This is a genomic window from Pandoraea pneumonica (genome assembly GCF_902459645.1).
Classification (GTDB): Bacteria; Pseudomonadota; Gammaproteobacteria; order Burkholderiales; family Burkholderiaceae; genus Pandoraea; species Pandoraea pneumonica.
This window is the reverse complement of the sequence record NZ_CABPSK010000004.1, coordinates 516,046-628,391: the sequence shown is the minus strand read 5'-3', so window position 1 is coordinate 628,391 and position 112,346 is coordinate 516,046. Positions and strand designations below refer to the sequence as shown.

Sequence of the window (112,346 nt, the reverse complement as noted above, 5' to 3'; positions counted from 1 at the left end):
CGCACGAGCACTTCCGTCACGTAGCCGCCGACTTTCGGGGCGACGGTCATGCTGTCGGCTTGCAGATAGGCGTCGTCGGTCGACTCGATAAAGCGCCCGACGAACCACCAATGCGTGCCCCAGCCGAGCGCGGCAATCAGTGCCAATGCACCCGCACCAAGGGCGAGTTTCTTGCGACGGGGGTTGCCGGGGGCTTTCTGGGCGGGGGTAGGGGTGCCGCCCGGAGCGGCTGACGGGGATGCGGTGCCGGGGGCTGTCTTCGCCTCTTCGGGCTGACGCGTGGCCGTATCGATCGACTCTGCCGACGTTTCGAGTCGGGCCTGCGCTGCGGTAGACATCGGAAAACTCCTCAAATTATTCCAATTGGCAGAATTATTCCAGTTGATCGATTTATGTCAAGTGTTATATTTTTGACGAAAGTTTTGGCAAGCAAGGAGCTTCATGGCACGGACACAACCGCAGACACAACGCGCGCCCCGCGCGGCAGCCCGCCCGCGACATGCCGTCGACACGGGTTACCAACGTGGGGAGGAGACGCGTGGGCGCATCATCCTCGCCGCGATCAAGTGCTTCGGCGAGCATGGTTTTGCGGGCGCGTCGACGCGCGACATTGCCAACGAGGCAGGGGTGAATGCCCCGGCGTTGCAGTACTACTTCGATAACAAGGAAGGCGTGTACACGGCGTGCGTCGAGTACATCGTCGAGTTGGTGTGGAAGCAGTTGGGCGACGCCGTGATGGCGGCCGAGGCGGTGCTGGCCGACGCGTCGGCCACCGACAAGCAATTGATCGACGCGTTCTGCGCGTTGCAGAACCAGAAAGCCGGATTTCTCGAAGACGTGCCGCAGATCGACGGCTGGCACATGTTCATGGCACGCGAGCAAGCGGGGTTAGGCCCGGACGCTGGCTTCAAGGTGTTTCACGAGCGCGTGTCACAGCGGATCGCGGGCGTGACCGGCGGTATCGTGGCGCGCCTTTGCGGCACGTCGACGGACGACGAACTGACGCTGATGCGCGCGGTGTGTATCAGCACCACCGGGATGGCGTTCCGAGTGATGGGCCGCTCGGTCAACTGCTCGATGGGGTGGACGGACGAAAATCCCGAGCGCAACCGCCAAATTCGCGCAGTCGTGGTGGAGCAGACCCGCGACATGCTGGAGTTGCTCGTCAAACGCCGCAAGGCATCGAAGTAACGCCATCGCAAGGGGTGCCAGACGGCACCCCTTGTTTCATCGGATGGCTGACCGCTGCTTACTGCTGCTTACCGCGTCGTAGCAGCCTGAACGTCTCCCTCGCCATCGCGCTTGCGATACCAGAGGAAATAAACCAACAGCACCACTGCCACAAACGGCACGCCGAAGAGCAGCGTCATCTGGAACACGCCGGTAAAGAGCGTGGTCACCATCACTGCGGCCATGAGGCCCGCGCCCAGCAGCGTGAGCCACGGAAAGCCCCACATGCGAAACGCGAGCGGCGGGTGATCGCCCCGTTGCCATGCGCGGCGGAAGAAGAAGTGGGTGACGAAGATCATCATCCACGTGAGCATCGCGCCGAACATCGAGATCGCCATCATGAACGTGAACGACGACTCGGGGTACAGGAAGTTCACGAGCGTGGCGAGCGCAATCCCGACCGTCGAGAGCATGAGCGCCGCAAATGGCACGCCGCGCTTGTTGACCTCACCGAAGCGCGCGGGCGCGTAACCGGCACGCGAGAGCGAGAACATCATGCGCGTGGTGATGTAGAGCTGGCTGTTCATCGACGAGAGCGCGGCAATGAGCACCACGAAGTTGATGACCCCTGCGGCACCCGGAATATCGATGGCCTGCATCACCTTCACGAACGGACTTTCGTCATGACCGGCGGCGGTCCAGGGCACGATGGCGAGCATCAATGCCAGCGTGAGCAGGTAGAACAACACGAGGCGCACCACCGTCGAGCGAAACGCACGGGTGACGGCGCGCTCGGGGTTCTCCGCTTCCCCTGCGGCGACCGCGATCATCTCGATGGACAGATAGCTGAAGATCGAAATGATTACGGCGATCCACATGCCCCACAGCCCTTTCGGAAAGAAGCCGCCGTGCGCGGTGTAGTTCGCGAATCCGGCCGGCGAGTGATCGGCGTTGACGACCGAGCTCGGCGCGATGAACACCACGTACGCGCCGATCATGATGAACGCGACGATCGCCGCGATCTTGATGAGCGAGAACCCATATTCGATAGCACCGAACAGGTTCACCGACATCGCGTTCACCAGCACGAGTGCCGCAGAGAATCCCGCCACCCAATACCAGCCGGGCACCTGCGGGAACCAATACTTCATGTAGACGGCGATGGCACTCACTTCCGTACCCACGGCGAGCACGATGCACGACCAGTAGGCGTAACGCACGAGAAACCCGGCCCACGGGCCGATGTAGTGCTCGGCATAGGCACCGAACGAGCCCGACGTCGGGTGCGCGACCGTCATCTCGGCGAGACACCCCATGAGCATCAGCGCGATGAACGCGCCGATCGCATACGAGAGCAACACGCTGGGTCCGGCAAAACCGATGGCGAAACCGCTGCCGAGAAAGAGGCCGGTACCGATGGCACCGCCGATAGCGATCATGGCCATCTGACTGGCAGTGAGCGAGCGGCGCAAACCTTGTTCGCGACGCGTGATGTGAGCGAAGTTACGGGGAGACGGGGGCAGGGGAGAACGCGCCATGACACACCTCTTGGGGCGCCGTTGGCATGAGGCGGCACCCGCATGAAAACCGCATTGCTTGTGATCGCCCGTTCGCGCCTGTGCGCCGAACGGGCCCCACCGCCCCGGCCGAAACCGGGGCGGGTCAAACCACTGCAAAAGGGAAGCGGCGAAATCGCGTCGCGGGACGTAACCGCATCCCGTGCCGCATTTCGCTCGGGGGATACGCCTTAGAAGATGTGGCGGATACCCGTGGCTACGCCCACTTGCGTCGAGTTACCCGGCAGTTCGACGCGTGCTGCGCCGCTGACCTTGTTGTAATCGACCGTGCCGTAGACTTGCGTGCGCTTGGACAGCGCGTACTCGGCGAGCAGCACATAGGTGTAACGACGGCCCGAACCGGCATCGCCCGCTTGGGCGTTGATGTTCTTGATGTCGTCGAAGTAGGCGGCACCCGTGATCGCGAGGTTCGGCATGGCCTGAATGGTCGTGCCGAGGTAGAACGTCATGTCCTTGCGCGGGTTGTCGCTCAGGTTGCCCGTGGTGACGGTTTGCGACGGATCGTTGAGCGTGCTGTCGAGCCAGCCGCTGCGGTCGCGCCCGCCGATGTAGCCGACGAAGACCTTGGCGATCGAGACGCTATAGATACCGCCCAGCCCCCACATCTGCTGCACGCGCTTGGCAGCGTCACGCGCTTGCTGATACGTACCGGCGATCTGGAACGGGCCCATTGCATACGAGGCACGCGTGCCCCAGTAGTTGCTGGCGGCCATCGTGCCCGCCGTGTTGCCGAAGCCATACGTGGCACCCACCGACAAGCCGCCGAACGTGCCGGCATAGCTCACGGCGTTGTCCACGCGGCCGCGCGTGATGTTGTACATCCACGAGTTGTTCGCGTAGTTGCCGATCGTGAGCGGGTCGAAGTCGCCGTAGACGTTGAACGCCTCAGTCGCCTGACGGCCGATCTTGATGGTGCCGTATTGGTTTTGCAGGCCGACAAACGCATAGCGGTCGAACATACGCGGGCCGTTGGCGAGCGTGCCGTTCTGCGGGTTGATCCCCGACTCCAGTTGGAAGATCGCCTTCGTGCCACCGCCGAGGTCTTCCGAGCCCTTGAAGCCGAAACGGCTATTGGTCACGGCACCGTTGGCGACTTGCCACAGGGCGTCGTTGTTGGCATTGGCGTTGGTTTGATAGCGAACGCTCTGGTCGACGATCCCGTAGAGGGTGACAGAGCTTTGGGCGGCGGCGGTGGTGCTGAATGCCAGGCCGCAAGCGGCCGAAACAATGGCCAGAGTGGCCGGAAGCGCAGACTTCATGGGTCTCCTTTTTTAGTCTTGTAGACGCAAAACAATTGTCGAAACTGGCCCGCTTCTCCTTCCGATATAGGAGATGACGGACGCTCTTTGCACGACAACGGCGACGACCGGGACGACCCTCTGCTGGCCCTTGAGCGGATGCGCAACGCGAGCAAACGCCTGATGTTCGGCCAAAACATCACGGGCTCCCGGCCGAAAACCGAGAGCTATCATATCAACGCAAAAATTGAATTTGCTTGCTATTTATGCTGGCGAACTGGCGGGGACTCGAAGGTTCTGCCAAAATCCAGCAAAACTTGATGGATTCTGCCAATGAACCTTGACCTTGCCGATCTGCGCATCCTGCGCCATCTGGAACTCAATGGCCGCATCTCCAACCAGGAGCTCGCCGATGCCGTGGGTTTATCGCCATCGGCATGCTTGCGCCGGGTCAAATTGCTTGAAGACCGTGGGGTGATTTCCGGATACCGCTGTATCGTGGACGCACAGCATATCGGGCTGGAGTTCGAAGCGCTAGTGCAAATTACATTGCGTCCAGACGTCGATCAGTGGCATGAAAAGTTTCTCGCGTGCGTGCAAAACTGGCCTGAAGTTGTCACCGCGCGAATTGTCACCGGTTCAGCGAATTACATCTTGACGGTAAGAGCGCGCAACCTCGCGCATTATTCCGACTTCATCGTCAATGAGCTATACAGAGCACCTGCTGTCATGTCGATTCAGTCGAACATCGTGCTCAAGACAATTAAGAACACGCAGTCACTTGTTGATCTCGTCAAGTCGAAATAAAACAATAGAGCATATTAACTATCTGTAATTTTCGCAATAATCGCTTCACGGCCGGTTATCAATCGATTTCGAGTCGATTCTCAATCGCTTAGTGGGGCGCTTATCAACCACTTCTCGGGTTCTTCCCAAACGAAGCCACACGCCGATCTTTGAATCGGCGCTATCAAAACTAAAGAGACGCAGCATGGCAGTGATCACCACCATCGAGGACTTGCGGGTTCTCGCCCAGCGGCGCGTACCGCGCATGTTCTACGAGTACGTCGATTCCGGTTCGTGGACCGAGTCGACGTACCGCGCCAACGCCGAGGATTTCGGCAAGATTGGCTTCCGTCAGCGGGTGGCGGTCAACATCGAGCACCGCAGCACGCGCACGACGATGCTGGGGACCGATGTGGCGATGCCGGTGGCCTTGGCGCCCACGGGCATGACGGGCATGCAGCATGCCGACGGCGAGATTCTGGCGGCCAAGGCGGCTGAGGCGTTCGGCGTGCCGTTCACACTCTCGACCGTGTCGATCTGCTCGATTGAGGACGTTGCGGCGCACACGAAGGCGCCGTTCTGGTTCCAGTTGTATGTGATGCGCGATCGCGACTTCATCGAGCGCTTGATCGATCGGGCGAAGGCGGCGGGTTGTTCGGCGCTGATGGTGACGATGGATCTGCAAATCAGCGGCCAGCGCCATCGCGACATCAAGAACGGGCTGTCGGCGCCGCCGAAGCTCACGTTACCGAACATCGCCAACATGATGACCAAGCCGCGTTGGTGCATGGGCATGTTGGGCACGAAGCGCCGGACGTTCGGCAACATCGTGGGGCATGCGAAAGGGGTGGACGACATCGGCTCGCTCGCCGCGTGGTCGGCGGCGCAGTTCGATCCGTGCCTGTCGTGGAACGATGTCGAGTGGCTCAAGAAGCGCTGGGGCGGCAAGTTGATCCTGAAGGGCGTGCTCGATCCTGAAGATGCGCGGGCGGCGCGCGACACGGGGGCTGATGCGATTGTGGTGAGCAACCATGGCGGGCGCCAGTTGGATGGCACGATGTCGACGATTCGCGCGCTGCCCGACATCGTGGCGGCCGTGGGACGCGACACTGAGGTGTGGCTCGACGGCGGCATTCGCTCGGGGCAGGACGTGATCAAGGCGGTGGCGTTGGGCGCGAAGGGCACGCTGATCGGCCGCCCGTTCTTGTACGGTCTGGGGGCGATGGGTGAAGCGGGCGTGCGTCGCGCGTTGGAGGTCATCCAGAAGGAAATGGACGTGACGATGGCACTCACCGGCCGCACGACCGTCGCCCGCCTCGACCCGTCGATGCTCCTACCGGGCAGCTACCCGACCGGCCTTGGGCCGTATATGGAGGAGCCTGCCGGGGCGTAGGTCAGTTGCCGTCACCAACAAAAAACGCCCTGCAATCCACTCGCAGGGCGTTTCTTTAGCCATCGTTGGACGCCATCGGCGCCCAGCGGAATCAATGATGGTGATGCTTCTTGTAATGACCGCGGCGCTTGCCATGGCGGTAATCGTCGTCGTAGGAGCTCGAGCGCGACATGTTGCCGCCGAGTGCCGCACCTGCGCCGCCACCCACGGCGGCACCGATCAGGCCACCGGAGCGGCCGCCCATCGCATTGCCTGCGGCCGTGCCGGCACCGCCGCCCAACGCGCCGCCAAGAATCGCACCCGTGCGCTCGCGACGGTTCGACGTGATCGCGCCACCGGCGCCGCCGCCGACCGCGCCACCCACCACCGCGCCCGTGCTGCCGCCGAGCGCACCGCCCACGGCTGCCCCCGCGACACCGCCCAGCGCACCGCCGAGGGCATTGTTCATATCACTGGCCGTGGCCGTCAGGGAAGTGGTTGCAGCCAGTGCAGCCAAGGCCAACATCGGGAAAATTCGCTTGAACATGAGGCTTGAGTCGTTTCGGGTTAATCGCGCAGCCAAGTATAAAGAGACGTCGCCGCACTGCCCGTACCTCAATGTTTCATCTTTCGTAAGACGGGTAACAAAATGTATCGCAGCGTGACCTCAGGGCGGATTGGTTATATTGGCGCATCCACCCGCCGACGCGAGCTCACTTTCATCTCTGCCACAAACCGGTAAAGCTGCGCCGCTGCGGGGGAGAGCGGTCGCCCTTTGCTGCGAATCATCCCCACACGGCGCGTAACCACCGGGTCGATCAGCGGCACGCTCGTCAGCAGCGGATGGTCCGCCCCCGGCATTGCCATCGTGGGAACCGCCGCCACCCCAAGACCCGCTTCCACCAGACCGAGCATCGTCGTCACGTGCTGCGTCTCGCAGATGCTCGGCGGGCGTTGCGGCAGTCCGGTCAGTGCCTGATCGAGCAACAAACGGTTGCCCGACACCTTGCCTACGGTGATGTAGTCGTACTCGTAAAGCTCACGCCACGTCACGCGTTTTTTTCCGGCCAACGGATGATCGCGCCGGCACGCAGCCACATACCGCTCTTGCAACAGCAGCTTGAACTCGATGTTCGGTTCCTGACTGCCGATGAAGTTGAGACCGAAATCCGCATCGCCATTGACCACTGCCGCCAGCACTTCGTTGGCGCTCGCATCGAGCACCGAAATGCGAATGCGCGGAAACGCCTTGTGATACCGCGAAATCACTTGCGGCATGAAGTAGTAGGCCGCCGACGGGACACAGGCGATCGTCACGTGCCCGAGGCTAGTCGACGCCACGTCGCGAATGCCGAGCAGCGCGTTATCGAGATCGTCGAGAATGCGCTCCGCATCGCGGGCAAACGCCCGGCCCACGTTGGTGAGCGCTACGCGGCGCGTGCTGCGCTCGAAGAGCTTCACGCCCAGCGCTTCTTCGAGCTTGTCGATACGTCGCGACAGGGCAGGTTGCGAAAGGTGGATGGACTCCGCCGCGCGCCGGAAACTGGAAAGCTGCGCGACGGCGCGAAAAGCCTGTAAATCGTTCAGATCGAAGTTGATCGCCATGACGTCGGGGGGAAAGAAGGCATGTCGTTGACGGGGGACTCAGATCGGCGGTGTTGCGCCTGATAAAACCACGCAAAACCCCCCGTGCCATAAGGTTTCATGAGGGGTTCATGAGGGTCCGCGAGTCTACCGTGTTACCGCTCGGTCGGTGCATCAGCATCCTACGATTGATAGCGTGTGCGCATCAATCTTTCCAAAACTTGCAATTCACAAGCGAGGAACTTCCGGCGCAACATTGGCGGCTTCAAAAAAGCGCCCACGACGGTTTCGACACGTCCCCTCTGGCAGAGGCGCAGCATTGCGACGATTTTTGCGGACCGACCCCCCGGGCCGCAGGCAACACGGAGACAGCGCATGCCACAGCGCCCCCAGGACGCGATTTCGCGTCGACCCTCGAAAGCCGGCGCGGTACTGCGCGTCACCGCCGGCAATTTTCTCGAGCAGTTCGATTTTTTCCTGTTCGGTTTCTACGCCACCCAAATTTCCCGCGTCTTCTTCCCGACGGACAGTGAGTTTGCCTCGCTCATGCTGACCTTCGCCGTGTTCGGCGCAGGCTTCCTGATGCGACCGCTCGGTGCCATCGTGCTGGGCGCGTATATCGACAACGTGGGCCGCCGCAAGGGCCTCGTCACCACGCTCGGCATCATGGCGAGCGGCACGATCCTCATCGCGTTCGTGCCCGGCTACCAAACCATTGGTCTGGCTGCCCCGGTACTCGTGTTGCTCGGCCGTCTGTTGCAAGGCTTCTCGGCCGGTGCCGAACTCGGCGGCGTGTCCGTGTATCTGGCGGAAATCGCCACGCCGGGCCGCAAGGGTTTCTACACGAGCTGGCAGTCGGCTAGCCAGCAGGTCGCCATCGTTGTCTCGGCGGCGCTGGGTTACATCCTCTCGCTCACGCTCACCGCGCAGCAAATTAGCGAATGGGGCTGGCGTCTGCCGTTCTTCGTGGGCTGCATGATCGTGCCGGTCATCTTCGCGCTGCGCCGCTCGCTTCAGGAAAGCGACGAGTTCAAGCAACGCAAGCGTCACCCGTCGGTCGGCGAAGTCTTCCGCTCGATGGCCGCGAACGCCGGTGTCGTGATCGGCGGCGCGCTGCTCGTGGCGCTGACCACCACCGCGTTTTACCTGATCACCGTCTACGCGCCGACCTTCGGCAAGAGCGTGCTGCACCTGTCGAGCACCGATGCGCTGCTGGTCACGTTGTGCGTGGGCGTGTCGAACTTCATCTGGCTGCCGATCGGTGGCACGTTGTCCGACCGTATTGGCCGCCGTCCGGTGTTGTTGCTGTTCGCAGGCCTGACGCTCGTGACGGCCTACCCGGTGCTGTCGTTCCTCGTGCAGGCCCCGAGCTTCAGCCGCATGTTGATTGCGTTGCTCTGGCTGTCGTTCCTGTACGGCATGTACAACGGCGCGATGATTCCGGCGCTCACGGAAGTCATGCCGCCCGACGTGCGCGTGGCGGGTTTCTCGCTGGCGTACAGCATCGCAACGGCGCTGTTCGGTGGTTTCACGCCTGCCTTGTCGACGTATCTGATTCACGCCACGGGCGATAAAGCGGCCCCCGGTTACTGGATGAGCTTTGCTGCCCTGTGCGCGATTTGCGCGACGCTTGCGCTGTATCGCGGCCGCACCGGTGGCCAAGGTCAGACGCGCACCGATCTGCGCACTGCCGGTTAATTGACCAAACAACGTGACGAAACAACGCGTAGATACAACGCGAGGAGACAACGCATGAATGTCCTGACTTTCAAGGCGCGCCGTTTGCTGAGCGCCGCTGGTGCCGGTCTGCTGATGGCCACCGCACTCGGTGCGACGTCGGCCAGCGCAGAAGATCTGCGCGTGATGAACTCCGGTGGCTTCACTGCCGCCTACAAAGTGTTGCTGCCGAAGTTCGAAGCGGCGACTGGCGACCACGTCGACACCGCGTGGGGCCCGTCGATGGGCAAGGCACCTGAGGCCATTCCCAATCGTCTGGCACGCGGCGAGTCGGCCGACGCGGTCATCATGGTCGGCTACGCGCTCGACGATCTCATCAAAGCTGGCAAGGTGCGTGCCGATTCGCGCGTCGATCTGGCCGATTCACGCATTGGTGTCGTGGTGAAGGCGGGCGAGGTGGTGCCCGACGTCAGCACGCCGGAGAAGTTGAAAGCCGCGCTGCTCGCCGCCAAGTCGGTGGCGTACTCGGACAGCGCCAGCGGCGTGTATGTCGAGCGTGAACTGTTCAAGAAGCTGGGCATTGCCGATCAGATGCATGGCAAGGCCGTGATGGTGCAGAAGACGCCGGTTGCCGAGAAGGTTGCGGCAGGCGACTATGCACTGGGCTTGCAACAGGTGAGCGAGTTGCTGCCGGTCAAGGGCATCGCGTTTGCGGGCAAGATTCCCGAGTCGCTGCAATCGGTCACACGCTTTGCCGGTGGCGTGCCGGTGAATGCACCGCATCCGGAAGAAGCCAAAAAGATGCTGATGTATATGGCGGCACCGGCTGCGGCTAAGGATGTGGAATCGACGGGCCTCGATGCCCTGACGCATTAAGTTAATAAAGTAACAAAAACGCCGGGAGCGAAATTTTTCCTCTCGGCATCCGAGGCGGGTTTGACCGACAATGTCGTGTCAAACAACGGCGTCGCCAATCGAGCGACGCCCCGCTAAGGAGAGAGACACATGGCCTCAGTGCCGCAGATGCCGACCGCGACGCCAACGCCGGCAGACGTCGATTCGCATGCGGGTGCATCCGCACATTCCCCTCGCACGACCGATTCCCACGCCCCGCTCAACGACATCGTCTCGCTCGACGCATTAGCGCTGTCCGACGCGATTCGTACGCGCCGTCTGTCGTGTCGCGAAGTCATGCAGGCGTATCTCGCGCACATCGCACAACACAATGCATCGGTGAATGCCATCGTGTCACTGCGCGATGCCGATACGCTGCTGCGCGAAGCTGACGAGCGCGACCGGCAACTCGCACAGGGCGAGTATCTCGGCTGGATGCACGGTATGCCGCAGGCGGTGAAAGACCTCGCGTCGTGCGCGGGGCTGCCCACACGCAAGGGCTCGCCGCTGACCTCTTCTGCACCCGACACACAAGACAGCATCAGCGTTTCGCGCATCCGTGCAGCGGGCGCCATCTTTATCGGCAAGACCAACGTCTCTGAATTCGGTCTCGGCTCGCACAGTTACAACCCGGTCTTCGGCATCACGCGTAACGCCTACGACACCAGCCGTATCGCAGGCGGCAGCAGCGGCGGCGCGGCCAGCGCGCTCGCAATGCGCATGCTCCCCGTGGCCGATGGCAGCGACATGATGGGGTCGCTACGCAACCCGGCGGCGTTCGGCAATGTGTACGGATTTCGTCCGTCGCAAGGGCGGGTGCCTTATGGCCCCGCACCGGAAGTCTTCGTGCAGCAGTTGAGCACTGAGGGGCCGATGGGACGCACGGTGGCCGACGTGGCGCGCCTGCTCGCGACGCAAGCGGGGTACGACGCCCGCAGCCCGCTCTCGCTCGCTCACGACCCGGCACAGTTCGCAGGGGCGCTGGATCGTGATGTAAAGGGCTTGCGTTTGGGGTGGCTAGGCGACTACGGCGGCCATCTGCCGGTGGAAGACGGCGTGATGGCGCTGTGCGAAGCGTCGTTGCGCGACTTCACCGACATGGGCTGCGAGGTCGAGCCGTGTGCGCCCGATTTTTCGATGGATCGCCTGTGGCAGACGTGGCTCACGCTGCGGCATTGGCTCGTCAACGGATCGCTCGGCGAGATGTACGCCGACCCGGCGCGGCGCGACAAACTCAAGCCGGAGGCGCAGTGGGAAGTTGCAGGCGGAGAATCGCTGCGTGCCTCGGATGTGTTCCGGGCGTCGATCGACCGCAGCGAGTGGTATCGCTCGCTCGCGCGCTTGTTCGAGCGCTACGACTTTCTGTTGCTGCCGTCGGCGCAGGTTTTCCCGTTCGAGGCAGAGACCCACTGGCCGACGTCGGTAGCGGGCAAGCCGATGGACACGTATCACCGATGGATGGAAGTCGTGATCGGCCCGACGTTGGCAGGATTGCCAGCGATCAGCGTGCCGGTCGGGTTCGATGCGCGCGGGCTGCCGATGGGATTGCAAATCATTGGCCCGGCACAGGCGGATCTGGCGGTGTTGCAACTCGCGCATGCGCACGAGCAACGCACGCAATGGGTGCGCCGCGTCGCGCCTGCCATGCTCGGGTCACGCGGGGCCGCGCGCTGATTTGAGTGGCTTGAGCAGGTCGCCCAGCGCGTTGTGATCGATTTCGTACATCAACGCGAGCAGGCGACCGATCTCGCCCGTAGGAAAGCCTTCGCGGGCGAACCAACTCAGGTAGTTGGCGGGCAGGTCGGCGATCATCGTGCCCTTATGTTTGCCGTACGGCATCGGGGTGGTGACGAGCTTCATCAGCGCGTCGGCGTCGAATTCGATCATGTGAGGCAGTAGCGTGAGCGCGCGAACGTCGCACAAAGCGCCACGCTATCACATCCCCATGCGCCCCATGTGCATCATGTGCGCGAACTGAGCAACCGCCACCCGGCCACACCGAACACCACGGCAAGCCCGCCATCGAGCCAGCGCCGCATCCGTAGATAAACGCGCCGCGCCGTCGGCGTCGAGAACAGCAACGCATAGCCGCAGAACACTGTGACGCTGATGCTGGCGCAGCCCGGCACCACGGCCGATTGCACGGTGCCGTCGTGCGACGACAGCGCAACAATCGACACCCAGCTCAGCACCGCCTTCGGGTTCGTCAAATGCAGCAACACGCCGCGCAGATAGATGTTTTTCAGCCGAACGCCGTCGATCGATACCGCTGATTTCGCCGACGCGGGCAGCAGGGCGGCACGCCCCGATTTGAACGCGAGCCACAGCAAATACGCGCCGCCGAAAATCTTGAGCGCCACGAGAAACTGCGAATACGCGATCAATGCCGCCGATACCCCGAGCGTGGCAATCATCGCCCAACACATCGAACCCGAGATGACGCCGACGGCAAACGCGAGCGCTGGCTTGCGCCCGTGGTTCGCGGCAATCGACATGATGGCCAGATTGCTCGGCCCCGGGCTTGCCGTGCCGATGAAGTAGGCCGTGTAGGCCATTGCCAGATTGGCAGAGAGAAAGCTGACATCCGCCATTGCGTGCCTCGTGCGTTGTGCGTCGTCGGTGAGGGGAATCACCGCAGTGTCGATGTCCCGGCGTCACCGCGCCATAGACAGTTCTTCACTTTCCGACCGAGCCAGTCGAGCCAGTCGAGCCAGTCACCAGCCGCTTGTGACCGTTGCCGCGCCCACCCGGAGCCGCGTCCGGCGCATGGTGACGATAGCGCAGCAACACCGCTGCCATCACAACGCAAGTGATGCCGCCACCGATCATCGCCAGCGCAAACCCTTGCGTCATCGCCACCTGATACGCGCGCGGCAACCAGTCGTAATGGCCGTCCATGACATGCGCAGTGACCGCCGATTGCGCCAACGCCGGGGCATCGGCGGCCCCGTGCTCACGCGCCATCGCGACGAGCCCTTGCGTTGCACGCAGGCTCATCAAACTACCGAGCAACGCGATGCCCATCGTCATGCCGGTCTGACGCAGCGCGTTCATCGTCGCAGAGGCCATCCCCGTGGCGTGCGCGGGCGCCAGTCCCATCACGGTCATGCCCGTCGCAGGGACGGAAAGCCCCATCCCGACACCGAGAACGGCGAACGCCGTGCCGACGATCCAGAACGGTGTGTCGGGCGTGAAAGCAGCCATCGCGCACATCGTCAGCCCGATGGTCCCGTATCCCGTCACCATCAGCACGGGCAGGGCGATGCGATGCGCGATGCGCCCGAACAGCAGCGACGTGACGCCCATCAGCACGAACTGCGGCATCATCTGCCAGCCGGTCGCGGCGGGCGCATGGCCCTGCGCCTGCTGGAGAAACAGCGAAAGGAAGAACAGGCTGCTGTACCCCGCGAACCCCAGTGCAAACGACGCGATATTGACCATGTGCATGTGCGGATCGCGCAGCAGCGCCACAGGCAGCAGCGGACGCGTCACGCGCCGCTCCACCCAAATAAATGCCAAGAACGCGACGATAGCGATACCGAAAATCACGGCCAGACGGTCGCCAGACGCATCCGGTTCGCCGAGTTGAATCAACCCGTAGGTCAACGTGCCGAGACAGAGCACACTCAATGCTTGCCCTGCCGGGTCGAACACGCCATGAGGGTTGGCTTCGCGCGACGGAATCCCCCAGATACCGAGCGCCAGCGCAATGAGGCCCAGCGGTTCGTTCACAAGAAAGATGCTTTGCCAGCCGAAGTGCTCGACGAGCAGCCCGCCGAGCAGCGGCCCGAGAATCAGGGCCAGCGCACTGAACGCCGACCAGCCGCCGATGACGCGCGCGCGCTCGCGTGAATCGGGGAACGCATGCGTGAGAATCGGCATCGCGCTCGGAATCAGCAACGCACCGGCCAACCCTTGAATCGTGCGCCCGACGAGCAGCGGGGTCAGGCTGTCGGCGCACGCGCAGACGGCCGATCCCAGTGTGAAGAGCGCAACGCTCGCGCTCCAGACCGGCTTGTGACCGTAACGGTCGCCGAGGGGACCGGCACTCAACATGAATGCCGAAATGGCGATGGCATAGGCGTTCACCACCCACTGCAAACCGGCCATGTCCGTGTGCAGACGAAGCTGAAGCGTGGGCAGCGCCACGTTGACGATGCTGATATCGAGTGACGCGAGGAACGTGCCGAGGTAAGCCGCGCAGACTAATGCGCGGCGGCGAGAGGGTTGCATGGTGACATCCCGGTGGTCGATAAATTGAGAATGGTTCTCATCTTATTTGTCGACTGACCGTCGGTCAATGGAATTTTTCCGGCGAAATATTCCGGCTATAGCGAGATCGGAAACCGTCGATCGAACGTCGGCTGCACGAGGAGCGGTTGGCGCAGCAGGCCCACGAGTGAATAAAAGTCGGCCGTGGTTTGTTGCTCGGCGATGAGGGCGTCGTCGATGTTGCGCCACTTGGTTGCGCGCCGCGAGAACTGCAATTGCGCCGCTTCGGGAGGAATGCCGATGATGCGCGCCATGGCGGCCGAGAAGGCGTCGACGTGCTGATACGACCAGACCTGCGCGCGCACCACGCGCGAGAGAAAGTCGCGCAGCACTTCGCGTTTCGCAGCGATGGCGGCATCGGTGGCCGCCAGATAACTCAGGCCCGACCACAAGCCACGCCCGTTGACGAGCACGCGTGCGCGACGGGTCGTCTCCGCCACGGCGGTGTACGGCTCCCACGTCGCCCACGCATCGACCGAGCCGCTCGCCAGCGCCGTGATGGTGTCTGCGGGCGGCAGGAAGCGGAAATTCACGTCAGACGGTTTGAGGCCTGCGGCGGTAATCGCCTTGAGCGTCACAAAGTGCCCGATCGAGCCACGCGTCGTGCCGATGTTCTTGCCCTTGAGATCGGCAGCGGTGCGCAGCGGCGAGTCGGGTGACACGAGCACGGCGGTGCCATAGGCGTCCGATCGGTTCGCACCGATGATCTTGATGGCGGCCCCCGCCGAGAGCGCAAAGATGACCGGCGCATCGCCAATCGGGCCGCAATCGACCGCGCCTGCATTGAGCGCTTCGGCCAAGGGCGCGGCGGCAGGAAACTCCGTCCACTGGATGTCGTAGGGCAACTGTTTGAGTTCATCGGCCGCTTCGAGCAGTGCGCGCAGCCCGCCTTTCTGATCGCCCGCTTTGAGCAACGGTCGGCCATTTTGCGCGAGCGCAGTTCCCGGCTGTACAAGTGTGGTGAGCGCACCGGCGGCGCTCGATGTCGTCACGTATTGGAGAAAGCGGCGGCGGGAGATCGTCATGATTGAAGTCGGTTGTGAGAGAGGAATATCGAACGATGTGCGTGAGGTGTGGGATGTGCAGGCGTGGGCCGCGCGTTAATGCACGAAACCGCCTTTGATAAACCGCACTGGCTCGCCGTCCATCTGGCGTAGCGTGTCGGTCAGCGGGTCACGGGCGGCAGATGCGGGGAGCGACGCGGCTGCCGTTGACGTGGTGCACAGCAAGCCGCCGTCGGCCCAACCGCGTTTTCCCGCTGGCGCGAGGGCACGCAGCCAACCGTCGCGGTCTGCGAGCCATTCGGTGCCAGCAAGGTCGGCCTCAGACGTACCGGCGATCTGTGCAAACACAGGCCACGCGTCGGGGGAATCGGCAAGGCAATCGGCGCGCGCGCCCAGCGTCGTCGTGCGGGCCGACGGGGCCGTCGGGGCCGTCACGGTCGCCAGGGCCGTCGAAAGGGCCGGACGTGCGCTCGCGCGCAGACCGTCCGCAAGCGGTGCCGACACACGGCGCACACCCGAGGCGAGTCCCGGCGAAGCTTTCAGCCGCGTGTCGAAGACACCGGTTTCGTCGCGCCGAATCAGCAGCGTTAGGAATCGCGGATCTTCGAACGGCGGCGGATGGCGTGCATCCACAGCGACCACGCGCACGCGCTGCGTGCCGCGCCATTGCGCGAGGCTGCGTGCGGGTGTGTCACCACACTTCACCGTCAACGCGGGCAGTGCGATCGGCACGGGCCAGCTTCCGCCTGCGGCCATCCCGGCCGATGCCGACAGCACGCGCATGTAGTCGAGGGCGGCCCAGATTTCCTTGTCGCTCAGCCGCCCGGCAAAGCCGGGCATCGTCACGCCCGCGTCGTCGCGCATGCCGTAAAGCACATGCCAGAACAACTCGCCGTCGGCGCGACGGCTAAGCAGTGCGCTCGCCATCGTTGGCGGCCAGCGTCGCAGTGCCGCGGCTTGCGGTCCTTCGCCGCGGCCGTCCGCGCCATGGCACGCCGCGCACTGCGCGGTATAAACGTGCGAACCTCGCGCGATGCTCTCGACGGTGAAGCCGCTCGGGTTGGGATGAAAACTCGTCGGCACTGCTGCTGTGAGCCACAGCGACGGCGATGGCCACGGCGCGAAAACAAGCGCTGCGATGGCCGCTGCCAACGCCCATCGGCGCGCCCGTCGCCAGCCAATCGCGATCAGCACGCAAACGAGGGCGAACGCCAACGCCGCCAACATCCATGCGAACTGGCGGGCCAACGCCACGTCGATGACGAGGTTCTCGCCCGCGATGCGAACATTCCACGGCCATGCGGGGGCGCCGTGCGAGTCACCGGCGATGCCCAGGGCATGCAGTCCCCACAACAACGCGGCCTGCACCGATTGCAGGCCGAGCAGAAGCGCGTTGAGCCAAACGTGTGTCGGAGGCAGTGTCATCGGGCGCGCTCCGGTGGCGCGCCCGTCACAGAGTTACCAGCTTGCATCGAGCCCCAGATGTCGCAGCGCCTCATGACGCAATTCGGTAATGCGCGCATCGCCGCGATGACGTGGGTAAGGCAGATCGACGCGCAATTCGGCCACGATGCGTGCGGGACGCGGGCTGAAGATGACGACGCGCTGGGCGAGGAAGAGGGCTTCTTCAACATCGTGCGTCACAAGCAGCGACGAGAACCCGGCGCGTTGCCACAGTTCGACGAGTTCGCTCTGCATGGCGAGCCGTGTGAGCGAATCGAGTTTGCCGAGCGGTTCGTCGAGCACGAGCAGACGCGGATCGTTCACGAGCGCGCGTGCAAGCGCGACACGCTGGGCCATACCGCCGGAGAGCTGGTGCGGAAACGCATCGGCAAATTCCGACAGCCCCACGCGGGCGAGTGCCGCGTCGACCCGGTCGCGTTCACGCGCCAGTACACCGCGCGCTTGCAGCCCGAGCGCGACGTTGTCGCGCACGCGACGCCACGGGTAGAGCGTGGGGTCTTGAAACACCACGATGCGCGACGGGTCGGGGCGGGTGATCGCCGTGCCGTCTTGCGTGATCGTGCCGCGCGTTGCCGTCTCGAGACCGGCGACCAGTCGCAGCAGCGTCGACTTGCCGCAGCCGCTCGGCCCGAGCAAGGCGACGAACTCGCCGGGCGCCACGCTCAGATCGACACCATCGAGCACCTGTAACGGCGATTGGCGCGTGCCGAACCAGTGACTGACGCCACAGATGTCGATGCGTGCCCCGGTGTTGTTGGCGGCTATCTGCGATTGATCCCGCAGCGCGGCGTGTTGTGCACCGGCGATAACCTTGTCCGAAATCTCGGAAGTGGCGGTGCTTACCATTTGACGGTTCCTTTCTGCCAAGCCAGCGCGCGGTCGCGAACGGTGAAGAGCAGGGTGATGACGCCCGAGAACAGCAACGCCATGACGATGAGCGCGGCGTACATGTTCACGTACGAGGCCCAGCCTTGCGCCCAAGTGAGGTACCAGCCGAGGCCGGACTTCACGCCCATCATTTCGGCCGTGACCAGCACCGAGAACGACGCCCCCAGTCCCATGAACAAGCCCACGAAAACGTTGGGCAGCGCCGCAGGAATGGCCACGCGCAAAACGAGAAACGCGTCGGAAGCTCCGAGCGTGCGCGCCACGTCGTAGTAGCTCTTGTTCACGCTGGCGACACCCGACCATGTGAGCACCGCCACCGGGAACGCGGTCGAGAGCGCGATCAGAAACACGGCGGCGGAATAGCTCGACGGGAAGAAGTAGAACGTGAGCGGCAGCAGTGCCGTCGCAGGTACCGGGCCGAGCACGCGTAACACCGGGTGCACCCAGTAGCCGATGGCCCGCGACCAGCCGATCGAGACACCGATCAAAAAGCCCGCCACGGCGCCGAAGCCGAAGCCTAGACCGAGCAGCCGCAACGTGTTGAGTGCGCTGTCGCCAAGCCGCTGCCAATCGTCGGTGTAGACCTCGATGAGCGCTTGCGGCGGTGCGAAGAATGGCGTGGGCAGTGAGGCCGTCTTCGCGGTCAGGATTTCCCAGCCCGCAAGCACGAGCGCGATGGCGACGAGCCACGGCCCGCTACCGGTCAAGGCTTCGCGCAGGCGCAACAGGGGCGACGTGGTGCGCCCAGCCACCGACAACACCGCCAATGCGCCAGCCACCACCAACGCCACCACGCCCAGTTCATCGGTGAAAGCCCAATCGGAAAAACCGACGACCTTGTTCGGCCAACGCAACGTGATGGCGCCGAGCGCAGCCCACGCGAGTGCGGCGACAAAACCGACGCCCCACAGCGGCGGCGTGCGGGGGGCGGCGAAAAGCTGGTCGATGCTGGTGTCGTCGAAGGCGCGGCCCGCCGTTGCGGCGGCTGCGGCAGCGGCGCTTTGTACGCGCTCGCGCAGCGGTGCGCCGTCGGCTTGTTCGGCAAGTTCCAACGCACCGGCAGGGCTCGCGCCGCGCAGTGCGGCGTTGTCGAGAATGGCACTCATGATGGGTTATCCAAGGACATTGGCGTAGACGTGCTGCGCCAGTTTCTGCGGATCGGTCGTCTTTTTCAGAACGCCGATGCGGCGGAAGTCGTCGGCGAAGAACGCGATCTCGTCGCGCAAATCGACACCGGTCGGATGGTGCGAGTAAGTGAGCGTGGCGTAGAGCTTGCGCAGGTCTTCGGGGCTGATCTTCGGCGAGTACTTCGCGAAGATCTTGGCGGCTTCGTTCGGGTTCTCGTTGACGAACTCGGTCGCCTGCACGATCGAGCGCGCCAGTGCACTGGCCGCCGCACGGTCGTTGCGCACCAATTCCCCACGCGCGCCGATCACGCAGCACACCTTGCGTGCGTACTCGCCCGAGAGGTTGGTGGCCAATTCGACATAGGCACCGTTGGTGCGCTTCTCCAGCAGATACAGATTCGGGTCGCCGTCGGCAATGGCTTGAATCTCGCCCTTGTCGACCGCGACGCCGAGCAGGTCGGCCGGATACTGCCGCCACGTGATGTCGCGCTCGGCGTCGATACCGTGTTTCGAGAGCAGAATCTGGAAGAAGTGTTTGCCCGGCGCGGCGAGATCGGACACGCCGACGGTCTTTCCCTTGAGCGATGCGAGCGAGGTAATGCCTGCCGCTTTCGAGCCGAGCAACCGCACGCAGCCGCCGTGCGAGCTGCCGATGATCTTCACATCGAACCCGGCTTCGAGCGGCTTGAGCCAGCGGTGAATCATGCCGACAGCCGCATCGGCCTTACCCGTGGCAATCGACTCGAGCAGTTGATCGGTCGAGCCGCTGTAGTTGATGAGGTCGACCTGAAGCCCGTTCTTCTCGAAGAACCCACGCTCTTGCGCGGCGACGATGGGCGTCAAGCAGAACGAGTTCTGATTCCACGCGAACGTGAGCTTGCGCGGTTGCGACCACGCCTTGCGGCCCAGTAGCAGTGCGGGGGCGGCAAGCGCCACGGCACCCCCGGCGCGCAGCAACTTGCGGCGGCCCGTCTGCACGTTGTCGATGGCTGGCGACTGCGCGATATTCCCCGTTTCCCGAAACTTCATAGCGACGATTCCCCTGTTTGTTTTTGATGATGGGTTTGCACTGGTGCCAAAGCGGCTGATCAGTCGAGCAAGTCAGGCTCGGCTTCGACGAGTCCTTCGTACAGGCTCTCGAACGAATACAGCGCGCCTTCGGGGCCGCCGACCTGACTGTGTGTGTGACGCGCAGTGGCTTCGTCGATGGGCTGCGGCGTGCCTGCGGCTTCGGCGAGCAACTGCGTGTGCGCGACGTTTTCCAGCGCGATGTACCACCACGCGGCGGCCTCCACGGTCGGGCCTGCGGTGAGAATGCCGTGGTTCTTGAGAATCACGCCCTTGACCGTGCCGCTGCCGTCGGGTTTGTTGAGTGCATGCGCAATGCGTTGTCCTTCGCTGTCGTCGACCACCATGCCGGTGAAATCGTCGAACAGCGCGTGGTCTTCAAAGAAGCCGCACGAGTCCTGCGTGAGCGGATCGAGCGCGCGGCCCAGCGTCGACCAAGCCTTGCCGTAAGTCGAGTGCGTGTGGGCCGCCGCGACCAGATGCGGGTGCGCTTCGTGAATGGCGGCGTGAATGGCGAACGCGGCCTTGTTCAGCGGACGATCGCCGATCACCGTCTCGCCTTTCGCATTCACGAGCAGCAGATCGGAGACCTTGATGCGCGAGAAATGCACGCCAAGCGGATTGACCCAAAAGTGGTCGGTCAACTCGGGATCGCGCGCGGTGATGTGCCCGGCAAGACCGAGATCGAAGCCATGACGCGCGAAGATGCGAAACGCCGCGGCAAGACGGGTTTGGCGGTGACGGCGCTCGGCGAGTACGTCGCTGCGCGCGGGCGGGGCGTCGAACCAGAAGCGCTGTTGCGGCGCGGCGTTTAGCACCAGGCCGGTGGGCGTAGTGTGTGTCGTGGGTGCACCGGCCGCGTGGTCATTACGGGCATACGGGGTGAGATCGACGGGCAATACGGCAGCCATTTCCTTTTCCTTTATTCGACGAAACGTGTTCAGGCGGCGCGGCGCGCGGTGCCGTTCTGGCGGTCGCGTTCGGCGACGAGCGTGCGCAGACGCGGAATCAACTCGCGGCCATAGTCGATGGCGTCGCCCAGCGGGTCGAAGCCACGGATGAGGAAGGTGGTCACGCCAAGGTCGTAGTAATCGAGCAGCGCGTCGGCGACTTGCTCGGGCGTGCCGACCAAGGCCGTCGAATTCGAGCGGCCGCCGATGAGTCCGGCGATTTCGGTCCACAGCACCTTGTCGAGACGGGCCCCCTTTTCGGCAGCGGCCAGCAGGCGGCGTGCGCCTTCGCTTTGCAACGCGGAGCCTTGCGGCAAGCCTGCCGCAGCGCGAATGGCTTTGGCTTGCGCCAGAATTTGATCGGCACGCGCCCAAGCCTTCGCTTCCGTCTCGGCCAGAATCGGGCGGAACGAAACGGAGAAGCGCGGCGTGCGGCCGTGCACTGCGGCGGCTGCGCGCACGCGGGTGGTCAGTTCGCGTACCTGATCCAGCGATTCGCCCCACAGCGCATAGATATCGGCATGCTTGCCTGCGACTTCGAGCGCGGCACCGGAGGCGCCGCCGAAGAAGATCGGCACGTGCGGTTGCTGCACGGGTTTGACTTCCGAGAAGCCTTGCTTAAAGCGGTAATACTTGCCGTCGTGATCGAACGGCGTGTCTTCCGTCCAGATGCGGCGAAGAATGCTCAGATACTCGTCGGTGCGCGCGTAGCGCTCGTCGTGCGAGAGGAAGTCGCCATCGCGCGCTTGTTCTTCGTCCGAGCCGCCGGAGATGAAGTGCACGCCGAGCCGTCCGCCGCTGAATTGATCGAGCGTGGCGATCTGGCGCGCCGCAAGCGTCGGGACCGTGAAGCCCGGGCGATGCGCGAGCATGAAGTGAATGTTTTCCGTCACCGTCGAGGCATAGGCGATGGTGAGCGTGGCCGACGGGCTGGTGGAGTGGTGTGGCACGAGAATGCGATCGAAACCCGATTGCTCGTGCGCGCGGGAGAACGTGCGCACGTAGTCGCGGTCGACGACCGGCCCGCTCTTCGGATGAATTTCGGATTGCTTACTGCTTTGGATCATGCCGATGATTTCGACGCTCATATGCGCTCCTTCCTTAGACGGTGAACGAAATGAGCCTACGCAAACAATTACCGGCCGTTAAATAACCATTTCCGCAAAGATTATTCGATATGGATGGTTGGGCTTATGCCGCCTGCGTCTTACGCTAGGGGCCTTGCGTGACACTCGGCGCGTCCTGTGCCGAGCGCGTATTTGCTTATTCCAAATCTCATGTCTACCGTTGCTCAACCTTCCGAGTTGGCCGCGCCGGGCGACGACCGCACCGGCGCTTCCAGCGCTTCTGGCGCTGTGCTGCATCTGGCGAGGCCGCATGGCGATGCGCCCCAAGCCGGTGAGTTCGCCCGCTTGCTCGATGCCGTGCTGCCCGCGCTCACGCGCGATTTCGCGGCAGGTGCTGCGGCGCTCGATCGCGACGCCCGGTTCCCGTTCGACAATTTCGCGCAGTTGCATCGCCATGGCTTGGTGGCCGCGGTTGTGCCGCGTGCCCATGGCGGCCACGGCGCGGGGCTTGCGCAGGCACGCCGCATCCTGGCGGCGGTGGCGGCGGGCGAATCGGCCACGGCGCTCGTACTAACGATGACGTATCTGCAACATCGCGCGCTGGTACGAACCAGCACGCGATGGCCGGACGCGCAGCGCAACGAGGTGTTTCGCAGCGCCGTCGACGACGGTGCGCTGATCAACGCGCTGCGCGTCGAGCCGGATCTGGGCACACCGGCGCGCGGCGGTTTGCCGTCGACCATCGCACGACGTACCGAAACGGGGTGGCGGCTGTCGGGCCGCAAGCTGTATTGCACCGGCATTCCTGCGCTTCGCTGGCTGTCCGTGTGGGCGCGCACCGACGAAGCCGAACCGCGCGTTGGGGTGTTTCTCGTGCCGCGGCCCGTTGGGTCAGAGCTGAATCGTCCCGGCATTCGTGTCGTGCCCAATTGGGACCACCTTGGCTTGCGCGCGTCGGGCAGCCACGAAGTCATTCTCGAAGACATCGATTTGCCGTTCGGCAATGCGGTCGATATCCGACCGCTGCACGAGTGGGCACCCGCAGGCATCGGCCAACGCGACAACGACGCGCATATCGAACAACAAGCGTGGATGAGTGTGCTGCTGGGCACGCTCTACGACGCCGTGGCGCGCGCGGGGACCGACTGGCTCGTCACGTTCCTCAATACCCGTGTGCCGGGAAATCTGGGCGCGCCGCTCGCGAGCGTGCCGCGTGTGCAGGAAACCGTTGGCGAGATCGCGACACTACTGCACGTCAATCAGCGCTTGCTAGATGCGGCAGCGGCGGCGGCAGACGCTGGCAATCCCGAAGACGACATTGCCAGCGGGGCACTCAAATTCACCGTGACGGGCAATGCCATTCGCGTGCTGGAACTGGCTTTGCAACTCACTGGCAATCACGGGCTGTCGCGCAACAATCCGCTGGAGCGCCATCACCGCGACGTGTTGTGCAGCCGCATACACACGCCGCAAAACGACACCATCCTGAGCGCGGCCGGTCGGCGCGCGCTCGCCGCTTTTCAGGTTCACGCATGACTGCTGCTTTGGCTGACATCACTCCGCCCAACGTCTCGGACGTTGTCGATCTATCCGCGCACGACTACGACGCGCTCGATCCGTTGCGCACCTTTGTCGCCGCGTTTTCGCGGCTGCTAGAGCGCCGTCCGCATGAGACGACGCTGCTCGAAGAGGGCGCGGGACTGCTCGCCCAACTGGTTGCACGCGACGATTGGCTGCCTGACGCCTTTGCCACGCCGCACCCGTCGCACTATCAGCAATACCTGTTGCATTGCGATTCGGGGCAGCGCTTTAGCATCGTGAGCTTTGTCTGGGGGCCGGACCAGCGCACGCCGATTCACGATCACACCGTGTGGGGGCTGATCGGCATGCTGCGTGGCGCGGAAGATTCGCTGCCGTATGTGCTCGATGCGAAGGGCGTCCCCGTCGAAGCGGGTGACCCGGTACGGCTCACGCCGGGCGATGTGGAAATTCTCTCGCCGCGCCTTGGCGACATTCACCGCGTCAGCAACGCGTTCGACGATCGCGTGTCTGTGAGCATTCACGTGTACGGCGCGAACATCGGCGCGGTGCACCGCAGCGTGTTCACCGAAGCGGGCGAGCGCAAGGGCTTTGTCTCCGGCTACGCCAACGCGCAATTACCGAATCCGTGGGGCAGGGCGGCGCAGCGCGTCTAACCTTGCCGTTGTGGCATGCCGCAGCGCATCACAGCGCGCGGCACGCGCCGCCGAGGCTTCTGCCACAATGGCCGTCTGGCTGCACAAGCCATTGCCCACTTTGCACGCTTCCTCACTTTCCGAATTCAAGGATTTGCCGTGTCCGATCACTCCACTGACGTGCCGTCGCAGACGGCCGATACCGCATCTGGCGCCGAGCCTTTCACATTTCCCCAACTGACCTTTGCCGAGGTTCGTGCGGCATTGCTGGCCGGGCAGGAGATAGCGCTGTTGGATGTGCGCGAGGAAGATCCGTTCGCGCAGTCGCATCCGCTGTGGGCCGCCAACCTGCCGCTCTCTCGCGTCGAGATCGAAGCGTGGGCGCGTATTCCGCGCCGCGATACGCGTGTCGTCGTCTACGGCGAGCATCAGGGCGACGATCTGGCACCGCGCGCCGCCGCCGTGTTGCGCAAGTTGGGCTATCGCGATGTGAACCTACTCGCGGGCGGCCTCGATGGCTGGATTGCCGCTGGCGGTGAAGTGTTTCGTGACGTGAATGTGCCGAGCAAGTCGTTTGGCGAATGGGTCGAAGGGCTGCGTCATACGCCATCGCTCTCCGCACAAGAAGTGCAGGCATTGCTCGATGCGGAAGCCGACGTGGTCGTGGTGGATGCCCGCCGTTTCGACGAATACCAGACGATGAATATCCCCGGTTCGACGAGCGTGCCGGGGGCTGAACTCGTGCTGCGTGTGCGCGAACTTGCGCCCGATCCGGCCACGCGGGTGATCGTCAATTGCGCGGGCCGCACGCGCAGCATCATCGGCACGCAGTCGCTGGTGAACGCGGGCCTGCCCAACCCGGTCGCCGCGTTGCGCAACGGCACGATCGGCTGGACGCTGGCAGGGCAGACGCTTGAGCGCGGCGCGCAACGCCGTCATCCGGCGCAGGTGCGCGAAGCCACGCTGGCGGTCGCGCGGGAAGGCGCACGCGCCGTGGCAGACCGTGCGGGCGTGCAACGCATCGCGCTTGATGACGTGGCGTCACTGAACGCCCCGGGGCGCACGGTGTATCGCTTCGACGTGCGCACGCCGGAAGAATATGCCGCAGGCCATCTCCCGGATTTTGCGAGCGCACCGGGCGGCCAGTTGGTGCAGGAAACCGATCATCAAGCGCCCGTGCGTGGCGCATGGATCGTGCTGGCCGACGACGATGGCGTGCGCGCCGACATGACCGGCTCGTGGCTGGCGCAGATGGGATGGACGGTCTACGTGGTCGATCCGCACAGCGCGCACGTACGCAGCGCCCAAGGCGGCTGGCCGTTGCACACGCCGAGCGCACCGGACGTCGCATCGGTTACGCCAGCATTGCTGGCACGGTGGCTCGACGACGCGAAACCCGGTGAGATTGCCGTACTCGATTTCACGGCGAGCGCCAATTACGTCAAGCGCCACGTTCCGGGCGCGTGGTTCGTCATTCGCGCACGGCTGGCTGACGCGTTGCGCGCGGTCGGTCCGGCACAGCGCTATGTGCTCACGTGCGGATCGAGCCTGCTCGCGCGCTTTGCCGCGGCAGACTTACGACATCTCACCGATGCCGAGATCGTCGTGCTCGAAGGCGGCACACAAGCGTGGATCAACGAGGGGTTGCCGCTGGAGAAGGGCGAAACGCGTCTGGCCAGTGCGCGCGACGACCGGTATCGCCGCCCGTATGAAGGCACCGACAACGCGGCTGAAGCGATGCAGGCGTATCTCGACTGGGAGTTTGGGCTGGTCGATCAACTGCATCGCGACGGCACGCACGGCTTTCGCGTGATCTAACGCTGCGGCAGGCGTGGCATACTCCGGTTCTTCAGAGGTCGCCGGCGGGTCCATCGAGGTATCGGTGGGCCGGTGCGGCGACTCGCTCGCTTTCCGATTCGACCATGCCATTGCAGCGCTTCATTGCCCGCCGATTGGGTGCCCTCACTGAGCCGAGCACGCGTATTCCGTACGCGTGGGTGTATCACGAACCCGACGTCTTTCTGCAACGCACGTCGCATGTCTCCGTTGCTAAGAAATATCTGCATCGCCGTCTGCGCCTCGCGTTGAGCGGTCAGGCGAGTCGTGAGGTGCAACACGTCGCTGAGAATGCACGCGTGTTGTGGATTTACGGCGGCAAGGCTTCGGTGGGCGATGCGGTGATGGATCTCTCAGGACGTGCGTTGCTGCGCGGGCGCGAAGCCCCTGTCGATCTGCTGATTGCCCCGAGTCTGAAAGCGGTCTTCGAGGGCGACGACATCTTCCGTCACGTCTACGACGATCCGGCAGCGGTGAACGCGGCCGATTACGACGTCGTCGTGATGCAGGAATTCAACTATCCGACGCTGCGCATCAAGCGGCGCCATTTTCCGGCGCTGCCGTTCGCGTGCCTGTTCCGCTTCTTCCACGGTCCGGATCGCAACCAGACGCAGTTCAGTCTGGCCGCGGTCAACGATGTTTTCGCGCTGGGTCTCGCCCCAGACGCGTTGTTTTCACGCGCCAAGCCTTATTTGCGCGCAGAGACCGAACTGCCCGACGCCATCGAACAACAACTGCCGCAGCGGCCGTTTATTGCGATCGCAATGGGGGGCGTCGAGCCACGCCGTACTTACGCGCACTGGCGTGAGTGTCTGGCGGCTTATGACGAGGCTTATACGCCCGGCATGCCCGCAGGGGTCGTCTTGCTGGGTTCGGGAAATGGCGCTGAGGCGGCGATCGCGCTGATGCAAGCGCAATTCACGCATTTGCAACTGGCATCGTTCGTGGGCGAGCTCTCGCTGCGCGACGCAAAACGCGTGATTGCCAACGCAGCGCTCTTCGTCGGGGCAGATGGCGGCTTGATGCACGTGGCGCACACCACGCCAACACCGAGCGTCACGCTGTTTGCGAAGGCCGAGCCGCCTTATCTGCGTCTCACGCCGGGCTGCCAGTCCACGCCGCTGCAAACCGAGAGCGATGTGAGCGCGGTCGATCCTGTTGAATTGGCCGATGTCATCATCGACACGTTGCGCACGATGTCTTCGCCTCAACGCTGAAAACCCCCATCCCCAGTCATTTCTCAGCGTAATGGCGGCGCGCTCACCATAGCGCGATTCCGCCGATGGGGCACCTGTCAACGTTGACAGGTGAAAATTTCGACTCCCAAGCTTAGTTTTCCAACATACGGGCCGCGAATCCGATAGCTAACGCAGCGTTTCAGACGATGCGTTAGCCAATCGGTTGATTTGCATCCAGGCCGCATTGTCCTGTGCCGAGGGTTTTGTACCGGCCGACGTGGCATCACGCTACGCCGCCGGCCTTGTCGTATCGGTCGGTTTGTCTTTCCTGCATAAGGGGGCACCCATGAGAACGTCAAAACCTAAGGCGCCATCGCGTCATCGTATTGCTCATGCCATCGGGGTCCTCATGACCTGCATGGCGGCCCAAGCCCACGCGGGAGTCGTCGACGGGACGACACAAACGGTAGCCGCACCAGGCGACCCGACTGAAACGTGGCAGGTGATGAACGGCGGGTCGTTGACCGTAGAACCCGGCGCAGCCACCAACCTGATTACCGTGGGGACGGGCGGGATTCTGGCCGTCAACGGGGCCACAGTGCAGTCGACGGGGCTCAACCCCGGCGTCCAGCTCCTCAACACGACGGGCACCATCACCAATTCCACAGTGGGCAGCGCGGGCGGTTCTGGGCTGTCGCTTGGGTCGGCAGGTGGGTCGACGATTGCGCCATCGGCGACCGTCACTAACAGCACGATCACCGGTAGCGCGTTCGGTGCACAGGTCGGCACGAAAGGGACGCTCACGTTCAATAACAGCACGGTGTCGTCCGGCACCGGTAATGTCGGCGGGTTCAACGCGGGGATCGTCAATTTCGATTCGACGGTGACGGTGAACGGCGGCACGGTCACCGGCGTGAACGGTATTTGGGTGGCGACAGCGGTTGGGGGCACTTCGTCCACCACCACGATCAACGGGGCGACAGTCACCGGCACGACGGGGTCGGGGATTCTGATTCAACCGCAGCCTGGCGTCACCGGCGCCCGCACCGCTACGGTGACGATCGAGAACGGCAGCAAAGTCTCGGGGGGCGATGGCAACGTCGTCAACGCGATCGGCGCGATCACGTCCAATGTCACCGTCGACAACTCCCAGTTGACGGGCAACGTGACGGGCGACGGCACAGCCACGGTCAATCTGACGTTGCAAAACAACGCTTCACTGACGGGGTCACTCGTGAACCTCACGTCGCTGGCCGTGAACTCGAACGCGAAATGGTTGCTCACGGCAAACAACACCGTGCCAACGGTCACCATGAACGGCGGCAGCATCGACATCTCGGGCACGGCGCTAGGCACCAACAATTTCCACACACTGACAGTGGGCACGCTCTCCGGCAATGGCACGTTCCTGATGGACACGAACATTGCCACGCATTCCGGCGACTTGCTTGCGGTCACCGGCAACGCGACAGGAAGCTATCAGCTACATGTGCGCAATTCCGGCGCGCAGCCGAGCAATTTGACGCCGCTCACGGTGGTGACCACCGGCGGCGGTGGCGCGGCGTTCTCGCTGGTGGGCGGGAAGGTCGATGCGGGCGTGTACAGCTACGACCTGCGTCAGGACGGTACGAACTGGGTGTTGGCGACAGATCCGCAAGACCCTGAGGACGACCTCTCGCCGGGCACCAAGACCGTGATCGGCATCTCGGGCGTGGCGCCGACGGTCTGGTACGGCGAGCAGGCCGTGCTTCGCAGCCGCCTCGGGGACATTCGTTTGGCGGACCAGAGCAATAGCGGGGTTTGGGTTCGCACCTTCGGCAAGCAGTTTCACGCCACACCAAGTGCAGGCGTCGATTACCGGCAAACGCAGTACGGCGTGATCGGCGGGGCCGATATGGTGGTGGGCAAGGCGTGGGGCGGAACGTGGCTCGCCGGGGTGCTGCTGGGCACGAGCCACAGCAAGCTGAGCTTCGACGGCGGATCGACCGGCGGCGTGAATAGCTACACCGGCGGCCTCTACACCACTTGGCTTGGGACGACCGGCTATTACTTCGACGGTGTCGTGCGCTTCAATCACTATTCCAACGATGCCAACGTTGTGATGAGCGACGGCACGGGGGCGCTCGGGAGCTTTGGCGAGAACAGCGTAGGGATGACGCTGGAATTCGGTCGCCACCTGACGTTCGGTAACGCCTGGTTCGTCGAACCGTATGTGCAGCTTGCCCTGCTGCGTGTCGGCGGCGACGACTTTACGCTCTCCAACGGCATGGAGTCGAATACCTCGCGCACCGGGTCGGTACAGGCCCGGATCGGCGCGGCCTTCGGCAAGACCGTCGCGCTGTCGAATGGCGGCAGCATTCAGCCGTACCTGAAGCTCGCCATCGTGCAGGAATTCATCAACAGCAATCAGGTGAACGTCAACGGCGTGAGCTTCAACAACGACTTATCTGGCACCCGATTCGAGTTCGGGGCGGGGGTGACGGGCCAGTTGCGCAAGAACCTTCAGCTCTATTCGGAAGTGGAGTCGAGCGTCGGGCACCACGTGAATCAACCGTGGGGCGTGCAGCTCGGGGTGCGATATACATTCTGATGGTCGTCAGGATGTTTGGCGTTAGATTAGGGGAATTTCGATGAATTTCAGTGAATATTAGTGTTTTTCAGTGATTGTTTGGAGAAATCGTGAGGTTTGCGTCATACGCTTCGGTCGTTTTCAAATTTATGGAAAGCCACCGAAATGCGAACTTTGCCGCAACATGTTCTTTCTCCGAAACGGACGCGAGCCATTTGCGCGGCCGTTGCCCTGCTGGTCGGGGGGATGGCACCGTGGGCTAACGCCCGAGAAATTATTAACGAACACATCTATATCGACGGCCCTGAGCATCCCGACGTCGTTGAAGGCTGGACGCTGGGTCAAGGATCGTCGCTCACGATTACTGGCGCCTCCAATGCGTCACCGGCATACATCTACCTGCGCGCGGGTTCCAATGCATGGGCCGATCTCAACGGCCTGACGATGATTGGGAACCGAGACTCGACACCCGACGGCTACGGCGTGCTGTTCGTTGGCGAGAAGAATCAGGTCTCGTTGCGAAACTCATACCTGGAGTCCTCAAACTCCTACGCCATCAAAGTGGGTGGCGAGGTGGGGGGGCGGCCGGAGGGCGAAGGGGCGCAGATGCACATCGTCGACAGCACCATTAAAGGGGTGCAGCGCGCCATCTTGGTTTCGCACGGCAGTGAGCTTTCCGTCCAAGGTTCGACGATCGTTGCGCAGTACGATCCCGACTCGATATACAACTATGGCATCCAACAACTGCACTCGACGGCGCGCTTGCACAACTCGTCGGTGCTGGGCGGCGGGGTCGGTATCGGCATGTTCAGTTACAGGCACCTGGACGAGACGGTCAACCAGTTGTACCTGTCCAACACGCGGGTCGAGGGCGAGCGAGACGCGGCAATTCGTGTCGATCACGAAGAGTCTTATGGGACGTCGCTTGTCGCCGATATCGTGATTGCGAACGGCTCGACGTTGTTCGGCGCAGACGGCAAGCTGATTTCGGCTGGTCACAACTCGCAAGGCGATGACCCGATCACGCTGAACGTCGTTGTCGATAACAGCCAGCTCGAAGGCGACTTCGATTTTCACGATCGCGTCGATAGCGACGTGACAATCACCAACGGCGGTTCGCTCACCGGGCGGATCATCGGTGCCGACAAGCTCACGCTGAGCGATCAGGGCACGTGGCGTCTGGTGGAAGACAGCGCCATCGGCGACCTCACGATGGCTGGCGGTATCGTCGATATTCACGGCACCGCATCGCAAGGGACGTGGCACACGCTGGACGTTGCCAAGCTCTCGGGCGAAGGCACGTTCGCCATGCACGCCGATCTCGTGACCGGCGAGGGCGACAAGCTCAACGTGAGCGATCGCGATGCCACCGGTAACTATCAGTTGGCCGTTCAGAACACTGGCCGCGAAGGCGGTGTCGAGACGCATGAACTGGTCAGTCAGGCGGGCGACGATGCGGCATTCTCGCTGGTTGGTGACAAGGTCGACGCGGGTGTCTACACGTACGTGTTGAAGTCGTCGGGCGAAGCCGGTGGCGAGCAGTCGTGGTATCTGGAGCGTACCGGTGAAGTGTCGCCGGGCACCGAAGCCGTGATTGGCGTGCACAGTGCCTTGCCGACCGTCTGGCTCGGCGAGCAGACGGCGCTGCGTACCCGCATGGGCGAACTGCGCTTTGCCGATGGCGACACTGGTGGTGCATGGGCGCGTACGTATGGCTCGCGCATCAATGCCCGTCCGACCGTGGGTACCGGTTATTCGCAGGACCAGTGGGGCGTGTTGGCAGGTGCCGACGGCGTCGTGAGCCGTAACGCCAACGGGCATTGGCTCGTCGGTGGTATGGCCGGTGTCAGCTCGAACCAACTGCGTTTCGATACCGGTTCGCGCGGCTCCATCGACAGCCACACGGCAGGTCTTTACGCCACTTGGCTAGGCAACAACGGCTTCTACGTCGACACGGTGGCGAAGTACAACCGCTATACGTCGGAAATCAATGTGCGCATGAGCGACGGCACGCCCAGCAAGGGTGACTTCGCGAGCCACGGTTTCGGCGCTTCGGTGGAAGTTGGCCGCATGTTTGCACTGCCTAACCAATGGTTCGTCGAACCGTTTGCACAAGTGGCCGGTATGTGGGCGGGCGGCAGCGACTTCACGCTGGATAACGGCATGCATGCCGAGACGACGGCGACGCGTTCGGTGCTCGGTACGTTGGGCGTGAACGTGGGTAAAACGTTCGAAACCACGAAGGGCACGTTCCGTCCGTATGCCAAGCTGGCTGTGGCGCACGAGTTCATCGGCAGCAACTCGGTCACGGTCAACGGCATCGAGATGAAGAACGATATCTCCGGCACGCGATTCGAAGTGGGCGCGGGTGTGGCGGCACAGATGGCCAAGCGCTTGCAGGTTTATGTCGACGGCAGCTATTCGGTAGGCACTCGCGTCGATAAGCCGTGGGGTGTGAACGTCGGCGCGCGCTATCAATTCTGAGGCGTGTGAATCTTAACGAAGAACGAAGCGCCCCGACTTTTTGAGCTGGGGCTTGCCCGGTGGCCTAACGGTCACCGGGTTTTTTTCGTTTGGCGCAGTCCTTATCGTCCGTTTAGCTGGACACTGCGTGCGGTGCTACAGGTGCGCAATACGCACGAGGCTGACCGTTAAAGCCAACGCTGGCGCCATCGCCCACGCGCATCACTTCGAAGTAATCGGTGTGATCGGGTTGAAAGCCCGGATAGACGAATCGATAGACGAGATCGTCGGGGGAGTTGTCGTCTCGCAAGCGGCTCGTGTGCACCGTGTTCACACGCACCCAGCGATCGAGCGCGGCGTATTTGAATTCGCTCGCGCGATGCACGACGGTGGACTTCCCGTCTTGTTGTACACGCCCCGAAAAACGGGCGTTGCCGCTGCCGTCCTTGTGGTATTGCGATTCCATCAAGCCGAACACCTGCACGTGTTCGCCGGCTGACGTGCGGGTGTCGAATTCGATGTGCGCGTGGCAGTCCCAGTCGATGCGCTTGTCGGGCACGAGCCACCACGCGGCGACCCACGGCAACACGACGGCAGCGGCGACACCTAGGCAAAGCCCTCGCATACCCACGCGCGCTCGCCTGAGTGACGACACAGAGGACGGTGAAGGGATACGGTTCATGGCTTGGCGTGGTCGATCAACAAATAGGACAGGCAGTCGGCGGTTGCCCGGCCGATGGGCTCGCTGCAAAGGAAGTAGCTCGAAACGTTGAGGCTTCCCGCGCCATTGATATAGACGTAGCGCTCGCTGGCATCGGCGATGGAGGTTGGCGGCGTGGCCGCAAGCCGCGCAAGACGTCCTTGAACGAAGGCGGTGTTCTGCTGAAAGCTTGGCGAGACAAACACACGATTGTCGGCGGCGGGGTCGATGGCGACCCATCGCGCTTCGGGCGCACTCGTGCGCAAGTCGCCGCGTAAGTCAGGCAACACCCAGCCCGCGAGGGCGGCGCTCAGTGCCGCCACACCCAACCAGATGCCCGTAGCAAAGCCGAGCCGGAGCCCGCCGGTGCGTTCGGGCGGCGTGACGGCAACGTCTTGCGCTGCCGGTACGACGGGCGCTTCGCTGCCATTCGGGTTGTCGGGGTTGTCGGTGTTGTCGTCACTCGCCGCTGCGCTAATCGAGTCGACGTCCGGCGTAGAAATTTCTCTCGGCGGGGATTCATTTTGGGTATTTTCCCTTTCGAATGTGGCCGGATTTTGTCGATTTTCGGTAGATGAGGGGGCGCCAGTGATGGCGTCGACGAACGGTGTGACACGTGTCACACCGATCAATCGATAGCCGATGCGGGGCAGTGTGATGAGCGATGCCGGGTCTGCGCCGAGCTCTTGCAAGCCCTTTCGGATACGCATGATCGACTGGCTGAGGTTGTTCTCCGTCACCACCGCGCCGTATTGTTCCCAGCCCTGTGCAAGCAGCGAGCGCTTGGTCACGATTTCGCCGTCGGCGTTGAGCAGCACCTGTAGACAGCGGCCAGCGGTCGCGCCCAACGGCACGCTGAGCGACGCATCGTCGCGCGCGACCAGCATGAAGGTGTCGGTGTCGAAGCCTACGACGTCACCGATAAGAAACTTGACCATAGGAAAGCGCCAAGACGCATCGCGCCTTGGCGTAGTGGGAAATCGAGAATGCGTCGCACGGGACCGGCGATACCTGCGTTGCCGGACCCGTGCGTACGGTGTTGCTCGATGTTACTCCTTTGACGTTGCCTCCGGGACGGGCCGCGCGGCGATCTGGGCGAGCTTCTTGGCGATCAGACTCTCGGCTTTAAGGTCGCCGGACATCACGCGCAAAGGGGTAGCGCGTTTCGCTCGACGCGCTCGCCGTTGTGCGCGTGTCGTGCGGTGATACCGCCCCCATTCGTTGAGCGCTTTCTGGCGCTCGCTCGCCGACTTGATCTGCATGATGTCGGTGAGCGCGAGGCCGCGGCTCGGCGAGCGATCGCCGTCAGGCGGCCCGTTGCCCGTGGTGTCGGTCAGATGATCGTTTCCAAGGGGAGCCGTCACCACCGGCGTGCCTCCCGCGCGTGCCACCGTGTATTCAATGCGTGATTGTCCGTATGGCCACACCCACATGATCAATTCCTTCGGCCAGTAGAACGACAGTTCGTTATCGATATCGTCCGCGATGAGATGCATTTCGTAGTTGTACACGGGGTGAGGGTTGACATTCAACGGTCCGCCCCACTCGGCCGCCGGGACTGGGTCGAGGAGTTCGGCATCGTCCGGATCGTAGTAGTTGGCGGTGACGTGTACACGCACAATGTCGCCCACTTGCATGTTGGCGTAAGGGGGCACGATGATGCGCTCAAAGCCGTTGCGACCGACGTTGCCCCAGACGACGTACATGTGCTCGAAGGAGGCCTTGCCGAGCGGGTCGCCGCCGCCCGGCAAGTCGCCCGCATCGTCAGCGATGACCGTATCCAGCGGCGAATAGCTGATGTTTGTCGTATCGGCGTCGATGACTCGGGTGACCACGTATTGAATTTCGTGCGTCCCGCTGCCTTCGGCGGCGACGGCCTCCCACGGCAGGGGCACTTCGATATCGATCTGGTTGGCCATGTCCTGACCGTTGATCGAGCGGGTCGGGTCGATCACTTGCTCGCCATATCTCAAGACAAGGATGTCGCCGAGTTTGAACGCCGTTTCGGTGGTGATGCCACCGTCGGCGTCACGTTTGAACCACGGAATGATGAACGTGTGATCTTCCTCAAGCGAAGCATTGGGAATGAAATTCTCTTGCTCGCCCGTCTCCCATTGGGAATGGCGTACGATCGGCCGCCCGAGCGCTTCGTTTTCCGGCGTATCCGGATCGGGATCTTCGCCGCCGGCCTGCGACAGATTCACTCTGACCGGTGTGCCATCGCGCGGTCTGCCGACTTCACGTCCTGCGCGGTAGACGACATAGTTGACGGTGATCGTCGCATTGCCGTCTTCGTCCTGATCGGCGTCGGCCCATTCCCCAAGGACATCGCCATACGGCACGGGGATCTCGAGAATCACGTCGATGTCGCTGTCCGGGCCGTCGAATACGACGGGCGGCTGTTGGCGGCTGCCCCAAAGGACGACCACGGTGTCAGCAAATAGGATGTCGGGATGCCCCGGGATATGCACGTCGACGGGCGTGCGCGCGTCGGCCTCATCGATGAGGCTGTCGTCTTCATGCAAGGGCACCAGCGGTGGTTCGAGATTATCGATGCCGCCGGTGAGGAACAGCTCGAAGTCTACTGGTGCCGACAACACCGACACGTTGCCTGCCAAGTCGGTGATTCGATACTGCATCCAGATGAGGCCGTCGCCGAGCGCGAGGAGCTGCTCTCTCGAGACGTTGAGGAACAGCGGATCGTCCGTCTGTCCGTATGGGATGGTGTAGGGCTCCAGTTCCAACGTTTCGCCACTTCCCACGTTCGTCAGCACACCGACGAGGGTGTCGCCTTGAATGCGGTCCTGATAACCCGGTATCTCGCAAGGCAGTACGTCGCCCAGCTCCTCAAGTCGGCCCGACGTCAGTCCCTCTTCAGACACCCCCTCGGGAAGTTCGGCTTCGCCGGGGAAGGGCCGGCCGGGCACGAGGTAATCGATCGTGAAGAAATACGGGGGCGTGATGTCGTTCCAGTTTTCGTCGAATTGGCTCCGGCATACGTATTGAAGGTTGTATGTGTTCGAGACGGGGCGGTCCTCAGCTGGCAACGTGATGGTAAAGAAGCCCGCGGCCTTATCCTCTGGCGTTATCACCAACTGTTCGGGGCGCATATCGCCATCGAGGGACACTTTGTAAAACCATCCGGCGATCATCTCCGGCAACAACGGGACGTGAAAATCCAGCGGGTCGTCTCTCCAGCTCTCGAGGACCAGGTTGTAGGGAAAGGCATCGGGGGGAAAGTCGTCGGGTCGGGGTGCCAATGCGGCGGGGTCGACCTCCGGCATGTTGCCGAATCGTTTTGATGGCGCGCTTGCGGCTCGAACGACCGGTGGGCTCAGCTCATCTACCATCGGATCGACGCTTCTTCGAAGCATGCTGCTACTCAGTTTCATGATCCACCTCCAGGCGGGGGAGAAGTGCGTTCGCGAAGTGTGGCGCTGCGATTCGCGGGCGGAAACTGTCAACGTTGACAGGCACCCGGAGAGGCGCGCTGCGTATGGAGCGGGTGGGGTAACTGTCAACGTTGACAGTTGGCGGGCGAGGAATTCGGTGTCGTGATGGGGGAATGTCGTGGGCTGCGACCAAGCGCAGATCACGCGTTTTCGATGGCAATGCTGGGCAATCGACAGCGGCCACCGGCTTACTCCTGTGGAGGTTCACCATGAATTTTCGAGATCCATTGGCTCCCCAACAGTCAATTGCTCAAGCGCCGCGCGACGTGCGCAAATCGCCGTATCGCGAGGCGCTACCTCGCAACTTGCTCGCGCCCGTCGTGCCGCTCGCGGTTGCCAACGGCGGCATTCGCTACGTCGACGTGATCGACCCTGCGGGATGGATCGATGTACAGATCCCGCGGAACATCGTTTTCCTCAAGGGCGACGTCTTTCGCTTGTACTGGGGCATCGAGGGCGATGTCGTTGATGTGATCATTGGTGAAGATCCCAACGCGCCGATGCGCACGATTCGTGCGCCGGTGCCGAAAGTGATCGAAGCGGGAGAGGGTGATATCGAAGTCTGGTACGAGCGCGTGTCGCCGTTCGATGAGGTTCCGGTGCCGTCGCCGCGCACGACTGTCAGAGTCAAGATCACCGTCCCGGGCGGTTTCGATCCAGATCAAACGACACCGATCAACGAGAACCTCGCGCCTGCCATCCTGCCGCCCGGGCCGATTCAGAAGCCGATTCCTGCGCAAGGCCTCCCAGTGACGATTCTTGCTTGGGAAAACATGGCTGAAGGGGATCGATTGATCTTGCGCTGGGGCTCGCAAAGCGTACCCGTCCCGCCGCTGGACGCCTCGCAAGTGGGGCAGGACTTAGTGGTGATGGTCAGCGAGCAGGTCATCGACGACGCGGGCGACAGCGAGAACATGCCCGTCTCGTACGACATTCGAGACATCGTCAACAACTGGTCGAAATGGGCCCCGAACGCATATATCGAGGTCGATGTTGGCGGCTCGAACTACATGGCACCCGACGTGAACGAGCTCGTCGGCGACGAACTCGACTTCGACGCGTTGAACGGCGGTGACGCAACCGCAGTTGTCATTCGCAATGCGGATATGGCGGCGGGGGACTCGGTTGAGCTGACATTCGAAGGACACGCCTTCGGCGGCCATGACGTGACGTACACCGACACCAAAACGCTGACCGCCAATTCGCTGCTATTCCCGCTGCCCAACGATGTGCTGGGGCAGGCAGTGCCGGGGCAAGGTTCGGTGTATTACCGAGTGAGTGGTGCCGGTGGCGTGGCCAAAGGGCGCTCTTCCAGAACGTCGTTCACCATGACGGGCACGCCGGTGTCGCTGCCCGCACCCGGCGTACGCGAAGCGGTGGGTGGGACGCTTGATCCCGCGAATGCGGCTAACGGCGCAACGGTCGATATCGCCGCGTGGGCGGGTATGGCGGTGGGCGATACGGTCACGATGCATTGGGTGGGGACAAACGCCGGAGGCGCACCGGTCAGCTACACGGACTACCGGTCTTTAGACACAGGCGACGTCGGCAATACGGTGACGTTCCTGGTGCCGTACAACAACATTGCCGCGTTCGCGGGCGGACGCGCCGACGTGTATTACACGGTGCAGGCGGGGCAAGGGTCGCGCGAGTCGCAGCATCTGCCGCTCAACGTCCTGGCGATCGTGCAGTTGGCGCCACCGTTTGTGGGCGGCGAAGTCGGCGGGGAGCTGGATCCTGAACTCGTGCCCGACGGTGCATCGCTGACCATGCCCGCTTGGCCGGAGATGACGCCGGGCGACAGCGTGACGTGGTTCTGGCTGGGGACGTCGGCAGGCGGACAGGCCACTGGCACGATTACGGTCACAGAGGTGGGGCCGGTGACGGTCACCGTGCCGCGCGGCGTGATCGAGATCAATGCCAACGGTGGCGATACCGTCAGTGCGTTGTACGAAATCACGAGAGTCGGGGGCACGAGCCTCACGTCGTTGGCGCGCGTGTTCAAGGTGTTGCCATTACCTGCACTCATGTTGGATCCACCGGTGGTGGAGGAGGCAATCGATGGCGTACTCGATCCTGCCAATGTCGACGTCGACGCTACCGTGAGCGTCGCTCCCTATCCCGGCATGGAATCAGGCCAGCTGGTGACGATGCGCTTTGGTGCGGGCACGGGCGCGGGCGAACACACCGCATCGGTTTTGATTACCGGCAGTAACGTCGGCCGCACCGTGCAAATGTTCGTGCCGAAGGCGAAGGTGGAGTTCTTCGAAGGCAGAACGGTCACGGTGAACTACTCCGTGCGCACGTCGTCAGGCGAGATCGATTCGCGAGATCTGGTGCTGACAGTGCGCTCACAAGTGCTTTTGCCCCCACCGAGCGTGACTGAGGCCGAGGGCGATTATCTGCCTGAAGATGCGTATACCCGAGGCGTCACCACGGTGATCCATCAGCACCCGGAGATGGCGGCGGGAGATCGGATCGATTTGTATTGGGGCGAGGGCGCGCGCGAGTATCACGATGACGTACCCATCATCGTGCCGATGGACTTCCCGTTTTCAGTACCGAAAGACGTCGTGGACCGGTGGTTCGGCACCGTGGTGCCGGTGCGCTACACCATCACTCGGGGTAACACGGTGATGCACTCGGAAGTGTTGAGTCTGCGGGTTGCGTTGCCGCTGCCTGCGCCTGAAGTGCTAGAAGCCCCGGACGGCGTACTCGACCCGGTCGATGCGCAGGAGGGCGTGACGGTGCGGGTTGCCTACGAAGGGATGACCACGGGTGACGAGATCGAGTTGTTCTTGGACGGGGGCAGTGGGTTCGGAAAGCATCCGGGCAACGCGAATGGCCAAGTGAGTATTGCGGTGCCAGCTAATCGGATTGCGCCGTATGTTGGGCAGACCGTGCCGGTGCATTACACGGTCACGCGCAATGGACGTGTCAGTGCGTCTGGAATTCTGAGTTTGGTCGTGGGTGAGTTTGCCGAAGACGCGCTGCCGACGCCGGTGATTCCCGAGGCCGAAGACGGGATGTTGAAACTGTCCTCTTTCGATGGCGATCCCTCGGTGACAGTGTCGCCGTGGCCGCTCATCGCTGCGGGGCAGAAGGTGTGGCTGCGATGCTATGCGACGCTGGAAAACGGCGGGAATGACACCATCGTGCTGTTGCAGGGGCATTCACTGACAGCTTTGGAAGCGACGCGAGGGCTGAGTCAGCGGATCCCACGGGCACGGCTGGAGGCACTGAGGAACGAGTCGCCTTTGGTTGTCGAACTGACGGTGACATTCGACGGCGGCGATGACGAGGCGCAAGCGACGTTGTTCCCTGAGCTTCGGTTGACGATTGAGGTGTTGCCGGAGTTTGAGGTGCCAAATACCGACATGATTCTCAACGGTCGTGCAGTGAAGCAGACCTGGCCGCGGACCGGAGCAGAGGCGCCGGGGAATTGGGAAGCACGTCCTGCCACTGGAGGGGTGCCACCGTACACCTACACGTCGGGCAATGCGGGGATCGCCACGGTCAACGCGGTGGGCACCGTCATCGGGCAAGGTAACGGCACCACGACAATCACCGTCCGAGATAGTCGAGGGACTGCGACTTGGTACAGGGTAATCGTCAGTAATGTATTCCAATTCATGTGGCTTGATTCCAGCGCGACCCCAGAGCAAGCCGTCGCGTGGAAGAACAGCATTCCCGGTGCGATTGGGATCGACCCGGACGTGGCTGCACTGGTGAGGTCGATATATACGAGCGGCGAAAAACCTTCGGGTGGTTTCACCTACTGGGCCTGTCAATTGGCAGGCTGTGAGGGGACAAGAAGACCAACTTACACCTCAGAAAGGTTGTTACTTGGATGCGGCCACCCGGAAATAGAGTTCTTGAACAGGGCCGTCTGCCTCGTCCCTAAGAACGGCTAGCCCCGCCTGTCCTGCCTAGCGGCTTCCTGTCATCCCTCAGCACATAGCTACGCCGGTGCCCACATCCCATGGGCACCGGCAGCTTAACTGTCAACGTTGACAGTTGGCGGGCGACGGTTTCGGTGGCGAGATGAGGGTGTGTCGTGGGCTGCGGCAGCGCATAGCACTCGCGATCTGACGGCGTTGCTGTGCCATCGACAGCGGCCACCGACTTTCCCCTGTGGAGGTTCACCATGAATTTTCGAGATCCCTTGGCTCCCCAAGAGTCAATTGCTCAAGTGCCGCGCGACGTGCGCAAATCGCCGTATCGCGATGCGCTACCTCGCAACTTGCTCGCGCCCGTCGTGCCGCTCGCGGTCGCCAACGGCGGCATTCGCTACGTCGACCTGATCGACCCTGAGGGATGGATCGATGTACAGATCCCGTGGAACATCGTTTTCCTCAAGGGCGACGTCTTTCGCTTGTACTGGGGCATCGAGGGCGATGTTGTCGACGTCATCATCGGCGAAGATCCCAACGCGCCCATGCGTACGATTCGTGCGCCGGTGCCGAAAGTGATCGAAGCGGGCGAAGGCGAAATCGAAGTCTGGTACGAGCGCGTCTCGCCGTTCGACGAGGTGCCGGTGCCGTCGCCGCGCACGACCGTCAGAGTCAAGATCACCGTCCCGGGCGGTTTCGACCCGGATCAGACCACGCCGATCAACGAGAACCTCGCGCCAGCCATCCTGCCTCCCGGGCCGATTCAGAAGCCAATTCCTGCGCAAGGCCTGCCAGTGACCATTCTGGCGTGGGAAAACATGGCCGAAGGGGATCGGCTGATCTTGCGCTGGGGCTCGCAAAGCGTGCCCGTCCCGCCGCTCGATGCTTCGCAAGTGGGCCAGGACTTAGTAGTAATGGTCAGCGAGCAGGTCATCGACGACGCGGGCGATAGCGAGAACATGCCCGTTTCCTACGACATTCGAGACATCGTCAACAACTGGTCGAAATGGGCACCTAACGCCTACATTGAAGTCGACGTGGGCGGCTCGAATTATCTCGCGCCTGATGTGATCGACCTCATCGACGACACCCTCGACTTCGATTCACTGAACGGCGATGTCGCGTCAGCGATTGTCATCCGCAATGGCGACATGGCGACCGGCGATTCAGTGGAACTGATCTTCGAAGGGCACGCGTTCGGTGGGCATGACGTGACGTACTCCGATACCAAGACGCTGACCGGCAATTCGATGTTGTTCCAAATTCCCAACGACATTCTGGGGCAGTCGGTGCCGGGCCAAGGTTCCGTGTTTTACCGCGTGACGGGGGCCGGTGGCGCAGCAAAAGGGCGGTCTTCGAGAACATCGTTCACGCTGACCGGCACGCCGGTGTCGCTGCCCGCCCCCCACGTGCGAGAAGCCGTGGGCGGCACGCTGGACCCCGCGAATGTCGCCAACGGCGCGACGGTCGATATCGCCGCATGGTCGGGTATGGCGGCGGGCGATACGGTCACGATGCATTGGGTGGGCACATCGGGTGGGGGCGCGCCGGTGTCTTATACGGATTATCGATTCTTGGAGGCGGGCGATGTCGGCGATACGGTAACGTTCTTGGTGCCGTACAACGATGTAGCGGCTTTCGCGGGCGGACGCGCCGACGTGTACTACACCGTGCAAGCGGGACAAGGGTCGCGCGAATCGCAGCATCTGCCTCTCAACGTCTTAGCCATCGTGCAGTTGGCGCCGCCGTTTGTGCAGGGCGAAATGGGAGGCGAATTAGATCCTGAACTGGTCCCGGACGGGGCGACGATGACCCTGCCCGCATGGCCTGAAATGGCTGTCGGCGACAGCGTGACGTGGTTCTGGCTGGGAACGTCGGCAGGCGGACAGGCCACTGGCACGATTACGGTCACAGAGGTGGGGCCGGTGACGGTCACCGTGCCGCGCGGCGTGATCGAAATCAATGCCAACGGTGGCGATACCGTCAGTGCGTTGTACGAAATCACGCGGGTGGGCGGCACGAGCCTCACGTCGTTGGCGCGGGTGTTTAAGGTGCTGCCGTTACCTGCGCTCAGGTTCGATCCGCCGATCGTGGAGGAGGCGAACGGTGATGTCCTCGATCCTGCCGATGTCGACGTCGACGCAACGGTGAGCGTGTTGCCCTATCCGGGCATGACGTTCGGCGAAGTGCTGACCGTGCGTTTCGGGGCGGGCTCGGGGCCGGGTGAGCACATCGCGACGATTCCGATTACCGCGTCCATGGTCGGCCGGACGGTACAGATGTTCGTGCCGAAGGCGAAGGTGGAGTTCTTCGAAGGCAGAACGGTGACGGTGAACTACACCGTCACGACCGCAAACGGCGAGACCGATTCGAAAGATCTGGTGCTGAACGTGCGCTCGCACGTGCTCTTGCCCGCGCCGACCGTGACCGAAGCCGAAGGCGATTATTTGCCTGACGGAGCCTATCCCCGGGGGGCGACAACGGTGGTGCACCAACATCCCGAGATGACGGCCGGGGACATGATCGACCTGTATTGGGGCGACGGGGCACGCGAGTACCACGATGCGATTCCGATTGTGGTGCCAATGGACTTCCCGTTCACGGTGCCCAAAGCGGTCGTGGACAGGTGGTACGGCACGGTAGTGCCGGTGCGCTACACGCTTACACGAGGCGGCACGGTGATGCAGTCCGAGGTGCTTCATCTTCGGGTTGCGTTGTTATTGCAGGCGCCAGTCGTGCTCGAAGCCCCGGATGGTGTGCTCGACCCGGCCGATGCGCTTGATGGCGTAACGGTGCGCGTCGCCTACGACGGAATGACGACGGGTGACGAGATCGAAGTGTTCTTGGATGGTGTGGGCGGTATTGGGCCGCATCCGGGGAGCGCAGACGGGCAGGTAGATATCCCAGTGCCAGCCAATCGAATCGCACCGTACGTCGGGCAGACGGTGCCGGTGCATTACACGGTGACGCGCAATGGCGTTGTTAGCGCGTCTGGGATTCTGAGTCTGGTGGTAGGGGAGTTTGCTGATGAGGTGCTGCCGACGCCGGAGATTCCCGAGGCCGAGGACGGCATGTTGAAGTTGTCGTCGTTCGAAGGAGATCCGACGGTAGACGTGGCACCGTGGCCGCTGATTGCCGTGGGGCAGCGAGTGTGGCTGCGATGCTACGGCACGCTCGAGAGTGACGCTAACGACACCATCGTGCTGTTGCAGGCGCATGAGGTGACGGCACTGCAAGCGGCGCAAGGGCTGAGCGAGGCGATTCCACGGGCGCGGCTTGAAGCGCTGAGGAACGAGTCGAATCTGGTGGTCGAACTGACGGTGGCGTTCGATGGCGGTACGAACGAAGCGCAGGCGACGTTGTTCCCGGAACTTCGGGTGACGATTGAAGTGCTGCCGGAGTTGGAGGTGCCTTCGACCGAGGAGATGATTCTCAACGGCCTTGCGGTGAAGCAAAACTGGCCGCGTACCGGTACTGAGGCACCGGGAAATTGGGAGACGCGTGCGGCGACCGGCGGGGTGCCACCGTACACCTACACGTCAGGCAATGCAGCGATCGCAACCGTCAACGCATCGGGTACTGTCATCGGGCAACGCAACGGCCGCACGACGATCACCATCCGGGATAGTGCAGGGAGCACAACCTCTTACGCTGTGGTAGTCAGCAACGTATTTGAGTTCCGATGGAACGATTCCATCATGAGCCCCCAGCAGGCCGTCGCCTGGAAAAACACCATCCCTGGCGCAATCGGGATCGACATGACTACGATGCAACTGATCTGGTCGCTGTACACGAGTGGCGAGAGACCGCCAGGTGGCTACTTCCATTGGGCGTGCGAACTGAGTGGTTGTGTGGCACCGAGGAGTCTGACTTTCGATACAGCGTATTTGAGCTATGGTTGTCATGACCCTTCAACGGCGTTCTTGACGAAGGCCGTCTGCCTTGTCCCCAAAAACGGCTAATTCGACCTATTCTGCTTAGAGGCTTGCCGTCGTTTTCTTGTGCATAAACCGCCGGACCCACTCCCCGTGGGTACCGGCGCACCTGTCAACGTTGACAGTTATCGGCGGATCGCAAAGCCGATACGCTCGCTTGATCCTACCAACCACCGGAGACATACGATGCGGGTCGATGTCCTCAGAGGTGCTCAGATGATGCCGGCGACGCGCGCGGAAATTGCGCGTTTCCGGCATCGCGTTTTTGTTCAGAAGCTGGGATGGTGTGTGCCGAGGTCACCGGCGTCGGTGCCGGGCAACGGCGAGGAGTCCGACGAGTACGATCACGACGACACCGTCTACGTGACCCTGCGAGGCGATGGCGACGCGCTCGTCGGATGTGCCCGATTGTTGCCTGCGACGCGCCATTTCCTGCTCGGCGATCACTTCCGCCATCTCGTCGACGACATGCCGGGGGCTGTGGTCTTCGATGACGCTATGCGATCAGACGACTCCGATACGCCACACCTAGCGCGCGATCGGGAGAGCCCGGGAACTGTGTGGGAGCTGTCGCGCTTCGCGTTGGCATCGAGCGAAGACACCGATTCGCGCTCAAAGGCAGCAACGCAACGGTCCACGCAAGGCGCGCGCGAGTTGCTGCGCGCGGCGATGTTCACCGCACACGCATTGGGTGCACGCAGGCTCATCGGCGTGACGTACGTCAGCCTCGCGCGGTTATTCGAGCGCTTAGGTGTGCCGACACACAAGCTCGGCGTGGCTTATAAGATCGACGGCCGCTGGGTCGCGGCGTATCGAATCGATATCGACGAAATTGGGCTGGCCGCGCTCGGACTCGCTTGAATCACCGCTGTCGAGCGCAGCTGCTAAGCAGGACTGCCTGCGCCAATCAACGCCACATCACCAACCGGATCGCACTCTGAACCTTGTTGCGGCAACCGGTCTTGTCCAGACAATTTCTGATGTGAAAGTTGACCGTGCGCGTGGAGATACCGAGGATGTCGCCGATCTCGTCGGCAGTCTTTCCTTCGGCGGTCCAGAGCAGCACTTCGCGCTCGCGCACCGATAGCGATTCAATATCGAAGGGTGGGTGTTCCGGGCGCAGCAGGCGGCTCATGGCCTCGTGCGTGTAGTTCGACAACACCCCCATGCCCACATCGAGCGAATGGATTTCCGAGGGGGTTAGCGCGTCGTACGTGCGCCCGAAACTCAGCAGACCGAATTCACCATGCGGCCCCCAACTGGAACGCCCCACGCCGTGATTCAGACCGAAATCAGCGGCTTCTCGCCAAAACTGGTCGGCCTGCGGCATCTCTGGGTCGCGCCATTTCAGCAATGTGTCGCTGTGCGCGCCGACAAGCACGGTCGGATCGACGTTGAGAAAGCCGCGTTCCCCGTAGTGCTGCATCCAGCCGCTGGGGTAAGTGTCGAAGACGCGAATATCGGCTTGCGTTGCGCTACGGTGACTTCGAAAACCGTAGCAGCAATATTCGAAGCCGATGCGGCTAGAAAAGTTGACGATGCGAAGGAACAATTTCTCCGCGTCGGCAATGTCATGACAGTCGTCATGAATTGTTTCGAGCAGGTGCATCAGAGCAGACATGATGACTCCGGGGGCAGAGTACTTCCATGGTCTTTCAGATGACTGCCTGGCTCGCGGCACCCTGATTGCATCGCGCGCACGCTCCCACCGCGATCTTGGTCGCGTCGGCCTTGAGGCGTGCATTCACGTCGGACTTGAAACGAACAAAGGGCGTAACTGAAGGGTTCCCGCAAACCCCGACAATCGAGTCGCATACGCGGTGCGAGTGCTGCACCGATTGATGTATTTAAATTTTTGCTCGCTTGTTATTTCTGCGAATCACGAAATTTTCTACATCGATGTGATGAAGAATATCAACCGGTATTCAGAGAGTCAATGCGATATTTTCTTGTTTCTAAAGACATTGTCTCGCACATCGAGAGGTTAACAGCGGGTCGTTACACATTAAGAGAATGCTTCTTATTTCCCCGAAAATCTGGCGGCATGAGGGGGGTGTTGGGGGCATTTTTCAGGTGATCGAACCCCTTTGTAAGCCGCGCCCACGCATGGTTTTTCGATGAGTAAAACAATTGCTTAGTACTTCCGGGGAATTTATAAAATTAAAAATAATAAGCAGTTTTCTGAAACAAATTAGTTTTTTATTAGGGTCTGTATTTCATTTATTAAATAGATGCTTATAAGTTTTTAGTGGCATGCCGCTTGAGCGCTTCGAGTGTTGTGGTAAATGCGGTTGTGCGTCCACGATTGGCTTCGCGGACAAAAGCCGAGAATGCTTCGCTGCGTGCGAGCCATGGCGTGATGTCGCCGATCACGGCTAGCTTGACGCCGTAGTTCACGAGCTTTTGCAGCATGGCACCGGCAAGGCCCGTTTCGAGCCGATAGAAGTCGTCGTGCAACACGTCGGTGTGCACGGCGACCCACGTCACATCGTTTTCCCACGCGGCGGCGAGCAGCTCGTTCACATCCGCTTCACGCGCGATGGCATTCGCTGGGGCGTTCCAAACGAGCAGGGGGACGTTGTCGATGGCGATGATTTCATCGCGGGGATTGAGGGCTTGAGGCATTGGGGTGTGGAATCAGCGTTGATTGGCTGCAATGGCGGCGCGAATGAGCGCAGTGAGGGCCTTCGCATCGACTTTGTCGCCTGCGTGGAAATCGATGGCGCGGCGTGTGTTGCCTTCGAGACTGGCGTTGAAGAGTCCGGTCGGATCGGGCAGCGATGCGCCTTTGGCGAACGTTAGTTTGACCGCTTGCTTATAGGATTCGCCGGTGCAGAGGATGCCGCCGAGCGACCACACCGGCACACGCCACTTCCATTCTTCGACGATCTCGGGATTGGCTTTCGTGATGATAGTGCGCAGATGGGCGAGCATTTCGCCGCGCCAGTCATCGAGTTCAGCGATGCGCGCGTCGATGAGCGCGGAGGCGTCTTGCGCGGGATCCTGCGGGGACTTCGACATAGGGCACTCCGAAGGGTGAGCGCGGCGGGCGCTCGGGAGTCCCGATTGTATGTCGGCGGGGGAGGGGAGAAAAAGAGGCCCCCAGCCCCTCCCGGAGGAAGGACTGGGTGCGCGTCAAAGCGCCCGAATCAAAGCGCCTGAATCAGAGCACGTCGGGGTTAGAACGCCGCAGAGTAGATCGCGAAAGCGTCTGCCTCTTTCACTTCGCGCGGGTTATTCACCAGCAGGCGGGTTTGCAGCATCGCATCGCTCGCCATGCGCGCAATGTCGTCTTGTTTGACGCCGACTTCGCGCAGCGTGCGCGGAATCGCGGTCTCGACGATCATCGATTCGATGTGGCGGATCAGGGCATCGGTCTTGGCTTCATCGCTGCCGGTGGCGCCATCGCGCAGGATCACGTCGGCCAGTTCCGCGTAAAGCTTGCTCGCGGCGGGGGCGTTGAAACGCATCACATGCGAGAGCACCAGCGCGTTGGACAACCCGTGCGCCACGTGGAAGATGCCGCCAATCGGGTACGCCAGCGCGTGCACGGCAGCCACCGGCGAGTTGGCGAACGACTGACCTGCGAACATCGCGCCCACGAGCATCGCTTCGCGCGCGTCGCGGTTGCTGCCGTCGTTGCAGGCGGGCAGCAGGTTGCGCGAGAGCAGTTCGAGCGCCTTGACCGCGAGCATGTCCGAGACAGGGTTCTTCAAATGGGCCGACGTATAGGCTTCGATGGCGTGCACCATCGCGTCGATACCCGTGGCCGCGGTCGCTGCGCGCGGCAGGCCGAGCGTGAGTTCGGCATCGAGAATCGCCAGATCGGCGAAAAGTTGCGGCGAAACCACGCCCATCTTCGTCGTTTCGCCGGTCGTCACGATCGAGACGGCAGTCACTTCCGAGCCAGTACCCGCAGTCGTCGGCATTTGCACCAGCGGCAGACGCGAGCCCGTCACCTTCTTCACGCCATACATGTCTCCCAGCGACTGGGTGCCCGGCAACAACACGGCAAGCAGCTTCGCCACGTCCATCGACGAACCGCCGCCCAAACCCAGCACGATTTCCGCATCGCCCGCGCGCGCACGTTCGGCGGCTTCGAGCACGACATGCTCAGGCGGATCGGCAATCACATCGTCGATCACGGAGACCTGCCAGTCGTGCTTTGCCAGATCGGCCAGGGCAGGGCTCAGCAGACCGCTCTTGTGCAAAAAGCCGTCCGTGACCACGCACAGACGCTTGCCCTGCGGATACTGCTCACGTAGCAGCGCGCCAAGACGGCGGGCTGCACCAAATTCCACGACGACGGTGGGGACCGTCTGGAAACGAAAAGGATTCATCATCGTTTTCCTCTTAATGACTGCGCATGGCTCACGCTTCGGGGGCCATGCGCGAAAAATTAGGCGGCCACCATCTGCCCGCGATCGATGCGGTAGACGTTATCCAACACCGCGCCAGCGTGCTGCAAATCGGCGCCCGACAAGATCACCGCAAGACCTGCGCTGCGCATCTGACCGATCACTTCGGCAATGCGCTTCGAGAGGGCCGGGGCCACGCCTTCAAACGGCTCGTCGAGCATCAGCAGGCGCGAGCTCGTCATCATGGCGCGGCCGACGGCCACCAGTTTCTGCTGGCCCCCGGACAATTGCAAGGCACGTCGCGGCGCCCATTCGCGCGCTTCGGGAATGATGCGATAGACCTCGTCCAGACGCGCTTGCACGTCCTTCGCCTTGAGCGCCCACGCGGGCACGCAAAGGTTCTCTTCGACCGTCATGTCGGGAATCAGACGACGATCTTCCGGCGCATAGCCGATACCGAGCGACGTGCGCTGATGCGACGGCGCACGCACCAGATCTACGTTGTCGAACGTGAGCGTGCCCGACGCCGGTTTCACCAGCCCCATGATCGCGCGCAGCGTCGTCGTCTTGCCCGCGCCGTTACGGCCGATCAGCCCGACAATGGCGCCCTTGGGCACCGAGAACTGCACGCCGCGCAGAATGTCCGTCGCGCCGAAGCGCACATTCAGATTCTTGACTTCAAGCATGGGCCACCTCGCCTGCGGCGTTGGCGGTGTTGCCGGACGACGGCACTACCGCCACGGTTTCACCGATGATCAACTCGCGCACTTGCGCGTCGGCCAGTACCACGTCGGGTGTGCCGTCGGCGAGAATGCGCCCGTCGCAGAATGCCAGCACGCGGTCGCTGTAGCGGCGCACGATTTCCATATCGTGTTCCACGAACAACACCGTAATGCCGAGCACGCGCGCTGCATCCAACACGCGGTTCATCACGTCGAACTTCTCTTCGGCGGCCACGCCGGACGTCGGCTCGTCGAGCAACAGCACTTCCGGCTTGCAGACCATCGCGAGCGCAATATCCAGCAGCTTGCGCACGCCTTCCGGCAACGTGCCCGAAATCATGTCGGCAAATTCCAACACGCCCAGACGCGCCAGACTTTCGTTCGCCAGATCGGCGGAAAGCCCCGAAATTGCCAATGCAATCTCGATGTTCTCGCGCGCCGTCTGCGAGCCGAACAACTGCGGAATCTGGAACGAGCGGGCAATGCCCAAGCGTGTGATCTTGCGCGGTGCGAGGCCCGTGATGCGCTTGCCGCGAAATACGATCTCGCCGCGATCCGGCTTGATGTAGCCGGTGAGCATGTTCACGAACGTGGTCTTGCCCGCGCCGTTCGTCCCGATCAGCCCGACCACGCTCTGCGCGTCGATGTTGACGGTGATGTCCTTGGCGGGCGTCACGCTGCCGAAGGTCTTGTACAGGCCCGTGGCCTCAATGATGTGTTTCGATGCCATCTCGCCAGCCCTCATGCCGTCGCGTCGCCCGAGGCGCGCGCCGTCTTCGTTTGCGTGACCGGATGTGCCGCTGCCGTTTTACGACGGCCCAGCCCAAGGCTCGTGAGCCCGCCCGGCAGGAACGCGATGATCGCCAGCATGATCGCGCCCATCACGATCTGCCACGTGTTCGGGGCGTAGCGATACGCCATCGCACGCGCCACTTCGAGCAGCAGTGCGCCGATGAACGGCGAGAACGCGAAGCGTGTGCCCGAGAGCACCGCGATGAAGACGAATTCACCCGAGGTCGTCCAGAACGCCATGTCCGGATCGATGTGGCCGATGTTGAACGCCTGCAACGCGCCGCCCAAGCCTGCCAGTGCACCGGCGATGATGTACGTCAGGTGAATGTTCTGACGCGCCGAGGTGCCCAGATATTCCACGCGGATTTCGTTGTCCTTGATCGCCGGACCGAGACGTCCCGGGGTGGAGCGCATATACATCGCGACGACCATCACGCACACGATCGCAGCGATAAAGCCCACAGCGAACAGATTTGTGCCCGTGAGTTGCCACGGCTGTGCGCTGCTGCCGAGCGTCGGCGCGTTCACGTTGAAGCCGTCGCTACCGCCCAGTTCAACGTTGTTGAGCAGCAGGCCGTAGCAAATCATCGACAAGGCCAGCGTGAGCATGGCGAAGAAGATGTCGCGATAGCGCGCGAGCAGGAAGCCGAGCACGAACGCGAGCAGTGCCGACACGATCATCGACAACGCGAGCAGCGCGAACAATTCCGTGAGGCCGTAAAAGTTCATGCCGAGGCCCACGCAATACGCGCCGACCGCGAAGAACAACGCCTGACCGAACGACGCGAGACCCGTGCGCAACAACAGCGCCAGACCGAGTGCCACGATGCCTTTCGACAGTGCGACCGAGACGAGAAACTGCCACTGCGGCAGCGCCAGACCCGCCGCGCCGATGACGACGAAGCCGATGATCGCGAGCCACGTGCCGGGCGCGCGCAGGTGTGAACAGATTGCGGAACTCATATTTTGCGAGCCTCCAGCGGCGCGAAGATGCCTTTCGGACGCACCGCCAGCACCAGCGCCATAACGATATAGATCGAGAACAATTCGCCTTGCGGCCAGTAATGCACGGCGCTCGCGCGCACCAGCCCGACGAGCAGCGCGCCAAACGCGGCACCGGGCAGCGAGCCCAGTCCGCCAATGACCACCACGGCAAAGGTCAGCACCACGATTTCGACGCCCATGCCGGGGGCGACCGATACGGTCGGTGCCGTGAGCGCGCCGCCGATGGCTGCGAGCACTGCACCGGCCATGAACGTGATGACGAAGTAGCGGCTCACACGAATGCCCAGCGCCTGGCTGACTTCACGGTCGTGAATCACTGCGCGCAGCAAACGGCCGCTGCGGGTGAATTTCAAGAACGCGGTGAGACCGATGCCAGCGATGAGCGCCACGCCTACGATTAGGAAGTTGTAGTTGGGGTACGAGAGATCGCCCAACTCGAAGTTGCCGAGGAAGCTGTACGGTTCGGAGACCGTGTACGGGTCGACGCCCCACACGAGCTTGATCGCGTCTTCCATGATGAGGAAAAGCGCATAGGTGACGAGCAACAGCACCACGGGGTCTTGCCCGTAGAAGCGCTTGAGCACGCCGCGCTCCATGATGAAGCCAATCGCGCCGCCCGCGACCATGGCGGCCAGCACGAGCAACAGGTAGCTCACGTAGAGGTTGCCGCCTTGCGCAACCCACGGGCCGATCAGTGTCACGCCAGCGTACGCGCCCAGCGCGTAGAGGCTGCCGTGCGCCATATTCAAGATTTTCAGCACGCCATAGACGAGGGTCAGTCCCAGAGCAACCAGGAACAGCCACGCGGCGTACATCACCCCGTCCACCAGGACGGCGTAGATCTGCGACATCTCGCATTCTCCTTGGAACGCAAAGCGGGCAGCGCACGATGGGCGCTGCCTGCCTTGCGGGTACGACTCAAGCTTGCTTTGTTACGTTGAAGCGGTGGGAGCGCAATGCCCTTAGTGCTTCAGGCCGCCCTTGATCCAGTCGGCCGACTTCACGCCTTCGGGCGGCGTGACTTCCGCGATCGAGTACTGCTTCACGTCGGTCACGGTGACCTTGCCGTTCACGTTCTTCACAATGCCGAACGCCGTGCCTTGCGCCGCCTGGTGACCCTTGCCCAGCGTCAGGCCGATCTTGCCAGCCGGAGCTTCGAAGGCCAGATGTTCGAACGAGGCGATGACTTGCTCGGGCGTCGGCTGCTTGCCGCCGTTAGCGGCTTGTGCCTTCTCGTAAGCGGCCTTGAGCGCGAGAATGCTCTGGTTCATCTTGTACGAGGGGTAGCTCGGCGTGTCGTTGAACTTGGCGCTGTAGGCCGTGCGCAGCCAACGGTTCAGCGCGTTGTCCGGCGCGAACATGCCGTACATCCCGCGTGCACCGATGATCACGCCGTCGGGCAGACGGGTCTTGCCGTGCGTGGCCGTCTCACCGGCTGTGAGCACCGTGAGCGACTTCTTGAACAGATCGCGCGGACCAGCCTGCACCACGAGACCTTCCAGATCGCCACCCCAGAAGCTGGAGTGCAGCACGTCGGGGTGAGCGGCCAGCAGGCTCGAGATGCCTGCGTTGTATTGGCCTGCGCCCAGTTGCGGCATTTGCGAGCTCACCGCCTTGGCGTTCGGCTTGAGCGACTTCAGCGTGCCTTCGAAGTCGGCCCACGCGTCTTGACCCCATGCGTAGTTCTGGTTGATACCGGCGTACGTTTGCAGGTCGGGCTTGCGCTCGGCGACATAGCGGGCAGCGCCCACGTTGTCCATCGTGGCGGTGGCGACCGGACGGAAGACGTACTTGAAGCTCGCGTCTTCGAACACGCGCGGCGTGCCGCAATCGAAGAACAGCGTGACCTTCTTCATTTCTTCAGCCACCGGGGCGATCGCCAGGCAGTTGCCCGACGACGTGTAGCCGACGACGTAGTCCACGCCCTGATTCAACAGGTTGCGGTACTCGCTCACTTGCTTGCTGGTGCTACCGGCTTCGTCGATGTAGACGAGCTCGATCGGTGCGCCGCCGAAACCCTTGGTGGCGTACGGGGTGGGCACTTTGCCTGCGTTGAGTTCGGCAGCCGTCACTTCGGCGGCGTTCTTGGCGGGCACGCCGAACGGACCGGCGGCGGCGCCCGACATGAAGGTGACGATACCGATCTTGATCGGCTTCGCGGCGGGCGTTTGGGCTTGTGCCGTAGCGGCAACCGAGGCGATGGCGGCACCGGCTGCAATAGCGAGGGCGAGCGGCTTCATGCCGCGCTGGATCACGCGCTTCATACTGGTTTCCTTTGGTGGTGTTGCGACTTGTCTGTCGAGTTATCGGTCTTGTGCCGTTATGCGAGTCTCGTTAGGGTCTGGTCGCCCAGACCCTTCGAGCATCACACTTGCAGGCACAGATACTTCAGTTCGAGGTATTCCTCGATGCCGTAGTGCGAGCCTTCGCGGCCCACCCCGGATTGCTTGATGCCGCCGAACGGCGCGACTTCGTTGGAGATCAGGCCGGTGTTCAAGCCGACCATGCCGTATTCGAGGGCTTCGGCGGTGCGCCATGCGCGCGCGATGTCGCGCGTGTACAGATAAGCGGCCAGACCGAATTCGGTGTCGTTGGCGAGTGCCACGGCGTCGATGTCGCGCGTGAAGCGGAACAGCGGGGCGACCGGGCCGAAGATTTCTTCGCGGGCCACGCGCATTTGCGAGGTCGCGTCGGCGATCACCGTCGGCGTGTAATACGTGCCGCCCAAGGCATGCGCGTCACCGCCCACGAGCACACGGCCACCGCGTGCCTTAGCGTCTTCGACCAGCGTCACGACCTTGTCGACCGCCTTGCCTTCGATCAGCGGGCCGATGACCACACCGTCTTCCAGACCGTTGCCGACTTTCATCTCGGCCACACGCTTGGCGAACTTCTCGGCGAAGGCGTCGTACACGCCGTCCTGAATATAGAAGCGGTTGGCGCACACGCACGTCTGGCCGCCGTTGCGGTACTTCGCAGCAATGGCGCCTTCGACGGCGGCGTCGAGATCGGCGTCGTCGAACACGATGAACGGGGCGTTACCGCCCAGTTCCAGCGACAGACGCTTGATGGTCGGTGCGCACTGCGCCATGAGCAGGCGGCCTACGCCGGTCGAGCCGGTGAACGACAGCTTGCGCACGCTCGGGTGGGCGGTGAGCACGCCGCCTACGGCACGGGCGTCGCCCGTCACCACTTGGAACACACCCGCCGGAATACCGGCGCGATGGGCCAGTTCGGCCAGCGCGAAGGCGGACAGCGGTGTGAGTTCCGACGGCTTCACGACGATGGCGCAACCGGCCGCCAACGCGGGGGCCACCTTGCGGGTGATCATCGCCGCGGGGAAATTCCACGGCGTGATGGCAGCGCACACGCCGACCGGTTGCTTGATCGTGACGAGACGCTTGTCGGCGGCAGGGGTTGCGAGCACGTCGCCGTCCACGCGCTTGGCTTCTTCGGCAAACCACTCGATGAAGCTGGCCGCGTAGGCAATTTCGCCGCGCGATTCCGCCAGCGGCTTGCCCTGTTCGCGAGTCATCAAATAGGCCAGATCGTCGGTGTTGGCGATCATCAGGTCGAACCAGCGGCGCAGCACCGTGGCGCGCTCCTTGCCGGTGCGGGCAGCCCACGGCTTCTGGGCGGCCTCGGCGGCAATGACGGCGCGCGTGGTTTCTTCCGCGCCGAGCTCCGGCACCTGGGCCAGCACTTCGCCCGTGGCCGGGTCGAGCACGTCGAAGGTCTTGCCGCTGTCGGCGGCGATCCACTGACCGTCGACCCAGGCGAGTTGCTTGAAGAGGGTGGTGTCTTTGAGTTGCATTTGGATGGGTCCGTGATCTCGGCTAACGACTTGCCGTTCCATCTATTGAATGGTATTCTATGTATTGAATCAAATTCTACGTATTGAACGGTATCGGTGCAACTAGGTGGTTTTCCTAGGGCGGAATGAGAATGCGTTCCCCGTACCATGCTGGCGGCACGCCGCCGGCGAGCCGTTGTCTAATTGACCCCTCACTTCCCAGAAGCCGATTTCCGATTCATGCCCAAGCGCAAACTCGACGTCCCCGCTAACGCGACTCTCGCCGCCCATGCCACTGCCGAGGCAGAACCGCTCAAGACCACCGCCCCGGCTGTGGTCCGTGCGGTGCATATCCTCGATGTGATTGCGGCGTCGACCGAGCCTGTGGGTCTGGCCGATCTGGCGCGCGAGACGGGCGTGCCCAAAAGCACGCTGCACGGGCTGTGCGACACGCTGGTCAAGTTGCGGCTGGTGAAACGCCACGCCAATGGCGGCATGACGATGGGCTCGTATGTGATGGGGTGGGCCAATGCCTTCCTGTCGCAGACGAACATCACCGAAGAATTCCGCGCCGTGTGGGAGGATTCGCGCGCGTTTGCTCAGGAGACCGTCACGCTCTCCGTGCTCGACGGCGCCGACGTGATCTATCTCGCCTGTCACAACGGCAACCGGCCGCTGGGCGTGACGTTTCGTATCGGCATGCGCTTGCCCGCGCCGTACACGGCTACGGGGAAGGCGATGCTCTCGACGCTGCCCGCGCATGAAGTGGCCGATTTGCTGGCAGGCGCATGGCCTACGCCGCTGACCAAGGCGAGTGTGGCGACGTACCCGGCGCTGTCCGACGAGATGGCGCAGGTGCGCCGCGATGGGTATTCCATCGATAACGGTCAGATGCGTGAAGGGATGATTTGCTTCGGTGCGCCGGTGTTCGATGCGACGGGCGAGCGCGCCGTGGCGGGGCTGGCGGTGAGTTTTCTGACCAACGAAATCGATGCCGTGACGGGCGAGCGCATCGGCAGGCAGATGCGAGAACTGGCCGACCAGTTGTCGATCCGGCTGGGGGCACCGGCCCGGCGTTGAGGAATGGCCCGACGGCGGGCAGGGTTATCGGTGTGATGGTGGGAAATGCAGGGCGCGAAGGCTGTCAGCTTCGCGCCATTTTTCTGTCAGGACAATGTAATGGCCCGGACAGCGTCGTGAGGAGGTTCGATTGTTATCGTTTACGGAACAGTCATGTTCACGAATGCGGGCTATCCCCTAAGGGTTATCGCTGGCATCATCTGGCCTTGACTGATGTCCAGACAGCCAGCGGAAGCGAAGGGAAGCGCGATCCGGGCGGTGCCATGGGGCGGACATCCTGAGTTAGGAAGCACTACGCCATGTCCAATATCGCAATCGTTTACTACTCGCAGGGCGGCGCAACCGCCATGATTGCCCATTCGGTTGCCCAAGGCGTCAACGACGCCGGTGCACACGCACAATTGCTCAGTATCGAGCCGCATCAACTGATCGACGGTCAGTGGCACGACGAAATGATGCTTGCACGTCTGGCCTCGGCCGACGCCATTATCTTCGGTGCCCCGGCCCTTCAAGGCGGTGTTGCCGGGCCGTTGAAGGCCTTTGCCGACGCGACCATGGATATGTGGCGCGCACGCAGTTGGCGCAACAAGGTCGCGGGCGGGTTTTCGTTCAGCTACCGTCCGGGCGACGACAAGCGCAACACGCTCGACTACTTCGCTGCCCTCGCTGCCAAGCACGGCATGGTGTGGGCCGATCCGGAAGACCCGGAAACGCCGGACGACGGCTTGCATGCCCGCCGTCTCAAAGACTTCGTGAGCGTGACCGGTCAAGGCGTGGAAGCCGACGCCGCGTATGCCCTCGATCCGGCCGATGTCATCGCCGGTAAGCAATACGGTCGCAGTGTGGCGGGGCTGGTCGCCCGCCTGGCAGGCGAAGTGTTGGAGTCGCCCGCGGTGCTCGCGCGCCGTGCGCTGGAGGCTGCCGAGCGTCGGCTGTGAGGCGCGCGCCATACTGGCGCAAGGTGATTCGGCGCGTGTTGGCGTCGAGACGGAATGAAAAAAGCGTGAGGCCCGATCGATGGGTGCCCACGCTTTTTTTTGGACTTCGGGACGTGATGCGCGTTACGGCGTGGCGCGGCGTTCGTTCGAACTCGACGTCAGCGAGCGGCGCAAAGTGTCCGCCATCGAGCGCAGTCCAGACGTTGCCCATTCGAGCCTCGACGGCTGGGCCGACCATTCGCGCAGCGGGAACGTGGCATTGAAACCTTCGTCGACGGCGGCCTGCGTCAAAGCGCCGTCGTAGGACACGACTTCCGCGCCTTTGCCACATTCCTTCGCAATACACAGTGCGGAGTTGACGAACGTCGTCGCGGTGTGCGGATTTCGCTGGATGAGGTGGCGGGCATCGTCGATATCGACAAACACCACCGGATTGCCGCTGTCTTGCACGAAACCCACGGTGGGCATCGTTCCAGCGAGGGCGCCTCGAATACTGCTGAATGGCACTTCGCCAGCGTAGGCGATGGCTAGTGCATTGGCGGGTATCTCCGCATCTGCCACGGCCGCCCGGTCGAGTACGACGCGCAGATCGTGCGGCAAGCGTTGCAACACGTCGGCGGGCGGCATGCCGCGCTCGCTCCGATAGTCGATCAGAACGACGTACTTGTCGGCTAACACGCGTTGCAACGTTTCCTTGATGCCGGTGTGGAGCCTGTCCGACGGCATGACACTTTGCGCCGGGAGGGGCGGTGTGGGAGGGGTAATAACGATTTGCGGCGCAGGTGACGGGAGGACCATACGGCTCCTTGCGAGAGTGAGTGGGTATCCTGCGCCCGGTCTCGGCTCCGTCACTTTCAGAATTCGCGCACGCTTAAACGCTCGTGCGCGCAGCCGCCTCAGTCGTTGCGCGCGTCTCCCACCGGCTCCGCATGAATCTGCAAAACCGCATCGCGTTTGGCGAGCAGGTGCTTGCGCAGAATTTCCGACAAGCGCTTGCCGTCCTTCGCTTCGAGCGCGGCAATCATTTGCTCGTGCTCGTCGATGGCGCGATCCCACTTGTCGGTGCGGAAGTTCGAGCGAAAGCGCAGCGCCATCAAGCGGCGATTGATCGAAATGTAAGTCTGGCGCAACGCCCCGTTACGCGCCGCTTCATTGATGCGATCGTGAATCTCTTGATTGCGTGCGTAGTACCCGGGCAAGTCCTGCTGCGCACGGCAAGCGAGCATGGCGTAGTGCAGTGCCTTGATCTCGGCCAGTTCGACGGCGGTCATGCGCTCGGCGGCTAGTTCGCCGGAAAACCCTTCGAGCGCACTCATCAACTCGAACGTCTCCCAGATCTCTTTTTCCGTCATGCGTGCCACGCTCGCGCCGCGATTCGGCGCGATCTCGATCAGCCCTTCGGCAGCGAGCACCTTGAACGCTTCGCGCAACGGCGTGCGTGAAATGCCAAGGGTCTCGCATAGCTCGCGTTCGTTGAGCTTCACGCCCGGCGAGAGCACGCCCTCGATGATCAGCTTGCGCAGGTGGTCGACCACGGTGTCGTGCAAACGCAAACGTTCCACACGTGGGATCTCGGTTCCGGCAATGGTCGGCAAGTCTTCCATCTTTTGCATTCAAAATCATTAAACCTTCATGGCGGCGATTGTACCGTACTGCATCCGGGTCTCGTCCCGCTCGGGTAAACACCTGTATTAAAAGTGTTTCTCGCCCCTTGCGAGAATCTTCGGCTCTGCTAAAGTATTTTGCATGCAAAATTCAAAAGGAGAGAGTCGTTCATGTTGAAGCTCGATTTCCACCCCTCGGGGCGCCATTTCCTCCAGATCCCCGGCCCTAGCCCGGTGCCCGATCGCATTCTGCGCGCCATGAGCTATCCGACCATCGACCACCGCGGCCCGGAGTTCGGCGCGCTCGGTCGTAAGGTGCTCACCGACATCAAGAAGATTTTCAAGACCGAACAGCCGGTGGTGATTTACCCGGCGTCGGGCACGGGCGCATGGGAAGCGGCGCTCTCCAACACGCTCTCGCCGGGCGACACCGTGCTGATGTTCGAGACGGGGCACTTCGCCACGCTGTGGAAGAAGATGGCCGAGAACCTCGGCCTGAAGCCTGAGTTCATCGGCTTGCCGGGCACCGACGGATGGCGTCAGGGCGTGAAGGCCGACATGATCGAAGCGCGTTTGCGCGCCGACACCGCACACGGCATCAAGGCTGTGTGCGTCGTGCATAACGAAACCTCGACCGGTGTGACGTCGGACATCGCCGCCGTGCGCCGCGCCATCGACGCCGCAGGCCACCCGGCGCTGCTGCTCGTCGACACGATCTCGGGTCTGGCCTCCGCCGACTATCGTCACGACGAATGGGGTGTCGACGTCACCGTCTCGGGCTCGCAAAAGGGCCTGATGCTGCCGCCGGGAATCAGCTTCAACGCGATCTCGCCGAAGGCGCTCGAAGCTGGCCGTCACGCCAAGATGCCGCGTGCGTTCTGGGGCTGGCAGGAAATCATCGAAGCGAACAAGAACGGCTACTGGCCGTACACGCCGAACACGAACCTGCTGTACGGCCTGTCGGAAGCGCTCGACATGATTCTCGAAGAAGGGCTGGATAACGTGTTTGCGCGTCACCAGCGTCTGGCCGAAGCCACGCGCCGTGCCGTGCGTGCATGGGGCCTCGAGATTCAGTGCCAAGACCCGGCGGTGTACAGCCCGGTGCTCACGGGGGTGGTGATGCCGCAAGGCGTCGATGCCGACGAAGTGCGCAAGCGCATTTACGAGCGCTTCGACATGTCGCTCGGTCAGGCGCTGGGCAAGATTCGCGGCACGATGTTCCGTATCGGCCATCTCGGCGATTGCAACGACCTCACGCTCATGGCCACGCTGGCCGGTTGCGAAATGGGGCTGCAACTCTCGGGTGTGAAACTGGCCGACTCGGGCGTGGTGGCGGCAATGGCCTATCTGGCCGAAGCCAAGAGCACGCCGTCGCTCAAGGCCGCCGCTTAATCGGTCGCCTGAAATAACGGGGTGTGCCTCGAGCGCACCCCGGCAGTGAATGCTTTGCTTGCAATTGAGCGGACACCGGGGCGTCGCAGAATGCCCCGTGCCGCCGCAACACCTCACGCGTTGCCCGCTGCGAACGGGCGCGCCTCACGGGCTGTTTCAGGAGACATGCAATGAAGCTTTTCAGAGCGACAAGAGTCGTGCTGGTGATGCTATGCGTCATGTATTTCATCACCTACCTAGATCGCGTCAACGTCAGTACGGCCGCTGCCGGCTTCGGTAAGGAATTCAATCTCAATAAGACCGAAATTGGTCTGGTCTTTTCGGCCTTTGCCTATCCGTATCTCGTATTCCAAATCATCGGCGGCTGGGTGAGCGATCGCTTCGGCGCCAAACGTACGCTGCTCGTGTGCGGCGCGTTGTGGGCCGTGGCGACGATTCTCACCGGCATGGCGGGTGGTCTCGTCACGCTGTTGCTCGCCCGCCTGCTGCTCGGTCTGGGCGAAGGTGCCACGTTCCCGGCGGCCACGTCCGCGATGTCGCGCTGGATTCCCAAAGAGAAGCGCGGTTTCGCGCAGGGCATCACGCACGCCGCCTCGCGTATCGGTAACGCGGTGGCCCCGGCGTTGGTCGTCTTCATCATGGCCACGCACGGCTGGCGCGAGTCGTTCTATCTGTGCGGCATCGTGAGTCTGGTGTGGGTGGTGCTGTGGGCGTTCACGTTCACGGAGCGTCCGCAAGATCATCCGCGCATCACGCCCGAAGAAATCGCGGTGCTGCCCGCGCTGAAAGCCAAGAGCGGCTCGGTGCCCTGGGGCCCGCTGTTCAAGCGCATGGCACCGGTGACGATCGTGTACTTCTGTTACGGCTGGACGTTGTGGCTCTTCCTGTCGTGGATTCCGCAATACTTCCTGCATAGCTACGACCTCGATCTGAAAAAGTCGGCGCTGTTTGCATCGAGCGTGTTCTTCGCTGGCGTGATCGGCGATACGCTCGGCGGCATCGTGACGGACAAGCTCTACGAGCGCACGGGCAACCTCAAGAAAGCGCGTAGCTGGATGGTGTCGGTGTGCATGCTGCTCACGCTGATTTCGCTCGTGCCGATGATGTTCACGCACCATCTGTATGTGTCGATGGCATGCCTCGCGTTCGGTTTCTTCTTCGCCGAAATGACGATTGGGCCGATGTGGGCCATTCCGATGGATATCGCGCCGGAATACTCGGGCACGGCCAGCGGCATGATGAACACGGGCTCGGCACTCGCCGCCATCATCTCGCCGGTGCTCTCGGGGTATTTGATCGACCGCACGGGTAACTGGGAACTGCCGTTCCTGGGCAGCATGATTCTCATGGGCGTCGGTGTGATCCTCGCCTTCCGCATGCAGCCCGAGAGCAAGTTCTCGAGCGCCGGTGAAGCCAAGAGCGCGAGCAACGCGCGCCAGCCGGCATAAGTCTTCCCTAAGCCACACTTCCTGCGCGGGCGGCATCGGCCCGCCCGTGCAGCGACACCACCGGCCAGCCCACAGCCAGCAACGCCATGAATCCGCAATCGAAATCGTCCGCTTCCTCCGTTCTCCAGCCCGTGCATCTGATGCCGATGCAACGCGGCGGCGTGGCCCTGACCCCGTTGCAGGATCGCCTGCGCCGCGAGCTGCGCGGCGAGGTGCTGTTCGACCGCGCGAGTCGTGGCCGCTACGCCACCGACGCGTCGATCTATCAAATTTTCCCGATCGGCGTAGTGGTGCCGCGCGATCAGGAGGACCTGATTCGTGCGCTGGATATCGCGCGCGATCAGCATGTGCCCGTGCTCGCGCGTGGCGCGGGGACGAGTCAGTGCGGCCAGACCATCGGCGAAGCGCTCGTCATCGACAACAGCAAGTGGCTCAACCGTGTGGTTGCGTTCGACGCCGAGGCGCGCACGGTGACGGTCGAGCCCGGCATCGTGCTCGATCACCTGAACGCGTGGCTCAAGCCGCACGGTTTGTGGTTTCCGGTGGATGTTTCGACCGCCGCGCAATGCACCATCGGCGGCATGACCGGGAATAACTCGTGCGGTTCACGCTCCATCGAGTACGGCAACATGGTGCACAACGTGCTGGGCATCGACGCGGTGCTGGCCGATGGCGCGCAACTGCATTTCGGCTCGCTCCATACGCCGCCGGCCGACGTGCGCACCACGGCGATGCTGGACCGCGTGCGCGAGATTGCCGTCCGTGAGCAGGAAGAACTGCGCGAGCGTGTGCCGCGTGTGCTGCGCCGCGTGGCAGGGTACAACCTCGATTTGTTCGATTGTCTGAACCCGCGTGCTTATACCGACGACGGCGTGGCGAACCTCTCGCACCTGCTCGTCGGCTCGGAGGGCACGCTTGCCTACAGCCGCCAGATCACGCTCAAGCTCGCGCCGCTGCCGGTGCACAAGACGCTCGGCGTGGTGAACTTCCCCACGTTCTATAAGGCGATGGATCTCACGCAGCACATCGTCAAGCTGGGGCCGGTGGCCGTGGAGTTGGTCGATCGCACGATGATCGATCTGGCCATGGATAACGCGGCGTTTCGGCCGGTGATCGAGAAAGCGCTGGTGGGCGATCCGCAGGCGATTTTGCTCGTGGAATTTGCGGGCGACGATGCCGCCGCGTTGCGCGCGCGGCTCGACGATCTCGCCACGCTGATGGGCGATCTCGGTTTGCCCGACAGCGTCGTGAAGATGCCCGAGGCCGGGCCGCAGAAGGCGCTCTGGGAAGTGCGCAAGGCTGGGCTGAACATCATGATGAGCATGAAGGGCGACGGCAAGCCGGTGTCCTTCATCGAAGACTGCGCCGTGCCGCTCGAGCATCTGGCGGAATACACGCGGCGTCTGACGGAAGTGTTCCATCGTCACGACACCGAGGGCACGTGGTACGCGCATGCGAGCGTCGGCACGCTGCACGTGCGCCCAATCCTCGACATGCGCCGCGACGGCGCGCACAAGATGCGCGAGATTGCCGAGGAAGCGGCGGCGCTGGTGCGCGAGTACAAGGGCGCTTATTCAGGCGAGCATGGCGACGGTCTGTGCCGTGGCGAATGGGTGGCTTGGCAATACGGGCCGCGCATCAACGCGGCGTTCGGTGAGATCAAGCAACTGTTCGATCCGGAAAACCGTTTCAACCCCGACAAGATGGTGCGCCCGCCGAAAATGGACTCACGCGAGTTGTTCCGTTTCGCACCGGGCTACGCGGCCAAGCCGCTCACGCCGGCGCTGGACTGGAGCGCGTGGAACGTGAAACGCGACGCGCTCACCGGCGAGCAGACCGCGCCGGGCACCGGCAGCGATGCGTCGAACGGCCTCGCGTCGGCCGTGGAGATGTGCAACAACAACGGCCATTGCCGCAAGTTCGATGCGGGCACGATGTGCCCGAGTTATCGCGTCACGCGCGACGAGCAGCATGTGACGCGCGGGCGCGCCAACACGTTGCGCCTCGCGGTGTCGGGGCAATTGGGCGAGGACGGGCTGGCTAGCGACGACGTCAAGGAAGCGCTCGACCTGTGCGTGTCGTGCAAGGGCTGCAAGCGCGATTGCCCCACGGGGATCGATATGGCCCGCTTCAAAATCGAAGCGCGGCATGCGCGGGCGAAGCGGCACGGCGTGTCGTTGCGCGACAAGATGGTCGCGTACCTGCCGCGCTACGCCCCGTGGGCTAGCCGCATCGGTGGGCTGCTCGACGCGGCGCAACGTTTGCCGGGCGGTAACGCTGCGAAGCGTTGGCTGGGTCTCGCGCTGGAGCGTTCCGTGCCTGCGTTGAAGCGGTCGTTTCTCGATACGCAGGCGCCGCTCGCGCATGGCGCAGGCATGACAGGTGTGACGCCGGGACAGAGTGGCCGCGAAGTGCTGCTCTTCGTCGATACGTTCAACAACTACATGGAGCCGGAGAACGCACTCGCCGCCAAGCAGGTGCTCGAAGCGGCGGGCTACACGGTGCACGTGAACCGTCGCGAAGGCGAACGCCCGTTGTGTTGCGGGCGGACATTCCTCGCCGCCGGGTTGGTGGACGAAGCGAAAGCCGAAGCGCGGCGCTTGCTTGATGCGGTGCTGCCGTACATCGAGCGCGGTGTGCCGATCGTGGGGCTGGAGCCGTCGTGCCTGTTGTCGCTGCGCGACGAAGTGCTCGGCTACGGCTTTGGCGACACCGCGCGCAAAGTGGCCGACAACGCGTTCCTCTTTGAGGAGTTTCTGGTTCGCGAACAGAAAGCCGGACGTTTTTCAGTGAACTGGCAGGCGCTGCCCGACGGCGTCGGCGAAGCGCTGGTGCATGGCCATTGCCATCAGAAGGCATTCGATGCGTTTTCACCGGTCACGGCAGTGCTTGGTTGGCTGCCGGGGCTGAAGGTATCATCGATCGAATCGTCATGCTGCGGCATGGCGGGCAGTTTCGGTTACGAGGCCGAGCATTACGACACCTCGCGCGCGATGGCCGAATTGTCGCTGTTGCCGGCGGTTCGGCAACGTAACGCCGATGCCATCGTCGTGGCTGACGGCACCAGTTGCCGACATCAGATTCACGACGGTGCGCAAGCGCAGGCGCTACACGTGGCGCGTGTGCTGGCGCAGGCGCTGCCCGCATCGACATCCGCGTAATGTGCCGCGCGCTCCCGTCAAAGCTCCCGTCAAAGGATTCTCATGCCCGATTCGGTTAAAAGTGCTTCTCTGGTTTCCCCGGCGGCTGGCGGTATCGCCGTGCCGCCGGTAGCGAAGGTGGGCGATGCGCTCGCCCAGGTCGCGACGCCTTCGTTGCTGCTCGATTTGGACGCCTTCGACGCCAACGTCGCGCGCATGGCGAGTGCGGCGGCGGCGCGGGGCGTTGCGGTGCGGCCGCACGCTAAGGCGCACAAGTCAACGTCGATTGCGCGTGCGCAGATGGCTGCGGGGGCGGTTGGTGTTTGCTGCCAGAAAGTGACCGAGGCCATTCCGTTCGTCAATGCCGGTATCGGCAATATTCACATCAGCAACGAGTTCGTCGGCGAGGCACGTGTCGCACTGGCCGTGGCGATGGCCGCGCGTGTGACGTTGTCGGTTTGCGTCGACGATGTACGTCAGGTCGCGCCGTTGGGCATCGCGGCCAAGCGTGCCGGGGTGCGTATCTCGGTGCTGCCGGAGGTCGACGTGGGGCAGGGCCGTTGTGGCGTGGCTTCGACCGATGGTGTGGCGAAGTTGGTCGATGCCATCGATCATTACGAAGGGCTGCACTTCGGCGGCTTGCAGGCGTATCACGGCAGTGCGCAGCATATTGCCAACTGGGACGAGCGGCGCGACACAGCGCGACAGGCGGCGGACAAAGCGGCGGCGTACGTCGGGTTTCTCGAAGCGCGCGGCATTACGTGCCCGGTCGTGACAGGGGGCGGCACCGGCACGGCGGAGTTCGATATCGAGAGCGGGGTGTACACCGAGATTCAGCCGGGGTCGTACGTGTTTCTCGACGGGCACTACGGCTCGCTCGAATGGCGCGACGACTGGCGCTTCAAGCATGGGTTGTTTCTCGCGTCGACGGTGATGAGTACGGCGCGTCCGGGCGTCATCGTGTGCGACGCGGGGCTCAAGAGTGTGGCCACCGATTCGGGCTTGCCGCGCTTTTGGTCGTCGCAGCAGGCAGGCAAGCCGCACTACCGTACGGCGTCCGACGAACATGGCGTGCTCGATCTGGCATCGCCCGGGGAAGACAGCGCGCCGTGGCTGGGCGAGACGATCTTGTTGGTACCGGGGCACTGCGACCCGACGGTCAATTTGTACGATCGGTACGTCGCGGTACGGCATGGCCGGGTCGAGGCGCTCTGGCCGATCGAGGCGCGCGGACTGAGCCAGTGAGGGCAGGGGCGGCAACAGAGGCGGCCTGAGAAAGTGTCGAGAATTCTCCAAAAATTTTGGAGAGGGGGCTTCACAACTTCAAAAAGCTGCGCTATAGTCTCACTTCTTCGCCGCACGGGGGTATAGCTCAGCTGGGAGAGCGCTTGCATGGCATGCAAGAGGTCAGCGGTTCGATCCCGCTTACCTCCACCAAAACGGAAGACTTTAAGTCCCCTTCGTCTAGAGGCCTAGGACATCACCCTTTCACGGTGAGTACAGGGGTTCGAATCCCCTAGGGGACGCCAGATTCATCGGCGTGACATTCGGTTAGTTCCGAATGCACGATAGATAATCGGACGTCGGCAAACGCGCTTGGCTTCACCGCCAAGCGCGTTTTGTTTTTGTGCGACGGATTTTCATCGTCGCCGCACACCCCCGCATCGTTCAGCGCACCGGCGTACTCGCCAATTTCCCCACGACAGTTTTCCACGGCCGCACACGCCAAGACTTCACGAGTCCATTGCGCACATACGGATCGGCATTGGCGAACGCTTCTGCCGAAGCTGCGCTTTCTCCTTCGAACAACAACGCTGCCGTGTCGACGGGGTCTTCCAACGCACCCGCGAGCAACAAGTCGCCCCGGTCTGCCGCCTGCCACGCGAGCGCCAGATGCGCGTCGCGAAATTCGGCGCGCCGGTCGAGATAGTCGTCGACAAGGTCGTAAATCAACAGGTAATGCATGAGAGAGTCTCCGTTCTCCGTTATTCAGCGATAGAACGCTGAAGGGGGCACACCGAAGTGCCGTTTGAACATCGCCGCAAAGGCGCTTTGACTAGCATAGCCATGATCGAGCGCCACGTTCACGATCTTCTCGCCATGCGCGAGGGCTTCGAGCGCCTGTAGCAAACGTGCCTGCTGGCGCCAGCGCCCGAAGGTAATGCCGGTCTCCGAGGCGAAGCGCCGTTGAAACGTCTTGCCCGACATGCCCACTTCGCTTGCCCAGTCTTCGAGGGTGGCGGCCTCGCTCGGCGTCTGCACGAGGCGGTCGCATACGCGGGCGAGCCGGGCATCGCGCGGCCACGGCAGGTACAGCGGCAACACCGGTAAGGCGATCAATTCGTCGAGTAACAGGTGCATGAGCCGGGCGTTACGTGAGCCGGGCGCGTAATCGAGCGGAATGTCGATGGCCGCCAGAATCAGTTCGCGCACGAGCGGCGAGATTTCCACCACGCAACTGGCTTCGGGCAGCTTCGCCGCATCGGGTTCGACAAACACCGTGCGCATTTTCACGTTGCCGCTCATCTGCACAGTGTGTTCGAGACCTGCGGCCAGCCATACCCCGCGTGTGGGCGGCACGACCCAACGCCCCGACGGCGCCGCAATAATCATCACCCCTTCGATCGCATAGAGCAGTTGCGCGCGCCGGTGCCGGTGCGACGCAATGAACGTGTTATGCGCGTAATCGACCGCCATCGCCGCCATGGGCATGGGGGTGCGTTCGAAGCGCAAGTGGTCGGTCGAGATCAGATCCATCGGCGGTGTCGGCACGTTGGCGATGTCTTTTTTGAGATAGGTGCGGTCATTTTAGCGTGAGACACCCAAAACGATATCGCCGACGATAGCCCTTCCTTTTTCTCACTTTCGCGGGAATCGTCATGGGGTACATCCTGTATCCGTTGGGCGCCATGCTGTTATGGGCCGGCAACGTCATCGTCTCCAAACTCTCTGCCAGTGCCATCGCGCCCTCGGCCATCACGTTCTACCGGCTAGTGCTAGCCGTGGTGGTCATGACCCCATTCGTCATCCGGCCGCTCATGCGCAATTGGTCGCACGTGCGACCGCAGCTTGCGAAGCTCGCCTTCCTCGGTTTTCTGAGCATGTCGTTTTATCAAAGCCTGTCGTATCTCGCGGCGCACAGCACCACGGCGACGAATATGGCGATTGTGACGGCGCTCGCGCCGCTGCTCACGCTGCTTTGGAGTGTGGCGCTGCTGCGTGAGCCGCCGACACTCGGCATGCTCGTGGGCGGCTTGTTGTCGCTCGCGGGGTTGGTGTATCTGATCGGGCGCGGACACCCGAGCACGCTGCTCGATGGCGGCATCCATCTGGGCGACGTGCTGATGCTGATTGCGTCGGCATCCTACGGGCTCTATAGCGTGCTGCTGCGCCGCTGGCATGTGGCGGTGCCGCCAGCGCAGTCGACCTATGTGCAAGCTTGGGCGGCGCTGTTCACGATGATTCCGATGGTGGCGCTGGTGCCTGCCGGGCAGGCGCAACTCAACGTGGCGACGGTGCCGCTCGTGTTGTATGCGGGGCTGGGCGCGTCGATCGTGCTGCCGATTCTGTGGATTCAGGGCATTCGCCATCTCGGCCCGAACCGTTGCAGCATGTTCATCAACGTGCTGCCGGTGATGACGGCGGCGCTGGCGGTGCTGCTGCTCGGCGAGCAACTGCATGTCTTCCATATCGTGGGCGGGGGCGTGGCGCTGATCGGCGTGGCCATCGCACAACGCTGGAAACGCCCGTTGCCCGGGTTTGGCGCGGACGAAGCACCCGATTCGGATGAGGTGCCAGCATGAAAAGTACCGCGTGGCAGCAGGCACCGGGGAGCGCCTCGCCCGTGGCGCGGGCGTCGGCAGCACAGGCTTCGCCATCTGTCGACGCGGGCAACGCCGCCAACGCCGTTGGCGGCGACGGACTCGCGCCGTTGTGTGCCCGGCTCGATCGCCTCACGGCATTGGTCGAGCAGTGGCTCACGGGCGGCGCGTCGCCTGCCGTCGACTGGCAGGCGTCAGTGGCCTTCCATTGGCGCGGTTCGCGCGGCGGACAGGGCGGGGCAGCCCTGGTGCCCGTGATCGATCCGCAACTCATTTCGTTCGACGATTTGCGTAACGTCTCGCGCCAGCGCGAAGTCATCGAGCGCAACACGGCGCAGTTCGTGGCTGGCCATCCTGCGAACAATGTCTTGCTCACCGGCGCACGCGGTACGGGCAAATCGTCGCTGGTCAAAGCGTGTCTGCATCAGTTCGCACCGCAGGGCCTGAGGCTGGTGGAAGTCGACAAGGCCGATCTTGATGACCTGCCGCATATCGTGGGCTTGCTACGCGCGCGGCCCGAACGCTTCGTGCTGTTCTGCGACGATTTGTCGTTCGAGCCGGGCGAGTCGAGCTACAAGGGATTGAAGACGGCACTTGATGGCTCGGTCTCGGGCGGCGCGGCGAATGTGCTGGTGTACGCGACGTCGAACCGGCGGCATCTGGTGCCGGAGACGGCCAGCGACAATCTCGATACGCACGCAGGGGCGAACGGCGAGCTACACCCGGGCGACGCGGTGGAGGAGAAGATCTCGCTCTCGGAGCGTTTCGGCCTGTGGCTGACGTTCTACGGCTTCTCGCAAGACGAATATCTCGCGGCGGTCGCGCTATGGCTGGGGCATCAAGGCTTCGACGCCGAGCAAATCGCCGAAGCACGAGAAGCCGCCTTGCAGTGGGCGCTCACCCGGGGCGCTCGCTCCGGGCGTATCGCGGCGCAATTCGCGCGTGACTATGCGGGGCGGCGCTTTGCCGCGTCGTCCGATGCAGGGGCGGGCGCAACGGGACGTACCGCCACCCCGTAAGTGCTCACTATGCGACGGTCTTGCTCGGCGGCGGAGAATGCCTCCCAGAGCAGGCCGTTGCAATCGGTGCTGCTGCTGTATTCCGGGGCGGCGTCGTCTTCGAAGCCGACGTGGCGCAACTCCCCTGCCCGTGACGGAGACTGATTGATCGAGAAGTTCAGCAGATCGGTGCGCCACATGGCGTAAGCACCGGGCACCACGGCCGAGGGCGCTTGCCCGAGCCGGACCGAATAATCGTCGATGGATTGGTCGAGGTCGCGCACAGCAAGCGCGATGTGAAAGCGTTTCATGGGATCTCCGTTGTTGGTGACGATCGGACGCGGCGAGGTGAGCGAGTGGTTGCTTCTCATGCAGCGCGTCGACTTCACAGATCGTAGGAGACGTTGAAACGACTAACCAGATGGCGCGTTATCCCGGTACCCGAAGTGATGGGGTATTCGTGGGTGTTGCGCGTTAGCGGGTGCTTACTGGGGACGCTGAAAGTCGTTCGCGACCCACGCTTGGGCGCTGTTGCGCGAGAGCTTGAAGTTCGGCGGCACTTTCACCGAAGCGAGTGTTTCGCCGAAGCGGTCGATGGCGCTGAGCGTCGCGTACGGATCGTACTCGTCCGGCACGATGTCGAGCGTGACGTCGATGTCGCCATCGGGCCCGTCGACGCTCACGCGCTTGTGCAACTGCGCATGCAGTTGCTGCTCATGACGGCGCAGCACTTCGGCAGCCGTTTTCACCAGCGTGTTGAACGCGCCCACGTCGAGCGGTTTCGGATTCTTCTTGTCGCGGCCCATCGTCCACGGCCCGACGAGGGCGGGTTCAGACTCGCCGTCCTTGTACATCGCCACCGCCCAGCCGTCGTCCTCTTCGTTCTTGATGACCTTGGCCGTCCAGCCGTCGTCGCACCACAGACGTGCCTCGTGGATGACGCAGTCGTGTTCGACGTGGTCAGCGGTGGCAGGGGTGTCGGCGGCGTTCGAAGGGGTTTGGGAGGGTGTTGCAGTCACGGTCGGGGGCGGCAGGCGGAGGCGAAGTGTGCGATTTTACCGCGTCCGCGCGTTTGGGCGGACGCAGCCGTAGCCAGCGGAGCCGTGTCGAGCCGCGAGCGCCGCACGATGCGGCCCTCTCGCGGTCTTGCTGGCCGATCAGCCCGGTAGTTCAGCCCGCCCCCTCAGCCCTTCACCAACCCGCCGTCGACGATCAGGTTCTGACCGGTCACGGCACGCGCCCACGGCGAGAGGAAGTACAGCACGGCGTCGGCAAACTCGTCGGGCGTGGTCACACGCCGCAGCGGTGTGAGGCTGGCGATGAGATCGAACACCGCCTCGGGCGTCGCGGCGCTTGCATCGGTCACGCGCAACAGGCCGCCGGAGACCATGTTGACGGTGATGCCGTCGGGGCCGAGGTCGTTAGCTGCCGTGCGCGTGAGCGAGAGCAGTGCGGCCTTGGCCGTCGTGTAATCGTGATACGGCACGACAGGGTTCTGGAACAGATTCGTCCCCACGTTCACGATGCGGCCGAAACCGGCTTCGCGCATGCCCGGCAGCGCGGCCTGCATGGTGTTGAGTGCGCCTTTGACGGCACCTTCGAACTGCTGCGTGAAGCGCGACCACGAGATATCGGCCAGTTGCGGGCGTGCGTCGCCGTCGAAGCGGAAATCGGCCAGCGCGTTATTCACCACGGAGACGATCGGTGCCCCGGCGCGCTCGCGGGCTTCGGCAAACAGGCGGGTGACGGCTTTCTCATCGGTGACGTCGGCTTGCAGCGCGATGGCGCGCGGCCCGATCGATTCGGCCAAGGCGCGTGCCGCGACATCGCTGCGCAGATAGTTGATGACGACGCCTGCGCCTTCGCGTGCCACGGCACGTGTGATGGCGGCCCCCAAGCCACGGGCACCGCCCGTGACGAGCACCCACTGCGATTCCAGCTTCATTCCGATGTTCCTTGTCGTGTGCTTGTCATCTTCTGTTGCGCGTCGCGCGCGCAGGCCGCCATTATCGCGTGTTCCGCGCGGCGTTCTGTCACCGGCCTGCCTTATTCGTTCGCCGCGGCCAAGGCGCTCAGCAAGACGACGGGGAGCAGCACGCACCAAAAACCTGCCCAATGGTAGGCAAAGCCGCCAAAGATCGCGCCCACGGCAAACGCTGCCAACGCCGGGATCATCTTTTTCAGACGCGTGCGCGCGGCCTTGTCGTCGCCGGAATTGCCGCTGGCGAGTTCCACCATGTCGATCACGATTTGCGTGGTATTTCCCGTCATGATCGTGGTGGGGGCGAGGTCGGCCAGTACCAGCCGCCCGACGGCGTTCTGAATGGCCAAGGCCGCCACGCCGAACATTCCCGACAGAATGGCGAGCGGGGCGTCCGCCGAGAGAATCGGTTGCGCGATCAGCCCGACGATCATGAAGCCCAGCAGCAACAGCGTTTGAACACACACCAGCAGTCGAAGCGGCCTGCGGCCCGCGCGCGAGAAACCCTGCACTGCCAGCTTGACCATCGCCACTACGGCGACAAACACCGGTAACGCGAGCAATTTGGCCAACACGCCAATGTGGGTACTCGCCACAAGCTGTACGCCGATCATCACGAAGTTGCCCGTGACGTGCGCGGTGAACAAACCGAACAGCGCAATGAAACCCACCACATTGATGTAACCCGCTACGAACGCGAGCGTCATGCCGATGTTGGTCGGTTTGGCGAAGTGACTGACACAGAAGCGGGCAAACGACGCGGCTTGCGTCGGCGTGGGGATATGACGGGGCGTTCCCATGACGGCTCCTCTTCGCAAGGGGTAGCAAGGCAAAAGCAAGCGGGCGGTGCGCAGGCGGGCATGGCAAATGCTGATGAAGCATATCACCGCAAGTTGGATGCCTCCGTCAGGTCGACCCGCTATACTTCACTTCGCTGCGCGACCGGGAGAAAGGCCGCGCATTGTTCGAACTATTGAATGGAGATTCCCGATGAAGACCAGCGCACGCAACCAGTTCACCGGCAAGGTCGTGGCATTGCAACGTGGTGCCGTCAATGACGAAGTAACGCTGCGCACCGATGCCGGTCAGGAAATCGTGGCGGTGATTACCCACGAGAGCACCGTGAACCTCGGTCTGAAGGAAGGCAGTGACGCCGTGGCGCTGATCAAGGCGTCGTCGGTCATCGTGATGGTCGATGCCGATGCGAGCAAGGTGTCCACGCGTAACGTCATCACCGGCAAGGTCTCGCGCGTGGAAACGGGCGCGGTGAACAGCGAAGTCGAAATCACGGCCGCTAGCGGTGCCGTGATCGCCGCCATCGTCACGAACGAAAGCGCCAAGCGCCTCGGCCTGCAAGCCGGTCGCGAAGCCGCGGCACTCGTGAAGGCGTCGAGCGTGATTCTGGCGGTTGCCTAAGCGAAGCAACGCCTGACGCAACACATGATGCAACGATGATGACATCGTTGATTCCGTTGCTTGTCTCGCATGCGCGCCCCGAAGGCGCGATCTTCGCCGGGTTGCTCGCGCCGAACGCGACGCCCGAGCGAGCGGCGCGGCTGGGCCTGTCGGGGGCGGCGCTCGGCGAGCTGCTGCGCCGTCATTTCGCACCGGTGCCCGCCGATATGGCGACGATTCTCGCCACGGCGTGCCTGCGCCCCGATCACTTGTGGCGCGATTTGGGCCTGTCAGGGCGCGACGACGTGACCGCACTGCTCACGCATTTCTTTCCCACCCTCGCTGCCGAAAATACGCTGAATCTGCGCTGGAAACGATTCCTCGCCGAAGCGTGCGCGCAGGCCTACGGCCGTGCCGCCGCGCCCGCACCCGGTTGTCCCGGATGCGAAGCGTTTGGCGAGTGCTACGCGCATTTGCGCGCGCGCTGACGATCGATCGGGCGGACGTGTTATCAGGCGATGCCGTAGACGGCATCAAGCGATGCACGGAACTCACGAGCGGTCAGGTTCAGTTTGAATTCCGCCAACTGCTGAGCGCCATCGGGGACTGGGGCGCCCGCGGCATCGGCATCGCGAAACGCCATCAGGCGCGACAGATTCTCCGCAGTCTGACCCAGCACGGACGGCAGCTCGCTGTAGACGGCACCATGGGCGGCCAATTGTTCGACGTGCGCTGGGATGTCCCTATTCCAATCGAGGCCGATCGCGTCGAAAAGACTGCGCAGCACGGGCTTTTCGACCAGGGTGGGGGCCGCATTGGGCGCGTAGAGAATGGGCAGTCCGTCGTAGGTAATCGCGACTAGCAGGCGCGCGGCCGCTTCGGTACTGATGCGAGGCATCGACGGCGCACCGATCGTCCAGTCGTGACGACACTCGATGATATGGCCACCGATTCGCAACTCTGGCACGGCGTTGCCGGTACAAAACATCTGAATGGCGGCCGCGTAGTCGGGCTTAAGGCATTCGGCAAGTTGCCCCAGCGCCGTGAATTGCTTCGTGCCATAGTCCGCGTCGATGACGTCGCGCAGCGCGGCTTTGGCGGCTTCCTGCTTATCTCCAAGAAATGAATGGGCGATGTGGTTCCACAGTGGGAAGGGTGTGTGCTCGCGGCCGATGGTCGTGTTCTCGGGGAGCGCGTCTGTGGCGAGCGAAAAATAGGCGGTATTCGCGGAAATGGGTTGCATGGCGTCCTCGCTACGGTGTCAAACGGGATTGCACAGACGGCTTGTCAGAATCGACAGATTCTCGGCGTTGCGCCCGGCGCGGGCGGCCACATCGTCGTCGCCCGTCGCATCGAAGACTCTGCGCGTGACCATCTCGTTGAGATCGAAGGCAAAGTTGCCGTCCGCGTCGTTGTTGCCGAGACCGAGTAGGGTCATCGCGAGGTAAAGCTCATACTGACCCGCCAGGAACCGAGTCTGTGCAAGGAGCACGGTGTCGGCATTTCTATCGTTCAACTCGCCCACGCCGAATTGATGGAACTGTGCGAGCACGTTGTCGCCATTAAAGCGCAGTGTGCCGAGCAGGCGTGCGGTGTCGTCCAGTTCCATTTCCGACCAACCGAACTGTATGAATCTGCTCCAGTCGGGCGTGGTGGGAAAGATGTGCTCGCCCACTTGAAACGTGCACGGTTCGTTCACGGACAGGTTCCAATTCAGCAGATCGCTGTGCGTGGGTTCCACTAGCTGGTTGAGGCGCCAAAACGCCTCAAATTGCTCGACCGCGTTGGCGGCATGCGCCAACTGAAAGAGGGCGAGCTTCGCTTCTTCTTTGTGCGTGCCGAGGAAGTAATCTTTGATGCGTCCCCAAAGGCTCGTTACGTCTTTCTCGCTCTTTGCCGTGACGCATGCGTCAACGTGAGCCGCATCCAACGTGCGGGAACCGTATTTGCCGGTGAACGTGGCAATGCTCGTGTCGATATTCGCCATGGTCGAGTCCTCGATGAAGTTGTTGCGGTACCGGCACCGTTGTATGGGGGGCCGGTCGCTACCGTATTCGGACACGAGTGTGACGCACGGCTACCTCAAGGAGATTCCACAAAACGACCGATCCGGACCCTCGGCGGCGAGAATTTCCACGCGCTGATAGCATGTACGTTTTCGCGGTGCAGCAACGTGCACGCTGCACCGGCGTTCATCCCCGGAGGAGCTTCGCAATGTCGATTTCCCTGTATCGCGCCACTATTCCCGTTTATCTGCGCGGCCTGACCGTCATGGCCGACTACATCAAGAAAGCCCGTGCGCACTGTGAGGAAAAAGCGCTCGACCCGGACACGATTCTCAAGGCCAAACTGGCCCCCGACATGCTCGATTTCACCGCGCAAGTGCAGCGCGTGAGCGACACGGCGAAGTTTGCCGTCGCGCGCCTGACTGGCGCGGAATCGCCGAAATTCGAAGACAACGAAACGACGTTCGATCAACTGCGCGATCGCATCGCGAATACCGAAGCGTTTATCGCTGGCATTCTCGAAGACCGTTTCGAAGGGGCCGAGTCGCGCGAGATTACGCTGAAGTTCAAGGCGTATCAGACGACGATGGACGGCGTGGATTACCTGCTGAAATTCGGTTTGCCGAACTTCTACTTCCACGTGACGACGACGCACGACATTCTGCGTGCGCAAGGCGTGGCAGTGGGGAAGGTCGATTACCTCGGCCCGTACGAGATGGAGAAGATCTGAGCGCTGAACTCAGCGCATTGATCTCAGTGCGTCGAAATCGGCAAGTACATACGAATCTCGTCCTGATACGTGTTGCCCACGCGCATGGCGTCGGGCTCACGGCCGATTTCGACAAAACCGAACGACTGATAGAGCGCAATCGCCGGACGGTTGGTCGCGCTCACTTGCAGCGTGAGATGGCGCAGGCCCGGTTGAGAACGGGCCAGCGCCACCGCAGATTCGATCAGCGCCCGGCCGATACCGCGCCCGACGCTGTCCGCCTGCACATACATCCCCCACAGAAAACCCACGTGAGCGAACTTGCTCATCTTCTGGCGGCCTAGCCCCAGCACGCCGACCAGACGCTCGCCCGTCGCGTTGCGATCGAAGGCGCCGAAGACACCCACATCCGGGCGCACTTCCAGCCACTCGCGCACGCGCTCGATAGGCCAGTCTTTCTCGACTTCATAACTGGAACCGAACGCCTCGGGGTGCGACTGCAAGCCCGCCAGACGCAGCGCCTGAAAGGCGAGCGCGTCGGCAGGCACCAGACGCCGTACGACGACATCGGCGGCTGCGGCGGTGGTCGTCGTTTTCGCCATCGTCGGGCGGGCAGGAGGACTCATGGCAGGCGTGGCTCCATCATGGCGAGCACGGTGCGTGCTGCTTCTTCGGACGACGCGGGGTTTTGACCGGTCACGAGACGCCCGTCGCCGACCACATGCGATTGCCAGTTTTCGGCTTTTTCATACAAACCGCCCAACTTCGCCAGTTCCGTCTCGACGAGGAACGGCACGATGTCGGTCAAGCCGACGGCCGCCTCTTCGTCGTTGGAGAACCCCGTCACATGACGCCCGCGTACGAGCGGCTCGCCGTTGGCGTCGCGCACCTGCCGCAACACACCCGGCGCGTGACACACGAAGCCGATGGGCTTGCCTGCACGCTCGAAGGCTTCGATCAGTTGGATGGAGTTCGGGTCTTGCGCCAGATCCCACAACGGCCCGTGGCCGCCGGGGTAGAAGACCGCGTCGTAGTCGTCTTGCTTGACGTCGGCTAAGCGCAGCGTCGTGGCGAGCGCCCTCTGCGCATCGGGGTCTTCGCGGAACCGGCGCGTCGCGTCGGTCTGGGCATCGGGTTCGTCGCTTTTCGGATCGAGCGGGGGCTGGCCGCCCGCTGGCGACGCCAGCGTGACCGCTAGCCCTTCGTCGATGAACACGTAATACGGTGCGGCGAATTCTTCGAGCCAGAAACCGGTCTTCTTGCCCGTGTCGCCCAAGCGGTCGTGCGAGGTCAGAACCATCAGGATGTTCATGAAACGTCTCCCTGTCGAGTCAGCCGTGCGAATCATTTTACCTGCCATAGCGTCGACTCGCAGGCGACAGGTGGCTTGCTTTCTGGTTAAATCCAAATCGATAGCCGAACCTAAGCCCACTGGAGCGAGACATGCAATTGATTGGAATGTTGGATTCCCCGTACGTGCGCCGCACGGCGATTTGTCTGAAGCTGCTGGGGCTGCCGTTCGAACATCGTTCGCTGTCGGTGTTCAGCACCTTCGATGCGTTTGCGGCGATCAACCCGGTGGTGAAGGCTCCGACGCTGATCGCCGACGACGGCACGGTGCTCATGGATTCGACGCTGATTCTGCAATACCTCGAATCGCTGGTCGACGCCGAGCAGCGACTGATTCCGGTCGACCCCGCCGAGCGCTTGCGCGCGCTGCGCTTGACCGGCCTCGCGTTGGCGGCGTGCGAGAAGTCGGTGCAGTTGGTGTACGAGCGCGAACTGCGTCCGCTGGAGAAGCGGCACGAGCCGTGGACGCATCGTGTGCGCACGCAGGTGCGCGCGGCGTTTCATGGCTTGGAAGTCGAACTGGCGCAGGTGCCGGTGCTGGCGACGCCCGATGCGATTGGCGAACACGGCGTGACGATTGCCGTGGCGTGGCGCTTTCACCAGTTGCTGCTGCCGGAGGTGGATTTCAGCGCGGAGTTTCCGGAAGTTGCCCGGTTCTCCGCGCAGGCGGAGGGGATGCCCGCGTTTCGCGAGACCCCGCCGATCTGAGATAACTGGAACGCGTCAGTTCTTGAGACGGTAGCCCGTCTTGAACATCCACGCGATCACGGCGAGGAACACCGCGAGGAACAGCAGCGTCATGCCGAGGCTCACGCCGATGCTGACGTCTGCCAGCCCGTAGAAGCTCCAGCGGAACCCGCTGATCAGATACACCACCGGGTTGAACAACGTCACCGTGCGCCAGAACGGCGGCAGGATGTGCGTCGAGTAGAAACTGCCGCCGAGGAACGTGAGCGGCGTGATGATGAGCAGCGGTACGAGTTGCAGCTTCTCGAAGCCGTCGGCCCATATGCCGAGGATAAAACCCAGCAAGCTGAAAGTGACCGCCGTCAGCACGAGAAAGAGAATCATCCAGAACGGATGCTCGATGCGCAACGGCACGAAGAGCGCCGCGGTGCCTAGCATGATGACGCCGAGAATGACCGACTTGGTCGCGGCGGCCCCCACGTACGCCACCACGATTTCCATGTACGACACCGGCGCCGAGAGCAACTCGTAGATGGTGCCTGTGAACCTTGGAAAGTAGATCCCGAACGAGGCGTTCGACACGCTCTGCGTGAGCAGCGAAAGCATGATGAGCCCCGGCACGATGAACGCGCCGTACGGCACGCCTTCGATCTCCGGGATGCGCGAGCCGATGGCCGCGCCGAACACCACAAAGTAAAGCGACGTGGAAATGACGGGTGAGATGATGCTTTGCATCAGCGTGCGTCGCGTGCGCGCCATCTCGAAGTTGTAAATCGCCTTCACGGCGTAGAAATTCATGGCGCGGCTCATCCTTCTTTCTTATGCACGAGCGAGACGAAGATGTCTTCGAGCGAGCTTTGCGTCGTATTCAGATCCTTCACGGCAATGCCGGCGCGCTCGAGGTCGCGCAGCAACGCGGCGATCGTGTTCTGTTCGATGTTGGCGTCGTAGGAGAACACCAACTCGTTGCCGTTCTGACCGAGCGTTAGGCCATAGCCGCCCAACGCGTCGGGCACCGCCGCGAGCGGCTCGGCCAGTTGCAGCGAAAGGTGTTTGCTGCCGAGGCGGCGCATCAGTTCCGTTTTCTCTTGCACCAGCGTGATTTCGCCGCCGGTGATGATGCCCACGCGATCAGCCATTTCTTCGGCTTCTTCGATGTAGTGCGTGGTGAGAATCACGGTCACGCCGGTCTCGCGCAGCGACTGCACCAGTCGCCACATGTCACGGCGTAGCTCGACGTCGACACCGGCGGTCGGCTCGTCGAGAAACAGCACGCGAGGCTCGTGAGACAACGCTTTGGCGATCAGCACGCGCCGCTTCATGCCGCCCGAGAGCTGCATGAGACGGTTGTCTTTTTTCTCCCAGAGCGAGAGCGAGCGCAGCACCTTTTCGATGTGCGCGGGGTTCGCGGGCTTGCCGAACAGGCCGCGCGAAAAAGAGACCGTGGCCCACACCGATTCGAACGCGTCGGTGGTCAGCTCCTGCGGCACGAGACCGATGGCTTCGCGCGCGGCACGGTAGTCGGTGACGATGTCGTGACCGTCGACCGTGACCGTGCCCGAGGTGGGCCGCACGATGCCGCAAATGGTGCTGATGAGGGTTGTCTTGCCGGCGCCGTTCGGGCCGAGCAGTGCGAAGATTTCGCCGCGATGGATATCCAGGTTGATGTTCTTGAGCGCCTGGAAGCCCGTTGCGTACGTCTTCGACAGATTTTGGATTGAGATCACTGGAGGCATGGCGGCGACGATAGCACAGGCTCGTGGAATCTGTTGGCGAGCCACTGCGCTCGCGAACAAAGAAAACGGGCACCGCGTTGTCGCCAACCCGATGCCCGTGGCCCTGCGCCCCACAGCGGGCGAGGGGCGTGCTTTCGTGAGCTTATGCCTTCGGCATTTCGCGCGGCACGATCACCATCCAGTTCATACCGAAGCGGTCTTTCACCATGCCGAAGGTAATGGCGAAGAAGGTCGGTCCGAGCGGCATGGCGATTTGGCCGCCGTCGGCCAGCGCGTTGAAGGCCTTTTCGGCATCTTCGCTCTTGGCGAAGTCGACCGACAGCGAGAAGCCGTCGAACTTCGTCTTACCGCTCACATTGCCGTCGGACATCATGACCATCGTCTCGCCGATGGTCATCTCGCCGTGCATGATCTTGTTCTCGCTGCCGGGCGGGAGCATGCCTTCCGGGCACGATTCCGGGCTGTCGCCATAACGCATCACCATGCCGGGCTTCGCGCCCAGCGTCTTCTTGTAAAACTCAAGTGCTTCTTCGCAACGGCCTTCAAAAAACAAATAAGAATGGACTTGCATGGAACGCTCCTCGATCTCTCTTGGGGAAGGGAGGCCGACGCCGGCAGGCGACAGCCGTTGATACGGTCAAACGATGTGAAAAGACGACGCCGCAGACGCCGCCGACGACGGCTCAGCACGGCGCCATCGGCATGGGGACCGACGCATGCTCGTGCACCACGCGCCAGCGGCCTGCGGACTTGCGATAACAAACGGTCGCCCGCACGGTGGCCCCATGCGACTGCCCATCCGGGGCGGTACTGCGTACGGAATTCACGCTGTGGCTGAACGCCAGTTCACCGGCGAGCGTGAGCTGCCACTGCGACACTTCGAAATGAATCGGCCCAGTCGCATGGCTGAACCAATTCTCGAGCAACTGGCGGTATGCCTCGATACCACGATGCTCGGTGGGCGGCATCACGTCGAACAACACGACCTCGGGGTCGTAATGCGTGAACAGCGTGCCAACCTTCTTATTGCGCACGGCGTCGAGCCATGCCGCGTTAATCGCACGAATGGCGGCTTCGTCGCCGTGTGCGGGATACGTCTCAACCATAGTGCCTCCTGATGCAAAGCGTATGACTTCGGGGGGACTGCAACGGCGACGAAACCTCGATCTTTTGCACTGCACCTTGCCTTTGTGGACAGTGTACACAAACAATAGCAGACATAATGGACACTGTCCACAAGGAGTTGCAATGACAGAAGAAGACACAACAGCGGGGCCGGCGCGCACGACGTATCGACACGGGGACTTGCGCCGAGCCTTACTGGAGGCGGGGATCGCGCTCGCGCGCGACGGTGGACCGGACGCCGTGATACTACGTGAGGCCACGCGCCGCGCCGGGGTCGTTCCCAACGCGGCGTACCGGCACTTTGCGAACCGGCAAGATTTGCTCGATGCGGTGCGCTCGGCGGCGCTGGCCGAACTGGCGGTGGCGATCGAGCGAGAAATTGCTGTGTTGCCGACGGCGCAGGACGATGCAGTGGCGTATGCGCGTGCTTGTCTGCGCGCGGTGGGGATCGGCTATTTGCATTTCGCCCGCCAGCATCCGGGGCTGTTCCGTACGGCGTTTGCGAGTTCGGAGAACGTGCGCTCGCCCGCCGACCCGGAGAAGGCTGGAGAGAGTGGTTTGAATCCGTTTGAATTGCTCGGCGCGGCGCTCGATCGCATGGTGGCGGCGGGCATCATTGCGCCGTCGCAACGTCCGGGGGCCGAATATCTGGCGTGGGCGGCCGTGCACGGCTTGTCGGTGCTGGTGATCGACGGCCCGCTGCGCGATCTGCCCGATGCACAAGTCGATGCGTTGGGCTTCCGGCTGGTGGCGATGGTGGAGCAGGGGCTTTAACGCTATAACGCTGGCGCGCAGACAAGCTGGCAAGCGGGCGCCCCGATGACTTACACGGCTTACACGGTGTCAGGGGCCGTCAGCCGTGGCGTAAGCAAATCGGCCAGCCAATTCATGAACGCTTGTGCGCGACGGGGCAGATGGCGGCGATTGGCGTAGAGCAGTGTCACGGCCAGCGGTTCGGCCTGATATTGCGGCAACACTTCCTGCAAGGTGCCCTCGGCGAGGTGCGCGCGCACGCCGGTTTCTGGCGCTTGAATCAGTCCGAGCCCGGCGAGACACGCCGCCTGATAGGCGTCGGCATTGTTCACGGTGAGCACACCGTCCATCGGCCATTGCGTGTAATGCTCACCATCGAAATACTCCCAGCCGACGGGGCGCGTACCCAGCGTGTTCGTGTAGTGAATCAGCTGATGCGTGCGCAGGTCGTCGAGCGTTTGCGGCACGCCGTAGCGCTTCAGATAGGCCGTGCTTGCGACATTCACCTGACGTAGGCGGCCGAGCGGCCGCGCGATTAGCGTGGAATCGGCGTTCGTGCCGATGCGCAATACGCAGTCGAAGCCTTCGCGCACCAGATCGACACGCCGGTCGGTGCTCGACATCTCCACGCGCAGCGCCGGATGCTGCGCCAGAAATGCCGGGAGCTGCGGAATCACGACAGTGCGCGCGAGCGTTGCGGGCAGGTCGACGCGTAACCGTCCGGTGAGCGCTTCGTCGCGCGCCACGAACATCGTCTCCCACTCTTCCATATCGGCAAGCAGATCCTTGCAGCGCTCAAGGCACGCTTGCCCGTCTTGCGTAAGTTGCACGCGTCGTGTGGTCCGGTGCAGCAGGCGCGTCCCTAGCTTGGTTTCCAACTGCTTGATGGCATTGGACACGCTCGCGCGCGGCAGTCCGAGACTGTCGGCCGCTTGCGTGAAACTGCCGGTCTCCGTCACCCGGACGAAGATGCGCATGGCGTCGAGTTGATGCATGGCGTGTCAATCGATTGTTATCTGAATTTGATCAGTCTAATCAAATTAATCGGGTTTATTGGTGAAATTCGTTGCAATACGATGTTGAACATACCGCGGCACTTGGGATCGCGGCACGGTAACCAGCGCATTGCAAGGTGCGATGCGAGCCTACTTTCAGGAGTTCTCTCATGACCCGCAAAATCGTTCTCATCACCGGTGGCAGCCGCGGCCTGGGCCGCGCTTCGGCGCTGGCCGCCGCACGCCGCGGTATCGACATCATCGTCACCTATCGCAGCCAAAAGGCGGAAGCCGACGCCGTCGTCGCCGAGATCGGCAAACTCGGCGCGAACGCCGTCGCATTGCCGCTGGATGTCGCCGACAGCGCCCAGTTCGCGCCGTTTGCCGCCGAGGTGAAGCGCGTGCTCAAGGAAGTTTGGAAGCGCGACACGTTCGACTTCCTGCTCAATAACGCAGGCACCGGCTTGCACGCCCCGTTCACCGAGACGACCGAAGCGCAGTTCGACGAACTAGTGCGCATTCACTTGAAGGGCCCGTATTTCCTGACTCAGACGCTGCTGCCGCTGATTGCCGACGGTGGCCGAATTTTGAACGTGTCGAGCGGTCTGGCCCGCTTCTCGCTGCCGGGCGCATCGGCCTACGCGATCATGAAGGGCGGGATCGAAGTGTTCTCGCGCTATCTCGCCAAGGAACTGGGCGCGCGCGGCATTCGTGCCAATACCGTTGCGCCGGGTGCCATTGCGACGGACTTCAACGGCGGCACGGTGCGCGATAACGCTGGCGTGAATCAGATGGTCGCGGCCAACACGGCGCTGGGCCGGGTAGGCGAGGCCGACGACATCGGCGGCATGGTGGCGGCGCTGTTGGCCGACGAAACCGGTTGGATCAACGCCCAGCGCATCGAAGCGTCGGGTGGCATGTTCGTCTGATTTTCAGTGCGCGCCGCGCCGTCCGCGCATCCATCCGGACCACGCGACGGCACCGACGATGCACACCCCGCCCACGAGCATCTTGAGCGTGGGCGAGGTGCCGAACAGCACCCACGCAAACGCAATCGCGTAGACCGGTTCGAGCGCAATGACGACGGCCGCCTGACTGGCTTTCACCGTGCGCAAGGCGTGGATAAAGAGGGTGTAAGCCAGCGCGGTGCACACCACGCCGAGGCAGGCGAGCCAGCCCCATTGAGCGGCGGGCAGCGCGAAGGCTTCACGCCCAATGAACGGCGCCAGCACGATCACGATGGCCAGACATTGCCACCAGCTAGCCTGCAATGGCGAGGCTTGCGCGCCCAGCACGCGATTGGAGAGCGCGATGACGGCGTAGATCGCCCCGGAAAGCACACCCCACGCGAGACCGACGGTGGCGTTCGCCTGCCAGTCGAACTGCGGCGTGACGAGGGCTAGGCCGATGCATACCAACGCAATGACGCCCGCATCGCCAAGCGACGGGCGCTCGCGGCGCAACGGCCATTCGAGCAGGATGACGAACGCAGGGAAGCAGGCAAACCCGAGCGTCCCCACGGCCACACCGCCTTCCTTGATGGCAAGAAAGAACGCGAGCCAGTGCACGGCGAGCAGGACGCCCGCAATCAACAACCGTGCCGCCGAAGCGGGCGCAATGCCTTGCCACGGCGCACCGCCCGAGAGGCGGGCGGCACTGCGCAGCCCGGCGAGTCCGGCCAGTGCGATGACGGTGAGGGCCAGCCACGAAAACAGGCCGCGCCCGAACACGATCATCGTGCTCGACGCCGCAATATGTTCGCCAAACAGCGCCGACGCGCCAAACAGCATCGCCGCCGTATGCAAGGCGAGTTGCTGGCTGAATCCAGTCTGCGGGGAGGGTGTGGGGGTGGCGGGGCTGCCCGCCAGTGAAGAAGACGCCGCGTGGTGTTGCGCGGCGTCGTGAGTGTTACCCGTGTTTTGCGGCGTGCCCTCAGGCATCGCCAGACTTATCGCCGGATTTATCACCGGACGGAGCACCACCCGGCACCGGCACGGCGGTCGTGTACAGCACCTGCTTGAGCGCAAAGCTCGAGCGGATGTTACGAATGCCGGGGATGCGCGAGAGTTGATCGGTGATCAGCGTCTCGTACGCGCTCATGTCGCTGACCATCACGCGCAGCAGGTAGTCGGCATCGCCCGACATCAAATAACACTCCATGACGTTGGGCAGTGCGGTGACGGCGGCTTCGAAGGCGTCGAGGCCGTCGCGATGCTGGTTTTCCAGCGTGACGTGAATGAACACGTTGATGTGCAGCCCGAGCCGTGCAGGGTCGAGCAAGGTCACGCGCTGCCGGATATAACCTGCGGTCTCAAGCGCTTTGACACGCGCGAGACAAGGCGAGGGCGACAGGTTCACGCGCGAGGCGAGTTCCACGTTGGTGAGGCGGGCGTCGGCTTGCAGCTCCCGCAGAATCTTCAAATCAATGGCGTCGAGTTCCATACCACAATGCGCTCTAGTCCCGGATGAGGACCGGCGTTCCAGTCAATTGGCCGCCCGGTCGGCGACAGTGCCGCAATACTAGCTCATTTATCGCGTTCTTCCGCGCCTGCGCCCGGGGTTCTTTTCAGGGCTGACGCACGACATCGCTTCCGACCCTGTAAGGATTGGAAATGTTGTATTTGCGTGTTGTTTCTTTGGCCGAGGCTCAACGTTTGTTGACGATGCGTGACAGTCTGCTAACATCCCGCGCTACGAATGAGAACGTTAACGATTCTCATTAACAAAAAGATTTCTGCACTCGTCACTCGGGATTTCGTTCATGTCTTTCGATCACGTCACGCTCGCCCGGCGCGCCAAGCTTTCGCCGCTGGCCCTCGCCACGTTGCTCGCGTTCGCCGTCAGCACACCTGCCTTGGCCCAGTCGGCTGACACAAGCGCGCAGGCCACCGCCGCAAACGCCACGGCCGACACCTCGGCCACGGCACCTGCCGAGCTCAAGGCCACCACGGTCACGAGTTCGGTCCTGCGCGAGACGCCGCAGAACCTGAAGCAATCGGTGTCGAACGGGGCGCTCGGTTCGCGCAGCCAGCTCGACACGCCGTTTTCGACCACGGTGGTGAGCGAGGAGCAGCTCGAACAGCGGCAGCCCGCCAAGCTCGGCGACGTGTTCGCGACCGACGCCTCGGTCACCGACGGCAGCAACGCGTTCGACGCATGGGCGGGCTACGTCTACGTGCGCGGCATGCCGGTCGACTGGCAATACGGCTTCAAGCTCGACGGCCTGCCGGTGATGACCTACGGCGTGACCATGCCCTACGAACAGTTCGATCGCGTGGAATTGCTCAAAGGCCTGTCGGGCTTCATGTACGGCTTTGTCGCGCCGGGCGGCGTGATCAATTACGTGACGAAGAAGCCGACCGACGAGCGTATTGCCAGCGTCGACGTCGGCTTTCACTCGGAAGGCATTTGGCGCGAACACGTGGATCTGGGCGGGCGTGCCGGTCCCGACGACATGTTCGGCGCGCGCCTGAACTACACGCACGAAGAGGGCCGCACCTATACGGACGGCAATCTGAACCGCGATACGGTGTCGGTCGCGCTCGACGCGCGAATCACGCGCGACCTGACGTGGAATTTCGGTGCGATGTATCAAGACCGTCGCGCCACGGGCACGCAGCCGTCGCTCTCGACGTACAGCTTCACGGGCAATCAACTGCCAGGGCCGATCAACGCGTCGACCGCGAACCTGCAAACGCAGGCGACGCATCTGAACACGATCACGCAGTTCTATACGACCGGGCTGCAATATCAGATCAATCCGGACTGGAAGGTGTCGGCGAACTACGCGTTCAACAAATCGACGCGCGATCGTAATGAAGCGACGCTCTATCTGCTGAATGGCGCGGGCGATTTCAGCGGTCAGAACGATCTGGGGGCCGAGACGAACATGTTCCGCGCGTGGCAGATCACGGCCGAAGGCAAGCTGCACACGGGGCCGTTTGCGCATCAGTTGACATTCGGCATCGCCTCGCAATATCAGACGAACGACTACGCGTACGTCTATAGCCCGACGTACTTGGGCAACCTCTATCAGGGCACGTCGTATCAGTACTACGGCAACGGCACGCCGCTTCAGGCGCAACGCTCGAGCGCCATCGAGCAACGCTCGGCGTTTGCCTCGGATACGGTGCAGCTCACCGATCGCTGGTCGGTGCTCGCTGGTGTTCGCTTCACGAACTACAACCAGACGAACGCGCAAGGCGTATCGACGTACTCGAAGAACGGCGTCGTCACGCCGACTATCGCAGTGATGTACAAGCTCACGCCGAACACGACGGCGTATGCGAGCTATGTCGAGGCGCTGGAAGCGGGTGAGGTCGTCGCCGTGCAATACGCCAACGCGGGTGCCGTGCTGAACCCGGTCAAGAGCCGTCAGTACGAAGTGGGTGTGAAGACGGAGCAGTCGAACTGGAGCGCGACGGCGGCGCTGTTCCGCATCGAGCGCGGCGCGGTGTACACGGATAGCAGCAATGTGCGCGTCTCGGACGGGCAGTCGATCTATCAGGGCATTGAAATGGCGGGCTCGGTCAAGCTGGGCACGCAGTGGACGCTGGGCGCCAGCGCCATGGCGCTCGATAGCTGGTACTCGCGCACGAACGGCTTCGACGGTAATCGCGTGGGCGGTGCACCGCGCTTCGTGCTCTCGGGCAACGTCGACTACAAGATTCCATATGTGCCGGGTCTGTCGGTCGGCGGCGATATCCGCTACAACGGCCGCACGGTGCTGAACCCGGCGAATTCGCTCACGGTGTCGGGCTACACGTTGATTAACGTCGGTGCGACCTACCGCACGCGCGTCGCCGGTAAGGACGTGACGCTGCGCGCCGCGGTGAGCAACCTGACGAACCGCAAGTACTGGGAGTACCAGTACGACAACTACATCAAACCGGCCGACCCGCGCATGGTCAGCCTGAACGCCAAGATCGACTTCTGATCGGCAACATCCCGTGGGCGGCACCTCGTTCGGATCGGGGGCCGCCGCCCCGCGTCTTCTGCCTAGCTTCCGAGGCAATCGCCCCGATAAAAAGAATCAATCGCTGCGCCGCGAAAAACATCTTGCTTATCTATCTACCAGTAGATAAACTCCGTTACATGAATCGCACAACGACATCGCCCAACACCCCAAGCGTCAGGGAACAACTGCTGGAGCAAGCGCAGACGTTCCTGATGACGCGAGGCTACAACGGCTTCAGCTACCGGGATCTGTCGGAGCGGGTTGGGGTGAAGACGTCGAGCATCCATTACTACTTCCCGGCCAAGGAAGATTTGGCGCTCGAAGCGGTGAAGGCTTACGACGCGGCGATTAGCGAGGGGCTGGCGAGTATCGATGAAACGCTCCCGGCCGCGCAAAAGCTGCGGCAATACGCCGAAGCGTTTGGGTTGATCGCTGCGGACGGCCACCGGATTTGCCTGTGCGGCATGCTCGCGGCAGACATCGAGACGTTGCCTGAAGTGGTACGTGAAGCGGTGCAGAAGTTTTTCGCGTTTCACGAAGCATGGCTGGCACGCGTGTTGGCTGAAGGTGTGGCGGACGGCTCGTTGAAGCTGACGTCGTCGCCGGAGGCCGCTGCCCGTGCGCTGTTCGCCGGGTTTCAGGGCAGTGTGATGGCGTCGCGGTTGTTCCGGTCGCCATCGCGGCTCGGGGATGTCGTGACGTCGGTCTGCGCGATGGCGTGAGCCCTGCGCAGACAGTCGGCAAGAAGCAAGAAGGCAGGAATGCGGGAGCGAGACTCCCGCTTATTTGGGTTCGTTTATCTATCTATGAGTAGATAAGCAAATGTGAAGTAGTCGTTCAAAGCCGGACAAACGGGACGCGCCAAACTGAAAAGCGTCACGGTAGTCGTCAGGCAGGTGCATTAAGATCATTTTTCCACTCACTAGGAGTTCGTCATGTCGATCGAAAAAGTGCTGTACACCGCTCATGCCACCGCCACTGGGGGCCGCGATGGCCGCGCCGTCTCGTCGGACGGTGTACTGGATGTGAAGTTGGTCGTGCCGAAGGAAATGGGCGGCCCGGGCGTGGGCGGTACGAACCCGGAACAACTGTTCGCCGCCGGTTACTCGGCTTGCTTCCTGGGCGCGCTGAAGTTTGTCGCCGGGAAAGAAAAAGTCGCATTGCCGGCTGAGACGAAGATCGACGGCAGCGTCGGTATCGGTCAAATTCCGACGGGCTTCGGCATTCAAGCCGAACTGAAGATCAGCGTGCCGGGCGTGGACCGTGCCGTGGTGGAATCGCTGGTGCAAAAGGCCCACATCGTGTGCCCGTACTCGAACGCAACGCGCGGCAACATCGACGTGACGCTGACGATTGTCTAAGTCACGTTGCGCGCTGACGGTTTGATACCGTCGCCATATGGATGCGAAAAAGGCTGAGCGCCGTAGGGGGGCTCAGCCTTTTTTATCGGTAGACGTCCTGCCGCCAGCGCGCGTTACTTCGTTTTGATCTCGACTTTAATGCCATCGGGCAGCACGGTGATGGCACCGGGTTCGACGTCGCGCCCGCCGTAACGCAGTTGCTCCGGCTTGAATGTGTAGATCGGATATTGATTGAGCACCTGCTGCGCGACCGTGCCGCCGACAGCACTCAATTGCTGTCCATAAGCGGGCGGCATGCCGTCGACATCCACGCGCTCCACGCTCGGGTTGTCGAGCACGACGGCGCGCTTCACCGGGTCGTATTTGAGCGCACTCGACATGGCGATGACGCCTTTCATCGGCTGCCCGCCGATCAGCACATTCGCGACTTGCGCATCCACCTGCGTGTTGACGCGGTTCGCCTGCGGATTGAAGCCGAGTTGCGGATGCGTCAATTCCACCGACAGCAACTGTCCATAACGCAGCGTCGTCGGGAAACGCTTGTCGACAGCGGTCTCGATCTCCTGACGCGTCATCGTGTATTCGCCGGTCCAGAGGTTGTACGCGGCGCGCGCGGGGCGCATCACGGGCGCGAGCATCAAACCGAACGCTCCAAGCGACGCGAGGCGCAACATGTCGCGCCGGGCGATGGGTGAGCGTGCGTCAATGAGGTCGGACGTGGCAGGCAGTGTGATGTGTTGCGAGGAGCGGCGTGAAGTCATAGCGCAATGGGCCGGGAGGCCGAGAGAGACGTCACCGCACGAGACATCCGTGCGTCCTTCGTCGATGGTGATGGGACTGCGATGACGTCGATTCGTTCGGCAGCGGTGCCGAATCAATAATGCGGCGGGATTTCGTGGCGCGGGTTGCCGTCGTTACCGCCTTGGCCTTGCGACAACATTTGCTGGTACAGCGCGCTGAACTGCTTTTGCAGCAGATCGATTTGCTGCGTCTGACGCGTGACGATCTCGTTGAGCGTCTCGATCAGGTCTTCTTGAAACGCCGTCTTGACCTCGAGTTCGACGATGCGCGGTTCCAACGATTCCATGAGCTTCTCCGGTGAACGCGGCATTGTAGGCCATCGACCGCGGCATTGACGCACGGCGTGTGGGTCTTTGGCCGCCATGGCAGGGGTTCTGGGCATAATCGCACCATGAAAACCTTTCTGCTTTATGTCGTCACGGCCGTGGCGGAAATCGTGGGCTGCTACTTGCCGTGGCTGTGGCTTAGACAAGATCGCAGCGCGTGGCTGCTGGTGCCCGGCGCGCTGGCGCTCGCGCTCTTCGCGTGGTTGCTGACGTTGCATCCGGCGGCCGCCGGGCGTGTGTACGCGGCCTATGGCGGGGTGTACATCACGGTCGCTATCGTCTGGCTATGGGCCGTCGACGGTATGCGCCCGACGCCGTGGGATGTGGCGGGTGTCGCCGTCGCGTTGATCGGCATGGGCCTGATCGCGTTTCAGCCGCGCTGAGACCGTCGATCCACAATCAACTCGGCCGCACGCGATACGTGCAACGCTGACCGCCCGCGAGGATGTGCGTCTCGCGGGACACCGCGCCGCGCGATCCCACCAGCTCCTGAAACAACTCTAGTTCGCTGCTGCAAAAGCCCTGACACGTTTTGGCCGCCGCGCAGATCGGGCAGTGATCTTCGATCAGCAGCCAGTCGTCGCCATCGCGCTCCACTCGCGCCATATACCCTTCCGCCGACCGAATCTCCGCCAGCCGCGTGAGCCGCTGCGATAGCGTCGGCAACCCATCGATGGCGTGCTTGTACTGCGTGCGGGTTTCCGCCGCGCGTTGCGAAATCAATCGGTGCAGCCCGTCGTCGCCGAAGAGCTGCTTGATCGAGCCGATCAATTGAATGGTGAGGTGGGAGTGCGCATCGGGAAAGCGGTTGTGCCCGGCCGCCGTGAGCATCCACGCCTGACGTGGGCGGCCTGCGCCGCGTGAGGGCATCGTCTGGCCAGCAAGCAAGCCCTCGGCGACCAGCTTTTGCACCTGCTGACGCGCCGCCTCCGCCGTGATGCCGAGCGCAGCCGCGACTTCCGCCGTCGACGCCGGTCCCTGTGTCTTGAGCCAGTGCAAGACGCGCTCGTGACCTGCGCTGGGAACCGTCGCCCTATTATCCAAGTGGTTATTTGGGTAATTCATTGTGCCGCATGTAATATCCAAGAATTATCTTGCATATTAGTCGGCCAGCAGCCGACTGTCCATCCATGACAACAACAACGACGAATGCCGCTGCGCCGGGATGGCGCGATTTGCTGAGCGGGAACAACGGCTGGCGTTCGCTGGCACTGGCGGGCGGGGTGGCATTGCACGCCACGAATGTTTATGTGGCGACGACGGTGCTGCCGTCGATCGTGCGCGAAATCGGCGGACTCGATCTGTATTCGTGGAACACCACGCTCTTCGTGGTGGCGTCGATTCTCGGCTCGGTACTTGCGTCGAAACTGTTCACTTCGCTTGGGCCGCGCACGGCCTACGTTGCGGCACTGATCGGCTTCAGTGCAGGGACCATCGTTTGCGCGGCCGCGCCGAGCATGACGTGGATGCTGGCCGGGCGAACGTTGCAGGGGTTTGGCGGCGGCATCTTGCTCTCGCTCAGTTACGCGCTGATTCGTGTGGTGTTTGCGCCGCCGCTATGGTCGCGGGCGATGGGGCTGGTGTCCGGAATGTGGGGTGTCGCCACGTTATGCGGGCCTGCTGTGGGCGGCGTGTTCGCACAGTTCGGTCACTGGCGCTGGGCGTTTTGGTCGTTGCTGCCTGTGGTCGTCGGGCTGGCGCTGATCATCCGTGCGCAAGTTCCGGCCGGGCGCGTCGGCGCGTCGAAAGACAACACGTCGGGCAAACACGACGCCACGCAGGCCGAAGAGAGTGATGCCGTGCCGTGGTTCAAGGTGGTGTTGCTGTCGGCATCGGTGGTGGCTATTTCGCTGGCCGCCGTGGTCGGCTCTCATCTGATCGCTGCCGCGTGGGTGCTGGCAGGGCTGGTGCTGACGTGGTGGCTCGCACAACGCGAGCGCAGTGCGCGTCATGCGGTGCCGCGTTTGCTGCCGACGGGCGCGTACTCGTTGCGCACGCGGTTGGGCGCGCTGTACGCCGCCATGAGCCTGCTCGGCATTACGACGACGAGCGAAATCTATATCCCGTATTTCCTGCAAAACCTGCACGGTCAGACGCCGTTTGCCGCCGGTTATCTGGCGGCGCTGATGGCGGCGGGTTGGTCGGTCGGATCGATGACGAGCGCGGGACGCCACGGTGACGCGGCCGAGCGGCGCGTACGGTTGGGGCCGGTGATCGTCACGCTCGGCATGCTGTCGCTTGCATGGCTATTGCCGCAGGCCGATCTCTTCAAGTCTGTGGCCGGGGTGACGTCGATTTGCGTGGCGCTCTTTGCTGTCGGCGTGGGTGTCGGTATGGGGTGGCCGCATCTGCTCACGCGTGTGATGACGGCGGCGCGTCCCGGTGAAGCGCATTTGGCGTCGGCCTCGATTACGACGGTGCAGTTGTACGCGATGGCGCTTGGCTCGGCGCTCGCCGGACTCGTTGCGAATTCGGCCGGACTGGCCGACGGGCAGTATGCCGATGTGCAGCGCGCATCGGTCTGGTTGTTTGCCGTTTTTGCGCTGGCACCGGCGGCAGCCGCCGTGCTGGCATTGCGTGGCCGCGTGGCGGTCCCAGTTTCCGGGCAGGAGGCAACATGATCGATCGGATAACCGCCATGCGCACTTTCGTGCGCGTGGCCGACGTCGGCAGTTTCACCAAAGCGGCGGCCTCGCTCGACTTGCCGCGCGCGACGGCGACGACACAAGTGCAGCATCTGGAGCGCTGGTTCGGCGTGGCGCTCTTCACGCGCTCGACGCGCCGTATCGCGCTCACGATGGAAGGCGCGGTCTATTACGAGCGCTGCGCGGCGATTTTGGCCGATATCGAAGAAGTGGAAGCGGGGTTGTTCGGCGCAGAGGTGCAGTTGCGCGGACGTCTCGCCGTCGTGCTGCCGCCGGTCATCGCGCGCGAAATCGTGATGCCTGCGCTCGCGGAATTTCAGGCGCGCTACCCGGGCCTGGAAATCGCACTCGACGCGACGCCCGCGCACGGTGACTGGCGCGGCGATGGTGTGGAGTGCGGTGTGGTGCTGGGGGAATTGCCCGACTCGCGGCTCGTGGCGCGGCATCTGGGCGATCTGCCTCGGGTGACGTGTGCCAGCCGCCGCTATCTCGACACGCACGGGGTGCCTGACGATCTCGAAGCGCTCACGGTGCACACATCGGTGAAGTGGCTGACTGCGCCTGCGGAGTCGCTGGCCATGATGCAGACGGAACCCGACGCCCGATCTGCGCTAGCGGCCAATGACGCACTGCCTGCGCTCGGCGCATCGCGCGCGGCATCGCGGGCATTGCGAATGTCGTCGCCACTGCCATCGCCTTCGGTGACGGCTCGTTGCGGCGATCTTACGTTGATGGTCGGTGGCCGCGCGACGTGCGTGCGCACGCGGGGCCAATTGCATGTGGGGGACGAGGCTGCGTATCTGGCGGCAGGGCTCGAAGGGCTCGGGCTGATTCAGCCGACACTGCTGGCGGCGGCACCTTATCTCGCGTCGGGGCGTCTGGTGCCGGTGTTGCCGAAATGTCCGCCGCCGCCGCTGCGGCTCTCGGCGGCGTACCCGGCGCAAAAGCGCGTGTCGCCGCGTGTGCGCGCGTTCGTCGATTGGCTCGCGCAGATTTGCGAGCCGCTCGCCTCACAACAGGGTTACGCGCCGCCGACACCCCCCGCCGGGCCGGTACCGGACGGCAAGCCGTCGACGGTACGGCGCTCGTTCAGGCTGCCCGCGTAGTGATTGCGTTTCTCTTCGTACATCAGCAGGTCGGCTTTCTGCACGGTGGCTTCGAGGCGCTCGCCCGCTTCGCACGTCGCCATGCCCATCGAGAATGAGAGCGGCGTGCCCGGATAGAACGAGTTGTTGAGTTCGACGAGCTGACGAATGCTCTCCATCATCGCCGCGCCGCCCGTGGCATCGGTCGACGGCAGCAGCAGCGCGAACTCGTCGCCGCCGATGCGCGCAGCAATCTGCGGCGCCGTCACCGACTTGCCGAGCACTTCGCCGGCGCGACGCAGCAGCGCATCGCCAGCCGCGTGGCCGAGCTGGTCGTTCACGGCCTTGAGTCCGTTCAAGTCGGCGACGACGACCGTCACCGGATACGGGCCCTTGCGCTCCAGCCGGTTCAATTCGTCGACATAGAACGAGCGGTTGCGCAGCTTGGTCAGCACGTCGTGCTTGCCGAGGAATTCGAGATACGACTCTGCCTTCTTGCGCGCGGTGATGTCGGTGAGCGCCACGAGCACCAGATCCCAGCGCGCCTCGTGTCCGGGCAGCACGGCAAATTGCAGATGGACGTTGATCTCGTTGCCATCGAGCGCGTAGTTCACGACTTCACGCTGCTGGAAGAGTTTGTTCTCCCACAGATCGACCAATTGCTCGCGGAAGTTGTGCCGCATGTCGTCGCGAAACACATCGGGCAGGCGCGAGAGCAGCGTGGCCTTGTCGGTGGCGACGAACATCGCAAGTGTGTGACGGTTCACGTCGAGCACGTGAATTTCCTGCATGCAGCGCTCGACAAACTCGGGGTGCACGTCGGTGAACGTGCGGAAGTCGGTAATGCCGCGTGCGCGTGCGTCGTCGAGCAGCAGCTTGATCGCGCTGAAATCCTCCACCCACAGCGAGACCGGCGAGTATTCGAACAGACCGCGCGCGTACTGCTCGCCCATGGTCACGCGCTCGCGTGCATGTTCGAGCTCGGTCACGTCTTCGAGCGAAATCAGCACACGGTCGAGCGACGCTTCGTGTCCCGGCAGGACCGAGCCGTTGAGCAGCACATCCAAACGCCGCCCATCCAAGGTGTAGTTAACGGTCTTGCTAGTGAAGTGCGTGCGGCCATCCCAGAGCTGACAGAGCTCTTCGATGTGCGTCTTGAGCATGTCGTCGCGGAACACGCGCGGCAGGTTCTCGATGAGCGCGTCGAGCGACGGCGCGTTGAACATCGACAAGGTCTTGCGGTTGACTTTGATGACGCGAATGCGCTGCGAGCACGCCGACACGTGCGCCGGGTCGGTCTTGAAGTGCGCGCGCAGATCGGTCACGCCCTGCGCCTTCCATTGATCGAACAATTGCCGCACGCCGCTGAAGTCTTCGAGCCAGAGCGAGACCGGCGCGAGATCGAACATGACGGCGTCGTCGCTGGCAACCGACGGGGGAGTGGCCGCAGCAACGGTGGTGGCGGCGGAAGACGTGGAAGGTACTGCGGGCATGGCGTCCGGCATGTGGCACCTGAAGTCGGGTCAGGCCGTCATTCTACGGTCAAACCCGCCGTAACCCCTATGAGGAAAAGGGGCGGCAATCAGAGCAACGGGGCGCCGGTGTCGCGTTTGACTTCACGCAGCGAGAGCATCGATTCGATGGACGAGACGCCGGGCAGGGCGCGCAGCACGTCGCGCGTGAACAGGCCGTAATCGTCCAGATCGGTGGCGACCACGCCCAGCAGGTAATCGGCGCTGCCCGAGATGTTGTGACACGACACGATGCGCTCGATGGCCTGAACTTCGCGCTCGAACTGCTCGGAGAGCGCCCGGTCGTGAACGGCGAAGCGCACGTGCACGAAGGCGACAACGCCCAGGCCCAGCGCTCGCCGCGACAACTCGGCGCGGTAGCCGGTGATATAGCCGTCGGCTTCCAGACGTTTGAGGCGGCGCGCGCAAGGGGTTTCGGACAGCGACACGCGCTCGGCAAGCTTGGCGTTGGAGATGCGACCGTCGCGCTGGACGATGGAGAGAATCGCCCGATCGATGGCGTCGAGTTCGTTCATTGTGGGTATCCCGCTACAAATTCAGCTGCAAAGACGGCATTCCACCACGATATGCGGCCCCGGGGAAGCCTTACCCCTCATCCAGATGACCTAAGCCGGTTGGATGGTGACGCTTTTCCGTGTTGGGGGATTGTGTCGATCTTGTGCTTGCATTGGTGTAATCAGCTATGTTTGGCATTCATGGTGGTTGGAAAACGCCATCTATCGCTCATGAATTAGCGTGATCATGATTGCCTTTGCGGCCCGCGTGGCTGGTTTCGGAGAGGTGTCATGGTTTCGCTTCAGTTGCTCATGGTTTTCATCGGCGCGCTTGTGGTCGTGTACGCGCTGCCCGGACCCGACATGGCGCTGGTGATGCAAACGAGCATGGTGCGAGGCGTGCGGCACGGGCTGGCGACGTCGGCGGGACTGGCGCTGGCACGCGCGGGACACGTGACGCTCTCGGCCTGCGGGGTGGCGGCGCTGCTGCGCGCGGCGCCGTGGCTGTTCGAGACGGTGCGCATTGCTGGCGCGATCTATCTCGCGTGGATCGCCATTCAAATCTGGCGCTCGCCCGCCTTCGGCATCGAAGCACTCTCGACCTCGCGCGACGCGGCACCCCCGCTGGCCCACGCGGTGCGCCGAGGTGTGCTGTCCAGCGTGTTGAATCCGAAAGCGTTGCTGTTCTGTTCCGTGCTGCTGCCGCAGTTCGTGCGTCCGGAAGCCGGGCCGATCTGGTCGCAAGTGCTGGAATTGGGCGTGCTGTTGGTGGCGGTCGGCGCAGTGTTCGACGTCACGCTGACGTTCGGGGCCGCCCACATCGCGCGTTGGCTGCGCACACGTCCGCTTGCACAAAAAGTACAACGCTGGTCGTTCGCGGCGGCGCTCATGGCGTTCGCCGTCAGACTGTCACTCGACTGACGCGGCTCGCGTTAAGCTACGGGTCTACCCGCAGGGCAAATACACGCACCATCTCGGTGCATTTCGCTGCGACACGGCAAAGTGAGGTGCGACAGAACGTCGCACCCATTGAAAATTGGGAACGTTACCCAATTGCTGCATTGCACAGCGTTTGCCGTCAAATTCCCCTACATCTGCGTTGAAAACGTCGCGCGCGTACGCGTGTGACCGGCGCGACACATTGTCGCGCAGCCGCGCCTGGCATGTCCCGCCTAATTAAACTTCGGCATAATGCCGCACCGTGATGGAAGTAAAAGACAAGAAGTCGGACAGTGACTTGAGGTCTGCGGGCGGCAACCTGGCCCCGGTTCCCGTCTTTTCGATGACACAGTCGTCGTAGCTCGACCGGTGCAATACCGGCGCGGCGACTGCTCCCGTCTCACCTTAACCCTTGCCAACCTCCTGCGACCCTGCATCAGGCCGGTAAGCCCGTGTTGTGCCGTTCGCTGGCCAACTCAACCCTGTCGTGTGACATGAAGAAACACAGAAACCCGCGATTGCTTAGGCTCCTCGCCTTGTGCGCGCCGCTGCTTTTGGCTGGCTGCGACATGGCGCTGCTCAACCCCAAAGGGCAGGTCGGAGAAGAGACCAAATCCCTGATCCTCACGGCCACTTGGCTGATGTTGATCGTTGTGATTCCGGTCATCGTGATGACGCTGTGGTTTGCGTGGAAGTATCGCGCGACCAACAAGTCGGCGCGCTATGAGCCGAACTGGTCCCACTCGACGGCCATTGAGGTCGTGGTGTGGCTGGTGCCGATCATCATCATTGCGATTCTTGCGCGTATTACCTGGGTCAGCACCCACGAACTTGATCCCTACAAGCCGCTGCAAAGCGACGTGAAGCCGATCACGGTCGAAGTGGTGTCGATGAACTACAAGTGGTTGTTCATCTACCCGGAACAAGGTATCGCGACGATCAACGAATTGGCCGTGCCGGTCGACACCCCCGTGAATTTCAAGATCACGTCGGAATCGATCATGAATTCGTTCTTCATTCCGGAACTCGGTAGCCAGATCTACTCGATGGCCGGCATGGAAACGAAGCTGCACCTGATCGCGAATCACGTCGGCTCGTACGACGGTATTTCGGCGAACTACAGCGGCGGCGGCTTCTCGGGCATGCGTTTCAAGACGCTGGCGATGACGGACAACGACTTCCAGCAATGGGTTGCGAAGGTGCGCGAGTCGAAGAAGGTACTCGACAAGGCGACTTACGCTTCGTCGCTGGTGCCGATGAGCGAGAACACGCCGGTCACGTATTACAGCTCGGTCGACGCGAACATGTTCCAGTCGATCGTGCACGCCCCGATGGCCTCGGGCATGGCTCAGCAGCATGAGGGTCACGCCGGTCACGATGCCCATGACGGTATGGACATGAAGGGCATGGACATGAAGATGGAAATGAAGGGCGCGGGTACCGACGCCGTCGCAGCTCCGGCTGCGGCAGCGAACGTGCAGAACGGCCAGCCCATGACCATGGCCATGGACGCCGGCGCGCATGCGATGCACGCCGCCGGTACGGCCGCGCACGCGCATAAGGAGTAAACAACAATGTCAACGCTGTTTGGCAAACTGACCCTCGAAGCCATCCCGTACCACGAGCCGATCATCGTCGGCGCCGTGGGCATGATGGTGCTGGGTGGGTTGGGCATCATTGCGCTGCTCACCTACTTCGGCAAATGGAAGTACCTGTGGAACGAGTGGATCACGTCGGTCGATCACAAGAAGATCGGCATCATGTACGTGCTCGTCGCTCTCATCATGCTGCTGCGCGGCTTTGCCGACGCCATGATGATGCGTACCCAACTGGCACTCGCGCACAACGCGCCTGGCGTTCTGCCGCCTGAACACTACGACCAGATCTTCACCGCCCACGGCGTGATCATGATCTTCTTCGTGGCAATGCCGTTCATGACGGGCCTGGTGAACCTCGTGGTGCCGCTGCAAATCGGCGCACGCGACGTGGCCTTCCCGTTCCTGAACACGCTGTCGTTCTGGCTGTTCGTGGCCGGTATGGCGCTGGTGAACCTGTCGCTCGGTATTGGTGAATTCGCTCGCACGGGCTGGCTGGCTTACCCGCCGCTCTCGGGCATTCAGTTCAGCCCCGGCGTGGGGGTGGATTACTACATCTGGGCTTTGCAGATTTCAGGCTTGGGGACGTTGCTCACGGGTGTGAACTTCGTCGTCACGATTCTGAAGATGCGCGCTCCGGGCATGAACCTGATGAAGATGCCGGTCTTCACGTGGACCGCACTGTGCACGATGGTGCTGGTGTGCGCTGCGTTCCCGGTGCTGACGGTGACCCTGGCGCTGCTCTCGCTCGACCGCTACCTCGACTTCCATTTCTTCACGAATGAGTTGGGCGGCAACCCGATGATGTATATCAACCTGATCTGGATCTGGGGTCACCCTGAGGTGTACATCCTGATTCTGCCGGCGTTCGGTATCTTCTCGGAAATCATCTCGACGTTCTCGGGCAAGAAGCTCTTCGGCTACAAGTCGATGGTGTACGCCACGGCCGCGATTATGGTGCTGTCGTTCCTCGTGTGGGCGCACCACTTCTTCACGATGGGCTCGGGTGCCAGCGTGAACGCGTTCTTCGGTATCGCGACGATGATCATCTCGATCCCGACGGGCGTGAAGATCTTCAACTGGCTGTTCACGATGTACCGCGGTCGCGTGCAAATGACCGTGCCGGTGCTGTGGACGCTGGGCTTCATCGTGACGTTCGTGATCGGCGGTATGACGGGCGTGCTGCTCGCCGTGCCGGGCGCTGACTTCGTGCTGCACAACTCGCTGTTCCTGATTGCTCACTTCCACAACGTGATCATCGGTGGCGTGCTGTTCGGTTACATCGCCGGTATGAACTACTGGTTCCCGAAGGCTTTCGGCTTCAAGCTCGACGAACGTCTGGGCAAGGCTAGCTTCTGGTGCTGGATCATCGGTTTCTACCTCGCCTTCATGCCGCTGTACGTGCTGGGTCTGATGGGCATGACGCGCCGTCTGAACCACTACAGCAACCCGGATTGGCAGCCGTGGCTGATCGCCGCGCTCATCGGTGCGCTGTTCATCGCCGCCGGTATCGGCTTCCAGGTGCTGCAAGTGGTGGTGTCGATCAAGAACCGCAAGGCGCTGGCCGACACGACGGGTGACCCCTGGAACGGCCGTACGCTGGAGTGGATGACGTCCTCGCCGCCGCAGTTCTACAACTTTGCTGAAGAGCCGCGCGTGCATGACATCGACGAGCTGGCCTATCGCAAGGAGCACGGCATCAAGAGCGATCTGAAGACGAGCTACGCCCCGATTCACATGCCGAAGAACACTGGCGCCGGTTTCATCATCAGCGCGTTCTCGCTGGTGTTCGGTTTCGCCGCAATCTGGCACATCTGGTGGCTGGCTATCGTTGGCTTCGTCGGCATGATCGTGGCATTCATCTGCCGCAGCAACGACGATTCGATCGACTACTACGTGCAATCGCCGGAAGTGGTGGCCATTGAAAAGGCCCACCATCAGGCGCTGGCTGTAGCAGCAAAGGCTTAATCATGACGAGCGAAGTTCTTAAACACACGGGCGCGCATGCCGATGCGCATGCGCACGACCACGCGCACCACGACACCGGCGGCAACACGATCTTCGGTTTCTGGGTGTACCTGATGACCGACTTGGTGCTGTTTGCCGGCCTGTTCGCCACCTTCGCGGTGCTGCGTGACTCGTCGGCAGGCGGCCCCACCGGCAAGGAACTGTTCGACCTGAAGTTCGTGCTGGTCGAAACGTTCATCCTGCTGTTCTCGTCGATCACCTACGGCTTCGCCATGGTCGGCCTGCACGGCGGCAAGAAGGGCACGGTCATGGGCTGGTTGGCCGTGACGTGGCTGCTGGGCGCCGCGTTTGTCGGCATGGAACTGTATGAGTTCCATCACCTGATCCTGGAAGGCGCCGGCCCGCAACGCAGCGCATTCCTGTCGTCGTTCTTCGCGCTCGTGGGCACCCACGGTCTGCACGTGGCCTCGGGCCTGCTGTGGATGGCCGTGCTGATGTTCCAAATCGGCAAGAAGGGCCTGACCTCGACGAACACGACCCGCCTCCAGTGCCTCTCGCTGTTCTGGCACTTCTTGGACGTGGTCTGGATCGGCGTGTTCACGGTCGTGTACCTGATGGGAGCGATGTAAATGAGCAATAGCAAATCGGTGCAATCGCACGGCCACGACGCTGGCCATAATGCCGCCGGCGGTAGCCACGGCAGCGTGAAGTCGTATCTGATCGGCTTCGTGCTCGCAGTGATCCTGACCGTGGTGCCGTTCAAACTGGTCATGGACGGCACGATGCCGCCCTCGACAGTGCTGCCGCTGATTCTCGGCGCCGCACTCATCCAGATGATCGTCCACCTGGTCTACTTCCTGCACATGGACCGCTCGTCGGAACAACGCTGGAACATCATGGCGTTCCTGTTCACCGGCCTGATCGTCGCCATCGTGCTCGTCGGCTCGCTGTGGATCATGCACAACGCCAACTCGCTGATGATGCCTGGGATGTAAGGTTTTCCCGGCGCGCTTTGTTAGCGTGTGATGGTTGAGAAAGGCGGCTTCGAATTTTTCGAGCCGCCTTTTTCTTTAGCCGCAGCGGTAAGCAAAAAGGGCAGTTCGAGTCATCGAACTGCCCTTTTTGCGCTGGCGCTACCGATTCGTCGACACCGCGCTTGCCACCACCGCCGTCGTTCTCTCAACCCTCAGCACCCGCGGCGCTCGCCGGCCCTCTGGCTCACTCCAATTTAAAGTCGCTCCGCCAGAGGGCCGACAACCACCGCTCATATTCCCCGTCGTTTCACCGCTTTTTCCTTACCCGTGCGATCCGGGTACGTCCGGGGGCGTGTCCGTCGTCGGGGCCGCCAAGATCACACCCGGTCTCACCGGCAAGTCCGGCCTTATACCCAACAACGGCAAGGCCTGTGAAGCGATTTCTGCGAACGCCGGGCCCGCCGCTTGACCCCCAAAGTGCTGCGACGCCTTCGGCTCATCCACCGACACCGCAATCACCAACCTCGGCGCAGACAACGGCGCTATCCCCACAAACGACGCCCGATACTTCGAATGGTCGTACCCGTGCGCACCCGCCTTATACGCCGTACCCGTCTTCCCGCCAATGCTGTAACCCGCCACCTGCGCCGTCGTCGCCGTACCACCCGTATCCACCACCCCCGCCAACATCTTCCGCATCTCCGACGCTGTATGCGTGTCAATCACTCGCACACCCTCCGGCTGCACCGGGGTGTCCGGCTTGATGATCGAAATCGGTACCAACACACCATCGTTCGCAAAGATCGTGTACGCGCGCGCCAGCTGGAACAACGACGCTGAAATGCCGTACCCGTACGCCATCGTCGCCTGCTCAATCCGCCGCCACGACTTATACGGGCGCAAACGGCCCGATACCGCACCCGGGAATCCCAGCTTCGGCTGCTGGCCCAAACCAATCTCGGTGAACATGTCCCACATTTCCTCCGCCCGCAACATGGTCGACACCTTCGTCATCCCAATATTGCTCGACTTCTGAATCACGCCTGCCGCCGTCAACACACCATTCGCACTGTCGTCACTGATCGTCGCGCCCTCGAACACATAACGGCCCGGGCCCGTGTCGATCAACGTCGCCGGTGTCAGACGGTGCAAGTCCAACGCCAACGCCATGGTGAACGGCTTGAGAATCGAACCCGGCTCGAACACGTCAGTGAACACCCGGTTGCGCAACTGCTCACCCGTCAAATGCTCTCGGTCGTTCGGGTTGTACGTCGGCAGGTTCGCCAAGGCCAGCACCTGGCCCGTCTTGGCGTCGATGACGACGGCCATTGCCGCTTTCGCGCCCGTGCGATCCAACGCGTTCTTCAATGCCTCATAGGCGATGTATTGCACGCGCGTATCGAGCGTCAGGCGAATGTCCTTACCATCGCGCGGCGGACTGGAATCGTCGAGATCCTGAATGGTGCGCCCGATCCGATCTTTAATCACCCGCCGCACACCCGCCGTCCCCTCAAGCAACGGCTCCTCGCCCAACTCCATCCCTTCCTGCCCCTTGTCCTCGACGTTGGTGAAACCCACCACGTGCGCGGCCACATCGCCTTCAGGATAAAAACGCTTGTACTCACTGCTCTCGTACACGCCCGGAATGCCCAGCGCCTCGACCTGTTTGCCGATCTCGGGGGATACCTGCCGCTTGATGTAGACGAATTTCTTCTCGCCGATCAACTTGCTGCGCAGTTCCTTGGCAGGCATGTCGAGCAGCTTGCTCGCTTGCTGAATATCGCTGTCGGAAAGGTCGTCAGGCACTTCGGCTGGCACCGCCCACACGGTGCGCATCGGCAGACTGGTCGCCAACACACGGCCGTCGCGGTCTTCGATCTTGCCGCGCACGGCGGGCATGACGATGGTGTGCTCGTAACGCTTTTCGCCCTGCGCGATGTAGAAGCCGTTGCCGGGCCCCGCGATCCAGAACGCGCGGACGACGAGACCGATGAAGGCAAGGGTGATGACGATGACAACGAGTTTGGAGCGCCACAACGACATGCGCGATTGCAGGACCGGACTGGCGGAGAACGTGACGTCCTTGGGCTGGCGTTTCTTTTGCATGGCGCTCGCGGGGCGTTGAGATGCGATGACTGCGGTGAGCCGATCAGCAGACTCTGGCTCAAATTCTAGGCCAGATAGCGTAGCACGCAAGCGACTGTTGCAATAGCGCAAAAGCCCCGTCAGACGGGGCTTGCAGCGTTTTTTTCGGCGCCGCTGCAACTGAAGCGCCAACGGGTGTCAGCAGACGAAACCGGACGCAGCGAATTGCAGCGAATTGGCGAAAAATCGCATGCTGAACGCCGCGAGGCACTCGACTACTTCGCCGGACCGAACCGAATGTCGCCGTACCACGCATGCGCACTCGCATGGGTGTTGTCGCTGTCGGTGAAAACCCCATAACCGAGCAGCTTGCCCGGCTTCTCGTGATAAACGCGCTCGTAGTCGGCCGCGAGATTGCGCGAGAAGGATTGCCATTTGCCGATGCTCGCATCGCCGCCCGCCACCACGAGCATCTGCACGCGGTCGGTATGTGGGTTCTGAATCACGCCACCGGGCTCGGCATCGTTCGACCAGATGTACATCAGCGTGGCGTACGGCAAATCTTCGCCGCCCGCCTTGGCAAGACTCATCGCCGCGCGGTCGCCGAAGGGCAGAGACGACTTGTCGCCATCAAAGAAGAAAACGATCCGCGCAGGCGAATCCTCTTTGTCGGCATTGCGGTTGTCAGCCCCCGGAATCGCCCCCGCCACTTTCCAGCGCCACGAAACGGTGGGCGTGGCCGACAGATCGATGCCGCTGCCCTTGTTCATCAGCGCAGACGCCGAATCGACGGAATTGGCCTCGACGACGTTGCGCCCGCCATCGGCGACAACGGTGTACTTGGTGATTTTCTTGCCTTTGACGACCGGCAGGTTCTGCCAGCCTGACGGCAGTGCGGCGCCGACAGCGGCCTGCGAGAAGAGGGCGGCACCGTCGGCATCGCCATCCGCCGCGAGAGCCGCAAGCGGGGCGACGGTGCCGAGGAGGGCGGCGAGTACAGCCATTCGGGAAATGCGAAGCGGCGAGACGATGCGTTGCATAGTGAGCGACTCCGGCTTTGAGAGGGGCGCTCCGGCCCCGGACAAGTTACCGCTGCTGCATGGCCACACGCAGGCCCAATCCGATGAAGATGGTGCCGATGATCTTGCCCTGCCAGCGCAGCAGCCACGTGAAGCGCTTCACAAACCGGCCGAGCGGGCGCACCGACAACGCAATGGCTGCGGTGTACACGGCACTCATCGCGACAAACACCATCCCCAGCACCAGAAACTGCATGAACACGTTCCCTTCGCTCGCATGCACGAACTGCGGCATGAACGCGAGGAAGAAAAGCGCCGTCTTGGGATTGAGCACTTCGGTGGCGACCGCCTGCGCAAACGCACGCGTGGGCGAGACTTGCGGTGCCACGGGCAACTGCGGATCGCTCGGGCGCTCACGCAGGGCCTTGATGCCGAGATAGATCAGATAGGCCGCGCCGATGTACTTGACGACGTCGAACGCGAGCGCGGAAGTCATCAGCACCGCCGACAGCCCCACGGCAGCACACAGGGTATGGACAAGGTCGCCCAGCGCGATACCCATGCCGGTCATGACGCCGGCGCGGCGTCCGCCCTGCACGGTGCGGGTGATGGTGAGGAGCACGGCCGGTCCGGGAATCAGGAACAGCCCGAGGACGACGGCAAAAAACGTAGCGAGGGTGGCAAGGGTCGGCATGGAGTCTCCGTGAATCGGGGCCGCAGTCTGGCAGCGCGCTGGCGACATCATCCCAGATTTGGCTCGGGGCTGCTGGAAGGGCTGTAAGCGCCGCGCATGGTACCGATGCGAAGCGTGATTGCACATTGCCGTGAGGAATTCCTGAAGTCCAACGCCCGCGAGCGCGGCAATCTGCGCACTCCACTGACTCCGCTAGAGAGAATCGAAATGCCATCATCCGTCAATTTCAAGCCGGACATCATCAACCCAACAGCGCTGACCACGGAAATTCTGGGTTGGCAGCAAGGTGACCCTCGTCAGCAAGCGTGCGTCGAGCGAACGTGGAACCCCGGGGAGATTCTGGCATGGCTGATAAAAGGCAGCATTCAGCAGAACATCGATGCAGTAAAGAATTGCTCCGAGCTCTACGGAACCTTGGAGCTTTCACGGTTCAATGAAACCGCTATCGCTCTGACCCGCCCCGGGGAAGGGTTGGGAACCCTACAGGTCTATAACCGGTATTGCGCGCCATTTGCCACCGCGGTGGGCATGGGGCTCGCGCTTTTAGCGGCAAGCAATGTAAAAGCATTGATGTCGGAGCGCTTCGCTTCATGGCTACGCCCGGAACACTGGATGCCACGGAATATGGCAGGGAAATCCGCGCAGCCAACGGAGTACGACACCTGGCGCGAAGCGCAGGAGATCCATCTCTCTCTAGACGAGCGCCGGGCAAACCGACAGTACGATGACGCACTGAGTCTGACTCGCAAACCCAATCCCGACCGGCCGTTGGCGGACATCGAAATCGCCCGTGCTTTGGTCGTTCATCTGTCGAATACACCGCAAGACACCGATCTGAAAAGTCACCGAGTCACACAGCTATGCGCCTTGTTAGCGCATGGTCTTGGCTTCTCTTTGGACGCTGACTATGCGAAGTCGATTTTCCTCGACACACACCCGCACACGCTGATTCAGCACAACGACTCGTTCGCATTGCTTCACGCCTTGTTAGCCCCCGATTGGGAACACGACAAAGAGGGCGCGCCGACGTTTTCGGTGCATCCGGTGGATGTGCAATTGTTCGACCCCGAAGAAACCACGAGCGATCTTCTGGCGCCCTACAGGGCGATCGACGACGATTCGGCATCACCCGATTCAAGCGCGACCCGTGCGCGAGAAATCCGCGAATCGCGGGAACGTCTCACCGACAAAGCGGCCCTCGAGCGTGTGCGCTCGCGTGTTGTGACGGGTATTGCCGCGAGCGTTCGCCACGAATGCGACCGTACGCCCCTCGGCTGGCGTGTGACGGCGAAGATTGAACTGATCATCGCGACATCCACCGACATGACTTACGGGGAGATGCTCGAGCGATTGGGCGTTGCGGTGATGGGCGATATCTCGGTACGAGGCTACTGGCGCTGGGATGGCGATCCCCCAGACGACGAGTACGGGCCTGCGCCAGCGTCGATGCCCGAGCACGTGGCGAAGTGGCTGGTACGCGTGCTCGCCTCGGAGCCCGAGCTGCCGGATATGACGGATACGCAGACCTCGTCACTTGCGGCCAGCTTGACGGCACTCGCACGTATGGATACCCCCGCATCGCTTGGGGTCGGTTCACCCGAGTGGAACGACCTTGTCAAAGGCGTGGAAATCATCGGCGAGCGCCACTGGTACGCATCGTTTGCCCAGGTATGTCACGCAGGCAGAACTGGAGAGGTGCCGCCATTCGATGCGCCGGGGGGCGACGATGGTAACCCGCCCGATCAGCCGGGCCCCTGGCGCAAGAAGCCCCCGCGTTCGTCCAAATCACGCCATAGGCGCACGCAAAGGTAATGACGCCATAGCTAATCGCGTTAGAACCAAGCTCCGCCGATCAACCCCGCCACACTCCCCGCGGCGAGCCACCAAAGCGGATGCACGCGGGTGCGGATCGCCAGCACGGCCACGCTCGCGGTGATGCCTGCCAGCAGCCACGACGTGGCCGACGCTTGCGCAATCAGCGCTGCACTCGCCGCAACGAGCCCGGCCGTCATCGGCATCAATCCGGCCTGAACGATGCGCCGCCACGGTCGGTCTTTGAAGCGTTGCCACAGATGCAGCACGAAGATCGTGATGAGCGACGATGGCCCGAACTTCGCCAGCGTGGTGACGAGCATGCCCTGCCAACTCGCCACATGCCAGCCCACAAGCGTGACGATCATGAGGTTCGGGCCGGGGGCGGCTTGCCCCAGCGCGAACAAGGCGCTGAATTCTTCGGAGGTCATCCAATGATGAATGTCGACGACCTGACGCTCCATCTCGGGCAGGATAGTGTTGCCGCCACCGAACGCGAGTACGGACAACTGCGTGAAGATGAGCGCAAGGGAGATGAGCGTGCTCGTCATTGCGAAACCCTCCACGTGGCGTAAATCGAGAGCGGCGTCATGATCAGCATGGTGAGCACGAGCGGCACACGCAGCACGGCAATCATGATGAAGCACGCTGCCGCCACACCCGCCAACACAACGGACTTGCGCAGCGGCCACGACACTTTCCACGCCATCTGAATCAGCAGACCGGCAGCAGCTGCGGCAAGCCCAGCGAAGAGATGCTTCACGTGCGGGTCGTTCTGAAAGTGCTGATACACCATGCCGAGCATGATGACGACGGCAGACGGTGCGGCAATCAAGCCGAGAATCGAGGCGAGCGCGCCGCGCCAGCCGTGAAAGCGCATGCCCAGCGCGACGGACAAATTGATGATGTTGCCGCCGGGTAGAAACTGACACAGCCCAAGCAAATCGGTGAATTCGTGCGGTGTGAGCCAGCGGTGCTTCTCGACAATCATCCGACGCGCCAGCGGCAGCGCACCGCCGAATGCCGTCATCCCCAAACCGAGAAAGCCGAAGAAAAGCTGGCGAATGCTGGGGATGACGATGTCGTTACCGTCTGAGGTAACGGTAGGGTTGGTGGAATTCGTGGAATCGGTGTGAGGTGCCGAAGCGTCAGGTGGACGCGTCGCCGAAGAGGCGAGCTTGGCGGGCGGAGCCGGAATTTGCATGACGGGATCTTTCTAAAACTACAACAGCCGTGGGGGCCGCCCGGCAGGAGGTGACATCGCTGAGGGGATGCACGGGCGCCGCGCGGGACACCGTCAGAGTAGGTCGGATGCGCTATATTGTCCAATATATGGAAGTGACTTGAATCATATCGAACCAATATGGCAAATATCGACATCCGCCTGCTGCGCTACTTCATTGCGGTGGCCGAAACGGGCCACATGACGCGCGCCGCCGAACGGCTCGGCATTGGGCAGCCGCCGCTGTCACAACAAATTCGTGTGCTGGAGACGCAGCTTGGCGTAACACTGTTCGACCGCCTGCCGCGCGGCATGGCCCTCACCGACGCGGGGCAGGCGTTTCTGGGCGACGCCTACGACGTCGTGCGCAAGCTCGATCAGGCGGTCGACGACGTGCGCCGAGTGGCGGCAGGGGTGAAGGGGCGCTTGGCCGTGGGCTTCACGAGTTCGTCGGCGTTGCATCCGTTTGTTCCCGCAGTGATTCGGGCTTTCCGCGCCGACGCCCCGGCGGTGTCGCTCATGCTCGACGAGAGCAGCACGACGGAACTCATCGACGGCCTGCGCGACGGTCAACTCGATGCGGTGTTCATTCGTCAGCCACTCGGCGACATTGCGCAAATTGCGATCATGCCGGTGTTGGAAGAACCGATGGTGTTGGCGGTGCCGTCGTCGCATGCCCTCGCGCTCAAGGGCCGCGCTGGAAAGGCGGCCGTGCCGCTGACCGAACTCTCGGCGGAGAAGCTGATTCTCTATCGGCGCCGCACAGGGCAAGGGTTATACGACGCGATCATTGCTGCCTGCCACGGGGCGGGCTTCAGTCCAAACATCGAACAAGAGGCCCCGCGTCTGCCGTCGACACTCTCGCTGGTCGCCGCCGGTCTGGGCGTGTCGATCGTTCCCGCGTCGCTCATGCGCATGCAGGTGGAAGGCATCGTCTACCGGCCACTCACACCTGCCCCGCGCGCGCCGCTGCATTTCGCGTATCGAGAAGGGGTACTCGCCGGGCCGACCGCGCGGTTGCTCGACCATGTGCGTGCGGCGGCGAAATCGGAAAGTGGAGGGTAGAGGGGGGAGGCGGGGTAGCGGGGCCTAAATCTCACGTGAGCCCCGCGTGGCGCGATGAAAGTGCCCGCGATCGACCTCGCGGGCACTTTCAGGCTCAGAACGCCTTGACCAGTGCCAGCCGGATCAAGTTGCCCTTCGTCGAACCGCCCCCAGCCATGTACTCGGTGTACCCGGCCACCTTCAGGAACAGCTTCTCACTCGGGATCAGCCAGTCGAATTGCACCCCCACCGCCGCTTTGCGCGGGCGCATCGGGCTGGCACCGTCGCCGCTGTCGTTCGAGATCTGCCCTTGGTAGTAACCGACCAGCCCCATCTGGGTCGTCGGCGTGATGTGGCGCGCCACCCCCCACTCGACCACTAACCCGTTACCCGGCGTGATGCCCGTCTGCCGCTGCGAATAGTTTTTCTCGGCACGCATGAGCACCGACAGCGACCACTGCTTTGCCGTATCGGGGTAATAGGTACCGCCGAACGAGAGCATCGTGGACGAATAGCCATTGCCGGGCGACGACGGATCGGTGGCCGAGAACGTGCCCACGTTGAGCCACTGGCCCAGCCCGAACGAGAGATCCCACTGTGCGCCGTGCCAGCCGAGCACCAACGGGCTGACATAGATGTCACCCACGCCGCGGCTGCTTCCCGCGTACCCGATGCCGTTGAACGTGAACGACTTGGCCGTCATCGGCACGATGGCCTCTACGCCGTAGTTCGCACCGAGGAAAGTGGCCTGCGTGATCCAAGCGCCGCGCAATGCCAGCGCGTTGACCGTACCGTCGTTGTTCCCCGGGGCCTCGGTCACGCGATTGATGTTGTAGTTCACGGCGTAGCCGAGGAAATACATGCCAGGGCCCGGCACCGATGCAGCTTGAATGCCTTCGACCCCCGGCACGTAGTGACCCGCTGCATGCGCCGGTGCTGTCATGAACGCCGCAACACTCAACGTGGCAAGTGCGGCAAGCCGGGAAAATGACGTACGCGACGGATGGGATGCGTGCGCGCGGAAGTGCTTTTGATCGTTGTTATGCATTGTCTCCTCCAGAGGTCTGTCGTCAGGCGGCGCTCGTCGGCGCGCTCAGGAAATCGGTCACGAGCCGATTGAAGGCATCGGCGTGTTCCCATTGCGCCCAATGACCGCAGCGCGAGAACACGTGCAGTTGCGCGTCGGCCAGCCCTTGCAGCAACTTCAGGCCGTTATCGATGGGCACGAAGCGGTCGTCGCGGCCCCATGTGACGAGCGTCTTGTGCTTGATGCGGTGAATTTGCGACGACACGTCCCAGCTCGTGACCGGTGCCTGCTTCACGCTGTCGACGAAGTTGCGCAGATGCGAGGGATACGCGGCGATGTTGTCCCAGCGGCCACGCCGAAGCTCCTCGGTGATCGCCGACGGGTCGTAGACGAACACGTCGAGCATGTCGACGAAGTTCTCGTAGCTCGGCGCGGTGTAGAGCTTGAACATCTTGCGAATCCCTTCCTGCGGATTCGGTTGCACGAGGCTGTGTCCCATACCGGCCGGACCCATGAGTACCAGCCGGTCGAGCCGCTCGGGAAACTCGAGCGCGAAGTTCAGCGCCGTCGCCCCGCCAAGCGAATTGCCGACCAGATGCGCGACGCGAATATCCAGCGCATCGAGCAGGCCTTTCACCGCACGCGCGTTGAGCAGACCGCGCTGCACGTCGGAGACGATTTCGCCCGACTTGTTGAAGCCGGGGCAGTCCATCAAGATCACTCGGAAACCGGCGGCAACCAGCGGTTCGATGTTGCGGTAATAGTTGCTCCAGCCGCTGGCACCCGGGCCGCCGCCGTGCAGCATGACCAGTGCCGGACCGGTGCCCGCTTCGTTGTAGTGAATGGTGAATTGTTCAAGGCCGGGGGCGTCGATCGTGACGAACCGGCTCGTGGATGCTTCGGTGAGAACGCTCATGACTTGTCTCCTCTCGATCATAAAAATGGGCGGCTGCGTCTCGCGACGCACCGCCCTTGTCACTTCAGGTCAAACGTACGGAACATTCGCCAATGCCGCCGAGTGTGAGATGCAGAAAGTCGCCCGCCCGCACCGGCACCATCGCCGACAGCGCGCCGGAGAGAATGACCTCGCCAGCCTTGAGCGCGATGCCATGCGCGCCTAGGGTGTTGGCCAGCCACGCCACGGCGTTGACCGGGCTGCCCATCGTGGCGGCCCCGGCGCCCAAGCCGACGACCTCGCCGTTCTTCTCCAGCACCATGCCGCAACTGAAGAGATCGGCGGCTCGCTCGCCGCTGACCGGCACCAAGCGGTCCGACAGCACATAGACGCCGCACGACGCGTTGTCGGCCACCGTGTCGGCAATGCCGATGCGCCAGTCCCGAATGCGCGAGTCGACAATCTCGAAGCAGGCCATCACCCCTTCGGTTGCGGCGAGCACCTCTGCCGCGGATACGCCCGGCCCGCACAAGTCGCGCTTGAGGACGAACGCAATCTCACCCTCGGCCTTCGGCGCGATCAAACGGCTCGCGTCGATCTGTGCACCGCGCCCGAACGCCATGTCGTCGAGCAACATGCCGAAGTCGGGTTGATCGACATCGAGCATGCGCATCACCGCCTGACTCGTGACGCCGATTTTCTTGCCGACGACACGAGCACCAGCCGATACACGGCGCGCTACAACGTGCTGCTGAACGCGGTACGCGTCGTCGATATCGATCGACGGCCAGCGATGCGAGAGCGGTTCGATCGCGCGCGCGTCACGCCAGGCGTCGTACAACGCGTCGCCTGCCGCCGCGATGGCGTTGGCATCGAGCATTGGGTCAGCCCTCCAGCGCGCGCTTGACGAGCGCTTCGCATTCCGCCGTGATCGGGCTGTGGAACCAGCCGATCGCATTGCGCTCCGGATCGCCCGAATACAAACGCTCGTAAAGCCCTGCACGCGAGCCGAACTCGGTGCCGGTCATGTCCCACGCCATCTTCATCAGGCGCAGTCGATCGCGGGCGTTGATGTTGGGGCCGATGAGCCAGCGATCGAGCAACGGGCCAATCTCCGGATGGTTGTAGTCCGCTTCGGTCACGGCGAGCGCGCCCGATCCGGCCGCCATGCGCAGCACTTCGGCCGCCTTGGTGTTGGCGCTCGGGAAGAAGAAATTGAGCGCGGCCATGCCGGCACCCAGCGCGAATTTCGGCTCGCCGCGGCCATCGCCCTCTTGCATGATGTCGCCGCGCTCGAACGCGTTCACGCGCGCGTGCGCCTGCGAAATCACGCCCGCACGAATGGCCTCCGCGACGTTGACCAAGCCGCACAATTCGCCGATGGCAGCCTGAAAACGCGGTGTCTTGTCACGGCCGTTGGCACGCGCGATGGCGGTCGCCAGCCCGGTGAGAAAACGCAACTTCATGGTCGAGCGAGTGCATGCCTGCACGAAGGTGTAGCCCGTCGCGAGCTTCATCATCGTGTTGTAGGCATCGATGTCGCCGTTGACGACGAGACGGTCGTTCGGCACGAACACACGGTCGAACAGCAGGATCGCGTCGCCTTCATCGAAGCGCGACGAGAGCGGACGATCGAACGTGCCTTGCGCGCGGTCTTCGCCACGATCGAACGATTCGCGCGCGAGGATCGACAGGCCCGGAGCAT

104 protein-coding genes and 2 tRNA genes (2 of these 106 only partly in view) are annotated in these 112,346 nt (G+C 62.7%); 45 read left to right on the top strand and 61 right to left on the bottom strand.

The window, feature by feature from the left end; translation table 11 throughout:
• Positions 1 to 338, bottom strand: partial view of an HlyD family secretion protein gene (locus tag PPN31114_RS21930; RefSeq protein WP_150681613.1) — the 5' portion only. 1,015 nt of this gene lie to the left of the window's left edge; the window shows 338 of its 1,353 coding nt (coding positions 1-338); the start codon lies at positions 336 to 338; its stop codon lies beyond the left edge, outside the window.
• 103 nt (positions 339 to 441) lie between these two features.
• On the opposite strand from PPN31114_RS21930, the gene PPN31114_RS21925 reads away from it, so the two are divergent.
• A complete protein-coding gene (locus PPN31114_RS21925; RefSeq protein ID WP_150681612.1) occupies positions 442 to 1,191 on the top strand; it encodes a CerR family C-terminal domain-containing protein in 750 nt (249 codons plus the stop codon).
• A 68-nt stretch (positions 1,192 to 1,259) separates the two neighbouring features.
• On the opposite strand, the gene PPN31114_RS21920 is transcribed toward PPN31114_RS21925, so the two are convergent.
• Together PPN31114_RS21920 and PPN31114_RS21915 are read right to left on the bottom strand one after the other, a co-directional pair.
• On the bottom strand, positions 1,260 to 2,708 hold the full coding sequence (locus tag PPN31114_RS21920; RefSeq protein WP_174988338.1) for an amino acid permease: 1,449 nt from the start codon (positions 2,706 to 2,708) through the stop codon (positions 1,260 to 1,262).
• Between the two features lie 209 nt (positions 2,709 to 2,917).
• The gene (locus PPN31114_RS21915) at positions 2,918 to 4,006 is read right to left on the bottom strand and encodes a porin (protein WP_150681611.1); all 1,089 of its coding nucleotides are present in this window, start codon (positions 4,004 to 4,006) and stop codon (positions 2,918 to 2,920) included.
• Positions 4,007 to 4,318: 312 nt separating this feature from the next.
• Here PPN31114_RS21915 and PPN31114_RS21910 point away from each other — a divergent pair, with 312 nt between their 5' ends.
• Together PPN31114_RS21910 and PPN31114_RS21905 are read left to right on the top strand one after the other, a co-directional pair.
• On the top strand, positions 4,319 to 4,792 hold the full coding sequence (locus PPN31114_RS21910; RefSeq protein ID WP_150681610.1) for an Lrp/AsnC family transcriptional regulator: 474 nt from the start codon (positions 4,319 to 4,321) through the stop codon (positions 4,790 to 4,792).
• Positions 4,793 to 4,976: 184 nt separating this feature from the next.
• Positions 4,977 to 6,164 (top strand): alpha-hydroxy acid oxidase, encoded by a 1,188-nt coding sequence (locus PPN31114_RS21905; protein ID WP_150681609.1) that lies wholly within the window; start codon positions 4,977 to 4,979, stop codon positions 6,162 to 6,164.
• A gap of 91 nt (positions 6,165 to 6,255) precedes the next feature.
• Here PPN31114_RS21905 and PPN31114_RS21900 read toward each other — a convergent pair whose 3' ends face one another.
• Positions 6,256 to 6,690, bottom strand: coding sequence for a hypothetical protein (locus PPN31114_RS21900; RefSeq protein WP_150681608.1), 435 nt, complete (start codon positions 6,688 to 6,690; stop codon positions 6,256 to 6,258).
• Between the two features lie 134 nt (positions 6,691 to 6,824).
• Complete coding sequence (locus tag PPN31114_RS21895; RefSeq protein ID WP_150681607.1) at positions 6,825 to 7,748, bottom strand: LysR family transcriptional regulator; 924 nt, start codon at positions 7,746 to 7,748, stop codon at positions 6,825 to 6,827.
• Positions 7,749 to 8,102: 354 nt separating this feature from the next.
• On the opposite strand from PPN31114_RS21895, the gene tcuC reads away from it, so the two are divergent.
• From tcuC to PPN31114_RS21880, 3 genes are all read left to right on the top strand, one after another.
• Positions 8,103 to 9,425, top strand: a complete 1,323-nt coding sequence (gene tcuC, locus PPN31114_RS21890; protein ID WP_150681606.1) for an MFS transporter — start codon at positions 8,103 to 8,105, stop codon at positions 9,423 to 9,425.
• Between the two features lie 54 nt (positions 9,426 to 9,479).
• On the top strand, positions 9,480 to 10,280 hold the full coding sequence (locus PPN31114_RS21885) for a substrate-binding domain-containing protein (RefSeq protein WP_150681605.1): 801 nt from the start codon (positions 9,480 to 9,482) through the stop codon (positions 10,278 to 10,280).
• A 129-nt stretch (positions 10,281 to 10,409) separates the two neighbouring features.
• On the top strand, positions 10,410 to 11,972 hold the full coding sequence (locus PPN31114_RS21880) for an amidase (protein ID WP_246182686.1): 1,563 nt from the start codon (positions 10,410 to 10,412) through the stop codon (positions 11,970 to 11,972).
• Here PPN31114_RS21880 and PPN31114_RS21875 read toward each other — a convergent pair.
• From PPN31114_RS21875 to PPN31114_RS21830, 10 genes are all read right to left on the bottom strand, one after another.
• Entirely contained in the window at positions 11,952 to 12,185 is a 234-nt protein-coding gene (locus PPN31114_RS21875; protein ID WP_150681604.1) for a DUF3820 family protein, read from the bottom strand. The two genes, PPN31114_RS21880 and PPN31114_RS21875, sit on opposite strands and share 21 nt — an antisense overlap.
• Positions 12,186 to 12,259: 74 nt before the next feature.
• Entirely contained in the window at positions 12,260 to 12,889 is a 630-nt protein-coding gene (locus PPN31114_RS21870) for a LysE family translocator (protein WP_150681603.1), read from the bottom strand.
• Positions 12,890 to 12,974: 85 nt separating this feature from the next.
• On the bottom strand, positions 12,975 to 14,531 hold the full coding sequence (locus PPN31114_RS21865) for an MFS transporter (protein WP_150681602.1): 1,557 nt from the start codon (positions 14,529 to 14,531) through the stop codon (positions 12,975 to 12,977).
• A 95-nt stretch (positions 14,532 to 14,626) separates the two neighbouring features.
• Positions 14,627 to 15,595 (bottom strand): ABC transporter substrate-binding protein, encoded by a 969-nt coding sequence (locus PPN31114_RS21860; RefSeq protein ID WP_150681601.1) that lies wholly within the window; start codon positions 15,593 to 15,595, stop codon positions 14,627 to 14,629.
• Between the two features lie 75 nt (positions 15,596 to 15,670).
• A complete protein-coding gene (locus tag PPN31114_RS21855) occupies positions 15,671 to 16,999 on the bottom strand; it encodes a c-type cytochrome (RefSeq protein ID WP_150681600.1) in 1,329 nt (442 codons plus the stop codon).
• 33 nt (positions 17,000 to 17,032) lie between these two features.
• On the bottom strand, positions 17,033 to 17,884 hold the full coding sequence (locus PPN31114_RS21850) for an ABC transporter ATP-binding protein (RefSeq protein ID WP_150681599.1): 852 nt from the start codon (positions 17,882 to 17,884) through the stop codon (positions 17,033 to 17,035).
• The gene (locus PPN31114_RS21845; protein ID WP_370865912.1) at positions 17,878 to 18,978 is read right to left on the bottom strand and encodes an ABC transporter permease; all 1,101 of its coding nucleotides are present in this window, start codon (positions 18,976 to 18,978) and stop codon (positions 17,878 to 17,880) included. Before PPN31114_RS21845 ends, PPN31114_RS21850 begins: the two co-directional genes overlap by 7 nt.
• Before the next feature lie 60 nt (positions 18,979 to 19,038).
• The gene (locus tag PPN31114_RS21840) at positions 19,039 to 20,082 is read right to left on the bottom strand and encodes an ABC transporter substrate-binding protein (protein ID WP_150681598.1); all 1,044 of its coding nucleotides are present in this window, start codon (positions 20,080 to 20,082) and stop codon (positions 19,039 to 19,041) included.
• 59 nt (positions 20,083 to 20,141) lie between these two features.
• Positions 20,142 to 21,032 (bottom strand): class II aldolase/adducin family protein, encoded by an 891-nt coding sequence (locus tag PPN31114_RS21835; RefSeq protein WP_150681597.1) that lies wholly within the window; start codon positions 21,030 to 21,032, stop codon positions 20,142 to 20,144.
• Positions 21,033 to 21,061: 29 nt separating this feature from the next.
• A complete protein-coding gene (locus PPN31114_RS21830; RefSeq protein ID WP_150681596.1) occupies positions 21,062 to 22,159 on the bottom strand; it encodes an LLM class flavin-dependent oxidoreductase in 1,098 nt (365 codons plus the stop codon).
• 189 nt (positions 22,160 to 22,348) lie between these two features.
• On the opposite strand from PPN31114_RS21830, the gene PPN31114_RS21825 reads away from it, so the two are divergent.
• From PPN31114_RS21825 to PPN31114_RS21800, 6 genes are all read left to right on the top strand, one after another.
• The gene (locus PPN31114_RS21825; RefSeq protein WP_150681595.1) at positions 22,349 to 23,674 is read left to right on the top strand and encodes an acyl-CoA dehydrogenase family protein; all 1,326 of its coding nucleotides are present in this window, start codon (positions 22,349 to 22,351) and stop codon (positions 23,672 to 23,674) included.
• Positions 23,671 to 24,333, top strand: a complete 663-nt coding sequence (locus tag PPN31114_RS21820) for a cysteine dioxygenase family protein (RefSeq protein ID WP_150681594.1) — start codon at positions 23,671 to 23,673, stop codon at positions 24,331 to 24,333. The genes PPN31114_RS21825 and PPN31114_RS21820 overlap by 4 nt, the downstream gene beginning before the upstream one ends.
• Positions 24,334 to 24,348: 15 nt before the next feature.
• On the top strand, positions 24,349 to 26,130 hold the full coding sequence (locus PPN31114_RS21815) for a rhodanese-related sulfurtransferase (RefSeq protein ID WP_150681593.1): 1,782 nt from the start codon (positions 24,349 to 24,351) through the stop codon (positions 26,128 to 26,130).
• A 104-nt stretch (positions 26,131 to 26,234) separates the two neighbouring features.
• The gene (locus tag PPN31114_RS21810; protein ID WP_150681592.1) at positions 26,235 to 27,365 is read left to right on the top strand and encodes a glycosyltransferase family 9 protein; all 1,131 of its coding nucleotides are present in this window, start codon (positions 26,235 to 26,237) and stop codon (positions 27,363 to 27,365) included.
• A gap of 370 nt (positions 27,366 to 27,735) precedes the next feature.
• Positions 27,736 to 29,916, top strand: coding sequence for an autotransporter outer membrane beta-barrel domain-containing protein (locus PPN31114_RS21805; RefSeq protein WP_217426974.1), 2,181 nt, complete (start codon positions 27,736 to 27,738; stop codon positions 29,914 to 29,916).
• Between the two features lie 225 nt (positions 29,917 to 30,141).
• Positions 30,142 to 32,379, top strand: a complete 2,238-nt coding sequence (locus tag PPN31114_RS21800) for an autotransporter outer membrane beta-barrel domain-containing protein (RefSeq protein WP_174988331.1) — start codon at positions 30,142 to 30,144, stop codon at positions 32,377 to 32,379.
• Between the two features lie 112 nt (positions 32,380 to 32,491).
• Here the strand turns inward: PPN31114_RS21800 and PPN31114_RS21795 are convergent, their stop codons facing one another.
• From PPN31114_RS21795 to PPN31114_RS21785, 3 genes are all read right to left on the bottom strand, one after another.
• Positions 32,492 to 33,040, bottom strand: coding sequence for a hypothetical protein (locus PPN31114_RS21795; RefSeq protein WP_150681589.1), 549 nt, complete (start codon positions 33,038 to 33,040; stop codon positions 32,492 to 32,494).
• On the bottom strand, positions 33,037 to 33,996 hold the full coding sequence (locus PPN31114_RS21790; RefSeq protein ID WP_150681588.1) for a winged helix-turn-helix domain-containing protein: 960 nt from the start codon (positions 33,994 to 33,996) through the stop codon (positions 33,037 to 33,039). The genes PPN31114_RS21795 and PPN31114_RS21790 overlap by 4 nt, the downstream gene beginning before the upstream one ends.
• Positions 33,997 to 34,107: 111 nt before the next feature.
• Positions 34,108 to 36,522, bottom strand: coding sequence for a hypothetical protein (locus PPN31114_RS21785; RefSeq protein WP_150681587.1), 2,415 nt, complete (start codon positions 36,520 to 36,522; stop codon positions 34,108 to 34,110).
• A gap of 197 nt (positions 36,523 to 36,719) precedes the next feature.
• Here PPN31114_RS21785 and PPN31114_RS21780 point away from each other — a divergent pair, with 197 nt between their 5' ends.
• From PPN31114_RS21780 to PPN31114_RS21770, 3 genes are all read left to right on the top strand, one after another.
• Complete coding sequence (locus PPN31114_RS21780; protein ID WP_150681586.1) at positions 36,720 to 40,424, top strand: hypothetical protein; 3,705 nt, start codon at positions 36,720 to 36,722, stop codon at positions 40,422 to 40,424.
• A 233-nt stretch (positions 40,425 to 40,657) separates the two neighbouring features.
• Positions 40,658 to 44,365 carry a hypothetical protein gene (locus PPN31114_RS21775; RefSeq protein ID WP_150681585.1) on the top strand — a complete coding sequence of 1,236 codons (3,708 nt, stop codon included), beginning with the start codon at positions 40,658 to 40,660 and terminating at the stop codon, positions 44,363 to 44,365.
• 159 nt (positions 44,366 to 44,524) lie between these two features.
• Positions 44,525 to 45,199: an acyl-homoserine-lactone synthase gene (locus tag PPN31114_RS21770; RefSeq protein WP_150681584.1), complete on the top strand. Its 675-nt coding sequence runs from the start codon at positions 44,525 to 44,527 to the stop codon at positions 45,197 to 45,199.
• A 46-nt stretch (positions 45,200 to 45,245) separates the two neighbouring features.
• On the opposite strand, the gene PPN31114_RS21765 is transcribed toward PPN31114_RS21770, so the two are convergent.
• From PPN31114_RS21765 to PPN31114_RS21720, 10 genes are all read right to left on the bottom strand, one after another.
• Positions 45,246 to 45,959 carry an autoinducer binding domain-containing protein gene (locus PPN31114_RS21765; protein ID WP_174988328.1) on the bottom strand — a complete coding sequence of 238 codons (714 nt, stop codon included), beginning with the start codon at positions 45,957 to 45,959 and terminating at the stop codon, positions 45,246 to 45,248.
• A gap of 614 nt (positions 45,960 to 46,573) precedes the next feature.
• Positions 46,574 to 46,963, bottom strand: a complete 390-nt coding sequence (locus PPN31114_RS21760; RefSeq protein WP_150681582.1) for a DUF4180 domain-containing protein — start codon at positions 46,961 to 46,963, stop codon at positions 46,574 to 46,576.
• A 12-nt stretch (positions 46,964 to 46,975) separates the two neighbouring features.
• On the bottom strand, positions 46,976 to 47,359 hold the full coding sequence (locus PPN31114_RS21755; RefSeq protein ID WP_150681581.1) for a DUF1801 domain-containing protein: 384 nt from the start codon (positions 47,357 to 47,359) through the stop codon (positions 46,976 to 46,978).
• Between the two features lie 158 nt (positions 47,360 to 47,517).
• Positions 47,518 to 48,678, bottom strand: coding sequence for an iron-containing alcohol dehydrogenase (locus tag PPN31114_RS21750; RefSeq protein WP_150681756.1), 1,161 nt, complete (start codon positions 48,676 to 48,678; stop codon positions 47,518 to 47,520).
• A 59-nt stretch (positions 48,679 to 48,737) separates the two neighbouring features.
• Complete coding sequence (locus tag PPN31114_RS21745; RefSeq protein WP_150681580.1) at positions 48,738 to 49,382, bottom strand: branched-chain amino acid ABC transporter ATP-binding protein; 645 nt, start codon at positions 49,380 to 49,382, stop codon at positions 48,738 to 48,740.
• A complete protein-coding gene (locus PPN31114_RS21740) occupies positions 49,375 to 50,148 on the bottom strand; it encodes an ABC transporter ATP-binding protein (RefSeq protein ID WP_150681579.1) in 774 nt (257 codons plus the stop codon). Before PPN31114_RS21740 ends, PPN31114_RS21745 begins: the two co-directional genes overlap by 8 nt.
• A gap of 11 nt (positions 50,149 to 50,159) precedes the next feature.
• On the bottom strand, positions 50,160 to 51,173 hold the full coding sequence (locus PPN31114_RS21735) for a branched-chain amino acid ABC transporter permease (RefSeq protein ID WP_150681578.1): 1,014 nt from the start codon (positions 51,171 to 51,173) through the stop codon (positions 50,160 to 50,162).
• Complete coding sequence (locus tag PPN31114_RS21730) at positions 51,170 to 52,066, bottom strand: branched-chain amino acid ABC transporter permease (RefSeq protein WP_150681577.1); 897 nt, start codon at positions 52,064 to 52,066, stop codon at positions 51,170 to 51,172. Before PPN31114_RS21730 ends, PPN31114_RS21735 begins: the two co-directional genes overlap by 4 nt.
• A 111-nt stretch (positions 52,067 to 52,177) precedes the next feature.
• Entirely contained in the window at positions 52,178 to 53,479 is a 1,302-nt protein-coding gene (locus PPN31114_RS21725; protein ID WP_246182684.1) for an ABC transporter substrate-binding protein, read from the bottom strand.
• A 101-nt stretch (positions 53,480 to 53,580) separates the two neighbouring features.
• Entirely contained in the window at positions 53,581 to 55,029 is a 1,449-nt protein-coding gene (locus tag PPN31114_RS21720; protein WP_150681576.1) for an NAD-dependent succinate-semialdehyde dehydrogenase, read from the bottom strand.
• 219 nt (positions 55,030 to 55,248) lie between these two features.
• Between PPN31114_RS21720 and PPN31114_RS21715 the strand changes: the two genes are divergently transcribed.
• Both PPN31114_RS21715 and PPN31114_RS21710 read left to right on the top strand, forming a co-directional pair.
• Complete coding sequence (locus tag PPN31114_RS21715) at positions 55,249 to 56,088, top strand: IclR family transcriptional regulator (protein ID WP_150681575.1); 840 nt, start codon at positions 55,249 to 55,251, stop codon at positions 56,086 to 56,088.
• A 299-nt stretch (positions 56,089 to 56,387) separates the two neighbouring features.
• On the top strand, positions 56,388 to 57,026 hold the full coding sequence (locus PPN31114_RS21710) for a flavodoxin family protein (RefSeq protein ID WP_150681574.1): 639 nt from the start codon (positions 56,388 to 56,390) through the stop codon (positions 57,024 to 57,026).
• Between the two features lie 123 nt (positions 57,027 to 57,149).
• Here PPN31114_RS21710 and PPN31114_RS21705 read toward each other — a convergent pair whose 3' ends face one another.
• Positions 57,150 to 57,752 (bottom strand): hypothetical protein, encoded by a 603-nt coding sequence (locus tag PPN31114_RS21705; RefSeq protein ID WP_150681573.1) that lies wholly within the window; start codon positions 57,750 to 57,752, stop codon positions 57,150 to 57,152.
• Positions 57,753 to 57,922: 170 nt separating this feature from the next.
• Positions 57,923 to 58,639 (bottom strand): GntR family transcriptional regulator, encoded by a 717-nt coding sequence (locus PPN31114_RS21700; protein ID WP_150681572.1) that lies wholly within the window; start codon positions 58,637 to 58,639, stop codon positions 57,923 to 57,925.
• A 162-nt stretch (positions 58,640 to 58,801) separates the two neighbouring features.
• Between PPN31114_RS21700 and PPN31114_RS21695 the strand changes: the two genes are divergently transcribed.
• The 6 genes from PPN31114_RS21695 (at position 58,802) to PPN31114_RS21670 (ending at position 66,139) form a co-directional block, all read left to right on the top strand.
• Positions 58,802 to 60,022, top strand: a complete 1,221-nt coding sequence (locus PPN31114_RS21695) for a pyridoxal-phosphate-dependent aminotransferase family protein (protein ID WP_150681571.1) — start codon at positions 58,802 to 58,804, stop codon at positions 60,020 to 60,022.
• Positions 60,023 to 60,192: 170 nt separating this feature from the next.
• A complete protein-coding gene (locus PPN31114_RS21690) occupies positions 60,193 to 61,470 on the top strand; it encodes an MFS transporter (RefSeq protein WP_150681570.1) in 1,278 nt (425 codons plus the stop codon).
• Between the two features lie 86 nt (positions 61,471 to 61,556).
• Positions 61,557 to 64,631: an FAD-binding and (Fe-S)-binding domain-containing protein gene (locus tag PPN31114_RS21685; RefSeq protein WP_150681569.1), complete on the top strand. Its 3,075-nt coding sequence runs from the start codon at positions 61,557 to 61,559 to the stop codon at positions 64,629 to 64,631.
• A 42-nt stretch (positions 64,632 to 64,673) separates the two neighbouring features.
• A complete protein-coding gene (locus PPN31114_RS21680) occupies positions 64,674 to 65,855 on the top strand; it encodes a DSD1 family PLP-dependent enzyme (RefSeq protein ID WP_150681568.1) in 1,182 nt (393 codons plus the stop codon).
• A gap of 116 nt (positions 65,856 to 65,971) precedes the next feature.
• Positions 65,972 to 66,047: transfer RNA gene (locus PPN31114_RS21675), tRNA-Ala, on the top strand.
• A gap of 16 nt (positions 66,048 to 66,063) precedes the next feature.
• Positions 66,064 to 66,139: transfer RNA gene (locus PPN31114_RS21670), tRNA-Glu, on the top strand.
• Between the two features lie 139 nt (positions 66,140 to 66,278).
• Here PPN31114_RS21670 and PPN31114_RS21665 read toward each other — a convergent pair.
• Positions 66,279 to 66,575, bottom strand: coding sequence for a YciI-like protein (locus PPN31114_RS21665; protein ID WP_150681567.1), 297 nt, complete (start codon positions 66,573 to 66,575; stop codon positions 66,279 to 66,281).
• Positions 66,576 to 66,599: 24 nt separating this feature from the next.
• Positions 66,600 to 67,367: an AraC family transcriptional regulator gene (locus PPN31114_RS21660; RefSeq protein WP_246182683.1), complete on the bottom strand. Its 768-nt coding sequence runs from the start codon at positions 67,365 to 67,367 to the stop codon at positions 66,600 to 66,602.
• Between the two features lie 122 nt (positions 67,368 to 67,489).
• On the opposite strand from PPN31114_RS21660, the gene PPN31114_RS21655 reads away from it, so the two are divergent.
• Complete coding sequence (locus PPN31114_RS21655; protein WP_150681566.1) at positions 67,490 to 68,413, top strand: DMT family transporter; 924 nt, start codon at positions 67,490 to 67,492, stop codon at positions 68,411 to 68,413.
• Entirely contained in the window at positions 68,410 to 69,450 is a 1,041-nt protein-coding gene (locus PPN31114_RS21650; protein ID WP_150681565.1) for an ATP-binding protein, read from the top strand. The genes PPN31114_RS21655 and PPN31114_RS21650 overlap by 4 nt, the downstream gene beginning before the upstream one ends.
• On the opposite strand, the gene PPN31114_RS21645 is transcribed toward PPN31114_RS21650, so the two are convergent.
• The 4 genes from PPN31114_RS21645 to PPN31114_RS21630 form a co-directional block, all read right to left on the bottom strand.
• A complete protein-coding gene (locus PPN31114_RS21645) occupies positions 69,378 to 69,740 on the bottom strand; it encodes a VOC family protein (RefSeq protein ID WP_150681564.1) in 363 nt (120 codons plus the stop codon). The genes PPN31114_RS21650 and PPN31114_RS21645 overlap by 73 nt on opposite strands.
• Before the next feature lie 174 nt (positions 69,741 to 69,914).
• Positions 69,915 to 70,448: a hypothetical protein gene (locus tag PPN31114_RS21640; RefSeq protein ID WP_370865908.1), complete on the bottom strand. Its 534-nt coding sequence runs from the start codon at positions 70,446 to 70,448 to the stop codon at positions 69,915 to 69,917.
• 164 nt (positions 70,449 to 70,612) lie between these two features.
• On the bottom strand, positions 70,613 to 71,374 hold the full coding sequence (locus tag PPN31114_RS21635; protein ID WP_150681563.1) for a 3-oxoacyl-ACP reductase: 762 nt from the start codon (positions 71,372 to 71,374) through the stop codon (positions 70,613 to 70,615).
• Between the two features lie 101 nt (positions 71,375 to 71,475).
• On the bottom strand, positions 71,476 to 72,210 hold the full coding sequence (locus tag PPN31114_RS21630; protein WP_150681562.1) for a YoaK family protein: 735 nt from the start codon (positions 72,208 to 72,210) through the stop codon (positions 71,476 to 71,478).
• A gap of 190 nt (positions 72,211 to 72,400) precedes the next feature.
• On the opposite strand from PPN31114_RS21630, the gene PPN31114_RS21625 reads away from it, so the two are divergent.
• A complete protein-coding gene (locus PPN31114_RS21625) occupies positions 72,401 to 72,826 on the top strand; it encodes a TOBE domain-containing protein (protein ID WP_150681561.1) in 426 nt (141 codons plus the stop codon).
• A 35-nt stretch (positions 72,827 to 72,861) separates the two neighbouring features.
• Positions 72,862 to 73,293, top strand: a complete 432-nt coding sequence (locus PPN31114_RS21620) for a nitrogen fixation protein NifQ (RefSeq protein ID WP_150681560.1) — start codon at positions 72,862 to 72,864, stop codon at positions 73,291 to 73,293.
• A gap of 23 nt (positions 73,294 to 73,316) precedes the next feature.
• Here the strand turns inward: PPN31114_RS21620 and PPN31114_RS21615 are convergent, their stop codons facing one another.
• Both PPN31114_RS21615 and PPN31114_RS21610 read right to left on the bottom strand, forming a co-directional pair.
• Complete coding sequence (locus PPN31114_RS21615) at positions 73,317 to 74,048, bottom strand: hypothetical protein (RefSeq protein WP_150681559.1); 732 nt, start codon at positions 74,046 to 74,048, stop codon at positions 73,317 to 73,319.
• An 18-nt stretch (positions 74,049 to 74,066) separates the two neighbouring features.
• The gene (locus tag PPN31114_RS21610; RefSeq protein ID WP_150681558.1) at positions 74,067 to 74,792 is read right to left on the bottom strand and encodes a hypothetical protein; all 726 of its coding nucleotides are present in this window, start codon (positions 74,790 to 74,792) and stop codon (positions 74,067 to 74,069) included.
• A 227-nt stretch (positions 74,793 to 75,019) separates the two neighbouring features.
• On the opposite strand from PPN31114_RS21610, the gene PPN31114_RS21605 reads away from it, so the two are divergent.
• Positions 75,020 to 75,541, top strand: coding sequence for a DUF1993 domain-containing protein (locus tag PPN31114_RS21605; protein WP_150681557.1), 522 nt, complete (start codon positions 75,020 to 75,022; stop codon positions 75,539 to 75,541).
• Positions 75,542 to 75,564: 23 nt separating this feature from the next.
• On the opposite strand, the gene PPN31114_RS21600 is transcribed toward PPN31114_RS21605, so the two are convergent.
• Both PPN31114_RS21600 and PPN31114_RS21595 read right to left on the bottom strand, forming a co-directional pair.
• On the bottom strand, positions 75,565 to 76,146 hold the full coding sequence (locus PPN31114_RS21600; protein WP_150681556.1) for a GNAT family N-acetyltransferase: 582 nt from the start codon (positions 76,144 to 76,146) through the stop codon (positions 75,565 to 75,567).
• A complete protein-coding gene (locus PPN31114_RS21595) occupies positions 76,143 to 76,832 on the bottom strand; it encodes a type 1 glutamine amidotransferase domain-containing protein (RefSeq protein WP_150681555.1) in 690 nt (229 codons plus the stop codon). Before PPN31114_RS21595 ends, PPN31114_RS21600 begins: the two co-directional genes overlap by 4 nt.
• A gap of 131 nt (positions 76,833 to 76,963) precedes the next feature.
• Here PPN31114_RS21595 and PPN31114_RS21590 point away from each other — a divergent pair, with 131 nt between their 5' ends.
• Positions 76,964 to 77,578, top strand: coding sequence for a glutathione S-transferase family protein (locus PPN31114_RS21590; protein WP_150681554.1), 615 nt, complete (start codon positions 76,964 to 76,966; stop codon positions 77,576 to 77,578).
• 15 nt (positions 77,579 to 77,593) lie between these two features.
• On the opposite strand, the gene PPN31114_RS21585 is transcribed toward PPN31114_RS21590, so the two are convergent.
• The 4 genes from PPN31114_RS21585 to PPN31114_RS21570 form a co-directional block, all read right to left on the bottom strand.
• Positions 77,594 to 78,355 (bottom strand): ABC transporter permease, encoded by a 762-nt coding sequence (locus tag PPN31114_RS21585; RefSeq protein WP_150681553.1) that lies wholly within the window; start codon positions 78,353 to 78,355, stop codon positions 77,594 to 77,596.
• A gap of 8 nt (positions 78,356 to 78,363) precedes the next feature.
• On the bottom strand, positions 78,364 to 79,293 hold the full coding sequence (locus PPN31114_RS21580) for an ABC transporter ATP-binding protein (protein ID WP_150681552.1): 930 nt from the start codon (positions 79,291 to 79,293) through the stop codon (positions 78,364 to 78,366).
• A gap of 142 nt (positions 79,294 to 79,435) precedes the next feature.
• Positions 79,436 to 79,864: a VOC family protein gene (locus tag PPN31114_RS21575; RefSeq protein ID WP_150681551.1), complete on the bottom strand. Its 429-nt coding sequence runs from the start codon at positions 79,862 to 79,864 to the stop codon at positions 79,436 to 79,438.
• 112 nt (positions 79,865 to 79,976) lie between these two features.
• Positions 79,977 to 80,399 (bottom strand): YybH family protein, encoded by a 423-nt coding sequence (locus PPN31114_RS21570; RefSeq protein WP_150681550.1) that lies wholly within the window; start codon positions 80,397 to 80,399, stop codon positions 79,977 to 79,979.
• Between the two features lie 142 nt (positions 80,400 to 80,541).
• On the opposite strand from PPN31114_RS21570, the gene PPN31114_RS21565 reads away from it, so the two are divergent.
• Positions 80,542 to 81,192 (top strand): TetR/AcrR family transcriptional regulator, encoded by a 651-nt coding sequence (locus PPN31114_RS21565; RefSeq protein ID WP_150681549.1) that lies wholly within the window; start codon positions 80,542 to 80,544, stop codon positions 81,190 to 81,192.
• A 59-nt stretch (positions 81,193 to 81,251) separates the two neighbouring features.
• Here the strand turns inward: PPN31114_RS21565 and PPN31114_RS21560 are convergent, their stop codons facing one another.
• Positions 81,252 to 82,166 (bottom strand): LysR family transcriptional regulator, encoded by a 915-nt coding sequence (locus tag PPN31114_RS21560; RefSeq protein ID WP_150681548.1) that lies wholly within the window; start codon positions 82,164 to 82,166, stop codon positions 81,252 to 81,254.
• A 170-nt stretch (positions 82,167 to 82,336) separates the two neighbouring features.
• On the opposite strand from PPN31114_RS21560, the gene PPN31114_RS21555 reads away from it, so the two are divergent.
• Positions 82,337 to 83,095, top strand: a complete 759-nt coding sequence (locus tag PPN31114_RS21555; RefSeq protein WP_150681547.1) for an SDR family NAD(P)-dependent oxidoreductase — start codon at positions 82,337 to 82,339, stop codon at positions 83,093 to 83,095.
• A 3-nt stretch (positions 83,096 to 83,098) separates the two neighbouring features.
• Here the strand turns inward: PPN31114_RS21555 and PPN31114_RS21550 are convergent, their stop codons facing one another.
• Entirely contained in the window at positions 83,099 to 84,106 is a 1,008-nt protein-coding gene (locus tag PPN31114_RS21550) for a DMT family transporter (RefSeq protein WP_150681546.1), read from the bottom strand.
• The gene (locus PPN31114_RS21545; protein ID WP_150681545.1) at positions 84,099 to 84,608 is read right to left on the bottom strand and encodes an Lrp/AsnC family transcriptional regulator; all 510 of its coding nucleotides are present in this window, start codon (positions 84,606 to 84,608) and stop codon (positions 84,099 to 84,101) included. The genes PPN31114_RS21550 and PPN31114_RS21545 overlap by 8 nt, the downstream gene beginning before the upstream one ends.
• Positions 84,609 to 84,927: 319 nt before the next feature.
• On the opposite strand from PPN31114_RS21545, the gene PPN31114_RS21540 reads away from it, so the two are divergent.
• From PPN31114_RS21540 to PPN31114_RS21530, 3 genes are all read left to right on the top strand, one after another.
• Positions 84,928 to 87,102, top strand: coding sequence for a TonB-dependent siderophore receptor (locus PPN31114_RS21540; RefSeq protein ID WP_150681544.1), 2,175 nt, complete (start codon positions 84,928 to 84,930; stop codon positions 87,100 to 87,102).
• Between the two features lie 158 nt (positions 87,103 to 87,260).
• On the top strand, positions 87,261 to 87,845 hold the full coding sequence (locus PPN31114_RS21535; RefSeq protein ID WP_150681543.1) for a TetR/AcrR family transcriptional regulator: 585 nt from the start codon (positions 87,261 to 87,263) through the stop codon (positions 87,843 to 87,845).
• Between the two features lie 213 nt (positions 87,846 to 88,058).
• Complete coding sequence (locus PPN31114_RS21530; RefSeq protein ID WP_150681542.1) at positions 88,059 to 88,484, top strand: organic hydroperoxide resistance protein; 426 nt, start codon at positions 88,059 to 88,061, stop codon at positions 88,482 to 88,484.
• 113 nt (positions 88,485 to 88,597) lie between these two features.
• Here the strand turns inward: PPN31114_RS21530 and PPN31114_RS21525 are convergent, their stop codons facing one another.
• Both PPN31114_RS21525 and PPN31114_RS21520 read right to left on the bottom strand, forming a co-directional pair.
• Complete coding sequence (locus PPN31114_RS21525) at positions 88,598 to 89,158, bottom strand: DUF1439 domain-containing protein (protein ID WP_150681752.1); 561 nt, start codon at positions 89,156 to 89,158, stop codon at positions 88,598 to 88,600.
• 200 nt (positions 89,159 to 89,358) lie between these two features.
• Positions 89,359 to 89,562, bottom strand: a complete 204-nt coding sequence (locus tag PPN31114_RS21520) for a SlyX family protein (RefSeq protein ID WP_150681751.1) — start codon at positions 89,560 to 89,562, stop codon at positions 89,359 to 89,361.
• A 114-nt stretch (positions 89,563 to 89,676) separates the two neighbouring features.
• On the opposite strand from PPN31114_RS21520, the gene PPN31114_RS21515 reads away from it, so the two are divergent.
• Positions 89,677 to 89,994, top strand: coding sequence for a YnfA family protein (locus PPN31114_RS21515; RefSeq protein ID WP_150681541.1), 318 nt, complete (start codon positions 89,677 to 89,679; stop codon positions 89,992 to 89,994).
• Positions 89,995 to 90,010: 16 nt separating this feature from the next.
• Here PPN31114_RS21515 and PPN31114_RS21510 read toward each other — a convergent pair whose 3' ends face one another.
• Positions 90,011 to 90,676, bottom strand: a complete 666-nt coding sequence (locus tag PPN31114_RS21510; RefSeq protein ID WP_150681540.1) for a helix-turn-helix transcriptional regulator — start codon at positions 90,674 to 90,676, stop codon at positions 90,011 to 90,013.
• A gap of 65 nt (positions 90,677 to 90,741) precedes the next feature.
• On the opposite strand from PPN31114_RS21510, the gene PPN31114_RS21505 reads away from it, so the two are divergent.
• Entirely contained in the window at positions 90,742 to 92,232 is a 1,491-nt protein-coding gene (locus tag PPN31114_RS21505) for an MFS transporter (protein WP_150681539.1), read from the top strand.
• Positions 92,229 to 93,362, top strand: coding sequence for a LysR family transcriptional regulator (locus tag PPN31114_RS21500; protein WP_150681538.1), 1,134 nt, complete (start codon positions 92,229 to 92,231; stop codon positions 93,360 to 93,362). Before PPN31114_RS21505 ends, PPN31114_RS21500 begins: the two co-directional genes overlap by 4 nt.
• Here PPN31114_RS21500 and PPN31114_RS21495 read toward each other — a convergent pair.
• On the bottom strand, positions 93,278 to 94,750 hold the full coding sequence (locus tag PPN31114_RS21495) for a sensor domain-containing diguanylate cyclase (protein ID WP_246182682.1): 1,473 nt from the start codon (positions 94,748 to 94,750) through the stop codon (positions 93,278 to 93,280). The two genes, PPN31114_RS21500 and PPN31114_RS21495, sit on opposite strands and share 85 nt — an antisense overlap.
• Between PPN31114_RS21495 and PPN31114_RS26475 the strand changes: the two genes are divergently transcribed.
• Positions 94,749 to 94,898, top strand: a complete 150-nt coding sequence (locus tag PPN31114_RS26475) for a hypothetical protein (RefSeq protein WP_246182681.1) — start codon at positions 94,749 to 94,751, stop codon at positions 94,896 to 94,898. The two genes, PPN31114_RS21495 and PPN31114_RS26475, sit on opposite strands and share 2 nt — an antisense overlap.
• 25 nt (positions 94,899 to 94,923) lie before the next feature.
• On the opposite strand, the gene PPN31114_RS21490 is transcribed toward PPN31114_RS26475, so the two are convergent.
• Positions 94,924 to 95,388: an Lrp/AsnC family transcriptional regulator gene (locus tag PPN31114_RS21490; RefSeq protein ID WP_150681536.1), complete on the bottom strand. Its 465-nt coding sequence runs from the start codon at positions 95,386 to 95,388 to the stop codon at positions 94,924 to 94,926.
• A gap of 270 nt (positions 95,389 to 95,658) precedes the next feature.
• On the opposite strand from PPN31114_RS21490, the gene PPN31114_RS21485 reads away from it, so the two are divergent.
• From PPN31114_RS21485 to PPN31114_RS26240, 5 genes are all read left to right on the top strand, one after another.
• Entirely contained in the window at positions 95,659 to 96,288 is a 630-nt protein-coding gene (locus PPN31114_RS21485; RefSeq protein ID WP_150681535.1) for a LysE family translocator, read from the top strand.
• A 512-nt stretch (positions 96,289 to 96,800) separates the two neighbouring features.
• Positions 96,801 to 97,874: a ubiquinol oxidase subunit II gene (gene cyoA, locus PPN31114_RS21480; RefSeq protein ID WP_150681534.1), complete on the top strand. Its 1,074-nt coding sequence runs from the start codon at positions 96,801 to 96,803 to the stop codon at positions 97,872 to 97,874.
• Between the two features lie 15 nt (positions 97,875 to 97,889).
• Entirely contained in the window at positions 97,890 to 99,869 is a 1,980-nt protein-coding gene (cyoB, locus tag PPN31114_RS21475; protein WP_150681750.1) for a cytochrome o ubiquinol oxidase subunit I, read from the top strand.
• Between the two features lie 2 nt (positions 99,870 to 99,871).
• On the top strand, positions 99,872 to 100,498 hold the full coding sequence (locus PPN31114_RS26245; RefSeq protein ID WP_174988325.1) for a cytochrome o ubiquinol oxidase subunit III: 627 nt from the start codon (positions 99,872 to 99,874) through the stop codon (positions 100,496 to 100,498).
• Positions 100,499 to 100,864, top strand: a complete 366-nt coding sequence (locus PPN31114_RS26240) for a cytochrome o ubiquinol oxidase subunit IV (protein ID WP_174988321.1) — start codon at positions 100,499 to 100,501, stop codon at positions 100,862 to 100,864.
• A 300-nt stretch (positions 100,865 to 101,164) separates the two neighbouring features.
• Here the strand turns inward: PPN31114_RS26240 and PPN31114_RS21465 are convergent, their stop codons facing one another.
• The 3 genes from PPN31114_RS21465 to PPN31114_RS21455 form a co-directional block, all read right to left on the bottom strand.
• Positions 101,165 to 102,949, bottom strand: coding sequence for a peptidoglycan D,D-transpeptidase FtsI family protein (locus tag PPN31114_RS21465; RefSeq protein ID WP_150681533.1), 1,785 nt, complete (start codon positions 102,947 to 102,949; stop codon positions 101,165 to 101,167).
• Positions 102,950 to 103,203: 254 nt separating this feature from the next.
• On the bottom strand, positions 103,204 to 103,968 hold the full coding sequence (locus PPN31114_RS21460) for a DUF3047 domain-containing protein (protein ID WP_150681532.1): 765 nt from the start codon (positions 103,966 to 103,968) through the stop codon (positions 103,204 to 103,206).
• A 46-nt stretch (positions 103,969 to 104,014) separates the two neighbouring features.
• Complete coding sequence (locus PPN31114_RS21455; protein ID WP_150681531.1) at positions 104,015 to 104,641, bottom strand: LysE family translocator; 627 nt, start codon at positions 104,639 to 104,641, stop codon at positions 104,015 to 104,017.
• A gap of 105 nt (positions 104,642 to 104,746) precedes the next feature.
• On the opposite strand from PPN31114_RS21455, the gene PPN31114_RS21450 reads away from it, so the two are divergent.
• Complete coding sequence (locus PPN31114_RS21450; protein WP_150681530.1) at positions 104,747 to 106,453, top strand: hypothetical protein; 1,707 nt, start codon at positions 104,747 to 104,749, stop codon at positions 106,451 to 106,453.
• Positions 106,454 to 106,473: 20 nt separating this feature from the next.
• Here PPN31114_RS21450 and PPN31114_RS21445 read toward each other — a convergent pair whose 3' ends face one another.
• Positions 106,474 to 107,004, bottom strand: coding sequence for a chromate transporter (locus tag PPN31114_RS21445; RefSeq protein ID WP_150681529.1), 531 nt, complete (start codon positions 107,002 to 107,004; stop codon positions 106,474 to 106,476).
• Positions 107,001 to 107,657: a chromate transporter gene (locus PPN31114_RS21440; RefSeq protein ID WP_246182680.1), complete on the bottom strand. Its 657-nt coding sequence runs from the start codon at positions 107,655 to 107,657 to the stop codon at positions 107,001 to 107,003. Before PPN31114_RS21440 ends, PPN31114_RS21445 begins: the two co-directional genes overlap by 4 nt.
• A 159-nt stretch (positions 107,658 to 107,816) precedes the next feature.
• Here PPN31114_RS21440 and PPN31114_RS21435 point away from each other — a divergent pair, with 159 nt between their 5' ends.
• The gene (locus PPN31114_RS21435; protein WP_150681528.1) at positions 107,817 to 108,740 is read left to right on the top strand and encodes a LysR family transcriptional regulator; all 924 of its coding nucleotides are present in this window, start codon (positions 107,817 to 107,819) and stop codon (positions 108,738 to 108,740) included.
• A gap of 94 nt (positions 108,741 to 108,834) precedes the next feature.
• Here the strand turns inward: PPN31114_RS21435 and PPN31114_RS21430 are convergent, their stop codons facing one another.
• From PPN31114_RS21430 to PPN31114_RS21415, 4 genes are all read right to left on the bottom strand, one after another.
• On the bottom strand, positions 108,835 to 109,767 hold the full coding sequence (locus PPN31114_RS21430) for a SphA family protein (RefSeq protein ID WP_150681527.1): 933 nt from the start codon (positions 109,765 to 109,767) through the stop codon (positions 108,835 to 108,837).
• A gap of 22 nt (positions 109,768 to 109,789) precedes the next feature.
• Positions 109,790 to 110,662, bottom strand: a complete 873-nt coding sequence (bphD, locus tag PPN31114_RS21425; protein WP_150681526.1) for a 2-hydroxy-6-oxo-6-phenylhexa-2,4-dienoate hydrolase — start codon at positions 110,660 to 110,662, stop codon at positions 109,790 to 109,792.
• Positions 110,663 to 110,726: 64 nt separating this feature from the next.
• Positions 110,727 to 111,521 (bottom strand): fumarylacetoacetate hydrolase family protein, encoded by a 795-nt coding sequence (locus PPN31114_RS21420; protein ID WP_150681525.1) that lies wholly within the window; start codon positions 111,519 to 111,521, stop codon positions 110,727 to 110,729.
• Between the two features lie 4 nt (positions 111,522 to 111,525).
• Positions 111,526 to 112,346 carry the 3' portion of a 4-hydroxyphenylacetate 3-hydroxylase family protein gene (locus PPN31114_RS21415; RefSeq protein WP_150681524.1) on the bottom strand. 649 nt of this gene lie beyond the right edge of the window, so only the last 821 of its 1,470 coding nucleotides appear in the window; its start codon lies beyond the right edge, outside the window; it ends in the stop codon at positions 111,526 to 111,528.

Excerpts from the sequence above, each read along its gene's own strand:
- PPN31114_RS21585 (WP_150681553.1), bottom strand. The coding sequence starts at position 78,355 with ATGAATTTCTACGCCGTGAAGGCGATTTACAACTTCGAGATGGCGCGC.
- PPN31114_RS21505 (WP_150681539.1), top strand. The coding sequence starts at position 90,742 with ATGACAACAACAACGACGAATGCCGCTGCGCCGGGATGGCGCGATTTG.
- PPN31114_RS21820 (WP_150681594.1), top strand. The coding sequence starts at position 23,671 with ATGACTGCTGCTTTGGCTGACATCACTCCGCCCAACGTCTCGGACGTT.
- PPN31114_RS21740 (WP_150681579.1), bottom strand. The coding sequence starts at position 50,148 with ATGGCATCGAAACACATCATTGAGGCCACGGGCCTGTACAAGACCTTC.
- PPN31114_RS21865 (WP_150681602.1), bottom strand. The coding sequence starts at position 14,531 with ATGCAACCCTCTCGCCGCCGCGCATTAGTCTGCGCGGCTTACCTCGGC.
- PPN31114_RS21625 (WP_150681561.1), top strand. The coding sequence starts at position 72,401 with ATGAAGACCAGCGCACGCAACCAGTTCACCGGCAAGGTCGTGGCATTG.
- PPN31114_RS21680 (WP_150681568.1), top strand. The coding sequence starts at position 64,674 with ATGCCCGATTCGGTTAAAAGTGCTTCTCTGGTTTCCCCGGCGGCTGGC.
- PPN31114_RS21750 (WP_150681756.1), bottom strand. The coding sequence starts at position 48,678 with ATGAATCCTTTTCGTTTCCAGACGGTCCCCACCGTCGTCGTGGAATTT.
- PPN31114_RS21645 (WP_150681564.1), bottom strand. The coding sequence starts at position 69,740 with ATGAAACGCTTTCACATCGCGCTTGCTGTGCGCGACCTCGACCAATCC.
- PPN31114_RS21880 (WP_246182686.1), top strand. The coding sequence starts at position 10,410 with ATGGCCTCAGTGCCGCAGATGCCGACCGCGACGCCAACGCCGGCAGAC.
- PPN31114_RS21495 (WP_246182682.1), bottom strand. The coding sequence starts at position 94,750 with ATGTTCGATCTCGCGCCGGTCTCGCTCTGGCTCGAAGACTTCAGCGGC.
- PPN31114_RS21765 (WP_174988328.1), bottom strand. The coding sequence starts at position 45,959 with ATGTCTGCTCTGATGCACCTGCTCGAAACAATTCATGACGACTGTCAT.
- PPN31114_RS21705 (WP_150681573.1), bottom strand. The coding sequence starts at position 57,752 with ATGCCGTCGGACAGGCTCCACACCGGCATCAAGGAAACGTTGCAACGC.
- PPN31114_RS21885 (WP_150681605.1), top strand. The coding sequence starts at position 9,480 with ATGAATGTCCTGACTTTCAAGGCGCGCCGTTTGCTGAGCGCCGCTGGT.
- PPN31114_RS21870 (WP_150681603.1), bottom strand. The coding sequence starts at position 12,889 with ATGGCGGATGTCAGCTTTCTCTCTGCCAATCTGGCAATGGCCTACACG.
- PPN31114_RS21825 (WP_150681595.1), top strand. The coding sequence starts at position 22,349 with ATGTCTACCGTTGCTCAACCTTCCGAGTTGGCCGCGCCGGGCGACGAC.
- PPN31114_RS21905 (WP_150681609.1), top strand. The coding sequence starts at position 4,977 with ATGGCAGTGATCACCACCATCGAGGACTTGCGGGTTCTCGCCCAGCGG.
- PPN31114_RS21515 (WP_150681541.1), top strand. The coding sequence starts at position 89,677 with ATGAAAACCTTTCTGCTTTATGTCGTCACGGCCGTGGCGGAAATCGTG.
- PPN31114_RS21445 (WP_150681529.1), bottom strand. The coding sequence starts at position 107,004 with ATGACGAGCACGCTCATCTCCCTTGCGCTCATCTTCACGCAGTTGTCC.
- PPN31114_RS21450 (WP_150681530.1), top strand. The coding sequence starts at position 104,747 with ATGCGAAGCGTGATTGCACATTGCCGTGAGGAATTCCTGAAGTCCAAC.
- PPN31114_RS21840 (WP_150681598.1), bottom strand. The coding sequence starts at position 20,082 with ATGAAGTTTCGGGAAACGGGGAATATCGCGCAGTCGCCAGCCATCGAC.
- PPN31114_RS21815 (WP_150681593.1), top strand. The coding sequence starts at position 24,349 with ATGCCGCAGCGCATCACAGCGCGCGGCACGCGCCGCCGAGGCTTCTGC.
- PPN31114_RS21715 (WP_150681575.1), top strand. The coding sequence starts at position 55,249 with ATGCCCAAGCGCAAACTCGACGTCCCCGCTAACGCGACTCTCGCCGCC.
- PPN31114_RS21920 (WP_174988338.1), bottom strand. The coding sequence starts at position 2,708 with ATGGCGCGTTCTCCCCTGCCCCCGTCTCCCCGTAACTTCGCTCACATC.
- PPN31114_RS21755 (WP_150681581.1), bottom strand. The coding sequence starts at position 47,359 with ATGTCGAAGTCCCCGCAGGATCCCGCGCAAGACGCCTCCGCGCTCATC.
- PPN31114_RS21900 (WP_150681608.1), bottom strand. The coding sequence starts at position 6,690 with ATGTTCAAGCGAATTTTCCCGATGTTGGCCTTGGCTGCACTGGCTGCA.
- PPN31114_RS21700 (WP_150681572.1), bottom strand. The coding sequence starts at position 58,639 with ATGCAAAAGATGGAAGACTTGCCGACCATTGCCGGAACCGAGATCCCA.
- PPN31114_RS21590 (WP_150681554.1), top strand. The coding sequence starts at position 76,964 with ATGCAATTGATTGGAATGTTGGATTCCCCGTACGTGCGCCGCACGGCG.
- PPN31114_RS21895 (WP_150681607.1), bottom strand. The coding sequence starts at position 7,748 with ATGGCGATCAACTTCGATCTGAACGATTTACAGGCTTTTCGCGCCGTC.
- PPN31114_RS21560 (WP_150681548.1), bottom strand. The coding sequence starts at position 82,166 with ATGCATCAACTCGACGCCATGCGCATCTTCGTCCGGGTGACGGAGACC.
- PPN31114_RS21710 (WP_150681574.1), top strand. The coding sequence starts at position 56,388 with ATGTCCAATATCGCAATCGTTTACTACTCGCAGGGCGGCGCAACCGCC.
- PPN31114_RS21810 (WP_150681592.1), top strand. The coding sequence starts at position 26,235 with ATGCCATTGCAGCGCTTCATTGCCCGCCGATTGGGTGCCCTCACTGAG.
- PPN31114_RS21465 (WP_150681533.1), bottom strand. The coding sequence starts at position 102,949 with ATGCAAAAGAAACGCCAGCCCAAGGACGTCACGTTCTCCGCCAGTCCG.
- PPN31114_RS21735 (WP_150681578.1), bottom strand. The coding sequence starts at position 51,173 with ATGAGTTCCGCAATCTGTTCACACCTGCGCGCGCCCGGCACGTGGCTC.
- PPN31114_RS21760 (WP_150681582.1), bottom strand. The coding sequence starts at position 46,963 with ATGCCTCAAGCCCTCAATCCCCGCGATGAAATCATCGCCATCGACAAC.
- PPN31114_RS21665 (WP_150681567.1), bottom strand. The coding sequence starts at position 66,575 with ATGCATTACCTGTTGATTTACGACCTTGTCGACGACTATCTCGACCGG.
- PPN31114_RS21435 (WP_150681528.1), top strand. The coding sequence starts at position 107,817 with ATGGCAAATATCGACATCCGCCTGCTGCGCTACTTCATTGCGGTGGCC.
- PPN31114_RS21500 (WP_150681538.1), top strand. The coding sequence starts at position 92,229 with ATGATCGATCGGATAACCGCCATGCGCACTTTCGTGCGCGTGGCCGAC.
- PPN31114_RS21490 (WP_150681536.1), bottom strand. The coding sequence starts at position 95,388 with ATGAACGAACTCGACGCCATCGATCGGGCGATTCTCTCCATCGTCCAG.
- PPN31114_RS21580 (WP_150681552.1), bottom strand. The coding sequence starts at position 79,293 with ATGCCTCCAGTGATCTCAATCCAAAATCTGTCGAAGACGTACGCAACG.
- PPN31114_RS21595 (WP_150681555.1), bottom strand. The coding sequence starts at position 76,832 with ATGAACATCCTGATGGTTCTGACCTCGCACGACCGCTTGGGCGACACG.
- PPN31114_RS21615 (WP_150681559.1), bottom strand. The coding sequence starts at position 74,048 with ATGCAACCCATTTCCGCGAATACCGCCTATTTTTCGCTCGCCACAGAC.
- PPN31114_RS21535 (WP_150681543.1), top strand. The coding sequence starts at position 87,261 with ATGAATCGCACAACGACATCGCCCAACACCCCAAGCGTCAGGGAACAA.
- PPN31114_RS21540 (WP_150681544.1), top strand. The coding sequence starts at position 84,928 with ATGTCTTTCGATCACGTCACGCTCGCCCGGCGCGCCAAGCTTTCGCCG.
- PPN31114_RS21575 (WP_150681551.1), bottom strand. The coding sequence starts at position 79,864 with ATGCAAGTCCATTCTTATTTGTTTTTTGAAGGCCGTTGCGAAGAAGCA.
- PPN31114_RS21550 (WP_150681546.1), bottom strand. The coding sequence starts at position 84,106 with ATGCCTGAGGGCACGCCGCAAAACACGGGTAACACTCACGACGCCGCG.
- PPN31114_RS26240 (WP_174988321.1), top strand. The coding sequence starts at position 100,499 with ATGAGCAATAGCAAATCGGTGCAATCGCACGGCCACGACGCTGGCCAT.
- PPN31114_RS21800 (WP_174988331.1), top strand. The coding sequence starts at position 30,142 with ATGGCACCGTGGGCTAACGCCCGAGAAATTATTAACGAACACATCTAT.
- PPN31114_RS21605 (WP_150681557.1), top strand. The coding sequence starts at position 75,020 with ATGTCGATTTCCCTGTATCGCGCCACTATTCCCGTTTATCTGCGCGGC.
- PPN31114_RS21440 (WP_246182680.1), bottom strand. The coding sequence starts at position 107,657 with ATGCAAATTCCGGCTCCGCCCGCCAAGCTCGCCTCTTCGGCGACGCGT.
- PPN31114_RS21610 (WP_150681558.1), bottom strand. The coding sequence starts at position 74,792 with ATGGCGAATATCGACACGAGCATTGCCACGTTCACCGGCAAATACGGT.
- PPN31114_RS21850 (WP_150681599.1), bottom strand. The coding sequence starts at position 17,884 with ATGGTAAGCACCGCCACTTCCGAGATTTCGGACAAGGTTATCGCCGGT.
- PPN31114_RS21530 (WP_150681542.1), top strand. The coding sequence starts at position 88,059 with ATGTCGATCGAAAAAGTGCTGTACACCGCTCATGCCACCGCCACTGGG.
- PPN31114_RS21730 (WP_150681577.1), bottom strand. The coding sequence starts at position 52,066 with ATGTCGCAGATCTACGCCGTCCTGGTGGACGGGGTGATGTACGCCGCG.
- PPN31114_RS21745 (WP_150681580.1), bottom strand. The coding sequence starts at position 49,382 with ATGCTTGAAGTCAAGAATCTGAATGTGCGCTTCGGCGCGACGGACATT.
- PPN31114_RS21910 (WP_150681610.1), top strand. The coding sequence starts at position 4,319 with ATGAACCTTGACCTTGCCGATCTGCGCATCCTGCGCCATCTGGAACTC.
- tcuC (WP_150681606.1), top strand. The coding sequence starts at position 8,103 with ATGCCACAGCGCCCCCAGGACGCGATTTCGCGTCGACCCTCGAAAGCC.
- PPN31114_RS21720 (WP_150681576.1), bottom strand. The coding sequence starts at position 55,029 with ATGCAACTCAAAGACACCACCCTCTTCAAGCAACTCGCCTGGGTCGAC.
- PPN31114_RS21525 (WP_150681752.1), bottom strand. The coding sequence starts at position 89,158 with ATGTTGCGCCTCGCGTCGCTTGGAGCGTTCGGTTTGATGCTCGCGCCC.
- PPN31114_RS21915 (WP_150681611.1), bottom strand. The coding sequence starts at position 4,006 with ATGAAGTCTGCGCTTCCGGCCACTCTGGCCATTGTTTCGGCCGCTTGC.
- PPN31114_RS21805 (WP_217426974.1), top strand. The coding sequence starts at position 27,736 with ATGACCTGCATGGCGGCCCAAGCCCACGCGGGAGTCGTCGACGGGACG.
- PPN31114_RS21510 (WP_150681540.1), bottom strand. The coding sequence starts at position 90,676 with ATGAATTACCCAAATAACCACTTGGATAATAGGGCGACGGTTCCCAGC.
- PPN31114_RS21875 (WP_150681604.1), bottom strand. The coding sequence starts at position 12,185 with ATGATCGAATTCGACGCCGACGCGCTGATGAAGCTCGTCACCACCCCG.
- PPN31114_RS26475 (WP_246182681.1), top strand. The coding sequence starts at position 94,749 with ATGACGGCGTCGTCGCTGGCAACCGACGGGGGAGTGGCCGCAGCAACG.
- PPN31114_RS21620 (WP_150681560.1), top strand. The coding sequence starts at position 72,862 with ATGATGACATCGTTGATTCCGTTGCTTGTCTCGCATGCGCGCCCCGAA.
- PPN31114_RS21775 (WP_150681585.1), top strand. The coding sequence starts at position 40,658 with ATGAATTTTCGAGATCCCTTGGCTCCCCAAGAGTCAATTGCTCAAGTG.
- PPN31114_RS21570 (WP_150681550.1), bottom strand. The coding sequence starts at position 80,399 with ATGGTTGAGACGTATCCCGCACACGGCGACGAAGCCGCCATTCGTGCG.
- PPN31114_RS21925 (WP_150681612.1), top strand. The coding sequence starts at position 442 with ATGGCACGGACACAACCGCAGACACAACGCGCGCCCCGCGCGGCAGCC.
- PPN31114_RS21430 (WP_150681527.1), bottom strand. The coding sequence starts at position 109,767 with ATGCATAACAACGATCAAAAGCACTTCCGCGCGCACGCATCCCATCCG.
- PPN31114_RS21660 (WP_246182683.1), bottom strand. The coding sequence starts at position 67,367 with ATGGATCTGATCTCGACCGACCACTTGCGCTTCGAACGCACCCCCATG.
- PPN31114_RS21780 (WP_150681586.1), top strand. The coding sequence starts at position 36,720 with ATGAATTTTCGAGATCCATTGGCTCCCCAACAGTCAATTGCTCAAGCG.
- PPN31114_RS21485 (WP_150681535.1), top strand. The coding sequence starts at position 95,659 with ATGGTTTCGCTTCAGTTGCTCATGGTTTTCATCGGCGCGCTTGTGGTC.
- PPN31114_RS21655 (WP_150681566.1), top strand. The coding sequence starts at position 67,490 with ATGGGGTACATCCTGTATCCGTTGGGCGCCATGCTGTTATGGGCCGGC.
- PPN31114_RS21695 (WP_150681571.1), top strand. The coding sequence starts at position 58,802 with ATGTTGAAGCTCGATTTCCACCCCTCGGGGCGCCATTTCCTCCAGATC.
- PPN31114_RS21770 (WP_150681584.1), top strand. The coding sequence starts at position 44,525 with ATGCGGGTCGATGTCCTCAGAGGTGCTCAGATGATGCCGGCGACGCGC.
- cyoA (WP_150681534.1), top strand. The coding sequence starts at position 96,801 with ATGAAGAAACACAGAAACCCGCGATTGCTTAGGCTCCTCGCCTTGTGC.
- PPN31114_RS21830 (WP_150681596.1), bottom strand. The coding sequence starts at position 22,159 with ATGAGCGTCGAAATCATCGGCATGATCCAAAGCAGTAAGCAATCCGAA.
- PPN31114_RS21635 (WP_150681563.1), bottom strand. The coding sequence starts at position 71,374 with ATGAAGCTGGAATCGCAGTGGGTGCTCGTCACGGGCGGTGCCCGTGGC.
- PPN31114_RS21860 (WP_150681601.1), bottom strand. The coding sequence starts at position 15,595 with ATGACGATCTCCCGCCGCCGCTTTCTCCAATACGTGACGACATCGAGC.
- PPN31114_RS21545 (WP_150681545.1), bottom strand. The coding sequence starts at position 84,608 with ATGGAACTCGACGCCATTGATTTGAAGATTCTGCGGGAGCTGCAAGCC.
- PPN31114_RS21420 (WP_150681525.1), bottom strand. The coding sequence starts at position 111,521 with ATGCTCGATGCCAACGCCATCGCGGCGGCAGGCGACGCGTTGTACGAC.
- PPN31114_RS21795 (WP_150681589.1), bottom strand. The coding sequence starts at position 33,040 with ATGAACCGTATCCCTTCACCGTCCTCTGTGTCGTCACTCAGGCGAGCG.
- PPN31114_RS21855 (WP_150681600.1), bottom strand. The coding sequence starts at position 16,999 with ATGACACTGCCTCCGACACACGTTTGGCTCAACGCGCTTCTGCTCGGC.
- PPN31114_RS21630 (WP_150681562.1), bottom strand. The coding sequence starts at position 72,210 with ATGGGAACGCCCCGTCATATCCCCACGCCGACGCAAGCCGCGTCGTTT.
- PPN31114_RS26245 (WP_174988325.1), top strand. The coding sequence starts at position 99,872 with ATGACGAGCGAAGTTCTTAAACACACGGGCGCGCATGCCGATGCGCAT.
- PPN31114_RS21555 (WP_150681547.1), top strand. The coding sequence starts at position 82,337 with ATGACCCGCAAAATCGTTCTCATCACCGGTGGCAGCCGCGGCCTGGGC.
- PPN31114_RS21460 (WP_150681532.1), bottom strand. The coding sequence starts at position 103,968 with ATGCAACGCATCGTCTCGCCGCTTCGCATTTCCCGAATGGCTGTACTC.
- PPN31114_RS21835 (WP_150681597.1), bottom strand. The coding sequence starts at position 21,032 with ATGGCTGCCGTATTGCCCGTCGATCTCACCCCGTATGCCCGTAATGAC.
- PPN31114_RS21650 (WP_150681565.1), top strand. The coding sequence starts at position 68,410 with ATGAAAAGTACCGCGTGGCAGCAGGCACCGGGGAGCGCCTCGCCCGTG.
- PPN31114_RS21600 (WP_150681556.1), bottom strand. The coding sequence starts at position 76,146 with ATGAGTCCTCCTGCCCGCCCGACGATGGCGAAAACGACGACCACCGCC.
- PPN31114_RS21690 (WP_150681570.1), top strand. The coding sequence starts at position 60,193 with ATGAAGCTTTTCAGAGCGACAAGAGTCGTGCTGGTGATGCTATGCGTC.
- PPN31114_RS21455 (WP_150681531.1), bottom strand. The coding sequence starts at position 104,641 with ATGCCGACCCTTGCCACCCTCGCTACGTTTTTTGCCGTCGTCCTCGGG.
- PPN31114_RS21790 (WP_150681588.1), bottom strand. The coding sequence starts at position 33,996 with ATGGTCAAGTTTCTTATCGGTGACGTCGTAGGCTTCGACACCGACACC.
- bphD (WP_150681526.1), bottom strand. The coding sequence starts at position 110,662 with ATGAGCGTTCTCACCGAAGCATCCACGAGCCGGTTCGTCACGATCGAC.
- PPN31114_RS21725 (WP_246182684.1), bottom strand. The coding sequence starts at position 53,479 with ATGAAGCGCGTGATCCAGCGCGGCATGAAGCCGCTCGCCCTCGCTATT.
- PPN31114_RS21565 (WP_150681549.1), top strand. The coding sequence starts at position 80,542 with ATGACAGAAGAAGACACAACAGCGGGGCCGGCGCGCACGACGTATCGA.
- PPN31114_RS21685 (WP_150681569.1), top strand. The coding sequence starts at position 61,557 with ATGAATCCGCAATCGAAATCGTCCGCTTCCTCCGTTCTCCAGCCCGTG.